Annotated in this window: 99 protein-coding genes and 4 tRNA genes (1 of these 103 only partly in view); 34 read left to right on the plus strand and 69 right to left on the minus strand. The window is 66.0% G+C overall.

Annotation, left to right across the window (positions count from 1 at the left end):
- Positions 1–68 precede the first annotated feature (68 nt).
- A complete protein-coding gene (gene malQ / locus VVR85_RS07375) occupies positions 69–2180 on the plus strand; it encodes a 4-alpha-glucanotransferase (protein WP_368520291.1) in 2112 nt (703 codons plus the stop codon).
- Here the strand turns inward: malQ and VVR85_RS07380 are convergent.
- Positions 2161–2451, minus strand: a complete 291-nt coding sequence (locus VVR85_RS07380) for a hypothetical protein (protein WP_368520292.1) — start codon at positions 2449–2451, stop codon at positions 2161–2163. The genes malQ and VVR85_RS07380 overlap by 20 nt on opposite strands.
- 11 nt (positions 2452–2462) lie before the next feature.
- Positions 2463–2645 (minus strand): hypothetical protein, encoded by a 183-nt coding sequence (locus VVR85_RS07385; protein WP_368520293.1) that lies wholly within the window; start codon positions 2643–2645, stop codon positions 2463–2465.
- 18 nt (positions 2646–2663) lie between these two features.
- On the opposite strand from VVR85_RS07385, the gene VVR85_RS07390 reads away from it, so the two are divergent.
- On the plus strand, positions 2664–3800 hold the full coding sequence (locus VVR85_RS07390) for a carboxylesterase family protein (RefSeq protein WP_368520294.1): 1137 nt from the start codon (positions 2664–2666) through the stop codon (positions 3798–3800).
- On the opposite strand, the gene idi is transcribed toward VVR85_RS07390, so the two are convergent.
- Together idi and VVR85_RS07400 are read right to left on the minus strand one after the other, a co-directional pair.
- Positions 3773–4339, minus strand: coding sequence for an isopentenyl-diphosphate Delta-isomerase (gene idi, locus VVR85_RS07395; protein WP_368520295.1), 567 nt, complete (start codon positions 4337–4339; stop codon positions 3773–3775). The genes VVR85_RS07390 and idi overlap by 28 nt on opposite strands.
- Complete coding sequence (locus VVR85_RS07400) at positions 4336–4884, minus strand: hypothetical protein (RefSeq protein ID WP_368520296.1); 549 nt, start codon at positions 4882–4884, stop codon at positions 4336–4338. The genes idi and VVR85_RS07400 overlap by 4 nt, the downstream gene beginning before the upstream one ends.
- 167 nt (positions 4885–5051) lie before the next feature.
- Here VVR85_RS07400 and VVR85_RS07405 point away from each other — a divergent pair, with 167 nt between their 5' ends.
- The 4 genes from VVR85_RS07405 to VVR85_RS07420 all read left to right on the plus strand — a co-directional run bounded on the left by VVR85_RS07405 (position 5052) and on the right by VVR85_RS07420 (position 10617).
- The gene (locus tag VVR85_RS07405) at positions 5052–6938 is read left to right on the plus strand and encodes an ABC transporter ATP-binding protein (protein WP_368520297.1); all 1887 of its coding nucleotides are present in this window, start codon (positions 5052–5054) and stop codon (positions 6936–6938) included.
- A 20-nt stretch (positions 6939–6958) separates the two neighbouring features.
- A complete protein-coding gene (locus VVR85_RS07410) occupies positions 6959–8080 on the plus strand; it encodes a MalY/PatB family protein (protein WP_368520298.1) in 1122 nt (373 codons plus the stop codon).
- 159 nt (positions 8081–8239) lie between these two features.
- Entirely contained in the window at positions 8240–9577 is a 1338-nt protein-coding gene (gene brnQ, locus VVR85_RS07415; protein WP_368520299.1) for a branched-chain amino acid transport system II carrier protein, read from the plus strand.
- A gap of 53 nt (positions 9578–9630) precedes the next feature.
- A complete protein-coding gene (locus VVR85_RS07420; RefSeq protein WP_368520300.1) occupies positions 9631–10617 on the plus strand; it encodes an LLM class flavin-dependent oxidoreductase in 987 nt (328 codons plus the stop codon).
- Here VVR85_RS07420 and VVR85_RS07425 read toward each other — a convergent pair.
- Positions 10614–12401, minus strand: a complete 1788-nt coding sequence (locus VVR85_RS07425; protein WP_368520301.1) for a BCCT family transporter — start codon at positions 12399–12401, stop codon at positions 10614–10616. The two genes, VVR85_RS07420 and VVR85_RS07425, sit on opposite strands and share 4 nt — an antisense overlap.
- Positions 12402–12999: 598 nt before the next feature.
- On the opposite strand from VVR85_RS07425, the gene VVR85_RS07430 reads away from it, so the two are divergent.
- From VVR85_RS07430 to VVR85_RS07450, 5 genes are read left to right on the plus strand one after another with little or no spacing between them, the layout of a single operon-like run.
- Positions 13000–13755 (plus strand): GntR family transcriptional regulator, encoded by a 756-nt coding sequence (locus tag VVR85_RS07430; RefSeq protein WP_368520302.1) that lies wholly within the window; start codon positions 13000–13002, stop codon positions 13753–13755.
- Between the two features lie 58 nt (positions 13756–13813).
- Positions 13814–15325, plus strand: coding sequence for an ABC transporter substrate-binding protein (locus VVR85_RS07435; RefSeq protein ID WP_368520303.1), 1512 nt, complete (start codon positions 13814–13816; stop codon positions 15323–15325).
- Positions 15322–16266, plus strand: coding sequence for an ABC transporter permease (locus VVR85_RS07440; protein WP_368520304.1), 945 nt, complete (start codon positions 15322–15324; stop codon positions 16264–16266). The genes VVR85_RS07435 and VVR85_RS07440 overlap by 4 nt, the downstream gene beginning before the upstream one ends.
- Positions 16266–17057, plus strand: coding sequence for an ABC transporter permease (locus tag VVR85_RS07445; protein ID WP_368520305.1), 792 nt, complete (start codon positions 16266–16268; stop codon positions 17055–17057). The genes VVR85_RS07440 and VVR85_RS07445 overlap by 1 nt, the downstream gene beginning before the upstream one ends.
- Positions 17054–18460 (plus strand): ATP-binding cassette domain-containing protein, encoded by a 1407-nt coding sequence (locus VVR85_RS07450; protein ID WP_368520306.1) that lies wholly within the window; start codon positions 17054–17056, stop codon positions 18458–18460. The genes VVR85_RS07445 and VVR85_RS07450 overlap by 4 nt, the downstream gene beginning before the upstream one ends.
- 128 nt (positions 18461–18588) lie before the next feature.
- Here the strand turns inward: VVR85_RS07450 and VVR85_RS07455 are convergent, their stop codons facing one another.
- Positions 18589–18957 (minus strand): HNH endonuclease signature motif containing protein, encoded by a 369-nt coding sequence (locus tag VVR85_RS07455; protein WP_368520307.1) that lies wholly within the window; start codon positions 18955–18957, stop codon positions 18589–18591.
- Between the two features lie 169 nt (positions 18958–19126).
- A complete protein-coding gene (locus VVR85_RS07460) occupies positions 19127–19594 on the minus strand; it encodes a hypothetical protein (RefSeq protein ID WP_368520308.1) in 468 nt (155 codons plus the stop codon).
- A gap of 214 nt (positions 19595–19808) precedes the next feature.
- On the opposite strand from VVR85_RS07460, the gene VVR85_RS07465 reads away from it, so the two are divergent.
- Positions 19809–21497: an FUSC family protein gene (locus VVR85_RS07465; protein ID WP_368520309.1), complete on the plus strand. Its 1689-nt coding sequence runs from the start codon at positions 19809–19811 to the stop codon at positions 21495–21497.
- Between the two features lie 185 nt (positions 21498–21682).
- Here the strand turns inward: VVR85_RS07465 and VVR85_RS07470 are convergent, their stop codons facing one another.
- Complete coding sequence (locus VVR85_RS07470; RefSeq protein ID WP_368520310.1) at positions 21683–23050, minus strand: YeeE/YedE thiosulfate transporter family protein; 1368 nt, start codon at positions 23048–23050, stop codon at positions 21683–21685.
- A gap of 250 nt (positions 23051–23300) precedes the next feature.
- On the opposite strand from VVR85_RS07470, the gene VVR85_RS07475 reads away from it, so the two are divergent.
- Entirely contained in the window at positions 23301–25169 is a 1869-nt protein-coding gene (locus VVR85_RS07475; protein WP_368520424.1) for a BCCT family transporter, read from the plus strand.
- A gap of 69 nt (positions 25170–25238) precedes the next feature.
- Positions 25239–25670 carry a hypothetical protein gene (locus VVR85_RS07480; protein WP_368520311.1) on the plus strand — a complete coding sequence of 144 codons (432 nt, stop codon included), beginning with the start codon at positions 25239–25241 and terminating at the stop codon, positions 25668–25670.
- Here the strand turns inward: VVR85_RS07480 and VVR85_RS07485 are convergent.
- The 3 genes from VVR85_RS07485 to VVR85_RS07495 are packed head-to-tail and all read right to left on the minus strand — an operon-like array spanning position 25633 to position 28471.
- Positions 25633–26688 (minus strand): LD-carboxypeptidase, encoded by a 1056-nt coding sequence (locus tag VVR85_RS07485; RefSeq protein ID WP_368520312.1) that lies wholly within the window; start codon positions 26686–26688, stop codon positions 25633–25635. The genes VVR85_RS07480 and VVR85_RS07485 overlap by 38 nt on opposite strands.
- A gap of 20 nt (positions 26689–26708) precedes the next feature.
- Entirely contained in the window at positions 26709–27341 is a 633-nt protein-coding gene (locus tag VVR85_RS07490; protein ID WP_368520313.1) for a response regulator, read from the minus strand.
- On the minus strand, positions 27338–28471 hold the full coding sequence (locus VVR85_RS07495) for a sensor histidine kinase (protein ID WP_368520314.1): 1134 nt from the start codon (positions 28469–28471) through the stop codon (positions 27338–27340). The genes VVR85_RS07490 and VVR85_RS07495 overlap by 4 nt, the downstream gene beginning before the upstream one ends.
- Positions 28472–28556: 85 nt before the next feature.
- Between VVR85_RS07495 and VVR85_RS07500 the strand changes: the two genes are divergently transcribed.
- Positions 28557–29528 (plus strand): type II CAAX prenyl endopeptidase Rce1 family protein, encoded by a 972-nt coding sequence (locus tag VVR85_RS07500; RefSeq protein ID WP_368520315.1) that lies wholly within the window; start codon positions 28557–28559, stop codon positions 29526–29528.
- Here VVR85_RS07500 and VVR85_RS07505 read toward each other — a convergent pair.
- Positions 29410–30819, minus strand: coding sequence for a M20 family metallopeptidase (locus tag VVR85_RS07505; RefSeq protein WP_368520316.1), 1410 nt, complete (start codon positions 30817–30819; stop codon positions 29410–29412). The two genes, VVR85_RS07500 and VVR85_RS07505, sit on opposite strands and share 119 nt — an antisense overlap.
- Before the next feature lie 451 nt (positions 30820–31270).
- Between VVR85_RS07505 and VVR85_RS07510 the strand changes: the two genes are divergently transcribed.
- Positions 31271–31585, plus strand: coding sequence for a hypothetical protein (locus tag VVR85_RS07510; RefSeq protein WP_368520317.1), 315 nt, complete (start codon positions 31271–31273; stop codon positions 31583–31585).
- Here the strand turns inward: VVR85_RS07510 and lepA are convergent.
- Positions 31582–33429 (minus strand): translation elongation factor 4, encoded by a 1848-nt coding sequence (lepA, locus tag VVR85_RS07515; RefSeq protein ID WP_368520318.1) that lies wholly within the window; start codon positions 33427–33429, stop codon positions 31582–31584. The genes VVR85_RS07510 and lepA overlap by 4 nt on opposite strands.
- A gap of 86 nt (positions 33430–33515) precedes the next feature.
- Between lepA and VVR85_RS07520 the strand changes: the two genes are divergently transcribed.
- The 4 genes from VVR85_RS07520 (at position 33516) to VVR85_RS07535 (ending at position 37036) form a co-directional block, all read left to right on the plus strand.
- Positions 33516–34079 (plus strand): type II toxin-antitoxin system PemK/MazF family toxin, encoded by a 564-nt coding sequence (locus tag VVR85_RS07520; protein WP_368520319.1) that lies wholly within the window; start codon positions 33516–33518, stop codon positions 34077–34079.
- Between the two features lie 208 nt (positions 34080–34287).
- Entirely contained in the window at positions 34288–34551 is a 264-nt protein-coding gene (gene rpsT / locus VVR85_RS07525; RefSeq protein ID WP_070769038.1) for a 30S ribosomal protein S20, read from the plus strand.
- A 164-nt stretch (positions 34552–34715) separates the two neighbouring features.
- Positions 34716–35570 (plus strand): DNA adenine methylase, encoded by an 855-nt coding sequence (locus VVR85_RS07530; protein WP_368520320.1) that lies wholly within the window; start codon positions 34716–34718, stop codon positions 35568–35570.
- Positions 35567–37036: a type II restriction enzyme gene (locus VVR85_RS07535; protein ID WP_368520321.1), complete on the plus strand. Its 1470-nt coding sequence runs from the start codon at positions 35567–35569 to the stop codon at positions 37034–37036. Before VVR85_RS07530 ends, VVR85_RS07535 begins: the two co-directional genes overlap by 4 nt.
- On the opposite strand, the gene VVR85_RS07540 is transcribed toward VVR85_RS07535, so the two are convergent.
- The 22 genes from VVR85_RS07540 to VVR85_RS07645 all read right to left on the minus strand — a co-directional run bounded on the left by VVR85_RS07540 (position 36932) and on the right by VVR85_RS07645 (position 66369).
- Positions 36932–37582: a LysE family translocator gene (locus VVR85_RS07540; RefSeq protein WP_368520322.1), complete on the minus strand. Its 651-nt coding sequence runs from the start codon at positions 37580–37582 to the stop codon at positions 36932–36934. The genes VVR85_RS07535 and VVR85_RS07540 overlap by 105 nt on opposite strands.
- Entirely contained in the window at positions 37579–37959 is a 381-nt protein-coding gene (locus VVR85_RS07545) for an ankyrin repeat domain-containing protein (RefSeq protein WP_368520323.1), read from the minus strand. The genes VVR85_RS07540 and VVR85_RS07545 overlap by 4 nt, the downstream gene beginning before the upstream one ends.
- 52 nt (positions 37960–38011) lie before the next feature.
- Complete coding sequence (gene holA / locus VVR85_RS07550; protein WP_368520324.1) at positions 38012–38989, minus strand: DNA polymerase III subunit delta; 978 nt, start codon at positions 38987–38989, stop codon at positions 38012–38014.
- Position 38990: 1 nt separating this feature from the next.
- The gene (locus VVR85_RS07555) at positions 38991–40688 is read right to left on the minus strand and encodes a ComEC/Rec2 family competence protein (protein WP_368520325.1); all 1698 of its coding nucleotides are present in this window, start codon (positions 40686–40688) and stop codon (positions 38991–38993) included.
- Between the two features lie 14 nt (positions 40689–40702).
- Positions 40703–41485: a ComEA family DNA-binding protein gene (locus VVR85_RS07560; RefSeq protein WP_368520326.1), complete on the minus strand. Its 783-nt coding sequence runs from the start codon at positions 41483–41485 to the stop codon at positions 40703–40705.
- A 170-nt stretch (positions 41486–41655) separates the two neighbouring features.
- Entirely contained in the window at positions 41656–42540 is an 885-nt protein-coding gene (locus tag VVR85_RS07565) for a DegV family protein (protein WP_368520327.1), read from the minus strand.
- The gene (locus tag VVR85_RS07570) at positions 42540–43238 is read right to left on the minus strand and encodes a histidine phosphatase family protein (RefSeq protein ID WP_368520328.1); all 699 of its coding nucleotides are present in this window, start codon (positions 43236–43238) and stop codon (positions 42540–42542) included. The genes VVR85_RS07565 and VVR85_RS07570 overlap by 1 nt, the downstream gene beginning before the upstream one ends.
- A 14-nt stretch (positions 43239–43252) precedes the next feature.
- The gene (rsfS, locus tag VVR85_RS07575; RefSeq protein ID WP_368520329.1) at positions 43253–43723 is read right to left on the minus strand and encodes a ribosome silencing factor; all 471 of its coding nucleotides are present in this window, start codon (positions 43721–43723) and stop codon (positions 43253–43255) included.
- 100 nt (positions 43724–43823) lie between these two features.
- Positions 43824–44435 (minus strand): nicotinate-nucleotide adenylyltransferase, encoded by a 612-nt coding sequence (nadD, locus tag VVR85_RS07580; RefSeq protein WP_368520330.1) that lies wholly within the window; start codon positions 44433–44435, stop codon positions 43824–43826.
- A 22-nt stretch (positions 44436–44457) separates the two neighbouring features.
- Entirely contained in the window at positions 44458–45756 is a 1299-nt protein-coding gene (locus VVR85_RS07585; protein WP_368520331.1) for a glutamate-5-semialdehyde dehydrogenase, read from the minus strand.
- Positions 45757–45850: 94 nt separating this feature from the next.
- The gene (locus tag VVR85_RS07590) at positions 45851–46777 is read right to left on the minus strand and encodes a D-isomer specific 2-hydroxyacid dehydrogenase family protein (RefSeq protein ID WP_368520332.1); all 927 of its coding nucleotides are present in this window, start codon (positions 46775–46777) and stop codon (positions 45851–45853) included.
- Positions 46778–46780: 3 nt separating this feature from the next.
- Positions 46781–47716: a D-isomer specific 2-hydroxyacid dehydrogenase family protein gene (locus VVR85_RS07595; protein WP_368520333.1), complete on the minus strand. Its 936-nt coding sequence runs from the start codon at positions 47714–47716 to the stop codon at positions 46781–46783.
- A gap of 65 nt (positions 47717–47781) precedes the next feature.
- Complete coding sequence (proB, locus tag VVR85_RS07600; RefSeq protein WP_368520334.1) at positions 47782–49038, minus strand: glutamate 5-kinase; 1257 nt, start codon at positions 49036–49038, stop codon at positions 47782–47784.
- A gap of 108 nt (positions 49039–49146) precedes the next feature.
- Positions 49147–50676, minus strand: coding sequence for a GTPase ObgE (obgE, locus tag VVR85_RS07605; RefSeq protein ID WP_368520335.1), 1530 nt, complete (start codon positions 50674–50676; stop codon positions 49147–49149).
- Between the two features lie 52 nt (positions 50677–50728).
- Positions 50729–51616 (minus strand): class C sortase, encoded by an 888-nt coding sequence (locus VVR85_RS07610; RefSeq protein WP_035107383.1) that lies wholly within the window; start codon positions 51614–51616, stop codon positions 50729–50731.
- A gap of 20 nt (positions 51617–51636) precedes the next feature.
- Positions 51637–57648, minus strand: a complete 6012-nt coding sequence (locus VVR85_RS07615) for a DUF5979 domain-containing protein (protein WP_368520336.1) — start codon at positions 57646–57648, stop codon at positions 51637–51639.
- 67 nt (positions 57649–57715) lie between these two features.
- The gene (locus tag VVR85_RS07620) at positions 57716–59122 is read right to left on the minus strand and encodes a hypothetical protein (protein ID WP_368520337.1); all 1407 of its coding nucleotides are present in this window, start codon (positions 59120–59122) and stop codon (positions 57716–57718) included.
- Positions 59123–59146: 24 nt separating this feature from the next.
- The gene (locus tag VVR85_RS07625) at positions 59147–60043 is read right to left on the minus strand and encodes a class C sortase (RefSeq protein WP_321113375.1); all 897 of its coding nucleotides are present in this window, start codon (positions 60041–60043) and stop codon (positions 59147–59149) included.
- Between the two features lie 71 nt (positions 60044–60114).
- Positions 60115–61650, minus strand: coding sequence for a SpaH/EbpB family LPXTG-anchored major pilin (locus VVR85_RS07630; RefSeq protein WP_368520338.1), 1536 nt, complete (start codon positions 61648–61650; stop codon positions 60115–60117).
- Between the two features lie 371 nt (positions 61651–62021).
- Positions 62022–62300 carry a 50S ribosomal protein L27 gene (rpmA, locus tag VVR85_RS07635; protein ID WP_368520339.1) on the minus strand — a complete coding sequence of 93 codons (279 nt, stop codon included), beginning with the start codon at positions 62298–62300 and terminating at the stop codon, positions 62022–62024.
- Positions 62301–62345: 45 nt separating this feature from the next.
- Positions 62346–62651 (minus strand): 50S ribosomal protein L21, encoded by a 306-nt coding sequence (rplU, locus tag VVR85_RS07640; RefSeq protein ID WP_290222882.1) that lies wholly within the window; start codon positions 62649–62651, stop codon positions 62346–62348.
- A gap of 226 nt (positions 62652–62877) precedes the next feature.
- Entirely contained in the window at positions 62878–66369 is a 3492-nt protein-coding gene (locus VVR85_RS07645; protein ID WP_368520340.1) for a translation initiation factor IF-2 N-terminal domain-containing protein, read from the minus strand.
- Positions 66370–66629: 260 nt separating this feature from the next.
- Between VVR85_RS07645 and VVR85_RS07650 the strand changes: the two genes are divergently transcribed.
- Positions 66630–67406 (plus strand): hypothetical protein, encoded by a 777-nt coding sequence (locus VVR85_RS07650; protein ID WP_368520341.1) that lies wholly within the window; start codon positions 66630–66632, stop codon positions 67404–67406.
- A 111-nt stretch (positions 67407–67517) separates the two neighbouring features.
- Here the strand turns inward: VVR85_RS07650 and ndk are convergent, their stop codons facing one another.
- The 6 genes from ndk to VVR85_RS07680 all read right to left on the minus strand — a co-directional run bounded on the left by ndk (position 67518) and on the right by VVR85_RS07680 (position 74182).
- Positions 67518–67928 carry a nucleoside-diphosphate kinase gene (gene ndk / locus VVR85_RS07655; protein ID WP_368520342.1) on the minus strand — a complete coding sequence of 137 codons (411 nt, stop codon included), beginning with the start codon at positions 67926–67928 and terminating at the stop codon, positions 67518–67520.
- Positions 67929–68009: 81 nt separating this feature from the next.
- Complete coding sequence (locus tag VVR85_RS07660; protein ID WP_368520343.1) at positions 68010–68342, minus strand: hypothetical protein; 333 nt, start codon at positions 68340–68342, stop codon at positions 68010–68012.
- Between the two features lie 10 nt (positions 68343–68352).
- Positions 68353–68790 (minus strand): DUF4233 domain-containing protein, encoded by a 438-nt coding sequence (locus tag VVR85_RS07665; RefSeq protein ID WP_368520344.1) that lies wholly within the window; start codon positions 68788–68790, stop codon positions 68353–68355.
- A complete protein-coding gene (gene folC / locus VVR85_RS07670; protein ID WP_368520425.1) occupies positions 68787–70292 on the minus strand; it encodes a bifunctional tetrahydrofolate synthase/dihydrofolate synthase in 1506 nt (501 codons plus the stop codon). Before folC ends, VVR85_RS07665 begins: the two co-directional genes overlap by 4 nt.
- A gap of 62 nt (positions 70293–70354) precedes the next feature.
- Positions 70355–73087, minus strand: coding sequence for a valine--tRNA ligase (locus VVR85_RS07675; RefSeq protein ID WP_368520345.1), 2733 nt, complete (start codon positions 73085–73087; stop codon positions 70355–70357).
- Between the two features lie 75 nt (positions 73088–73162).
- The gene (locus VVR85_RS07680; protein WP_368520346.1) at positions 73163–74182 is read right to left on the minus strand and encodes a malate dehydrogenase; all 1020 of its coding nucleotides are present in this window, start codon (positions 74180–74182) and stop codon (positions 73163–73165) included.
- A gap of 252 nt (positions 74183–74434) precedes the next feature.
- On the opposite strand from VVR85_RS07680, the gene VVR85_RS07685 reads away from it, so the two are divergent.
- Positions 74435–75151: a TetR family transcriptional regulator gene (locus VVR85_RS07685; protein ID WP_368520347.1), complete on the plus strand. Its 717-nt coding sequence runs from the start codon at positions 74435–74437 to the stop codon at positions 75149–75151.
- 119 nt (positions 75152–75270) lie between these two features.
- Here VVR85_RS07685 and clpX read toward each other — a convergent pair whose 3' ends face one another.
- The 9 genes from clpX to VVR85_RS07730 form a co-directional block, all read right to left on the minus strand.
- Entirely contained in the window at positions 75271–76572 is a 1302-nt protein-coding gene (gene clpX, locus VVR85_RS07690) for an ATP-dependent Clp protease ATP-binding subunit ClpX (protein ID WP_368520348.1), read from the minus strand.
- A 79-nt stretch (positions 76573–76651) separates the two neighbouring features.
- Entirely contained in the window at positions 76652–78172 is a 1521-nt protein-coding gene (locus VVR85_RS07695) for a peptide MFS transporter (protein WP_409338191.1), read from the minus strand.
- 271 nt (positions 78173–78443) lie between these two features.
- On the minus strand, positions 78444–79067 hold the full coding sequence (locus VVR85_RS07700; RefSeq protein ID WP_368520350.1) for an ATP-dependent Clp protease proteolytic subunit: 624 nt from the start codon (positions 79065–79067) through the stop codon (positions 78444–78446).
- Positions 79068–79111: 44 nt separating this feature from the next.
- The gene (locus VVR85_RS07705) at positions 79112–79711 is read right to left on the minus strand and encodes an ATP-dependent Clp protease proteolytic subunit (protein WP_070769070.1); all 600 of its coding nucleotides are present in this window, start codon (positions 79709–79711) and stop codon (positions 79112–79114) included.
- Between the two features lie 182 nt (positions 79712–79893).
- Complete coding sequence (gene tig / locus VVR85_RS07710; RefSeq protein ID WP_368520351.1) at positions 79894–81249, minus strand: trigger factor; 1356 nt, start codon at positions 81247–81249, stop codon at positions 79894–79896.
- A gap of 105 nt (positions 81250–81354) precedes the next feature.
- Positions 81355–81428 (minus strand) — tRNA-Pro (locus tag VVR85_RS07715).
- Positions 81429–81571: 143 nt separating this feature from the next.
- A complete protein-coding gene (locus VVR85_RS07720) occupies positions 81572–82405 on the minus strand; it encodes an aldo/keto reductase (protein WP_368520352.1) in 834 nt (277 codons plus the stop codon).
- Between the two features lie 28 nt (positions 82406–82433).
- On the minus strand, positions 82434–83039 hold the full coding sequence (locus VVR85_RS07725) for a CadD family cadmium resistance transporter (protein ID WP_368520353.1): 606 nt from the start codon (positions 83037–83039) through the stop codon (positions 82434–82436).
- A 107-nt stretch (positions 83040–83146) separates the two neighbouring features.
- Positions 83147–83221: transfer RNA gene (locus VVR85_RS07730), tRNA-Gly, on the minus strand.
- A 215-nt stretch (positions 83222–83436) separates the two neighbouring features.
- On the opposite strand from VVR85_RS07730, the gene VVR85_RS07735 reads away from it, so the two are divergent.
- Entirely contained in the window at positions 83437–84240 is an 804-nt protein-coding gene (locus VVR85_RS07735) for a DUF1542 domain-containing protein (RefSeq protein WP_368520354.1), read from the plus strand.
- A gap of 91 nt (positions 84241–84331) precedes the next feature.
- On the opposite strand, the gene VVR85_RS07740 is transcribed toward VVR85_RS07735, so the two are convergent.
- Both VVR85_RS07740 and VVR85_RS07745 read right to left on the minus strand, forming a co-directional pair.
- Positions 84332–84805, minus strand: coding sequence for a ribose-5-phosphate isomerase (locus VVR85_RS07740; protein ID WP_368520355.1), 474 nt, complete (start codon positions 84803–84805; stop codon positions 84332–84334).
- 22 nt (positions 84806–84827) lie between these two features.
- Positions 84828–85445, minus strand: coding sequence for a disulfide bond formation protein DsbA (locus VVR85_RS07745; protein ID WP_368520356.1), 618 nt, complete (start codon positions 85443–85445; stop codon positions 84828–84830).
- 124 nt (positions 85446–85569) lie between these two features.
- On the opposite strand from VVR85_RS07745, the gene pepN reads away from it, so the two are divergent.
- Positions 85570–88077, plus strand: a complete 2508-nt coding sequence (gene pepN / locus VVR85_RS07750; RefSeq protein ID WP_368520357.1) for an aminopeptidase N — start codon at positions 85570–85572, stop codon at positions 88075–88077.
- Between the two features lie 160 nt (positions 88078–88237).
- Positions 88238–89623: an anaerobic C4-dicarboxylate transporter gene (locus VVR85_RS07755; protein WP_368520358.1), complete on the plus strand. Its 1386-nt coding sequence runs from the start codon at positions 88238–88240 to the stop codon at positions 89621–89623.
- Between the two features lie 25 nt (positions 89624–89648).
- Here VVR85_RS07755 and VVR85_RS07760 read toward each other — a convergent pair whose 3' ends face one another.
- Genes VVR85_RS07760 through VVR85_RS07790 form a run of 7 tightly spaced genes read right to left on the minus strand, consistent with a single transcriptional unit; the run spans position 89649 to position 97304 of the window.
- Positions 89649–90326: a GntR family transcriptional regulator gene (locus VVR85_RS07760; RefSeq protein ID WP_368520359.1), complete on the minus strand. Its 678-nt coding sequence runs from the start codon at positions 90324–90326 to the stop codon at positions 89649–89651.
- Between the two features lie 49 nt (positions 90327–90375).
- Positions 90376–91035 carry an SDR family oxidoreductase gene (locus tag VVR85_RS07765; RefSeq protein ID WP_368520360.1) on the minus strand — a complete coding sequence of 220 codons (660 nt, stop codon included), beginning with the start codon at positions 91033–91035 and terminating at the stop codon, positions 90376–90378.
- Between the two features lie 19 nt (positions 91036–91054).
- Positions 91055–92245, minus strand: coding sequence for an alkylhydroperoxidase domain protein (locus VVR85_RS07770; RefSeq protein WP_368520361.1), 1191 nt, complete (start codon positions 92243–92245; stop codon positions 91055–91057).
- Between the two features lie 54 nt (positions 92246–92299).
- The gene (locus VVR85_RS07775; RefSeq protein WP_368520362.1) at positions 92300–93892 is read right to left on the minus strand and encodes a dipeptide ABC transporter ATP-binding protein; all 1593 of its coding nucleotides are present in this window, start codon (positions 93890–93892) and stop codon (positions 92300–92302) included.
- A 19-nt stretch (positions 93893–93911) separates the two neighbouring features.
- The gene (locus VVR85_RS07780) at positions 93912–94718 is read right to left on the minus strand and encodes an ABC transporter permease (RefSeq protein WP_368520363.1); all 807 of its coding nucleotides are present in this window, start codon (positions 94716–94718) and stop codon (positions 93912–93914) included.
- A complete protein-coding gene (locus VVR85_RS07785) occupies positions 94711–95682 on the minus strand; it encodes an ABC transporter permease (RefSeq protein WP_368520364.1) in 972 nt (323 codons plus the stop codon). Before VVR85_RS07785 ends, VVR85_RS07780 begins: the two co-directional genes overlap by 8 nt.
- The gene (locus tag VVR85_RS07790) at positions 95682–97304 is read right to left on the minus strand and encodes a TIGR04028 family ABC transporter substrate-binding protein (protein WP_409338192.1); all 1623 of its coding nucleotides are present in this window, start codon (positions 97302–97304) and stop codon (positions 95682–95684) included. The genes VVR85_RS07785 and VVR85_RS07790 overlap by 1 nt, the downstream gene beginning before the upstream one ends.
- 123 nt (positions 97305–97427) lie before the next feature.
- On the opposite strand from VVR85_RS07790, the gene VVR85_RS07795 reads away from it, so the two are divergent.
- Positions 97428–99251: an FAD/NAD(P)-binding protein gene (locus VVR85_RS07795; RefSeq protein WP_368520365.1), complete on the plus strand. Its 1824-nt coding sequence runs from the start codon at positions 97428–97430 to the stop codon at positions 99249–99251.
- Here VVR85_RS07795 and VVR85_RS07800 read toward each other — a convergent pair.
- On the minus strand, positions 99243–100406 hold the full coding sequence (locus VVR85_RS07800) for a cystathionine gamma-synthase (RefSeq protein ID WP_368520366.1): 1164 nt from the start codon (positions 100404–100406) through the stop codon (positions 99243–99245). The two genes, VVR85_RS07795 and VVR85_RS07800, sit on opposite strands and share 9 nt — an antisense overlap.
- A gap of 166 nt (positions 100407–100572) precedes the next feature.
- Between VVR85_RS07800 and VVR85_RS07805 the strand changes: the two genes are divergently transcribed.
- Both VVR85_RS07805 and VVR85_RS07810 read left to right on the plus strand, forming a co-directional pair.
- The gene (locus VVR85_RS07805) at positions 100573–101583 is read left to right on the plus strand and encodes a mechanosensitive ion channel family protein (protein ID WP_368520367.1); all 1011 of its coding nucleotides are present in this window, start codon (positions 100573–100575) and stop codon (positions 101581–101583) included.
- The gene (locus VVR85_RS07810) at positions 101584–101973 is read left to right on the plus strand and encodes a globin (protein WP_368520368.1); all 390 of its coding nucleotides are present in this window, start codon (positions 101584–101586) and stop codon (positions 101971–101973) included.
- Positions 101974–102074: 101 nt separating this feature from the next.
- Here the strand turns inward: VVR85_RS07810 and VVR85_RS07815 are convergent, their stop codons facing one another.
- From VVR85_RS07815 to VVR85_RS07840, 6 genes are all read right to left on the minus strand, one after another.
- Complete coding sequence (locus tag VVR85_RS07815; RefSeq protein ID WP_368520369.1) at positions 102075–103073, minus strand: HNH endonuclease signature motif containing protein; 999 nt, start codon at positions 103071–103073, stop codon at positions 102075–102077.
- A 116-nt stretch (positions 103074–103189) separates the two neighbouring features.
- Complete coding sequence (locus tag VVR85_RS07820; RefSeq protein WP_368520370.1) at positions 103190–103828, minus strand: hypothetical protein; 639 nt, start codon at positions 103826–103828, stop codon at positions 103190–103192.
- Positions 103829–104233: an acyl-CoA thioesterase gene (locus tag VVR85_RS07825; RefSeq protein ID WP_368520371.1), complete on the minus strand. Its 405-nt coding sequence runs from the start codon at positions 104231–104233 to the stop codon at positions 103829–103831.
- 32 nt (positions 104234–104265) lie between these two features.
- Positions 104266–105936: an energy-dependent translational throttle protein EttA gene (ettA, locus tag VVR85_RS07830; protein ID WP_296206630.1), complete on the minus strand. Its 1671-nt coding sequence runs from the start codon at positions 105934–105936 to the stop codon at positions 104266–104268.
- Between the two features lie 135 nt (positions 105937–106071).
- On the minus strand, positions 106072–106638 hold the full coding sequence (locus tag VVR85_RS07835) for a single-stranded DNA-binding protein (protein ID WP_368520372.1): 567 nt from the start codon (positions 106636–106638) through the stop codon (positions 106072–106074).
- Positions 106639–106838: 200 nt separating this feature from the next.
- On the minus strand, positions 106839–108917 hold the full coding sequence (locus VVR85_RS07840; RefSeq protein ID WP_368520373.1) for a cytochrome c oxidase assembly protein: 2079 nt from the start codon (positions 108915–108917) through the stop codon (positions 106839–106841).
- Positions 108918–108990: 73 nt separating this feature from the next.
- Between VVR85_RS07840 and VVR85_RS07845 the strand changes: the two genes are divergently transcribed.
- The 3 genes from VVR85_RS07845 (at position 108991) to VVR85_RS07855 (ending at position 110741) form a co-directional block, all read left to right on the plus strand.
- Entirely contained in the window at positions 108991–109929 is a 939-nt protein-coding gene (locus tag VVR85_RS07845) for a LysR family transcriptional regulator (RefSeq protein WP_368520374.1), read from the plus strand.
- Positions 109930–109997: 68 nt separating this feature from the next.
- Positions 109998–110070 (plus strand) — tRNA-Arg (locus VVR85_RS07850).
- A 38-nt stretch (positions 110071–110108) separates the two neighbouring features.
- The gene (locus tag VVR85_RS07855) at positions 110109–110741 is read left to right on the plus strand and encodes a hypothetical protein (protein ID WP_368520375.1); all 633 of its coding nucleotides are present in this window, start codon (positions 110109–110111) and stop codon (positions 110739–110741) included.
- Positions 110742–110754: 13 nt separating this feature from the next.
- Here the strand turns inward: VVR85_RS07855 and VVR85_RS07860 are convergent, their stop codons facing one another.
- Positions 110755–110946, minus strand: coding sequence for a PspC domain-containing protein (locus VVR85_RS07860; protein ID WP_368520376.1), 192 nt, complete (start codon positions 110944–110946; stop codon positions 110755–110757).
- A gap of 171 nt (positions 110947–111117) precedes the next feature.
- Here VVR85_RS07860 and cmrA point away from each other — a divergent pair, with 171 nt between their 5' ends.
- The 3 genes from cmrA to VVR85_RS07875 all read left to right on the plus strand — a co-directional run bounded on the left by cmrA (position 111118) and on the right by VVR85_RS07875 (position 112706).
- Entirely contained in the window at positions 111118–111930 is an 813-nt protein-coding gene (cmrA, locus tag VVR85_RS07865; RefSeq protein ID WP_368520377.1) for a mycolate reductase, read from the plus strand.
- 14 nt (positions 111931–111944) lie between these two features.
- Positions 111945–112583 carry an oligoribonuclease gene (orn, locus tag VVR85_RS07870; protein ID WP_368520378.1) on the plus strand — a complete coding sequence of 213 codons (639 nt, stop codon included), beginning with the start codon at positions 111945–111947 and terminating at the stop codon, positions 112581–112583.
- A gap of 47 nt (positions 112584–112630) precedes the next feature.
- Positions 112631–112706, plus strand: a tRNA-His gene (locus tag VVR85_RS07875).
- A gap of 46 nt (positions 112707–112752) precedes the next feature.
- Here the strand turns inward: VVR85_RS07875 and VVR85_RS07880 are convergent.
- Together VVR85_RS07880 and VVR85_RS07885 are read right to left on the minus strand one after the other, a co-directional pair.
- Entirely contained in the window at positions 112753–113709 is a 957-nt protein-coding gene (locus VVR85_RS07880) for an MsnO8 family LLM class oxidoreductase (RefSeq protein ID WP_368520379.1), read from the minus strand.
- A 66-nt stretch (positions 113710–113775) separates the two neighbouring features.
- Positions 113776–114358 carry the 3' portion of an Ig-like domain-containing protein gene (locus VVR85_RS07885; protein WP_368520380.1) on the minus strand. The gene runs 626 nt beyond the window's last position, so only the last 583 of its 1209 coding nucleotides appear in the window; the start codon falls outside the window, past its right edge — the gene reads right to left on this strand; the stop codon is at positions 113776–113778.

Here is a 114358-nt window from a genome sequence, read left to right on the forward strand (position 1 = left end):
TCCACTCTACCAATTGTCGCCTCCCAGTCAGCCAGCAACACCGCAGTTTTCATGGCACAATGAGCACCGTGACTTCCCGCCACCTCCTCGACGAGCTCGCCGCCCACCACGGGGTCGCGACGGGCTACACCGCCCAGTCCGGCGAGCACATTGCTATCGATTCCCCCACCATCATCGGCACCCTCCGCGCCCTCGGCGTCGGAATCCCCGCCGAGCCCAGCGACGACGATCTCACCCTGCAGCTCTACTGGGACTACCAGGACTCCGCCTCCCGCCCGCTGCCGGCCTGCGTGGTCGCCACCGCCGGCCACGAGGAGCCCTTCGTGGTCCACGTCCCCGCCGGCGCGCCGGCCGAGGTCACCGTCCACTTGGAAGATGGCGGCACCGCGCCGACCTACCAGGATCCCAACGACTCCCCCGACGTCGAGGTCGACGGCAAGGCCTGGGGCGAGGCCAGCTTCCACGTGCCCGGCGACTTGCCGCTGGGCTACCACGAGCTGCACCTTTCCAGCGCCGATCTGGAGGCCAGCTGCCCGCTCATCGTCACGCCCTCCCACGTGGATACCGCGGACGAGCTACTCACGGACCCGGGCACCGGCGTCATGGCGCAGCTGTACTCGGTGCGCACGGCCGCCAGTTGGGGCATCGGCGACTTCCACGACCTGGGCGCTTTGGCCGAGCTCGTGGCCGAGCACGCGGGCGCGGATTTCCTGCTGGTCAACCCGCTGCACGCGGCCGAGCCCTTCCCGCCGGTGGAGGATTCGCCCTACCTGCCAACGACCCGCCGCTTCATCAACCCGCTCTACCTGCGCGTCGAGGACGTGCCGGAGCTGAAGCTTCTCGATGCCGACACCCGCGCCGACGTCGCCGAACTCGCCGCCGAATTCCAGCTGGCCAACACCACCGGCGAGTTCATCGATCGCGACGCCATCTTCGACGCCAAGCTGCAGGTGCTGCGCGAGCTGTTCTTCCTGGAGCACACCGAGGACCGCCGCGCGCAGTTCCGCGAGTTCACCCGCACCGAGGGCGCGGGCCTGGCGGAGTTTGCCCGCTGGTGCGCCGAGGCGGAGTTGGCGGCGCAGGCGGGCAGGCGGCATCGGCAGCAGGCGGGGCTGGACCAGCTGACCGAGTACTACAGCTGGCTGCAGTTTCTGTGCGCCGAGCAGCTGGCCGCGGCCCAGGACCGGGCGCGGGCGGCCGGCATGCGGGTGGGCATCATCATGGACCTGGCCGTGGGCATCCACCCGGGTGGGGCGGACGCGGTCAACCTGGCCGAGTACCTCGCGCCGCTGGCGTCGGTGGGCGCGCCGCCGGACGCGTACAACCAGCTGGGCCAGTACTGGTCGCAGCCGCCGTGGCACCCGGTGCGCCTGGCCGAGGCTGGCTACGGGCCGTGGCGGGACCTGCTGCGCACGGCCATGCGCCGCTCCGGCGGCCTGCGCGTCGACCACATCCTGGGGCTGTTCCGCCTCTACTGGATCCAGCGCGGCCTGCCGCCGACGGCCGGGACCTACGTGCGCTACGACTCGCGCGCCATGGTGGGCATCCTGGCGCTCGAGGCCCAGCGCACGGGCACCGTGGTCATCGGCGAGGACCTGGGCACGGTGGAAGAATCGGTGCGCGACGAGCTGGCCCGCTACGGGATTTTGGGCACCAACGTGGTCTGGTTTGAAAAGGCCGGGGACACGGAAAACGCCCGGCCCTCGGCGGATTACCGGCGCCTGGCGCTGGTAGCCGTGGGCACGCACGACATGCCGCCAACGCTGTCCTACCTGCGCGGCGGGCACATCACCCTGCGCGAGGAGCTAGGCGTGCTCACCCGCCCGGCCGAGGTGGAAGACGCCGAGGACCGCGCCTGGCAGCAGGCCGTCTTTAACCAGCTGGCCGCCGAGGGCTTCCTCGACCCGGCGGTTAGCCCGCGCCCGGACGACGAGCTGGCCGTTATCGAGGCCCTGCACCGCTTCGCCGCGGCCACCCCGGCCGCGCTGACGGTGACGAACCTGGTGGACATGGTCGGCGACACCCGCGCCCAAAACCAGCCGGGCACCACGCACGAGGTCTACCCCAACTGGTGCGTGCCGCTGTGCGATAGCCAGCAGCGCCCCGTGCTGCTGGAAGAGATCCCCCGCCAGCCGCTCTTTGCCCGCCTGGCGGCGGCCGCTAGACGAACAGCCCGATAAGCGCGGCGACGATGACCAAGGCGATGAGCAGGCGCAGGGTCGGGGTGACCTGCGAGCGCGGCAGGGCGCGCTTGCGCTTCGGCTGCGCCGCCCCGCTCGCTTCGGCCGCCTCGCCTGTTTCGGGCACCTGGGACCCGGACAAGCCCTCGCGCGGCTGGTAATCCGGGCGCGACTGATCCGCCGACGGGTTTACCTGCGGGTCCACCGGCGAATACGGGCGGTGGGAACGCCCGACCTCTTCCGGGGCGTCCGCGGAGTGCTTGTCATCCATAACGTCTCATCCTAGTGCTGTCCGGGCCGGCGGTGGAATCGGCGGGCGCACCAGTCGATGACCAGCATGAGCACCCACGCCGCCACGACGAGCGCCGGGACGACCGTCAGCAGCATGATCACTACCTGCAGCCACATGGGGGCCGAGGCCACGGCCTGGGAGGTGGCATCGGCAAGCTGCGTAAGAAGGTCCATGGCCTATGATCTTATAGCATGGCGCCAGAATCCCTCGAGCTTCCCGCAGCTGCCCCGGCAGATCCCTTCGATGCCGCCCCGCAGGTCGGCGCGCTGACCATCACCCGGCCTACAAGCACGCGCCCGGGCGCGGACCTGCCCGTGGTGGTCTTCATCCACGGCGGCGGCTTTGATTCCGGCTCCCACCGCGAGACCATCGGCGACGCGCCGGCCCGCGCCGGCCTGATCCTGGTCCAGCTCAGCTACCGGCTGGGTCTGGCCGGCTTCGCCCGCTTTGAACGCGACGAACCGCGCTCCTACCGCGGCATCAACGACTGCCTGGCGGGCCTGGAATGGGTGCAAAAGAACATCGAGGCCTACGGCGGGGATCCGACCAACGTGACCCTGGTAGGCCAGTCTGCCGGGGCGGCGATCGCGCTGTGGCTGTGCCGGCGCGATCACTTTCGCGGCGGCTTCCGCCGGGCCGTAGCGCTCTCACCGGCCTTCCCGCGCGCCCCGTTTTCCCGCCGCAAGGCCAGCCTACGCACCGCGCTGAGCGCCCCGGTGACCCGCCGCAGCCTGTCCAAGCTCGCGCAAAGCGGCCGCCTGGAGCGCGGCTACCGGCGCTTCCGCGCCCGCCACGCCCTGGACATCGCGCTCGGGCCGTGGCCGCTGGAGCCGGCGGAGCTCGCCGCGGTCCCCCTGGTTATTAGCAGCACCCGCGAGGAGATGTGGGACCAGCCCGGCGCGCGCCGCCTCGACCGGTTCCATATCCCGCCGCGCCCGCTGGCCGCGGCGCTGAGCCTGCCGCGCTTTGCCACCTGGCGCGCGGGGACCCACTCGGTCACAAACCGCGCCGTGGTCGGCGATGCCGCCATCCGCCGCTGGGTCGCCGCCGTGGCCCACCAGCACCCGCACCCGGAGCTGGTCCGCCACATCGAGTTCGTCCGCTCCGACGGGGCGCCGGCGCGCCACTGCGACGACCTGCCGGCCCTCTTCGACCCCGCCGACGGGGTCTTCGCCGACTGGCTGGCCCGCTTCGCGCGCACCGGCGACGCCGGCTTCCCGGCCGGCACGGCCCGGCGCTTCGATCTCGCCACCGGCGCCCACGCGGAACACCCGGGCCCTCTGGACTACCTGTGGGCCTGCTACCGCCCGGACACGCCCAACAGGTAGTCGCGCAGGGCCGGCTCGGCCAGCTCCTCGACCATCCAGGAGCTAAAGGCAAACGGGGTGGCGCAGGCGGCATCGATGAGCGCGCAGGCAGTAACCCACTGGTAGGAGTCCACCTCGTCCGGGTTGGGCGCCAGCTCGGCGGCCGGGTCCAGCTCCAGGACGAAGACGGGGCAGATCTCGTTTTCGACCACACCGGAGGAATCCACCGCGCGGTAGGAGAAATCGGGCAGCACGCACTCCGGCCGGGCGACATCCCGCAGGCCCAGCTCGAAGGCGGCGCGGCGCAGGACGGCATCGGCGGTGTCTTCGCCGGGGCCGGGGTGCCCGCAAAACGCGTTGGTCCACACGCCCGGCCAGGTCTTCTTCCCCAGGGCGCGGCGGGTGACGAGGACTTCGTCGCCGCGGTGGACCCAGGCGGAAAACGCGAAGTGCAGCGGCGTGTTGTCCGTGTGGACCGTGGCCTTGTCGGCGGTTCCGGCCGGCTGGCCGGCGGCGTCGGCGAGGACGACTAGTTCCGGGGCGGGCGTCTTGGGCGTCATAGGTTCAGGTTCCCCACCCAGGTGACGTTGCCGAGGTTTAGGCGGGCATCGGTCAGCGCGGTCGGGGACGCGTCGACGCGGTACTGGACGTTGGTGGTCGCCTTCTCCCCCAGCGGGTAATCGAGCCCGGGCGGGTTGACGTCGGAGTTGACCTCCGGGTCGTAGTCCAGCAGGTCGACCTCCTCGTAGCTGCTGCCGGAGCGGTATTCGAGCTTGGGCTCGCCGATGGCATCGGCCGGCAGGGGCACGTCGTTGAGGTTTTTCAGCGCCACGGTGACCACGGAGCCCTGGACGCTGTCGGCGTAAACGCCCTGCAGGGTCCACTCGACGTTGAGGCCCTCGTCCTTGACGGTCTGGGTGAGGTCGTCCTTGACTTCCTTGTCGGGCACGTCCTCCGGCTCGAAATCGGGCATCTCGGAGGAGGTGACCGTGATTTCTTCGTCGGGGCTCAGTCCAGCTTCTCCGGGCTCGAGCACGCTGCAGGCCGCAAGCCCGAGCGCGCACACCGGCACCAGCCCGAGGGCCCGCCACTGCGAGTTATTCACCGTGGATTATCTCCCGTCCGTGTAGTACTTGCTCGCCGTAAGCTTAACCGACGCAGCCGGCATTTATAGCATCGACGTCCCGTTTGCCTGGCGTGCCGGACCGGCCTAGTATCTGTGGGTTCCCGTGACTTAATCAAAAACAACGCTCAAGGTAGTGGAGGCAGGGCATGAATTCTTTGGCCCGGATCGTCAAAAGCGCGTGGGCACTGTGGCCCTATTACCTCGGGGTGGTGTCGACCGCCACTCTGGCCGCCGCGCTGTCGCTGGCCTCGCCGTTTATCGTGCGCGAGGCCACCGACACCATCGTCGCGGCCGTGTCCGGCGACAGCCCCGCCGAGACCGCCCTGCGCACCGTCCTCTGGCTCGCCCTGCTGCTTTTTGCCGCCGATGCCCTAGGCTCCATCTTCAACAACCTGGGCGGCTACGTCGGCGACGTCATGGTCTCGCGGCTGAGGCAGATCCTGTCCACGCGCTACTTCGCCAAGCTGCTGTCCCTGCCGCAGCGCTACTACGACAACCAAATCACCGGCACAATCATCGCGCGGCTGGACCGCTCGATCATGTTCGTCACGCAGTTTTTGCAGTCCTTTTCCAACAACTTCATCTCCATGCTGCTGCAGGTCGTGGCGATCCTGATTATCACCGCCTTCTACTACTGGCCACTGGCCATCATGCTGGCGCTGCTCTTCCCTATCTATATGTGGCTCACGGCGCTGACCTCCAAGCGCTGGCAGCGCTTCGAGGCGGTCAAAAACGAGCACATCGACGTCGCCAACGGCCGCTTCGCCGAGGTCATCGGCCAGGTCAAGGTCACCAAGTCCTTCGTGGCGGAGCTGCGCGAGCTGACCAGCTTTGCCCGCCACTACCGCGGGTACGTGGAGACCACCCGCCCGCAGTCGCGCTGGTGGCACACCATGGACGGCCTGCGCGGGCTGGCGATGGCCGCCATCTTCTTCGGCATCTACGCCGTCATCTTCTGGCGCACCCTGGGCGGCCACTTCAGCCTGGGTGACATGGTCATGCTCATCCAGATGGTCACCATGGCCAAGCAGCCGGTGTTCATGATGAGCTGGATCGTCGACTCCGCGCAGCGAGCCATCGCCGGCTCCCGCGACTACTTCCGCGTCATGGGCGAGGACGTCGAGCCGACGGCCAACCCGGCGCTTATCCGCGCCGCCCGCGCCGCCGATGCCACCGAGCCCGGCTCCCAAGACGTCGCACCGCTGGCGCAGACCCCGGGACAAGCGGGCTTTGCTTTCCACAACGTCTCCTTCTCCTACGAGGAGGGCAAGCCGGTGGTCGACGACGTCAGCTTCACCGCGCACGAGGGCCAGCAGGTCGCCCTGGTCGGCGAGTCCGGCGGTGGCAAGTCGACCCTGGTCAACCTGCTGCTGGGCCTGTACCGGCCGACGGAGGGCAACCTCGAGGTGCTCGGCCATCCGGTCCACGACCTGACCGCGGAGCAGCTGCGCGCCTCCGTCGGCGTGGTCTTCCAGGAGCCCTTCCTGTTTTCCGGCACGGTGCGCGAGAACATCGCCTACGGCAAGCCGGGCGCTAGCGATGCCGAAATCATCGCCGTCGCCCAGCGCGCCAACGCCCACGATTTCATCACCGCCTTCCCCGACGGCTACGACACCGTCGTCGGCGAGCGCGGCCTGCGCCTGTCCGGCGGGCAGAAGCAGCGCGTGGCGGTGGCGCGCGCGATGCTCAAGGACGCACCCATCCTGGTCCTCGACGAGGCGACCTCGGCGCTGGATACCAAGGCCGAGCGCGCCGTCCAGGCCGGCCTGGACGAGCTGATGAAGGACCGCACCACCTTGATCATCGCCCACCGCCTGTCCACCATCGCGGGCGTGGACACGATCGTCACGCTGGACCGCGGCCGAGTCCAGGAGATCGGCTCGCCGGCCGAGCTGGCCCAGACGGGCGGAATTTATGCACAGCTGCTGCAGCTGACTCAGTCGGCGTCTGCGGCGGATAGGCGGAGGTTGAAGCGTTTCGGCTTCGTCGACGGCAGCCCGGAGCGCGAGCCGGAAGAGGAAGCCGAGGACTAAGCGCTACTAGGCTGGGGGCCATGGAATTTCCGAGTCTTGAGCAACTAGCCGCCCGCGGCACCCGCAAGTGGACCGTCTACGACTCCGACGTCATCCCCCTGTGGATTGCCGAATCCGACTTCCCCACCGCTCCCGCGGTCAAGGACGCCATCCAGGACATGGTGGACCGCGAGACCTTCGGTTATACCCCGGCCCCGCGCTTGAGCGATCTGCCGGGAGCGCTCGCGGATTTTTACGCCGAGCGCTTCGGCTGGCGCCCGGACGAGAAGGGGATTTTCTGGATCGGCGACGTCGTGCGCGGCATGCTGCTGGGCGTGCAGTATTTCACCCGCCCGGACTCCCCGGTCGTCGTGCCGGTGCCGTCCTACCCGCCGCTTTTGGAGGTACCTGCCACCGCCAGCCGGGACAAGGTCGAGGTCTCGGCGGAGCTGGACTTGGGCGAAATCGAGCGCGCCTTCGCCGCTGGCGCCGGCTCCGTCCTGCTGGCCAACCCCTACAACCCGCTGGGCCGCGTGCTGGACGAGGACTTCCTGCGCGGCCTGGTCGATCTCGCGCGTACCTACGATGCCCGCATCCTGGCCGACGAGATCCACGCCCCGCTGGTCTTTGACGGCCAGCACACGCCGGTGGCATCGTTGGGCCCGGACGTGACCATCACGGCGACCTCGACGTCGAAGGCCTTCAACGTGGCCGGGCTCAAGTGCGCGCAGATGATTTTTTCCAACCCCGCCGACATCGCTACTTGGAAAAAGCTGACCGGGGTGGCCAAGGACGGCACCGGCACCCTGGGCGTCATCGCCGCCGAGGCGGCCTACCGCGACGGCGGCGAACACCTCGACGAAGAGCTGGCCTATCTGAAGCAGACCCGGGACTGGCTGCTAGCCGAGCTTCTCCAGCGCGTGCCCGGCGTTAAGACCGCCTGCCCCCAGGCGACGTACCTTTTGTGGCTGGACTTTTCCGACACTAAGATTGGCTCCGATCCGCACCCGGCCCGCTGGGTGCTGGACAATGCCCGCGTCGCGCTCAACGAGGGCTCCACCTTCGGCACCGGCGGCGAGCACCACGCGCGGTTGAATTTCGCGACTTCCCGGGAGATTCTGCAGGAGGCGCTCGAGCGGTTGGGCTGCGCCTTCGAAAACTAGCACCCCGTCTTTACTTTCTCATACAGTGGGCGGTATTGTCTCATTATGCGAACGGCGCGACCCGCCGGCCATAACCCGCCGCACGGCCCCACACCACCCCCGTGGGGCTCGGTGGCGGGAGCGATACTATACGACCCCTGTCAATGAAGGGCTTAAGCAATGGCTCAACCCGTTACGTCCGCACCGAAGCGGCCCGCTGTGACCATCGTCGTGGCGGCGCTCATGTTGTTTTCGATGTTCTTCGGCGCCGGCAACCTCATTTTCCCGCCCATGGTGGGCGTGTCCTCCGGCACTAACTTCTGGCCCGCCGTCCTAGGCTTCCTCGCCGCCGGCGTGCTGCTGCCGGTACTGGCGGTCGTGGCAGTCTCGCTGTCTGGCCGCAGCGTCCGTGACCTGGGAGCCCACGGCGGCGCCTGGTTCGGCGTCGTCTTCTCCGCCATGGCCTACCTGGCCATCGGCGCCTTCTACGCGCTGCCGCGTACCGGCGCGGTCTCCATGGAAACCGCCATCACCCCGCTGCTGGGCTGGGAAGGCACCTCCGCCAACGGCATCTTCAACGCTGTGTTCTTCCTGATCGCGCTGGCGCTGTCCTGGAAGCCGAACTCCATCATGGACACCCTGGGCAAGTTCCTGACCCCGGCCCTGGTGGCCCTGCTGGCGCTGCTCATCATCCTGGCCACCACCGCCAACCCGCGGAACCCGGGCGTGCCTACCGAGGACTACTCCAGCTCCCCCATGGTCACCGGCCTGTTCGAGGGCTACAACACCATGGACGCCATCGCGGGCCTGGCGTTTTCCATCGTCATCGTGGGCTCCCTGCGCAGCAAGGGCTTCAAGTCCACCAAGTCCCTGATGGGCGGCACCATCACCGCCACCCTTGTCGCCGGCGGCCTGCTGGCGGCCATCTACCTGGGCCTGGCCTGGCTGGCGCAGACCCTGCCCAACGGCCAGGACTACGAGTCCGGCGCGGTCCTTTTGGCCGATTCCGCCAATATGACCATGGGCACGGTCGGCCAGGCGGTCTTCTCCACCATCGTACTGCTGGCGTGCATGACCACCGCCGTAGGCCTTATCACCGCCTGCTCCGCCTTCTTCGAGATGCTGGTGCCCAAGACCACCTACCACTTCTGGGCCGTGGTCTTTACCGCCCTGTCCATCCTGCTGGCTTTCCAGGGCCTGGACACCGTGCTGTCGGTGGCCGTGCCGTTTATTACCTTCCTGTACCCGCCGGCCATCACGCTGATCTTCATCACGCTGCTGCAGCCGCTGGTGAAAAAGGCCGTGACCTTCTACTGGGGCTACCGCTTGAGCCTGTGGGTCTCCGTCCTGTGGTCCGCCCTGACGGTCCTCGCCGACCTCGGCTGGGCCAGCGCCCTGGAGCCGATGCTCAACCTCTCGCCGGGCCAGGCGCTGTCGCTGGGCTGGGTCGTTCCCACCGTGATTGCGTTCGTCATCGGCGCGGTTATCGATGCCCTCGTGCGCCCCGCCGCCGAATAAAATCCGCCGCAGGTACCGTGGGTAGCAAGATGTCGTCTTCCGAAGGAGCACCATTGACTACCCACGCACCGCTTTCCGTTCTGGACTTCTGCACCATCTACGAGGGGGAGACCGCCGCCCAGTCCATGGCCCACTCGGTCACCCTCGCCCAGCGGGCCGAGGAGCTGGGGTACAAGCGCCTCTGGTACACCGAGCACCACAACATGTCCACCATCACCTCGTCCGCCCCGGCGGTGCTGATTTCCCATATTGGTGCCCACACCAACAGCATCCGGCTGGGTTCGGGCGGGGTGATGTTGCCTAACCACGCCCCCTACGTCATCGCCGAGCAGTTCGGCACGCTGGCCGAGCTCTACCCGGACCGCATCGACTTGGGCGTCGGCCGTGCCCCCGGCACCGACATGCACACCTTGGGCCGCGCCCTGCGCCGCGACGGCAACGCCGCCGAGCGCTTCCCCGAGGACGTCCGCGAACTGACCAAGTACCTGGCCGGCAAGTCCATCATCCCGGGCGTCCAGGCCGTGCCCGGCGCCTACACGCACGTGCCGGTCTACATCCTGGGCTCGTCGATGTTCGGGGCATCGCTGGCCGCCAAGTACGGCCTGCCCTACTCTTTCGCCTCGCACTTCGCGCCGCAGCACCTGGAGGCCGCGACCAAGTACTACCGGGACAATTTCCAGCCCTCCGACGTCTTAGCCGAGCCCTATGTCATCGCCGCGGTCAACGTCACCGCCGGCGATACCTCCGAAGAGGCCGCCGAAATCTTCGAGCGAGTCGGCTTCAACCGCGTCAAGTCCTTCGCCGGCCGCGGCAAGTTCCTGACCGATGAACAGGTCAACCAGATCATCGGCTCCTACCAGGGCCAGCAGATCCTGGAGATGCTGCGCTACTCCGCCGTCGGCACCGGCGACGAGGTCCGCGAGTACCTCGAGTGGTTCCAGGATCACGCCAGCGCCGACGAGCTGATGGTCTCCATTCAGACCAGCAGCCGCGCCGAGACGCTCAAGTCCCTGGACATCCTGGCCCAGGCCTGGTTTTAAGCCCGGGGCCGGTCCCCCGAGCCGGCGGGGCTATCGCCGTCCCAATCGTCGTCGAAGTCGCCGCCGACCCCCAAGTCGCCTTCGACGATGATATTGCCCGGGATGCGCATATTGCCCTCCTCGTCGTATTCGAGCTCGGGGCGATCCAGTTCGTTGCCCTCGCTGTCGTAGCCAGGGGCGGGGCGGGCATCGGCGGCCTCGTACTTTTCCGGAGTGTCCGTCTTGCTCCAGTGGCGGGTGCGGGTACGACGTTGGGCCGCCGAGTCGTCGTTCATGCCCTTGACCAGGGAGTACATCATGACGAATTCCATCAGGAAGAACGGCAGCGCAACCACGATAACGACTTCCTGGATGGCCTCGATGCCCGTGTCGTTGATAAACAGCAGCGCCGCGGTCACCAGGCCGACCGCGCAGGCCCACGAAACTCGGTAATACGTCGGGGTCTTGTTCTCCTCGCCGCTAGCGAAGGTGTCCATGACCAGGGCCGCCGAGTCCATCGAAGTAATAAAGAAGACGATGATGACCGCCAGCGCAAGCGTGCCGGAGAGCATATACAGCGGGTACTGCTCCAACAGGGCAAACAGCGCGACCGGGGTATCCCCGTCCTCGACCACCGGCTTGGTCAAAATGCCGGGATTGCCCAGCTCCGTCTCGATGGCCGCGCGGCCGAAGATGGAAAACCAGACCACGACCACGATGGTCGGTAGCGCTAGCACGCCGCCGATGAACTGGCGCACCGTGCGCCCGCGCGAGATGCGTGCAATGAACATACCCACAAACGGGGCCCAGCAGATGGTCCAGGCCCAGTAGAAGGCCGTCCACGTGCCCTGCCAACCCGGGTTCTCCTCGAAGGAGTCCGTCCAGAACATCAGCTCCGGCAGGGAGCTGGCGTAGCCGCCGAAGGCCTCCACCGTATGCTTGAGCAGAGTCAGCGTTGGGCCCATTACGAGGACGAATAACATCAGCACGAAGGCGGCGACGATGTTGACGTTCGACAGGATCTTCACGCCGCGGTCTAGGCCAGACGCCACGGAGATGGAGGCGATAGCCGTAACCACCACGATGATGAGCACCTCTACCCAGCCGACCAGCGGAACGTCGAACATGATGTTCAGGCCGGCATTAATCTGCAGCACGCCCAGGCCCACCGAGACGGCGAGGCCGAAGACGGTGCCGATGATGGACAGGGCATCGATAAGCTTGCCGGGCCAGCGGTAGACGCGCTTGCCGAGCAGCGGCGAGAAGACCGAGGACATGCGGGCGGGCATCTTGCGCTTGTAGACGAAGTAACCCATCGCCAGGCCCGGCAGGGCGAACGGGACCCACATGTGCACCGCGAAGTGGTAGTAGGTGAAGTGGAAGCCCCGATCGATGGCCTCCTGGCTCATCGGCTCCAGTCCCCCGCGCGGCGGGTTAAAGGAGTGGTGGAGCGGCTCGGCCGCACCCCAGAAGAGCAGGGTCGCGCCCAGGCCGGCGGCGAAGAGCATGGAGAACCAGACCGGCAGGGAGTACTCGGGTTCGTCATCGTCGTCGCCGAGGCGCAGATTGCCATAACGAGAGACGAAGATTCCAATCAAAAAGACGAAAATAATTGAGAAGCCGCCGATGTACAGCCAGCCCAAGTTGGTAAGCAAGGAATTGGAGGCGACCGCGTAGAGATCGCGGGCCCGGGCCCCGAACAACAGGGTGCCGGCCACGAAGACGACGATAAAACCGGCGGCCACTAAGAAGACAAAGGGGTCGGTCTTGAGCCCAAGAAACCTCTTGGACCGATCGGAAGACATGGGGAATGATCCTTTCCTTGGACGAAATATTTCGTTACCAGAGTAGCGGACGCCACCGCCCGAATCGACGAAACTGAGAATTAATAATCAACCCCCGCCCGATTGACCCACCGACGGAAGCAAAAAATCTACAGATGTAGATATGTACACAGATCAAGGTGCCACAGTTGTGCCACACTCAAACAGCATGGAAGCGGATTTGTATACACTTCCCACCCCTGGTGTCTCCACGCCGACTATGTGACTTATCTATCCTTCTAGGTTTTCTTAGTTTCACGCACGCTCTCGCGCCCTAGATACGCACCCCAGCAACCCTGCAATCGCGCTAGCTAGGGGGCGAACAGCGCGCCGGCAAGCCCGTCCAGATGGACACCATCCCATCGCCTTGACCTAGACAAAGCCTGTCTACATCCCAATAATTACTTGTATGTCGTTTTTTATAAAACCGTCATTCGTTACACTTGACATAACTAAGACAAACCGTTATTAAAACCCACGTTCTCCCCAGCTCGTGGGCCGGCCGACGCCTGCCACCCCAGGTGGCGGAAGCGTCGGCGTTTTCCAGCCTGCCTGGATTGAAGGGAGTACCGAACAACTAATGAGGCAGACCCGAAAACCGCAGCAGCACCTCAAGATCTGCGACTATCTGAAGGAGCAGATCCGCAGCGGCGAACTTCAACCAGGAGATCAACTGCCCAGCGAGGCCGAACTATGTGCGCAGTTCAACTCGTCGCGCGGCCCCGTCCGCCAGGCGATGGCCGTCCTGCGCACCGAGGGCGCCATCTCCTCCGGCCGCGGCCGGCGCTCCGTCGTGCTCGGCAACTTCAACGCCGAAACCTTCGACTCCATCATCTCCGTAAGCTCCTGGCTCAGCCAACACGGCTACACCCCGCAGCAGAAGACCTTCTGGCTGGCCCGCCGCCCCGCCCCGGAGGACGTCGCGCAGCGCTTGGGCATCGGCGCCGACGAGCAGGTAGTCTACGTCCACCGCCTGCGCAGCACCAACGGCCGCCCGCTGGTCATCGAGCGCCTCTACTTCCCGATCGACATCGGGCAGGAAGTCCTCAACTTCGACGCCGACTCCGGCTCGCTGCACGCCCACCTGCGGGCCGCCGGCGTCGATTTCGACAATGTCAACCGGCGCATCCACATCGGCGCAGCCTCGGCCGACGATGCTGAAGCCCTCGACATCGAGCCCGGCTCCCCCATCTGGACGGTGGAGCTGCTCATCGCCAACCACCAGGGCCGCCCCGTCGAGCTGGCGGTCTACCGCTACCGCGCCGACGCCCTGTCGGTGAGCCTGTCCTCGGTGCGCGGCGGCGCCTCCCCACTGGAGGTATTCCCGGGGGTCTAGCGGCAGCGAAGGCGTGGCAATTTCGCCAAAAAGTGACGCGGTGCACTAACCTTTCGTTATGACTTTCCGAGGCAGACGCAGCGCGTCGCTGGCACTCGCCGCCACCCTGCTGTCCGGTTGCGCGGCCGGGCACACCACCGTCGTCGACCCGGCCCCCGCCGGCCAGGCCGCCGATCCCCTCACCGTCGCCACCACCTCCCCCGCCACCTCGTTGGATTTCACCACCGTCGGCGGCGCGGCCATCCCGGCCGCCCTGATGAACAACGTCTACGAGACCCTGGTGGCCATCGATTCCGAGACCGGCGAAGTCGTGCCCCAGCTCGCCACCGACTGGGAGGTCTCCGCCGACGGCACCCACTACGTCTTCCAGCTGCGCCAGGGCGTGCGCTTTTCCAACGGCTCGCCCTTCAACGCCGAGAGCGCGGCCTTCAGCCTGAATTACGTCAAAAACAACTGGTCGAACGCGCTGTCCTCGCAGATGGCCGTGGTGACCAGCGCCCGCGCGACCGGCGACTACGAGCTCACCGTCGACCTGGAGCACCGCTCCAACAATTGGCTGTGGCAGCTGGGCACCACCGTCGGCGCGATGATGACTCCCGACGGCGTCGACGAGCTCGCCAGCCACCCCGTCGGCACGGGCCCCTACGCGGTCAGCAAGTTCAGCCCCAACGAGTTCGTGGCCTTAAGCCCCCGCGAGGACTACTGGGGCACCCCGGCCGCCCAGCCGGTCACGATTAGTTACTTCCCGGATTCGCTGACCGCCCTCAACGCGCTGCGCTCCGGCGGGGCCGACGTGGTCTGGGCCGTCCAGTCGCCGGAGCTGCTCGACGACCTGCCGGACGGCATCGAAAAGCACGTCGGCACCACCAACGGCGAGGTGCTGCTGTCGCTGAACAACCAGGCCGCTCCCTTCGACGACCCGCGGGTGCGCCAGGCCGTGGCCTATGCCATCGACCGCCAGGCCGCCAGCGACATCCTCTTCGGCGGGCTGGCCACCGACACCGGCGCCGCCCCCGTCGCGCCCACCGATCCCTGGTTCAGCGGCGAGGACTACTACCCCTTCGACCCAGAGCGGGCGCGCCGGCTGCTTGACGATGCCGGAGCCGCCGGCGCCCCCATCACCATCACCGTGCCCACCCTGCCGTACGCGCAGACCGCCGCCGAGCTCATCTACTCGCAGCTGACGGAGGTCGGCTTCGACGTGCGGCTCGAGTCCGCGGAATTCCCCGCGGTGTGGTTGGGCCAGGTCATGGGCGCCCGCGACTACCAAGTCTCGCTGGTCTCCCACGTCGAGCCGCGCGATCTGACCACCTTGTTCGGCAGCCCGGACTATTACCTGGGCTACGATTCGCCGCGCGTGCGCGAGCTCTTCGCCGCCGCCGATACCGCCGACTCTCCCGAGCAATTCCGCGCCCGGACCTCCCAGGCCGTCGACCAGATCATGGCCGAGGCCGGCGCCGTAACACTGATGAACATGCCCAATATCGTGCTCACCCGGCCCGGCGTGACCGGGCTGCGCCCCGACATGGTTACCGACTCGGTCGACCTGACGGAGGTGAGCGCGCGGTGAGGGCAGGGGGCATCGTGAAGCTGGTGGGCCGCTACGTCTTCGTGCTGGCGGTGGCCAGCGTGGTCATCTTCGCCATGATGCGGGCGGTGCCCGGCAACCCGGCCCGCGTGGCGCTGGGTATCAACGCGACCGACGAGGCCGTCGCCGAGCTCAGCGCCACCCTCGGCCTGGATCAGCCGCTGCTGGCCCAGTACGCCGAGTGGATGGGCGGGCTGCTGCGCGGCGATTTTGGCGTCTCGCTGGCCTCGCAGACCTCGATTACTGCCCAGGTGCTCGACCGCGCGCAGGTCTCGCTCATCCTGGTGGGGCTGGCGCTGCTGTTGGCGCTTATCATCGCGGTGCCGCTGGGGATTGCCAGCGCGCGGTACCCGGGGCTATCCGTGCTGAGCCAGCTGGGCATCGCGCTGCCGAACTTCCTGGTCGGCCTGCTGCTCATCAGCGCCTTCGGGCGCTGGCTGCCGGCCAGCGGGTGGGTGCCTCCCAACCAGGGCTTCGGCCAGTTCGTGGCGCACCTTATCCTGCCGGTGGTCTCCCTGGCGCTGGTGCAGGCGGCCATGCTGACCCGGTATGTGCGCGCCGCCGTCCGCGAGGTCATGGGGCAGGACTATATCCGCACCGCCCGGGCGTTGGGGACCTCGCCGACGCGCGCGCTTATCCGCCACGGGCTGCGCAACGCGGCCCTGCCGGTGCTGACTGTCGCCGGGGTGCAGCTGACCACGCTGGTTATCGGCGCCGTCGTCATCGAATCCGTCTTCGTGGTCCCCGGCCTGGGCAGTATGCTGCTCGATGCCGTCGCCAACCGCGATCTCACCACCGTCCAGACGCTGGTCATGCTCCTGGTCGCCTTCACCCTGACGGTGAACCTGCTTGTCGACGTGGCCTACCGCCTGATTGATCCGCGCCTGGCGCGGACCCGCGCGGGCGTTAAGGAGGCCGCGTAATGCAGAAGTACTTAGGCGCCGTCCTGGTGGCCATCCCCGTCGTCTTGGCGCTGGTGTCCCTGGTGTGGACGCCCTATCCGCCGGACCTGGCCGACACGGCCGCCCGCTTGGTCGGCCCCGGGGCCGACCACCTGCTGGGCACCGACCGGTTTGGCCGCGACGTGGCCGCGCGCATCATGGTCGGATCCCAGGTCACGCTGCTGGTCGGAGTGCTCGCGGTCGGCATCGCGGCGGTAGTGGGCGTGCCGCTGGGGATCATGGCCGGCATGGGCTACGGCGACTGGCTCATCATGCGCGCCTCCGACCTGGTACTAGCCTTCCCGGCGCTGCTGCTGGCGATTGTTGCCGGCGCCGTGTGGGGCCCGTCGACGGTCACGGCGATGGTGGCCATCGGCATCGCGGGCATCCCGGCGTTTGCGCGCGTGGCCCGCTCCGGCACGCTGCAGGTCATCCACCAGGATTACATCGCCTCCGCCCGGGTCTCCGGCGTGTCCGCGCCGCGGATCGCCTGGCGCCACGTGCTGCCGAATATCCGCGGGCTGATCATCGTCCAGGCCTCCGTCTACTTCGCCTTAGCCGTGCTCGCCGAGGCCGCCCTGTCCTACCTGGGGCTGGGCACTGCTCCCCCGGCCGCGTCCTGGGGGCGGATGCTGCAGGACTCCCAGACGCTCATGGGCGCCGCCCCGTGGCTGGTGTGGGCGCCGGGGCTGGCCATCGCCGTGACCGTGTTGGGCTTTAACCTGCTGGGCGACGGGCTGCGCGACGCCTGGGATCCGAAGGAGGACGCATGACTTTGCTTGCCATCGAGGGCCTGCGCGTGGGCGACAGGCTCGTCGACGACGTCACCCTGCACCTGGACCGCGGCCAGCGCCTGGGCCTTATCGGTGAGTCCGGTTCCGGCAAGTCCCTGACCGCCCTGTCGGTGATGGGGCTGCACGACCTGCCGGTTAGCGGCAGCATCCGCTTCGACGGCCAGGAGTTGGTGGGGTTGGCGGATAAGCGGCATCGGCGGTTGCGGGGCAACCGGATGGCGATGGTCTTCCAGGAGCCCATGAGCGCGCTGGACCCGTCGATGACCATCGGCCGGCAGCTGCGCCTGGCCGGGGGACGGCCGGAGATGCTGGAGAAGGTGCTGTTGCCGGCATCGGTGGCGCGGCGCTACCCCTTCGAGCTCTCCGGCGGGCAGCGCCAGCGCGTGCTCATTGCCATGGCGATGGCGCGCACCCCCGACCTGCTCATCTGCGACGAGCCGACCACCGCCCTGGATGCGACTACGCAGGCCGAGGTCCTCGATCTTATCGACGCCCTGGCCGCCGAGAACGGCACCGCCGTGCTGTTTATCACCCACGACCTGCGGGTGGCTCAGCGGATGTGCGGCGAGATTGCGGTGCTGCGCGACGGGGCCATCGTCGAGGCCGGCGAGCACGTGCTGGACCGCCCGCAGCACCCGTATACCCAGCAGCTCGTGCGCGCCTCGCGGCTGCCGGCCGGCGATGCCGCCCCCTCGCGCCAAGACCCCGTCATCGCGCTGGAGTCAGTCACCAAGACCTTCGGCGGCGCGGCGGCGGTCGAAGACGTCGACCTGGCGGTGCCGCGGGGCGGGCGCGTCGGGGTGGTCGGCGGCTCCGGGTCCGGCAAGACGACGGTGCTCAAGCTCATCGCGGGGCTGGAGCGCCCCGACAGCGGTTCGGTGCGCGTTGACGGGCGCGTGCAGATGGTCTTCCAGGATCCGCAGGGCTCGCTCAACCCGCGGCTGACGGTGGGCCGCTCCATCGCCGAGGGCGGCGCCGGGCCTCAGGAGGTCGCCCGCGTGCTCGAGCAGGTCGGGCTCAAAGCCAGCGATGCCTCCCGCTTCCCCCACGAGTTTTCCGGCGGGCAGCGCCAGCGCATCTCGATCGCGCGCGCCGTGGTGGGCCGGCCCGACATCGTGCTCGCCGACGAGGCCGTCTCCGCGCTGGACGTGTCCGTACGCCGGCAGGTGCTGGACCTGTTCGACTCGCTCATCGATGCCTACGATCTCACCGTCGTCTTCATCTCCCACGACTTGTCCGTGATTCGCTACCTCTGCCCCACCGTGGTGGTCATGCACGAAGGCCGCGTCGTGGAGGCCGGGCCGACGGCCGAGGTATGGGAGAACCCGCAGCACGACTACACGCGCGAGTTGCTGGCCGCGGTGGAGGATTCCTCGGTTTAGGGATTTAGGCATTTAGGCACGCCGAGTAGGCGCTACGGACGTGGTCCGTGGCGCCTTTCGCATGTTTTGGCTGGGTGTGTTCCTTGGGTTTGCGGCTGACCCCCGTGTCAGCCGTCCGCCGTCAGCCGTCAGGGCCCGCCGCCCCAGGGAGGATCCCAGGTGATGTGGCCGTGTCTTCGGTTGACCCGGCCGTGCCTGGGGTAGGCCGGGTCGTCATCATTCCAAGAGTTGTGGAACTCGCACAACAAGGTGAGGTTCTCTTGGTTGGTTTCACCACCATCGACCCACGGGTGGATGTGGTGGACCTGGCACTCATCGGCCGGCTTGCGGCAGTTCGGCCACGCGCAGGTGGTGGTCTCCGCCTTCGCCATGTCTTTTTGTTTGGGTGAGGCGTGGCGTTGGTAGCGGTATTGGTTGACCGGACCCCGCCTAGGGTCCACCAGGGTGGCCAGACCCGCATCCAACAAGCATTGGCGGACATACTCGGCACCCGTCATGGTGGTGCCGTTGGTTAGCTGCAGGGTGATTTCGTCCCCGTCACCGGCAAGGATGCGTACCCAGTCGGGCAGGGGGTGACCACGTGCGTGGCCTTCTGTTGCTTGTTCAGCCCGCCGCTAAACAACGCCTCGACATCCGGGATGGTCTTAATTGACGCCCAGAGGTTTTCTACCAACTCCGGATCACCGGTAACAAAAAAATGCTGGGCCCATCCTTGCGGCGGGTGACCCGCACGCCTTCGGCCGGCGGTGCCGGGCGGTTGAGCTCCAAGACCTTTTGGTTGGCCAGTCGGCGCAGCTGCTTGGTGGTGCCAGGAGTGTTGCACAGTTCGATGAGCATCGCCCAGGCCTCGCCCTGGTTGCGCACCCGCCGGAAGGCGTTGTCCAACACCAGCAGTGTGTCGAGGTGGTGTCCGGATTCCGCGGCGCCTTTCCTCGCGGCGGCTTGCTTCCTCGTGTAGGTGGTGTGTCCGAAGAAGGTCTGGCAGGCGCGGTAGTGGGCGGCCGCGGCAACGTCGGACATGACAGCCTTCAGGGCAGGCAGGCTCAGCTCGCGGCACAGGCCCACGTAGGAGATCCCGTCCGCGAAGATGGAGTGCGCTGCTTTCAAAGTGTCCATGGCTGTCGTTGCTGTCATGCCCCACACGCTAGAAGCACGCGTCAACCCCCACAAGGGCACAAATTCGCGCCTGTGGATAACTCCACCGACCGAGTGAAATAGTTAACGCTCGGGAACCACCGCCTGTGGACAACAGATAACTAGGAGTACAAAAGTTCGCGAAAACCCACAGGAAGAGTACGCTGTATAGGCCGAACAAATTTGATACGAGAAAGGAACGTGTAGCAGCACCGTGACGGACAACCCTACTCCCCAAAGACCAAGTACCCTCCAGCTGCTGACCACCTTCCACTCCTCCGCCCCGCGGTGGCCCGGCGCGCTGCGCGCCGCGCTGGCCATCCTCCTGCCGGGCTGCGTGGCCCTGCTGCTGGGCTATCCCAACGCCATCCTGCTCATCGCCACCGGCGCGTTCTCCGTCATCTACGGCGAGGGCCACCCTTACCGCACGCGCGCCCGGATCATCGCGGTGGCCGGCACGCTGCTGGTCCTCGGATCGGCGACCGGCACCCTGGTGGGCACGCTGGTCTTCGCGCCCGGCCACGGGCACTGGTGGCTCATCCTCTCGGCGCTGTTTACCGTGGTGCTGGCCACCACGGCAGCCTTTGTCCAAAACGCCCTGCGCCTGCCCCCGCCGGGCGGCTTTTTCATCGTGATGGTCTCAGGCGGGTCCACGATGCTCGCCCGCAGCGGCACTCACGTCGGCGAGGTCATCCTGTGGGCCTGCGTCGGCGCGGCGACGGCCTGGCTGCTCGGCATGGCCCCGGCGCTGCTGGACAAGCACGGCCCGGAGCGGCGCGTCGTCGCCATCCTGGAGCGCGCGGCCGAAGACTACGCCAACGCCGATAAGGACCACCTGGCCCGCCACCACCAGGCGCAGACGGCGCTGTCGAATGCGTGGCAGTCGCTGGCGGATGCGGGCATCGTTAGCGGTGGGCGCATTATCAACCAGTCCCAGTCCGAGCTGGTGCGGCGCACGCTGGCGGCGCAGCGCAGCATCGTCAGGCATAACCTGCGCGACGAATTCGGCGCCGCCGAGGCTCTGCTCACCGACACCCCCAACGACATCGACCCCAGCCGCACCGTCATCCCGCATAGCCGCCCGACGGTGACCTACCGCCTCTACCGCTCCGCGGTGCGCAACGGGCACGCCTTCATCACCACCGAGCGCGTCTTCTTCGCCGGCCTGGTCACCGCGCTGCTGGGCGTGGCCCTCGGCCTGGGGCGTCCGGACTGGGGTGCCATTTCGGTCCTGCTGATTCTGCAGTGGGGCCCGGACCGGGTGCCGGGCACGGTGCGCGCCATCCACCGCGCGGCCGGCTCGGTGCTGGGCGTGTGCCTGTTCGCCACCTTCCACTACTTCGGCGTGTGGGGCTGGTCGCTGCTGATCGCACTGGCGGCCTGCCAGTTCTTCGCGGAGATTTTCGTGGTGAAAAACTACGCCTTCTGCGTCATCTTCTCCACCCCGCTGGCGCTGCTGATGGGCAATTCGCAGGCGCCGGAGCTCGCCCCCGTCGTCGGCGCGCGCATGGCGGAGATTTCCCTGTCCATCCTCTTCGCGTTGCTGGTGCTGTGGCTGTACCGGCCGGCATCGGCGGCGCTGAACCACCACCGCCTGCAGATCCGCTGCTACGAGTCGATGGGCGCGCTGCTGGGCGCCCTGCTGACGGAGACGCCGCAGCAATCGCTGAGCCAGCGCCGCGACCTGCAGTACGAGCTGCTGTCCGAGCGCCGCTCCATCCAGTCGGTGGAGGCCAACCAGCCCGATCGCGTGGGCGAGTTCAGCGCCCAGCACGAGGCCATCCAGCACGCTGGCTACCAGCTGCTAGACTTTTGTAACTTGGCGCCGGATACCCAACCCAGCGCGGCGGATATCCAGCAGTTGGCGGACAAGGTGCGTATGGCCAGTCCGCAGGCCCGCTAGCTAGCGCGGCTGCAACAACAGTGAGGCGTCCAGGAGATGCTCCTGGGCCACCGGGGCGAAAAGCTCTTCCAGTTCGGCCACGACGGAATCTGGGAACTGCATGGTGGGATACCTCGCTGAGACAAAGTTAAAGGGGCATCACAAACGCCTGCGATGCCCCTTCATCCTAACTCACACCCGTGTGATTAGCCTCCTTTCACGACGGTAACCTGCCAGCCGGCATCGCTGGCGCGGTGGAAGTCGGTGATGCGGTGGCCGGCATCGTTTGCCCAGGCGGGGATGGAGTCGGTGGCCTGGGTGCAGTCGAAGTCGATGACCAAAGCCTCGCCGTTTTCCAGCTCGTCCATGACCTGCTTGGCCTCGATCAGCGGGAAGGGGCAGACCGCGCCCAGAGTGTCGAGCGCGTAGCGGCCCCCGCCGAGCGGGCGGGCCTTCTGGGTTGACGTGGCTGCCTGCGGCTTGAGGGTTACGGCGCCGGTGGCGACTGGGAAGGGCTGGTTGACCGTGGGGGCATCGTTAAGCACGGCGTCTTCGGCCGAGGCCGGGGTTTCGGCAACGCGGTGGGGCTTGAGCCACAGCTTGGCGCCGACGGCCACGCCCAGGCCCATGAACAGCAGGGCGACCCAGCCCTTGAAGCTGAACAGGGAGGTCTCCACCATGCCGTTACCGACGGTGCAGCCGCCGGCCAGGGACGCGCCCACGCCCATCATGACGCCGCCGGCCACGGCGCGGTAGGCGGTCTGGGCGTCCGGGACGCGCACGCGGAACTCGCCGGTCGCCTTGGCGGCGATGAAGGCGCCGATGAACAGGCCGACGACCAGCAGCGTGCCCCAGTTGAGGTACTGCCCGTCGCCGGTGGTGGTGTAGCGCATGACATCGGCGGTCGGGGTGGTAATGCCCAGGCCGTTGTTGCGCCCGGTCGCGGCCGACAGCGGGAAGGCCACGGTGGCGATAAGGCCTACCAGGATGGCCGCGGTGTTCAGCGACAGCGGGCGGGCCCACCAGGGCTGGCCCAGGTCCAAGGTCGGGCGGCCGGCGTCCTTGCGGCGGTAGTGGCTCCACAGCATGAACGTCACGGTCCAGACCACGGCCACCAGCAGCCAGGGCGTAATCCCCAGCGCACCGTGGATGGTGGTCAGGGGCATCTCCCACTGCTTGAACCAGCCGTCGACCTCGGCCAGCGGGCCGGACTTCATCGCCGCGGCGGACAGGCCGTAGAGCAGTAGCGCGATCCAGGAGCCGACCAGGCCCTCGGCGGAGCGGTACCACGTGCCAGAGGCGCAGCCGCCGGACAGGATGATGCCCAGGCCGAAGATGAAGCCGCCCACGATGATGGCCACCGGGGTGAAGTTGGCGACCTCGGGCTGGATAACGCCCAGGCTGGTCAGCAGGGTCAGCCCGAAGGCGTGCACGGAGATGAGGAACATCAGCGCGGTAAACCCGCGCCAGGTCTTGTTCAGATAGATATCGCGCAGCATGCCGGTCACGCAGAAGCGCCCGCGCTGCAGTACGGCGCCGAAGACGCCGCCCACGAGAAGTCCGGAAATCAACATGGCGCCCACCCTATTCCTCCACAGACGAGCTTGTCTAGTATGCCTAGACTAGGCGGTCGACTCGGCGTGCCTGAGTTGTGACTTATGCCAATTTCCTGAATGATTGACCTTCGTGTCGAAATCCGAACCTGAATCCGCGTCCTCCTCGTCCACCCCGTCTACCTCTTCCGCTGCCTCCCGCGAGCCCCAGCCGCGCAACGCCGGGCCGACCGGCAGCACCGGCCCCGCGGTGGGCCTCTACCCCCACAACATGCACCCGGGCCTGGTCCCGGGCATCGGGGTCGAAGACCAGCGCAACACCTTTGGCCTGGACAAGATCATCTTCGGCGTGACTGCGGTGCTCGTCGTCGGCTTCATCGCCTGGGGCGTGACGATGCCCGACCAGGTGGCGCAGACGGCATCGGCGGCCTTTGGCTGGGCTATTACCAACGCGGGCTGGCTGCTGAATATCACGATGATCCTGGCCATCGTGGTGATGGCGTACGTGGGCCTGTCGAAGCTGGGCCGCATCAAGCTGGGCACCGACGACGAACAGCCGGAGTTCGGTTTCTTCTCCTGGGTGGCGATGATGTTCGGCGCGGGTATCGGCGTCGGGCTGTTCTTTTATGGCCCCTCCGAGCCGCTGAGCTACTACCTGACCCCGCCGCCGCACACCGTGGACGAAGGCGGCACGGTCGAGGCCCTCCACCAGGCCGTCGCGCAGTCCCACTTCCACTGGGGCATTTCCCCGTGGGCGATGTACTCGCTGGTCGGCGCGGCGATCGCCTATTCGTCTTACCGCCGCGGGCGCGTGCCGCTGATTTCCTCCATCTTCAAGCCGCTGTTCGGCTCCAAGGACACCGACGGCCCGCTGGGCAAGGTCATCGACATTATGGCGCTCATCGCCACGCTGTTCGGCACCGCCGCGACCCTGGGTGTGTCCGCCGTGCAGATCGGCCAGGGTGTGGAGATCATCTCCGGCGCCGGGCCGCTGCCCAACCGCATCTTGCTTGTCATCATCGCCGTGCTCGGCGTGGGCTTTGTCATCTCGGCGGTCTCCGGGGTCTCCCGCGGCATCCGCTACCTGTCCAACCTGAACATCACGCTGACGCTGGCGCTGGTGGCCTTCGTCTTTATCACCGGCCCCACCCTGCTGCTGCTCAACCTGCTGCCGTCCGGCATGGTCACCTACCTGGACGAGCTGCTGCCGATGATGTCTAAGTCGCTGTCCTGGGGCGATGAGACGGTCGAGTTCCAGTCCTACTGGACCGCCTTCTACTGGGCCTGGTGGATCGCCTGGGCACCGTTCGTCGGCATGTTCGTCGCGCGCATCTCGCGCGGTCGCACCCTGCGCCAGTACGCGGCGGTGACCATCCTGGCACCCACCATCATCCTCATCCTGGCCTTTACCATCTTCGGCGGGACGTCTATCACCTTCCACGACGCCGGCATCCCGGGCTTCGACGCCGACGCCTCCGGCGAGGCCGTCCTGTTCAACATGTTCAGCAACCTGCCGCTGGGCACCATCACCCCGTTCATCCTGCTGGGCGTGCTGGCCATCTTCTTCGTCACCTCGGCGGACTCGGCCTCGGTCATCATGGGCACCATGGCCTCGAAGGGCAACCCCTCCCCGAACAAGGCCCTGGTGGTCTTCTGGGGCCTATGCATGATGGGCATCGCCGTTGTCATGCTGCTCACCGGCGGCGAGGAGGTCCTGTCCGGCCTGCAGAACCTGACCATCCTGTCCGCACTTCCCTTCTGCGTGGTGCTGCTGGTGATGATGGTCGCCTTCATCGTGGATCTGCGCAGCGACCCGATGTTCATCCGCCGCCAGTACGCGCGCACGGCGGTGGAAAACGCGGTGATCCGTGGCATCGAGGAGCACGGCGACGACTTTGAGTTCTCCGTCGAGGAAGCCTCCGACGGGCGCGGCGCCGGCTCCGACTTCGACTCCGCGGCCGGCCGCTACACCCGCTGGTACCAGCGCACCGACGAGGCCGGCGACGCCGTCGACTACGACTTTTCCACCAACACTTGGTCCGACGGCTACGACCCGAAGCACGACGCCTCGCACCCGGACTACATCGGCGACCAAGAAGACCACGCCGGCCAGGCCAACGGGAAAGCCCAGAAAGACTAGCGCCGTAGTGGCCAGGCTTACAGCGCTATCCCGCCCGGGCTGGAGCGGGCGCCGCTAGGCTTTCAAGGTATGGGCCTTCCCGCAGACGTCGTCCTCGACGGATTCACACTCATTGACCAGCACCGCGTCGACCACGAGTTCTTGCTGAACGGTTCGCCGTTTTCCATCCAGACCCCGCTGTGGTTCGCCGCCACGATGGTAGGCATCGTCCTGGTGGCCGTCGGCCTTTTGTGCTGGGCCTTCCGCCGCGGCAGCCGCGCCGGCATCGCCACCACCCTGGTGGTAGGGGCGGTGCTGGCCACGGCGAAGCTGTGGTGGCTGGCCATCTCGCTGGTCCAGCAGTTCGACGACGGCCAGGTCTTTGGCTACGCCCTGCGCTACTACCCCACCTACTGGGGCGCGGCCGGGTGGGCGTCGGTGGTGATAGCGGCCATCGGCCTCGTCGCCGCGCTTATCGTCCTCATCATTGGCCCGCGGGGCCGTCGCCGTAGAAGGCCGTAACCTCCCGGCGGCGGGCATCGATGAGCAGCTCGCCGCCGTAGGGGATGACGTACTGAGGGCGCTGGTGCCCGATGGGCAGCCCTAGCACCCGGGTTAGATCCGGGTTATAGGCGCCGACCTGCTCGGACATCTCGGCCAGCAACGCGTGTGCTTTCGCCGGATCGGGACTCACCTGCCCGCCGGGGCCGGTCACGGAGTGCGGGGGCAAGGCCAGGGCGAGGGCCGCGACCGCGTCGAAATACCCCGCCTCGCCTAGGGCACGCACGAGCTTGCACACGTTGCCATCTCCGAGCGGCTCGTCGGAAAGCTCGAGGAACATAACGGCCCCCGCAAGCTCGGACGGCTCCGGAAGCTGCCCCATCGCGGCCAGCTGCACCAACGTCTGGAGGCATCCTCCCCACGTGCGACCGCGCACTGCCCTGCGGGCCCCTTCCCAGACATAGGGCGGAAACTCCACGCGGTTACCGTAGCTGTCCAACGCCCGCGGATTCTGCCACTCAACGCCGCGGACTTCATATGCCGCGGGCGCAGACAGTTCTATTGCTCCCCGACCAGCCACGGCGGCACCCAACGATGCCACGTGTTCCGGATCCATCCCCGGCCCTGGCCCCACCTGCACCTGGGTGGAGCCGCCGTAGAACGAGCGCTTCCCCAATCGGCAGAGGAAATTGTGAATGGCGGTGTTGTCACTGTAGCCGATGAAGGGAACAGCGCTGCCGGCCAGCGCCTCAGGGTCCAGGTGGCGCAGCAGCCGGATGGAGTCGTTGCCGCCGGCTACGGCCAGCACCGCCGCGCACTCAGGATCCGTCATCGCGTGGTTGATCTCCGCCGCGCGCTGCTCGGGGCTAGCCCCGCCCCAAACGGAGGCGCCCTCCTTGATCGGCAGGCGGAATAGTTCCTTCACGCGGGCCATGGCCTGCCGGTGAACTGCGGGGCCGATGACGGAGACCGCCACCGACGGCGCCACGACCGCAACGTAGCCCTTGCCGTTGATGACTAATGAATGCAGTTCAGTCATGTTGTTCTGCCTTCACTTCTCTATAGTCCCGCATCCAGCACCGTGATGACGATGTGGATGCGGCTGCGCGCCGGCAGCTTGCGCAGGATGTGCTGGACATGGGTTTTGACCGTGGTGATGGAGACGAACTCGGCCGCGGCGATCTCGGCGTTGCTCAGCCCCTTGGCGACTAGGCGGGCGATTTCTAGCTCGCGCTCGGAGAGGTTGGCCAGCTTCGCACGCGCGGCGTCCTGCTTCGGGGTGGCCTTGGGCTCGGCTTCGAGCAGCGATCCCACCACCCCGGGCGAGAGGATCTGATGGCCCTCGTGCGCGGCGCGCACCGCGGAGGTCAGGGCCTTCGGCGGGGTGTTTTTGAGCAGAAATCCCACGGCCCCGGCGCGCAGGGCGGCGGCGATGAACTCGTCGGTGTCGAAGGCGGTGAGCATGATGACCGGCACGGCTGGGTCGATCTTTTCCACCGCGGCGATGCCGTCGAGCACCGGCATGCGGATGTCCATGAGCACCACGTCGGGCTGCAGGTCGGCGACGACCGCCACCCCGTCGCGGCCGTTGCTGGCCTCGCCGACGACCCGGATCTCCGGATCGGATTCCACCACCAGCTGGACGCCGCCGCGCACCAGCTCCTCGTCGTCGACGATGACGACCCTTATCATTGCGCCTCCTTTAGCGGCAGGGTGATGCCCACGCAGAACTCGCGGCCCTGATGGATGTCCAGTCTACCGCCGACCAGCTTGAGCCGCTGGCGCATGCCGTCCAGCCCGCGGCCGGTGCCTGCCCCCTTCGAGCCTGCCAGGAGCGGGTTGCTGACGCGGCAGGTGTAGGTGCCGGCTTTGGGCTCGGTGGCCTCGACCACGGTGACCGGCTGGCCGGGCGCGTGCTTGCGGGCGTTGGTCAGGCATTCCTGCAGCGCGCGGGCCCGGGCCTGGGCAGCCGCGGTGGACAGGCGCGAGGTGGCGCCGTCGCTGGTAAAGGTGATGGCATCGCCGGCCTCCTGAGCGGAGCTTATGATCTCGCGGACGCCGGGGCCGGGGGCCTGCCGCGAGGTGATGGACCGCAGTACCTCCCGCAGGTCGTCGACGGCGTGGGCGGCCTCGGTGCGGATGGTTTCGGCGGAGCGGCGCTGCTGCTCGGGGCTCAAGTCCTCGCGCTCGGCCAGGGCCCCGGCGTAGAGGGAGATCAGGCTGAGCCGGTGCGAGAGGCTGTCGTGCAGGTCGCGGGACAGGCGCTCGCGCTCGACGGTGGCGGCGGCCGCGAACCGGGCGCGCTGGTCCCGCTTGCTGGCCGCGCGCCCCATGCCAACGAGCAGCATGGGCACCATGACCACCGCGAGCGCGGCCAGGAAATACCAGTCGTCCAGGGGCGGGGCGCCGCTCGGGTTAAACGCCCAATCCACCAGCACACCCCCGACCATCGCGAGGACCCCGACCACGGACCACCGCGTGGAACCGCGCCCGACCAGGGAGATAAACGCCACCGCGGAGGAGACGCAGCCGAAATAGGAGAAGCCGGCCAAGGCCACCAGCGCGCTGCAGACCAGCGCTGATCGGGGGCCGGGGTGGGCGGAATCTTCTCCCGGCTCGTGGCGCAGGCCGATAAACAGCAGCGGCCAGCCCGCCACGCCAAAAAGCGCCATGATAGCCACGTAGGCGTCGAACTCCGGCGTGTCGGCGGCGGGCGAATCCTCCAGGTCAATGCCCACCAGCACCAGGCCCACCACCAGGTCGCACAGGGCGCACAGCACAACGATGCCTATCCGGCGCACGGTCTCCGGTCCCACAGTCATGGGCTCAGTATAGGCCGCGTCCCCGGCCGCGAAATCCTCCCCGGGGAGGAGACTCCGCGGCCCGAAACCTGACACCGTAGAAGGTATGGACGAATTAACGCAGAGTTCTTTTCACCGTGTGCTGCCGGGCAGCTGGTGGCGCCCGCTGCTAGAAGCCGCAGTCTTCATCGCTATCGCGGTGGTCTTTTTCTTTGGCTTCGCCCTGGTCGCCGGGCTCAGCCTGGGCGGCGAGGCTATCGACGCTATCGATGACATGTCCCGGCCCGGCCCCTTCGCCGTCAGCCTGGGGCTTATCATCGCCCTCGGTGCCGCCGCCTGGGTGGCGGCGAGCATCTGCCGCCGCGGTCGGAACGTGCCCGCTGCCCGGCGCGGGGCCCGCGGGCTGTGGTCGGTTGCCGGCCGCGTGCGCTGGGGGCTGGCAGGTCGGGCCGTGCTGCCGGCCGTGGTCGCCTGGGCGGTGGCCTACCTCCCAATCACGGTCATCGAGGGCCATTCCCCGCGGTGGGATTCCACCGCGGCCGTACTCCTGGCCCTCACGGTGACGCTGGTTCCGCTGCAGGCGCTCAGCGAAGAACTCATCTTCCGCGCACTCCTCCCCCAGTGGCTGGGGCGCTGGATCCGCTCGCCGTGGCTGGCCTACCTGCCCGGCTTCGGGCTGTTTATCGCCGGGCATGCCTACGATGCCAAGGGGCTGGCCGCCATCGCAGTCTTCGCCGCGGCCGCGACCGTGTTGACGTGGTCCACCGGCGGCATCGAGGCCGCCGCGGTGGTCCATGCCGTGGGCAACGTCTTGGCCTTTGGCACCGCGGCCGTGGGCATTTCGGACCCCAACGCCGTGGAGGTGAGCTGGGCCTCCGTCGGCGCCGAGGTCGTCTTCTCCGTGGGCGCGACTGCCTGGATTCTCTACCTCGTGCGCCGCCGCCCGCAGCTGGTGGCGGCTAGCCCTGCTGGGCTGCCTGCCGGGCCGCGTGAATGGTCGGCGACGGGAGCAGCTCCTCGGCCACCAGCCGCTCAAAGGCCACCCCGGCAAGTGCGGCGGCCTGATCGCCCAGAATAGAGTCGTCGAAGCGCGCCAGCGGCGAGTGGTTCCACTCGCGCTTGGACTGCGGGGTCTCCGGGTTGGCGGTACCCAGCCACACGAAGGTGCCCGGCACCTGCTGGAGGACGAAGCCGAAGTCCTCGCTGGCCATCATCGGCGAGCGCATCGGTACCACCCGGTCCGAGCCGAACTGGCGCGACCATACGCCCGCGGCGAAGGCGTTCTCACGCGGGTTGGTCTTGGTGGTCGGATAGAGGATCTCAAAGTCGATGTCCACCGCGCAGCGGTGCGCCGCCGCCACGTTCGAGGCCACCTCGGTGATGACTTGGCGGACGCGGTCGATGGCGGCATCGTCCAGCACGCGGACCGTGGCAGAAAAGCCGCACTTGTCCGGGATGGCGTTGATGGCTCCGTCGCCGGCCCACAGGTTGGTTACAGTGATGACCACCGGGTTCATGGCGTCGAAGCGGCGGGTGACGGCGGTCTGCAGGGCTACCTGGATTTCGGCCATGGCGGCGACCGGGTCGATGGCGTCGTGCGGGCGGGAGCCGTGCCCGCCCTTGCCGTGGACGGTCAGCCGCAGGTTGGACGAGGAGGCCATCAGCGGGCCGGGCACGTGGTAGAAGTTGCCGTAGTCCTGCGGGCCGACGTGGATGCCGTAGGCGGCCACTGGGCGGCGGCCGGCGGCATCCAGCACGCCCTCCTCGATCATGGGGCGGGCCCCGCCCGGGCCCTCCTCGCCGGGCTGGAACATGAAGATGACGTCGCCGGGGATCTCCTCGCGGTGCTGGCTCAGCAGCTTGGCCGCGCCGACCAGTGCGGCAGTGTGCAGGTCGTGGCCGCAGGCGTGCATGTACCCGTTGGTGGCCGCGAACGGCGAGCCGGTGCGCTCGGCGACCTCGAGGGCGTCCATGTCCGCGCGCAGTAGGACGGAGACCGGGTGCTCGCCGCGCTTGCCGCCGCGCAGGACGGCCACCACGGAGGTCACCGAGACGCCCGTGGTGATTTCCAGCGGCAGGCCGGAGAGCTCCTCGAGCACCTTGGCCTGGGTATAGGGCGTGTGGTTGCCGATCTCCGGGTTCTGGTGCAGGTCACGGCGCAGCACCTGCAGCTGCTCGAGCAGCTGCGCTCCGTCCTCGCGCAGGACCTCGCCGGCGGGGCGCTCGCCCAGGGTCGCCTGCGTGACCGGCAGCGGGGGCAGCTGCTGGCCCTGCCGGGGCACGGACTGTTCCGGGGAGGGCTGCCGGTAGGGGCCGGTGCGGTAGGCGGTTCGCGGGTCCTTTTGGTGCGGGGACTGAGGCACCGTCATCGTGACTTCTCACTCCTTGTTACTGGCGTTTAGCAACCGAGCGTACCAAGTTTTTCTCGCTTACCCTTTTATCTCACTTGTATACACACTAATCTGCCTTTTATGAGACGTATAACACTTTTTGTCCTCGCCCCGCTCTTCTTCGTCGCCGCCTGTTCCTCCGGTGAATCCACCCAAGACACCCCCACCCCCGAGGCCGGCAGCACCGTCACGCAGGAACCCAGCGCGGCGGAGAACTCCGCCCAGTCCTCCACCCAGTCCAGCTCGAAGGCCAAAAAACAGCTCCAAAGCCGGCGATGCCGACGCCGAGGCCTCCGCCGACAACACCGCGGCTGCCGACAGCACCCAGGAACCCGCCGCCGAGAACAACCAGGAAGCCGGAGCGGGTGCCGGAGCCGGCGCGAGCAACCGCGCGGTCGACTACGTTGCCTCCGACTACATGGATCTGGTCATGCACAACCCCACCCCCGGTCAGACCGCCACCGTGGCCGGCACCTACTACGAGGTCTGCATCTTAGGCGACGGCTTCGGCATTAACACCGTCCTGGCCGGCGAGAACACCAGCTGCGAGTTCGGCAGGGCCGTCTTCGACGCCCAGACCGCCGGACACAACCCCACCGGCGAGAACGTCCGCGACTTCTACCAGCCGGAAATCTCCGTGGCCAGCCCGGCCACTGGCCAGACCTATAACATGCAGTGCAGCGTGTTGGGAGATAAGTCCATGGAGTGCACCGGCGGGAATAACGCGCGCGTGGTGTTCTACTAGTCGGAGTCGGTCGACAGCGCGGCGACGAAGGCTTCCTGCGGCACGGAGACCGAGCCGATGGACTTCATGCGCTTCTTACCGGCCTTCTGCTTTTCTAGCAGCTTGCGCTTACGCGAGATGTCGCCGCCGTAGCACTTGGCGAGCACGTCCTTGCGCATGGCGCGGATGTTTTCACGGCTGATGATCTTCGAGCCGATGGCCGCCTGCACCGGCACCTCGAACTGCTGGCGCGGGATGAGCTCTTTGAGCTTCTTGGTCATCTTGTTGCCGTAGTGCTGGGCGTGATCGCGGTGCACGATGGCCGAGAAGGCGTCCACGGGATCGCCCTGCAGCAGGATGTCCACCTTGACCAGGTCGGCCAGCTGCTCGCCGGCCTCCTCGTAGTTGAGGGAGGCGTAGCCCTTGGTGCGGGACTTGAGCATGTCGAAGAAGTCGAAGATGATTTCGCCCAGCGGCATGGTGTAGCGCAGCTCGACGCGGTCCTCGGACAGGTAATCCATGCCGCCCATCTGGCCGCGCTTGGACTGACACAGCTCCATGGTGGGGCCGACGAATTCCTCCGGCACGATGACCGTCATCTTCACGATGGGCTCGTAGACCTCGCCGACCTTGCCGCCCGGCCAGTCGGAGGGGTTGTGCACGATCTGTTCTTCCCCGTCCTCCTTGACCACGCGGTAGGTCACCGACGGCGCGGTGGAGATGAGATCCAGGTCGAATTCGCGCTGCAGGCGGTCGCGGGTGATCTCCATGTGGAGCAGGCCCAAGAAACCGCAGCGGAAGCCGAAGCCCAGCGCCACGGAGGTCTCGGGCTCGAAGGTGAGGGAGGCGTCGTTGAGCTGGAGCTTGTCCAGCGCGTCGCGCAGGTCCGGGAAGTCCGCCTGGGAGATGGGGAACAGACCGGAATAGACCATCGGCTTCGGGTCCTCGTAGCCGCGCAGCGGGTTGTCCGCGCCGTTTTTGGCCCAGGTGACGGTGTCGCCCACCTTGGTCTCGCGCACGTCCTTCACGCCGGTAATCAGGTAGCCGACCTCACCGGGGCCCAGCCCCTTGCAGGAGGTGGGCGTGGGCGAGACGATGCCGATGTCCAGGATCTCGTGCTCCACGCCCGTGTTCATCATGAGCACCTTCTGACGCGGCTTCAGGGTCCCGTCCATCATGCGGATATAGGTGACCACGCCGCGGTAGGTGTCGTAGACGGAGTCGAAAATCAGCGCGCGGGCCGGGGCATCCGAGCCGCCCTCCGAAGTCGGGGCCGGCACCAGGTCGACCAGGCGGTCGAGCAGCTCGACGACGCCCTCGCCGGTCTTGCCGGACACGCGCAGGACCTCCTCCGGCTCGCAGCCGATGATGTTGGCCAGCTCGAGGGCATACTTATCCGGATCGGCAGCCGGCAGATCGATCTTGTTGAGCACCGGGATGATTTCCAGGTCGTTTTCCATGGCCAGGTAGAGGTTGGCCAGGGTCTGGGCCTCGATGCCCTGGGCGGCATCGACAAGCAGGATGGCACCCTCACAGGCCTCGAGCGCGCGGGAGACCTCGTAGGAAAAGTCCACGTGGCCCGGGGTGTCGATCATCTGCAGGACCATCTGGGTGCCCGCCAGCTCGCCCGACTGCGGGACCCACGGCAGGCGCACGTTCTGGGCCTTGATGGTGATACCGCGCTCGCGCTCGATGTCCATGTTGTCGAGGTACTGGTCGCGCATGTCGCGCTCCTCTACCACCTTGGACAGCTGGAGAATGCGGTCGGCCAGGGTCGACTTCCCGTGGTCGATATGAGCAATGATGCAAAAGTTCCGGATCTTGGACGGATCCGTGAACGTAGTGGCCGCAAAATTCTCAGACAACGATGTCCCTTAATCTCCTCGAGTAAATAGGTAGTCCGTCCCAGCTTACCCAAGACACGGGCGCTACCGGCAAGTAGGATAGACACATGGTTAACCCCGAGTCTGCTCGCACCTCCTCACCCTCCTGGGGCCGGAAAGTCCTGCACGCGCTGGGCGTGGGCGACAAGGAACCCATCGACAAGGGCCTAAGCCACATCAACCAGAGCCTGGGCCTGCACGGACACCACACGAGCTGGGAGCCGCGCAAGCCCGCCGACATCCGGGTGGAGGCCACCCAGGACCGCGCGCGGTCCATCTTCTTCGCCCCGGACATGGACGGCCAGGCCGACTCCGGGGAGGTCGTCTGGGTCTGGGCGCCGACCGGCGGGGCGCAGTCCCCGCCCACCGAGCGCGCGGTCCTCGTGGTCGGCCGCACCCGCACCACGGTGCTAGGCCTGCTCATCTCCCCCAACCCGGAGCACGCCGAGGACGATTGCTGGCTGGAGATCGGCTCCGGCGAATGGGACGAGTCCGGCCGCCAGTGCTGGATCCGCCTGGACCGCCTGCTGGAAATCAGCGAGGAGCAAGTCCGCCGCCAAGGCATCCTGTTCCCGCAGCGCCGCTTCGAGCGGATCGCCAACCGCCTGCGCGCCGTCTACCACTGGGCGTAGGCGCTAGAGTGCGTTTTGTCCGGGCAGGCACCCGGCTGCTAAGATAGCCGGGTTACTTGGACTCCGGGCGCGTCGGCCGGGCGGGCAGGACCTTGGGTTCGCCTTGTACGCCGGCGCCGCGGCTGCATCTGTGGCCTGGAGCCATGTCCGGAGAGTGCCCCAAGTTTCGTTGTCAATCAGATCGATTACTTAAGAGGTATTTTCAGCTATGGCTAACATCAAGTCCAAGCAGAAGCGCGTCATCACCAACGAGAAGGCTCGCCGTCGCAACAAGGGCATCCGCTCCGCGGTCCGCACCGAGATCCGCAAGTTCCGCGAGGCTGTCGCCTCCGGTGACAAGGCTGCCGCTGAGAAGCAGCTGCGCGTTGCTTCCCGCTCCCTGGACAAGTCCGTGTCCAAGGGCGTGTTCCACCGCAACACCGCTGCTAACAAGAAGTCCGGCATGGCTAACGCCTTCAACAAGATGGCCTAGGCCCACCCCGGCTTCATAAATACTGGCCGCCGGCCCGCACGGTAAGGAGGATTCCTCCCCGCGGGCTGGCGGCCTTTATTTTTAACCCTCCAGGCGAACACCTGTTCCCCGCAAGGCGGGCCGCGCGGCCGGCGGGTCGGCCGGGGCGCTAAGATATTGCCACGATGAACAACCTGAAGCCTTTGATGAAATGGGTAGGCGGCAAACGCCAGCTCCTACCAGCCATTCGGTCCGCCCTCCCCGCGGCCGGGTTTCAGCGCTATTTCGAGCCCTTCCTGGGCGGCGGCGCGGTACTGCTCGCGCTCGCCCCGGGAAAGGCCACGGTCAATGACTTAAATACCGAGCTCATCAATGTCTACCGAGTCGCCCGCGACCACGTGGACGAGCTCATCGGCCTGCTGGCGGGCTACCCGAATACCCCGGAGTTCTTCTACGAGCTGCGCGCCCTGGACCGCGACCCGGAGGTCTTCGCGGCACTGAGCGCCGTCGAGCGCGCCGCCCGCACGGTCTACCTGAACCGGACCTGCTACAACGGCCTGTACCGGGTCAACTCCGCCGGCCAGTTCAACGCGCCCTTCGGCCGCTACAAGAACCCGACCATCTGCGACGAGCCGACCCTGCGGGCGGTGGGCGCCTACCTGCGCGACAACGACATCGAATTGCTCAACGGCGACTACGCGGTGCTGCTGGAGACGGCCCAGGCCGGCGACTTCGTCTACCTCGATCCGCCCTACGACCCGGTCAACGTCACCAGCTCGTTTACCGGCTACGCCGCCGGCGGCTTCGACCGCAGCCAACAGGAACGCCTCAAGCAGGCCTGCGACGAGCTGGACGCGCGCGGGGTCAATTTCCTCCTGTCGAACTCCGCCACGGAATTCATCCGGGACCTGTATGCGGACTACCCCACTGAGATCGTCGGCGCCACCCGGGCCATCAACTCCGTGGCCTCCAAGCGCGGGAAGGTCGATGAGGTCCTGGTCCGCAACTACACCGACACTGTGGGAGGAGCCACCGCATGACCCGGGCCACTGACGCCGAGGCCGCCGAAATAGCCGAGCTGCGCGACCGTTTCGAGATCAGCAAGGACACCAAACTCGGCGTCAACGACATCGGCTGGCTGCGCGTTTTCGCCGCCGAGGAATTCGCCGGGCCCCTGGAGCGCGACGGCTTCGCCTGCATTACCGCCTCCCGCCTGAAGGAGATCAGCCGCCGCGAGCCCCGGCTGATGGCCAAGCACGACTACTCCAGCTCGCGGCCGTGGCCATTCCGGAAACACGGCCTGTCCGTGGTGCCGCTGTCGCGCGATTCCTACCTGGTCGGCAAGTTCGGCCTCTATCAGGCATTCGAGCGCGGGCCGCAGCCGACCCGGCGCCTGCCGGTGCCGGCGGACATCGAGTCCCTGGACTTTTCCCAAATCACCTCCGAGTCGCTGGCCCTGGCTGCGGCGGATCTCAGCGGCATCCTGGAAGACTTCATCGGCAGCAGCCCCCTGCGCTCGACGGTCTCGGGGCGCATGTCCACCCACCAGATCCCGCTGCGGCTGGCAGGCCGGGACTTCACCGTGGACCGCGCGCAGATGGAGATCGACGGCGGCTACGAGTCCGCGGACTGCCTGGTGCTCATCGAGGCGAAAAACCACCTGCCCGAGGACTTCAACATCCGCCAGCTGTATTTCCCCTACCGGCGCTTCCGGCAGGTGGTCTCCAAACCGGTGCTGCCGGTCTACCTGCTGTATTCGAACGGCGTTTTCCACCTGTTCCTCTACGCCTTCGACGACGAGAACGATCCGCGCAGCATCCGGCAGGTGCGCTCGGCGCGTTACTGCCTGGGCAGCACGCAGCTGTCGGCCGACTCGCTCCTCGACGCCATCGAGCGCACCCGCGTGGAAACTGAGCCGGCCGCAGCCCCCTTTCCGCAGGCGGATTCCTTCGCGCGCGTGGTCAACCTGTGCGAGCTGCTCGCCGCCAGCGAGGAGCCGCTGACGAAGGACTATATCCACACCGCCTACGGCTTTACCTCCCGGCAGGCGGACTACTACGCGAACGCGGCGGCCTACCTCGGCTTGGTCTGCACCGACGCGCAGAGCGTGGCCCTGACCGAGCTGGGCGAGCAGGTCATGGCGCTCGATGACCTAGACGCGCGCAACTTCGCCATCGTGGAGCGCCTGGCCGCCCGCGGGGTCTTCCGCACGGCCGCCCGGCGCGCGCTGGGCGGGGAGAAAATAGGCCGCGACGAGGCCGCGGAGATCATGCGCGCCGCAGACTTGGGCCTGGGCGAGACCACCCTCAAGCGGCGAGCGGCCACCGTCGCCGCCTGGACCGAGTGGGTCCGGGACCTGGCCCAGGCCGCCCAGGCCGAGCCCGCGGCCGGGCAGCCGGGCCTATGGGAAGAGGATCTCCCGCAGGCCGTTGACGGCCAACAGGACGCCGGCCACGAGGAAGAAGGCACCGGCGGCGATGTCGATCCAGGGGCCGGCCGCCAGTAGCTTCCGCCGGACCGCGTTGGTGGAAATCACGCAGCTTAGCGCGACGAAGAGAAGGAAGCTGGACAGCGACAGCGACAGCACCAGCGCGACCGATAGCCCCAGCGGCGGGTGCGCCGGCAGCAGCGGGGCGATCATCGCGGCCAAAAACAGCACGATCTTCGGGTTGGACAGGTTGGTCGCCAGTCCCAGGCGGAAGGCCTGGCGCATGCGGCCCAGCCGCTGCACGGCGTCATCCAAGCTCTGCGGCGGGTTGCGGCGCTCGGCCAACCCGGAACGCATGGTCTTCCAGCCCATCCACACCAGGAAGGCACCGCCGATGGCTTGGACGAAGCCTAAAACGGACGGGAAGGTGCTCAGCAGCGCGGCTGCGCCGAAGACGGTCAGCGTGCACCACATCAGCACCCCGACCTGGATGCCCGCGGCCGCGGCAATGGCGTGGCGGCGGGACTTAGTGGCGTACCGGGTCACCAGGATGACGTCCGGGCCGGGGCTGGCGGCCCCGACCAGGTTCATCACGATGATCGCGAGAAACGATGACCAGCTCACGAAAGGCGCTCGACCAGGTCGGTGCGCTCAAACATGCGCGCGGTATCCAGGGCGCTGGGGGTGCCGGCCTGGGGATCGGCGCCGGCGGCCAGGAGGGCGTCGATAACCGCGTCTTCCTTCTTAAAGATGGCGCCGGCCAACGGCGACTGGCCCCGATCATTGAGGAGGTCCACGTTTGCGCCCTCCTCCGCCAGGGCGGCGACCAGCTCAGCGTGGCCGTGGTAGGCGGCGAGCATGACGAAGGATTGCCCCTCGTGGTTGACCAGGTCGATGTTCACGCCCTGGTGGATGTAGTCCAGCAGGGTCTTATCGCCCTGGCGGGCCATGTCGAAGAGGCGGTTAACGAGGTCTTGGAGTTCCGGTCCGGGTGCAGTCATGCCCCTAAGCCTAATCTTTTGCCCCCGGCGGGCCGGCCTTAGGCCCGGGTTTTCATCCGGCCAGCTCCGCGATCCGGCGCACCGCCGACTCCACGGCGAAGTCCGGGTCCTTGCCGGACTGGCCCTTGACGTCGTAGTCGAGCTCGTCGATGAGGATGACGGCCTCCGTGACCGCGCGGCCGGACCAGCGGCGGGCCACCGGCTGGGTCAGCTTGACCACGTACGGGTTCAGGCCGGTCTGCTTAGCCAGGGAATACTGGTCGCCGCGGGCGGAGTACAGCCTGGCGATGGCGCTGACCTTGTTGGCCAGGGCGCTGGCGATGGCCACCGGGCTAGCGCCCAGCTGCAGCGCGCGCCGACAGGTGGCGACCGCGGTGTTGGTCTTGCCCGCGACCGCGGCGTCCGCGATATCCCAGTTGGCTACCTCGGCCACCCCGGAATAGTATTCCTGGACCGCCTGCATGGTGACATTGCCGCCGGTGTCCGCGACCAGCTGGCTAACGGCTGAGGCCAGCTCACGCAAGTCCGAGCCCACGCCCTGGAGCACCGCGTTGACCACGTCCGGGGTCGGCTGCACCTTGTGCCGGGAGAATTCCTTTGTCACCCAGCGGCCCAGCTCGTTCGGGTAGAGGGAAAAGGCGTCGTGGCGCTCCCCCAGCTTCTGGAATGCGGTGATCAGCTCGGGCTGTTTCTTCTTGTTCTTGAGCGTCTTGGCCGTCACGCTGTAGACCGCCACCAGGGTCATCCCGGGGGCGAGCTGCTTCGCGCAGTTGATCAGCAGACCGGTCAGCTCCTTACCGACCTTCTCGGCGTCGGTGACCACGATGAGCCGGTTGTCGCCGAATAGCGACGGGCTGGTGGCCTCGGCCAGTTCGCCTTCGGTGACCTCGCTGGCCCGCAGGGTGGTCGTCTCCGGGGTCTGTCCGGTATCCGCCGCGACCTGCTTGGTGATGGTGCGGCGGGCGCGTTCGGTGAGGAATTCGTCGTCGCCGACGATGAGGTGGACCGGTGAAGCTGGCATGCCCTTCATCTTAGAACCTCCCGTCCACCGCGTGCTGGGTGCCGTCCACATAGACCCGCACGGGACCGTCCCGGGCCGGGTAGAGCACCGGGATATAGTCCGGCGTGCGCGTGGGCCGGTCCGCCGCGGGGCCTTCGCCGGATAAGACCACGATCACCTGCGTGCCGGGCGGGACCGGCTCGATGTCGTCGTCCGTGTCCACCACGTGCGCGCGCAGGTCCGCCAGGTTAACTTCCGGGGCGCTGGTGTGCACGCGCGCCCCGCCCCGGGCCTGGAGCCAGGCGGGCGCGTGCCCCAGCGACCCCGCAATCCCCAGCACCGCGGCCAGGCTCAGCACCAGCGTGACGGTCAGTCGCGGCCGGTGGAAGAGGAAGCCGGCTACGACCCACCCGTAGACCAGCGCGACCGCCACCGGGCCGGTACTCACCACCGCCAGGGGCAAATCCCGCACCGCGTGCGCCACGGAATTGATCCACCACGTGCACGGCTCTATCACCTTGAGCAGCACGCCCGCCAACGGCGTCCCGATCCCCGGGATGTTAACCGCGATGGCGGCCGCCAGCCCCACCACCGTCACCGGCGCGGTGGCCGGGGCGACGGCCACGTTCGCCACGATAGAGACCACTGAGACCTCCCCGGCCATCAGCGCCACGATAGGGATGGTCACGATATCGGCCGCCACCGCCACCGCGAAGGCGCGGGTGATAAGGTCCGGCAGGCCGAGCGGGGCCAGCCAGCGATAAAAGACCAGCTGCAGCGCCACGATCCCCGCCGTCGCCGCCACCGAGAGGGCGAAGCCGTAGTTGACCGCCAGCTCCGTGTCCCACCACAGCAGACCGATGATCGCCAGGCACAGGCCGTGGACAGGTTCCATGCGCGACGAGTTGACCACCGCCAACAGCCCGACCAGGCCGGTCACTCCCGCGCGCAGCACGGAAGGCTCCGCGCCCACCAAAGCCACGAAGACGGCCAGCGCCCCGAGCGCGCTCAGCACCTGCCCGCGCGGCGAGGCCCGCGCCCAGCGCGCCACGAGGGCCGCCGCCGCGGTGACCACCACGACGTTGGCCCCGGAGACCGCCGACAGGTGGCTCAGGCCGGTCTCGATATATAGGGCCCGCTCGGCCGCGTCCTGCAACCCCACGTCCCCCAGGACCATCCCGGGCAGCAGGCCTTGGCTGGCCGGGCCTACCGTGTCCAGCACCACGGCCTGGAACTTCTCGGTCACCCCGGCGGCCCAGCCGGCCCAGCCCTGCGGGGCGGCCAGGGCCGCGGCGTCGCCGTTTATCACGACCTCCACCACGCCGGGACGGTTCGATTCACTCACAGTGCCCTCCACGGCCACCCGCGTGCCCGCCGGCGGGTTTTTAAACCCGTCGACCGTGGGAAGGGACTCGCTAAAAACCGGCACCGTTCCCGGCACCCCGTCCACGTCCAGGCGCAGCAGCCACCCACCGCTGTCCAGGGCCACCGGAGCCGATTGCAGCTCGCCTTCCACCCGCCCGGTCGGCGAAAACCTCGCGGCCCGAGCCTGCCGCACCAGCGCCACCGCCAGCGCCACGCCGCCGGTTGCCGCCACGACCAACGCCTGTCCGACGTGCCGGCGCAGCGCGGCGGCCACGACCACTGCTCCCACCACGCCCAGGGCCACCAGCGGCCAGCCCAGGACCACAGCCAGGGTGGCCGCCCAGACGCTGGCGGCCGCGGGCACTAAGCGCAGCTCCCTCACACGGTCACCTGCCCTTCCAGCTGCGCGAACTTCGCCGGCCCGATCCCACTGACCTCCAGCAGCTGGTCCACCGCGCTGAACCCACCGATGCTGTCGCGGTAGTCCACGATGGCCGCGGCGGTGACCTCCCCCACCCCGCTGAGGGTCTGCAGCTCGCTGGCGCTGGCGGTGTTGATATTCACCGCCCCTCCGGCGGCTTCCGAGGAGCCGTCGGTACTGGCACCGCCGCTGCCGCCTTCCCCGCCCTGGAGGCCGCCGGGCTCCACGGGGGTCTCGCCGGGGCCGACCACGTGGATCTGCTGGGCGTCCTGGAGTACCTGCGCGTGGTTGACTTGCGCCAGGTCCGCCTCCGGGAGCGGGCCGGCGGCGGCGAGCGCATCCGCCACCCGGGCGCCCGGCTCCAGCGTGACCAAACCGGGCCGGGCGACCTTGCCCACCACGGAGACCACCACCGGGCCGGTGGTCGGCGCGGCCTGGTCAGTTGTTGTTGCCTCCGCCCCGCCGGCCTCGGCGGGGTGGGCGCTAAGCGCCAGGTTGGATTCCTCGATCTCGGGACCGCCCTCCTCCCAGGCCAGGTGCGCCTCCTCGGCCGGGTCGTCGCGCAGGGCGCTACACCCCACCCACACCACCAGGCCGAGGATGAGGACGACGCCGAGGACGGCGGCAGGGGCCACGGGGATGCGAAACCGGGGAGCCGGGAAGGAGACGTCCATGAGTTCCTCGGTCCCGGTGGGCCGGGTCAGTTCTCTTAATCTATCGCTCAAATGCGGTGCGCTCATGCCGCCGAGACTAAAGTCCCCGCACCGGAAAGGGAAGGGATTTTCCCAGGACACCGGCCACAAAACGAAATTTAACCCGAAACCATAAAAGTCCTTTTATCGGTTACTCGCAATGGTCCCATCCAGGCACGAAAAATTTCGGCCTCCTTGGCTACATTGCTGTTTCGCTGCTATTGCTCGCGCTGGTGGCGGGCGGCGAAGGTTCCCAAGGGGTTCTTCGGCTTCGGGGCCGGAACCGGGGTTTCGGTGGCAAAGACCGCAGACACTCCGATGGCGCCGGAGCCGACGTGCACGGACAGCACCCCGCCGAGCGGGAGCAGCATGAACGACGAGCCCTCCGGCAGCGCCCCGTCTAGCAGGTCCTGGAGGCGTTCCGCGGCCTCCTCGTCGCCGTTGTGCTGGATGGCCACGAAGGCTGGCTCGCCCTCGGCGCGCTCGACGGCCAGCTCCACCAGCTTGGTAAAGGCCTTGGTCTGCGTGCGGGTCTTGCCCACTAGGTCCACCTTGCCGTGGACGAGCTCCATGATGGGCTTGGTGGCCAGCAGCGCGGTCGAGAGCATCGCGGTGGCGGTGGACATGCGGCCAGAGCGGCGCAGATCGTCCGTACTGGACAGGTAGACCCAGGTATTGGAGCGAGCCAGCGTGTCCTCGGCCGCGGCCCGACACTCCGCCAGGTCCGCGCCGTCTTGCGCCATCCGCGCGGCCGCCATGACCGCCGCGCCCATGCTCATGCCGGTGGAGCCGGAGTCGATGACCGCCAGAGCATCGGCGGCAAAGGCGCCGGAGGCCGTCACGGCGGAAGAATACGTCGAGGACAGTTCCTTCGACAGGTGGATGGCCAGCACGGCTTCCTCGCCGCCGGCGGAGGCCGCGCGCTCCATCTGGCGGCCGTAGAACGCCGCGAGCTCGATGGCGCTGACCCCGGCGGTGGACTGTTCGGTGCCGTCCTTGCCCTCGCCGTCCATGACGTGGAGCTGGATCACACCGATGCCCAGCTCCGCCACGATCTCCTCGGGCAACCCGGCCGAAGAATCCGTAACTACGCGTACCGCCACTAGATATCAGCCCCGCCGTCGCCGACGACGCGCCCTCCCATGTTCCAGCCATCGAAGTACCAGGTGGCCTTAGCCGGCTGGGCGGGATCGAAGTGCACGGGGGCGAGCGGACGTGCCGCGTCGAAGACCGGGCGGGCGGTCAGCTGCGCCCAGTGGGTGTTCTTCAGCCCGGACAGCGTGCCGTACTGGCGGTGCTCCAGGCCGAGCAGGTGGCAGGTCAACGCCGCGATAGCCCCGCCGTGGGCCACCACCAGCAGCGCCTGGTCATTCCAGTCGTGGAACGACTCCATGAGTTCGTCGATGACCGGCCGGGCGCGCTCGGCTACCTGCACGCGGGACTCACCCTCCGGCGGGGCCCAGGTGGCATCGTGGCGCCACAGGGCGCGGGCGCCGGGGAACTGCTCGTCCACCTCAGCGGAGCTCATCCCCTGCCAGTTGCCCAGGTTGGTCTCCCGTAGGCGCGGATCGGTCTGGTAGTCCAGCCCCAGGGCCTCGCCCACGACGCAGGCGGTCTCCGCCGCGCGGCGCAGGTCCGAGGCGACGATCTTGGCCACGCCTTCCCCGCGCAACAACTCGCCGGCTGCCCGGGCTTGGGCGTAGCCGGTCTCCGACAGCTCCGTATCCAGGTGCCCTTGCATGCGGCCCGTGGCGTTATAGGTGGTCTGTCCGTGGCGAATCAGGATCAGGCGGCGGCTCATGATGCGGGGACTACCTAGATCTCTTCGTGTTCGCCCGGGGCCTTGTCAGCCAGCGGGAGGTCGGCGACGGATTCCGCCTCGCGCGGGTTGACCTCGTCGGCCCACTGGCCGGGGCGCTGCGGGGCCTCGACGCCCGGGATTTCCACCAGCGGGCAGTCGTGGTAGAGGCGGTCGAGGCCGTAGTGGTCCCGCTCGCCCTCGCGCTGGACGTGGACGACGACGTTGCCGTAGTCCAGCAGCACCCAGCGGTTTTCCCGATTGCCTTCGCGGCGCTTCGGCTCGTAGCCGGCCGCGGTCATCTCGTCTTCGATCTCGTCCACGATGGAACGGACCTGGCGCTCGTTATCGGCGGAGGCGATCACGAAGACCTCGGTGACCGCCAGCACGTCGGAGACGTCGATAGCGGCGATGTTGCCACCCAGCTTCTCTTGGGCAGCGCGCGCGGCTACCTCGGCCATGCTCCGGGCTACGTCAGTAATAGACAATGCGGGAAATCCTTTAACAAATTCTGCAGACGTTAATTTCTACCAATAATCGATACTAGTGTCCCACGTTTTCGGACATTTTCCTACTCGCGGCGCGCTGCTAGAGCGGCTGATCGGGGTTGATCCGGTAGAGATTGTTCTTGGCAATATATTGCACTACCCCATCCGAGACCAAATACCACACCGGCCGGCCGGCGGCGGCGCGCTCACGGCAGTCGGTGGAGGAAATAGCCATCGCGGGGATCTCCACCAACTCTATCCCCTGCCGCGACTCGCGGGGCAGCATTTTATCGGTCAACTCGTAGCCCGGGCGCGTCACGCCGACGAACCGGGCCATCTGCAGCATCTTTTCCCAGTCCCGCCAGCTCATAATCGAGCTGAGCGCGTCCGCGCCGGTGATGAAGAACAGCTCGGACTCCGGGTAGTACTCCCGCAGGTCCTGCAGGGTGTCGATCGTATAGGTCGGCCCCTCGCGGTCGATGTCCACGCGGGAGACGGTAAACCGCGGGTTGGAGGCGGTGGCCACCACCGTCATCAGGTAGCGGTGCTCGGCGGGGGTTACCTGCCGGTCCGCCTTCTGCCAGGGCTGGCCGGTGGGCACGAAGACCACCTGGTCCAGCTGGAAGCGGTGCGCTACCTCGCTCGCGGCCACCAAGTGGCCGTGGTGGATGGGATCGAAGGTCCCACCCATAATCCCTATACGGTTGCTCATGGATGATGAGTATACGTCCCGGCTAGGGGCGGGTGTGGCCGTTGCCCTGCAGCACCCACTTGGTGGAGGTCAGCTCCGGCAGGGCCATGGGCCCGCGCGCGTGCAGCTTCTGCGTGGAGATGCCGATCTCCGCACCCATGCCGTAGACCTCGCCGTCGGTAAAGGCGGTCGAGGCGTTGAGCATGACCGCGGCGGCGTCCACCTCGTTGGCAAAGCGCAGCAGGACGTCCGCGTCCTGGGCCGCGATGGCCTCGGTGTGGCCGGTGGAATAGCGGCGGATGTGCTCGATGGCCCCGCCTACACCGTCGACGACCTTGGCGCAGATATCCATCGAGAGGGATTCTTCCGCCCAGTCTTCCTCGCTGGCCTGCACCGCGCCCTCGACGCCGAGGGCGGCTAGCTCTTCGGTGTCGCCGTGGATGGCCACCCCGGCGTCCTGGAGGGCCTGGATGACGCGGAGCTGGTCGGCGGCCGGCAGGGCGGCATCGACCAGCACGCACTCGGTGGAGTTACACACCGAGGTCCGCCGGGTCTTGCCGTTGATGACCATGTCGATGGCCTTGTCCAGGTCCGCGGAGGCGTCCACGTAGAAGTGGCAGTTGCCGGTGCCGGTCTCGATGGTCGGCACGGTCGCGCCGGTGACCACGGCGTTAATCAGGCCGGCGCCCCCGCGCGGGATGACCAGGTCGACCAGGCCGCGGGCGGTAATCAGGTCCTGGACCGAGTCGCGGGTGGTGCACGGCAGCAGCTGGACCCCGGCGCGCGGCAGGCCCGCGCCCTCCAGGGTGGACTGCAGGATCTCCACCAGCTTCTCGTTCGAGTTGCGCGCCGACTTCGAGCCGCGCAGCAGCGGCACGTTGCCGGACTTCAATGCCAGGCCGAAGGCGTCGACGGTGACGTTCGGGCGGGCCTCGTAGACCATGCCCATGACACCGAGCGGCACGCGGATCTGGCGCATCTGGATGCCGTTATCCATGGTGCGGCCCTGCACCACCTCCCCCACCGGGTCTTGCAGGCCGGCCACCTGGTTGAGGCCGTCGGCGATGCCGGCGACCCGGTCGGCGTCCAGGCTCAGGCGGTCGATGAGCGAATCCGACATGCCCGCCTCGCGGCCGGCGTCGATGTCCTTCTGGTTGGCCGCGAGGATCTCCTCGGTGGCCGCGACCAAGTCCTTCGCCGCCTGCCGCAGGATCTCGTTCTTCTGCGGGGTGGTCAGCTGCGCGATCTGCGCGGCGACCTCCTTGGCCGCGCGGGCCTTGGTCAGCACCTCGTCGCGCTCGGCTTGGCGTTCTGGGCTCAGTTCATCCGTAGATTGAGTCATGCGTCCCAGTGTACGTAACCCCCGCCCGCTCATCCCCCGGATTGATGCACTGGGTCACACGGAGGCTGTCGCCTCCGCGCCGTTATCCGCGGCGTTAATAACCGGCGTCCACGTCGACCTCGGTGGGCAGGCTGCCGTCGTGGGCGAAGGCCCGGGCCACCTCGACGGTGTGGGCGCCGCTGCGCTTTTTGACCGAATACGGCGGGTTGGCCACGTGCGGGGTGATGACCACCTGCGGCATCTCCCACAGCGGGTGCCCGTCCGGCAGCGGTTCCGGGTTGGTCACGTCCAGGCCGGCGCCGGCGATGGACCCCTCGCGCAGGGCCTTAACCAGCGCATCCGTGTCCACCAGGGGCCCGCGGCCAACGTTGATGACCACGGCGTGCTCCGGCATCAGTTCCAGGGCGTGGCTATCCACCACGTGGTGGGTTTCATCGGTCAGCGGCAGCAGGAGAACGAAGTAGTCGGCCGCCGGCCAGACCTTCTCCAGCTGATCGGTCGGGATGGTGCGGTCCGCGCCCGGCACGTCCTTGCCGCTGCGGTTGACCGCGATGATCTTTGGGCCGAAACCGCGCAGCATCTCGATCAGCCGCTTGCCGATGCCCCCGGCGCCGACGATGGCGACCGTGCTGTCCTCGAAGAGGAAGGAGGTGTGCGCCTCCACCTCGTCGCGGTTGCCCCAGCTATCCCCCACGCGGCGGTGGGCGTGCAGCTGCGCCAGCAGCAGGGCGATGGCGGATTCGGCCACGGTTTCATCGTAGAGCCCGGCCGCGTTCGACCAACGCGTGCCGCAAGTGCGGGTCAGCTCGCGCATCTGCGGCAGCAGCGCGTCCACGCCCGCAAACGGCAGCTGCACGAAGCCGAGGGATTCCGGCAGGCTATCCGGCAGCTCCTCGGCGCCGCCGGTGAAGAACAGGAAGTCCGCCTCGCCTAGCTGGTCCATGCCCAGCTGGGTGAAACCGGCCTCGTCGAAGGCGGCCTGGGCCGCCTCCCAGCGCTGCGGGTGCATCACGTATTTCATGGCTTAATAACCTGCTTCCGGGTTGACTTCGGTGGGCATGCGCTCGCCGGCGGCAAAGGCCCGGGCGTTCGCGTCGAAGACCGGGCCCATGTGGAAGCGCGCCACCCGCTGGGAGGCCGCGATGTGCGGGGTCATCGTGCAGTTCGGCAGCGCGTAGAGCGGGTGCCCGTCCGGCAGCGGCTCCGGGTCCACGACCTCGAGGCCGGCGCCGGCGATGGTGCCGTCCTGCAGCGCCTGCACCAAGTCGTCGGTGACCACGGTGTCCCCGCGGCCGACGTTGATGAAGATAGCGCTGGGCTTGAGGCGAGCGAAGAAGGAGGCATCGATAAGCCCCTTGGTCTCCTGCGTCAGCGGCAGGATGTTCACGACGAAATCGGCGCGGCCCCAGACCTGCTCGGATTCCCTGAGGGCGAAGGTCTCGCCCGCGCCGGCGACCTCGCGGCCCGAATTGTTCACGGCGATAACGTGCATGCCGAACGGGGCGAGCATCTCAATCAGGCGCTTGCCGATGCCGCCGGCGCCCAGCACCACCACCGTCTTTGGGTCGCGGCCGGCCGGGCTGTAGAGCCACGCCTGCTGCTTGTCCAGCTCGCCGGCCACGCTCCAGTCCGCGGCCAGGGCGAAGGCCTTGTGCTGGTGGGCCTGGGAGAGTAGCAGCCCCAGCGCGGATTCGGCGACCGGGGTGGCAAAGGCGCCGGCCGAATTCGCCCAGCGCAGCCCGCCCTCACTAATCACCCCGGCCTCGATAAGGCCCTCCACCCCGGTGAAGCAGTGCTGGACAAAGCCGATGTTGTCGGGCATCTGCGGAATCTTGGCGGGGTTCGGCGAGGTGTTGATATACGCTTCCGCGTCCTCCAGCCGGTCGACGCGCTCATGGCCGGCGGCGTCGATATCGGCGACCGTCTCTTCCCAAATATAGGGGCCCATAAAGTACTTCATGGGCCCCACGCTACGCGACGGCGCCAGCCCGCGCTGGCGCCTTGCGCATTCTTTTCGCCGCCGCCTTAGAGGCGGGAGGCGTAGTTGGACAGGTAGTCCGCGTGGACGACGGCGCGCTGCATCTCCACCGGCAGCTCGTCGGTGTGCCGGCCCATGATTTCGCGCAGCGTACTCGAGTCGAAGTTGACCTCACCGCGGCCGATGACCTTGGACTCCGGCCCAACGATGTCCACGATCTCCCCGGCGCGGAACTCGCCGTCCACGTCGGTGATACCGACCGCGAGCAGGGAGTTGCCGCCGCGGGTGACGGCCTCTTCCGCGCCGGCGTCCAAGCGCAGGGTTCCGCCGGAGTCCGCCGAGTACAGCGCCCAGAACTTCCAGGCGGACAGGCGGCGTTCCTCGCGGGTGTGGAAGACCGTCCCGACGCGGGAATCCTCCAGGGCCGGGCCGATGTTATCGGCCGAGGTCAGCAGCACCGGCACCCCGCCGCGGGCGGCCAGGCGCGCGGCCGAGACCTTCGAGGCCATACCGCCGGTGCCCACCTTTCCACCGTCGCCGGCGGCCACGCCCTTGAGATCCTTGCCGGTGCGGACCTCGTCAACGAACTGGGCGTCCGGCTCCGCCGGGTTGCGGTCGTAGAGCCCGTCCACGTCAGAGAGCAGGAAGAGCGCGTCCGCCGAGGTCAGGTGGGCGACCAGGGCGGAGAGCCGGTCGTTGTCGCCGAACCGCATCTCGGAGGTGGCCACCGTGTCGTTCTCGTTGACGATCGGCACGGCGCGCAGGTGGCGCAGGCGCTCGATGGTGCGCTGGGCGTTGCGGGCGCGGTCGCGCTTGCCGGCATCGGAAGCCGTCAGCAGGACCTGGCCCACGGTGCGGCCGTAGCGAGCGAAAGACCGCGACCACTCGTAGGCCAGGTGCACCTGGCCGACCGCGGCGGCGGCCTGCTTGGTGGCCAGGTCCGTGGGGCGCTGGGTCAGCCCGAGCGGCTTCATGCCCGCGGCCACGGCGCCGGAGGAGACCACGATGACGTCGGAGACCTCCATGCGGGCCTGGATGGCGTCGACGATCCGGTCGATCTTTTCCGGGGCGACCGAGAAATCATCGCCCGTTAGAGAGGAAGAACCGATTTTGACCACCACGCGCTTGGCCTTGGCGATCTCCTCGCGCAGCTGGGATTCGTGCCCCATCGCCAGGGACTCGTCGGCTTGCGGCGCCGGATCCGGGAAGGGAGTCTCCGGAGCTTGGTCCGCATACGGTTCCAGCGGCAGGGGCCGGGAAGGCTGGTCGGCAGAAGTACTGTGATTGTCCGATTGCGCAGTCATGCCCACCGATCATACAAACCTACCGCGCCGGTGTGCAGGCCTTACCTACTTTTGGCCCACCTCGCCGCGTCAGCACAGCCCCCGCGCTGGCGAAAAAAAGGGCATTGGCTAGCCCTGCCAGCGGTCGCGGTTGGCGCCCTCGCGGGTGACTTCTTCGTCCTGGCCGTAGTCGTATTCGTCGATAAGCCCGCGGCGGGCCTGGGAGGCGCGCTTGCGCTCGGCGGCAGATACGCGCGAGGTGCCCTGCAGGCGGGCGTCGTGGCCGCGGCCGGCCAGGGTCGGATCCCCGGCGGTCATCGGCTCCCACTCGAAGGTGATGCCGCCGATGGTCACCGGAGCGCCCTCGACGGCTCCGGCCTTGCGCAGCTGGTCTTCCACACCGGCCTTGGCCAGGCGGTCGGCCAGGTAGCCCACAGCCTCTTCGTTTTCGAAGTCGGTCTGGGTAATCCAGCGCTCGATCTTGTCGCCCTCGACGATGAAACCGCCCTCGACCTCCGGGTCTTTTTCGACCGTGAACTGGGCGAAGGAACCGCCAGTGCGGGGGCCAACCGCCTTGGGGCGGATGACCGTGTGATTCGGATCGGCCTTCTTCTTCGGCCGCTCGCGGCGGGCCTTGTCCACCGCTTCCATCAGGGCGTACTTCAGCGGATCCAGGCCCTTGCGGGCCACCGCGGAGATGATAAATACCGGCCAGCCGAACTGCTTTTCCAGGTCCTCCTTGACGAATTCCGCCAGCTCCGCGGCCTCGGGCACGTCGGCTTTGTTGAGGACGATAAGCCGCGGGCGGTCGCGCAGATCGCCCAGGCCCGTGTCCTCGTCGAGCACGGACTTGTACTGGGCCAGCTCGTTTTCCAGCGCCTCAATGTCCGAGACCGGATCGCGGCCGGGCTCGATGCTGGCCGTGTCCACGATGTGGACCAGCACCGCGGTGCGCTCGATGTGGCGCAGGAAGTCCAGGCCCAACCCCTTGCCCTGGGACGCGCCCGGGATAAGCCCCGGCACGTCCGCGATGGTGAAGGAGGAATCCCCCATGTCCACCACGCCCAGGTTGGGCTGCAGGGTGGTAAACGGGTAGTCACCGATCTTCGGCTTGGCGGCGGAAAGCACCGAAATCAGCGAGGACTTGCCGGCCGAGGGGAAGCCGACCAGCCCGACATCGGCCATGGACTTCAGCTCCAGGACCAGGTCGTGCGCCTGCCCCGGCTCACCCTGCAGGGCAAATCCCGGGGCCTTGCGCTGGGCGGTAGCCAGCGCAGCGTTGCCCAGGCCGCCGTAGCCACCCTCGGCCGCGATGAAGCGCGTGCCCGGGACCGTGAGATCCGCCAGCACGCGGCCCTTGGTGTCCTGGACGACGGTGCCGGCGGGCACCTCCAGCACCAGGTCCTTGCCGCGGGCGCCGTTGCGGTTATCGCCCGCGCCGTTGCCGCCACGCTCGGCCTTGATGTGCGGGCGGTAGTGGAAGTCCATCAACGTGTGGATCTGGTTGGAGACCTCCAGGACGATGTCCCCGCCGTGGCCGCCGTTGCCGCCGTCCGGGCCGCCGAGCGGCTTGAACTTTTCGCGGTGGACGGACACGCAGCCGTGCCCACCGTCGCCTGCCTGCAAGTGCAGCACGACGCGGTCAATAAAACGAGCCATGGTAGAAATTCCTCCGCAAAAATCTAAAACGTGAAGGCCCCAGTCTAGCAGCCTATTCGGCTTCCTCCGAAGCCTCGCGGGCCTCCTTCGCCGCACGGGCACGGCGCTTCCGGCGGTATTCGTTCCAGGCGACAATCAACAGCACCAACGCGATGACGATGAGTGCGGCGATCATCCACCAGGACAGCTTCGGTACCCAACCGCCATCGTCAAGTTCGTTGCCGAGGTACACGCGCTCTGCGTGTACCAGCAGGCGATCGGTGTTGATGCCATAAGGCGTACACGTAATCAACGTCAGGCGGTCTTCGCCTTCGACGTATTCGACCGCCTCGTAGTCATCCGGGGCGACGACCTCGCGGCCGGTGACCTTGTAGTGCAGCACCCGGCCCATGACTTCGATGCTGACAATTTCGCCATCTTTGAGCCGCGGCAAATTATCAAACATGGAGGCATCCACCATGCCGGTATGCGCTGACAACACTGCATTGTTGCCCTCGCCGCCTACAGGAAGGGAGGAGCCAAACATGTGCCCGGCGCCATCGTAAAGCACGTCTGGTGCCGTGGTGTGATAAACGGGCAGGTCAACCTCAATGGAAGGAATGCGCAGACGCGCAATCACACCGTGGGTCTCCGGCGCATCCAGGGTCTGCATGTAGCGCTCATAGCCTGGTGAACCTGGTAACGGCGGGTACGCGTGGTGGCCCTGGCCGGCCAGCCACTCGTTGTACTCCTCTGCCTCGCGCAGGTACTGCTCGCGCTGGCTCGGCGGGTCAATCTGGCGCACCGAATCCTCGTACAACTCTGCCTGTTTTTGCAGGTTGTAGTCGTTAATCTGCGTGGCGACGATCGGGTACAGCAGAAGCAGAATGCCGGCCAGAATCAGCCACAGTGAGCGCCGCCGCTTGCGCGGCGGACGCTGCACCTTCGTGGAATTAGCCATCAACCATCCTGGTTTCTCGATTACTGCTCGCTGGTCTGTGCAGCCAGCTCTTCGTCTTCCTCATTGCGATTGCGCAGGTAAGACCACAGTCCCAGGCCCAACACTAGCAGTGCAATAAGCAGCACCCAGACCAGAGTTTGCATACCGGTATCCGGCAGCAGGAAGCCCAGAGCCGCGCTCAGGCGGAACGCACCATAAGTATCTTCCGCGGTGAAGGTCGCACCCGCAGCCGTACCCGTGACTACCGCAGTACCGCGGTAGCTATAGGACTCATCGGTTGGGGCGTTAATCACCACATCGAAGGAACAGGTGCGCTCTTCACCCTTGGGCAACTCGCCACCATCGTTGAGGTTGCACACTTCAGCCGGGATAGTGCCGTTGTCATCGATGACATACTCGCCACCGGCGGCATCGCGGACCGTGTAGCCAGCCAGTTCCGGCTCGCGGATGCTGAACTCCCCGGCAAGAACTGCACCATTGTTTCGAACGGTGTAGTTAAAGCGCATGGTCTCTGCCTCATCAGGCAGCACCGCCGTATCAGCCACCGCACCGGTAACCGCACTAATCGGCGCACCTTCGATGTGCTTGTCTAACTCAAAGCCTGGGAAGGAGTTCTTCGCCACCAGGGTCCACGGCGGGCCCGAACGACTAGTGTCACTGGCGTTGCCCACTGGCTGCACACCAAAGTTCCAGAATGCCGCACCTAGGCGCCCATCCTCAGTGGCAGTCAGATTGCCCGCCGTCGAGTCGCCTAAGTTCGCACCAGCGCTTTCCACACTGGCGACAGCATTGATTTCTTCGGCGCCTTCCTCAGTATCTCCCGTCAGGATAGGACGCTCTTGGATGAAGCAATCGCGGTCGACTTCGATGTCGCGAAGCAGCTGCGTCTGGTTGGCAGTCAGGTTGAAGTCCGATCCACAGGTAGTACTGAAGTGGAACTGTCGTCCCTCACCAGCAGCACCTTCTGACGTCTTTTTGAAGCTGACATCCACCTTGGCGCGCAGGTGCATTGCCTCAGCAGCAATCGTCATCACAGGTGCACCATTAGCCGATACCAGCTCATCGCTGACGCTGAAGTCGTAAGAGTAGTTCTTGAGGTTCTGCCCCACCTGATCTGCCTTCAGGTCGACCAGCTTGGTATCCGGGTTGTCCTCTTCGGCGACACCGCCGACCCACTTACCGAAGGCCACGTAAGGCGTACGCGCACCATTGGTGACCTCCAAATGCGGGCGGGCAGCGAGTGCCGACGAATCATTCAAGTCCAAGGTGCAGTCCGCGCCCACCGGAAGCTGGACGACGCGGTTGCTAATTGGTGGGGCATCGTCAGCCACGGTCGCCGACGAGTATGCCTGACCAACAGTGAAGTTCTCAGTCAGGGTCGTGCCTTCTTCATCAGTACAACGGATGTTGAAGTTGTAGGAAGCATCCTCCGCACCAGCGATGTAGCCATCCTGCAACGCAGCCAAGCGAACCGGAACGGTGCGCTGGTCGAAGTTGTTGACGAAGTCATAGGACTCAACGTCATCTTCGGCACGTCCGACCTGCTTGGAAATCTCAGTTTCGTCAGCTTCCCAATCCAGCGCAGCTGGCTTGTTCTCCGGCTCCAGCTCCTGCATGGTGCACCATGCACCGGCAGGAATCTGAACAGTGTCACTGGTAAAGCGACGATCCGCATTGTCGAAGTTACCGTCCTCAGTAACCCCTACAGATCCTGGAAGGCCCACATTCGATAGCGAGTAGCCAACACCCTGGCACTGGTAAGCAAAGCGGAAGGAGGTATCTGCTTCCTGCAGCTTCTGCCATGCGTTGTCGCTGGCGTTGACCTTCTTCGTCATCTGCATCTGCGTGGGGACGAACTGGTAGTAGTTGGTCAGGTCCACGACGTTACCGTCGCCGCCGGAACCCACATTGTCATCCACGGTCATCTTCGGTGAAGTCGTCTCACCATCATCGAGATCCGTATCCGTGAATGCTGACTGGTCGTCACGACGCAACTGCCAAATAACCTGGTTCGGCTTCAGCAACGTCTCCAGCGTACGGCCAGACGGATCATCCTTCGTTAGGTCCAACTGACCAAACTGATCACCGGTGATGTCGCACTCAGCACCCACTGGCACGTTGGTAAACGTGGTCGTTCCAGGGCCAGTGATGGTCTGTGTAGGAATAACCGGCAGGTTGCCGCTGCCATTGGCGTCACCTTCTGGGTCACGGCACACCAGGTTGAAGTTGTGGGTGTAGTAAATCTCTTCCTTCGACTTCTCCGGAAGTGCGCCTTCAATATCAATCGGGGCATTAGCAATCTTGTTGACCTGCACGTCTGCCAGACGACGGGAGTAGGTGTTAATCAACTCCACGTCATTGTTTGTGCCGACTACAAAGTCGACGGTCCTGTTACCGCGGTTGCCACCAGCAGCAACTTCCTGGGTGAAGTCAATGCCTTCAGCAGCAGTGGTTGCACCTTCGGTGGCAGTACAGTTCGCACCATCGGGAATGTTGTCGAACTCCAGGCGCTGCGATGCCGGGTCATTCGACTGCGGGGAGCTGACCACACCACCCAAGCTCAGCGGGGTATCGGAGTACGGCACCGTACAAATCAACGTCATGTTGAACTTGCGGTTGTACTTCACGTCCTTGCGCACCTGGGAAATGTACTGCGCGGTGGCCGGGTCGAACTGCACGTTCTTGGTCACGTTCACCGGACGATCGACGTAGTCATAGTTCGCCGCAATCGAGACCACAGTCTGCTCACCGACAGTGAAGTTAGAAACTTCAATCGGTGCTTCATCTTCGAAGTTGGAAGCTTCACCATCCACCGTGGCAGTGACATCACGGTCAATCTCGAAGGTGTCGCCATTATCGGTACGAGTACCCGAATCGCGGCCTTGCTCTTCGAGCGAGCACTCGCTGCCTTCCAGGATCACGCCGGCGGGTATCTCGACGCTGTTAACGCCACCGCCGAGGGTGAAGTTGGCGTACTGGCCCAGGTCCAGCGGCAAGCCGGACTCATCCGTACAGCGGATCGTGTAATCGATTGGCTCGTACATCTCCGTCACACCAGTTTGCTGCTGGTTGACGGTCACACCATTACCAGCGGCATTAAAGGTGTTGTTGACGGTGACGTTTTCCTGCTCGGAGTCAACAACGGCATCGATTTCACCGGCGTCGGTGCTCCACAAAATGCCAGAGCCAACCTGCGGGGTGGTCTCGGTGAAAGTACAGGTGTTGCCATAAGGCACACCGAGACTGCCGTTTTGGTCATTAATCAGTGCTTCCAACCTCGGGTTTGCCGCAGTACCCACCAAGGTGGCGCTACCACCATTGGTGAGCTCCACCGTGCCCTGCAGTGCGACCGACTGGTAGTTATTTTCGGAAACCTCCACCGAACGGGTACCGCAGCGGAATGCCAGCTCGAACGTGCTCGGCAGCTGTCCTGCGGCAATCTCCGAAGTGACCTGCTTGGTCACATTCACCGTGCCCAAGCGGTTGACGTAGTGGTTGGTCACCGTCACGCGGTTCTGCGTCGGCGCGGTCGAGGTATTCACCGACAGCACCGGCTGAGTCTGAGCTTCCTCATTGGTCAACGTGGTGACGGTATCGCTCGGGTCGCTAGCAGAAATCGTCGTGCGGTCCAGCTCCACATTGTCAGATTCGGGAGTATCCGACTCGTAGACCAAGCACTCCGACTGCACACGCACCTCCGGGATGACCTCAGGTTCATCCGAGTTAGTGGTGATGTTCATCTGACCTTCGCGCAGGCTCGAGCTATCCCCTGGCACCTCACAGCGATAACGCACCGGGTAGGTAGCGTCGTTGTCCATCAGACCAGCTGCCGGACCAGCCAATTCCTTCACAATGGCAACGTCACGAGTCTTGTAGGCGTAGTTTGCCTGAATCTCGACGTTGCTCGAGGTTGGCGTGCCACCTGCCGGGTAATCCGGTAGACGCACCGTGTAGGAGCCATCTTCTTCAGCCTCGGTCGCTTGACCATTAACGGTCACATCGCGGCCTTCGAACAAGATCGTCTGGCCTTCCGTATTCGACAGACCCGACAGTGGTCGCAGCGAACAATCACGCGCGACCGGCACGTCTTCAAAGGTCAACGAACCGTCCAGGTTATCCCCACTACCCGTGGCATTCAGCGTGGCAATCTGCGAGTAATCGGTTGCCTCACAAGCCAGCTCAAACTGGTATTCACGCGGACTTCCCAAGTCACTAACGGCCTCACCACGGATGTGCTTGTTAATAGTCACCGTGCCCGGGCGGTAGTCATACTTGTTCTCAATAGCGACATCATTCGTACCAACCGCATTGTTGGCACCCTCGCGCAGCGTAATCTTCGCCGTCGGCAAATCTGTCCCCGACAGTGTTTGCACTCCTGTGCCTGTCCACTGCGTGGTCAACTGCTTGCCTTCCACTACACGTGGTTGACCAGCAAAGCCCTCGGTCAGAGTGCACTCGGTACCAGCAGGCAGACCGGCAACGGTGAAGCTACCGCCGGAAGCCACCCGGCGAGTATCTTTGGCTTCAATCGCGTCATAAGCAGCGGCATAGTCTTGCGACACCTTGCACTCGTAGCCCAGATCGAAACGACGATTCTCCACATCGTTGAAGTTTTGAGCGGTACCCGTGACGTTCTTACGCATAGTCAGCGAGGATGGCTTAAACTTCGGAACCCAAGTCACCACACAAGAGGTCGGACGCGACTGCGGGTTCTGATAAACAACCTCAGATGTACCCGCCGCCACGTTGTTATTCAGGCTAAATCCTGCGGGCACCTGTCCTTCACGGATAGTGAAATTGCTACTATTGCTGCCACCGAGGTTGCAACGCCACTCTGGGGTATAACGCAGCAGGGCTTTGTTCTTTTGTGCACCCGTAGCGGTGGACTTAAAGACCATCGAGTCGCTTGCATTGCGGCCTACGGGATCTGCAGGATCCATCTGACGAACTGCCTGGGTGTACGTACCCTGGCCCTGCCATGGAACCGGAGTATCAGTACCGCCCTGGCGCATCGCCATCGAGAATTCAAACTGCGTTGCCTGGTTCGTTGCGGCACGCTCCATGGAAGTATCCACGGGGTTCACGCCACCGGTCATACGCCCCATATTGATTGACAGTGCAAATGCCTGAATGTCCTTACGGGAGAACAGACCAACATCCAGGTTCCTAACACCATCGCCACCAACGAGGTAGCTACCGGTATTCCCGCCAGCGAATTCGCGACAGAAGAAATTCACATTCGCCAGAGCACCTTCGAGGTAGTACTCCTCTTCCCCCGGGCCAAAGACGTTACGGCCATCCCGGGCAGGGTCACAGGCTGGACGGTATCCGTTTGGGGTAAAACGCGTCAGCGCGCGCATACTCTGGCCACCGCTTGGAACGTGCATAGAGACCGCCTCCGCGTTGGCACCCCACGGGTTGCGGGTCATCTGGGCATCGGCAGCAGTGATGCGATAGTTGTTCACATATTGACCAGTAGCCTTATCCAGCAGACGGATGTTACGGAATTGGAATTTCGCCATCTGGTCGCGGTCTATTGCGGTGGTATCACCGGTAAAGCTCACTATCGGCGAAACCGTATCGTCAGCATACGGAGTGAAGTAATCGGTGGTTCCATCGCTTCCACCAAAAACGGAATTACCCATGCGGTCCTTCGAGACCGACAGGCGCTCAGTATCGGTGTACCAACGAGTCCAGTCACGGTAGTTGTTGTTCTCGTCGAGCAGATTCACGTCAAAGCTAAGTTCGTAGCGCCCCAAGTCCTTCGTCATGGGCTTAGGCGTCGTACCCAGGCCGTTAAGCAAGCCCTTCATATCCAACCAGCACAACTGGTTCGCATATGGGCCGGCTTCGGCGGTGCCGCGGCGGAAGGAACAATCCTTGAAGGCGGTGTCACTGGTAGACCAATTGCGGGAAGTCTGCGCGTCGGCCTCCGGGGTCACCGCTTGATTGATCGGTGAGATTGGCGATACCGCGACGGTAAACACAACTAGCAGCGTGATAAACATCGCCATCACGCGGCGTAATTGCATTCTATGGGACATCGTCGTTCTCCTCGTATGTGAAAGGTTCTGGGGCAAGAAGATAAAGGTGGAAGATTTACTTGGCATCGGCTGCGTCCACCTCTTCCTCGTCTTCGTCGGTCTTGCGTCGCATCAGCCAAATGCCGAGCAGCACTGCGAGCAGACCAATAACCACGATGCCGATCACTGCGGCACCGGTTCGTGCCAGTTGGGCTGGAGTGGACTGGGCATCAGAGCCATCGCTGTGCGACGTCTCCCCTGCCTCGCCCGGGACTTGACCGTCTTCGGTAGAACCTGGCTGGCCAGGGGTGGTGGAGCCATCGCCAGGCACCTCACCTTCGGCACCTGGTTCCGAGGAACCAGAGGAGCCATCAGAGGATCCATCACTGCTGCCTACCAGCGCGCCCAAACCAAGAGCGCCCAAAACGATGACCCACCAGGGATCACCCTTGCTGGATCCGCCGTCGGAATCTTCTGGCAGTACCAACACGGTCACCGCTTCGGAGTGCTCCGGAGAGTGTGCTTCAGTGCAAGAAAGCTCATCGCGGGTGTAGGCGGCATCGGCAATGTCTTGGTCCGGGATGCAGTAACCATCCGGGGCGAAGTTAATGGCATTGCGCAGCGGCGCCGACCCGGTTGCGTCCGGGCGCAGGCGCGTAAGGAGGTCGAACTCAACCATGGTCTCCGGGTGACCAGCGCGTGCCGCAGCCAGCTTGTCCAGGCCGGCTTGCGTCAGCGACATCACCACGGTGTTGCCGACCTGGCGAACCTGGAAGTCCGTATTCGGGTCCAAGCGAATCTCACCGGCCGCATGAATCTCACCGGCCGCATTGCGGATCACGGCGTTGCGAATAGCCTCAAACGCTAAACGCGGTTCCAAACCATCGAAGAAAACGTACTGGTGCAGACGCCCATCGACATCCACGCGCGGGACGTTGGCACTCACCTTGAAAGGCACTTCGTCGCCGGGGCGGGCGGCATCGATAAGCGCTTCTTTGCTCACCGACAATGCCTGCGGCTTGGCTTTGACCTCAGTAACTGCACCGGCAGTGACATACATCAGGAAAGGCGCGGATTCTTCCGACGAATAGTTGCCGCGGTGCTTGGCCACCTCAGTGACCTGATAAGCACCGGCAGGCAGACCATTTATCAGCGCCACGCCCGAGGCGTTGGTGGCTGCCTCATGCTCCGGGCCCAGCTCGTAGCCTGGCTCAGCAGTCAGCAGCTCCGGGCGACGCTGGGACAACTCCCCCAGCTTTTCGATGTCCGTCTCTTTCAACCCAATCAACTGTCGGGCCTGGAAGTAAGCAGTGTCCACAGCCGGATTAAAACCCTTACCGGCTTCCTTAGTGATGCGCAGCGACCCTGTCTCCTGTGCATTCGCAGCCGGCGAATTGCCCACCGGAACCACACACAGGCACGCTACAGCGAACGCCAGAAACAACCCGAGTAGTCCTCGGCGCTCTGCGTGCTTCATCACCATGTCTTTGTACCTTTTCTTGAACTTCTATTCCTGGACTGCCATCGCTGCTTCTTCAGCTTGTTTCTGCTTCTTGCGCTGGCGGTACAGCCACCACAGCAAATACAGGATGATGAACAGCGCAATCGCAATCGCGATGGTCATCCACAGCTGCCACGGTGAATTGACTTTGTCGTCGTATCCGGCTGGCAATTCGGTGCGCTCGCCATGAACCAACAAACGGTGGGAATTGATGCCATAAGGCGTGCACGTAATCAGGGTGAGCATGTCTTTGCCCTCGACCGGCTTAATCTTTTCGATTTCCTCCGGCAGCACTGTCTCGATGTCTGTGACCTTGTAAGCAAGTGCTTCACCCATGACTTCGACGGTGAACACGTCACCCTTTTTCATGTGGGTGAGGTTGTCAAACATCGTCAGCGTGGTCAGTCCCGTGTGGCCAGTCAGCACCGCGCGGGTGCCCTCCCCTCCTACGGGAAGTGCAGTTCCGTAGAGGTGTCCCACACCGTGGGCCAGCACACCAGTGGATGTGCCGTGGTAAACCGGCAAATCAATGCCTACCGAGGGTGCACGCAAACGCGCCATGGGCAACATCACGCTCAAAATATCTTCGTATTCCTGATATTCCGGCGACTGCGTATCCACACCATTAATCCACGGATCCGGGGCGCCAACCTCAGGAAGCGTCTTGTTGTATTCCTGCGCCCGGACGAACTCTGCTTCGCGTTGCCCATCTTCCAAGTTACGAACCGCTTCGGAGTACTCATCAGCAATCCGCTGCTGCTCTGCATTCTTGTAGGTGGTCAGCACCACCGGAGTAAGAAAGACCAACAGCGCCAGAAGCAAGTACACCACTGAGCGAATTCGACGCTTCTTCGGTTGGGCGGGCGAAGCCACGGGCACGGCACTTCGACTATGTCGTGCCATGGCGTGCTCCTTCCTACCTGGCCGGGAACACCAGAGCGGTTAGGCTCAACGCGCCCCGGCATAGGGAGTGTTTACGCAGTTGCGCGGGAATCCTTGTAGGAGGTGTAGATACCGCGGGCCAGCAGCAACAGACCAACCAGGAAGACCAACAGGATGCCCCAAGCACCGGTAGCCGGCAGCATGCCCGCAATGGTGTCCTTACGGTTGTCCACAGACACAGTCAGAGCGAGGTTTTCAATGTCAGCGTTAACCGGCTGCAGCTCCGGGTTACGTGCGTAGTTTCTTGGCGCCTTGGTCTCCAGCACGCAGTACTGGTTTTCAACGGCACCGGTACCCGCTGCGAAGGAGGTCATCGGGATGGCATAGCCATTAGCGGTAGCGTCTCCACCTGAATCGTTACCGCCAGAGGTAGTCAGTTTGTTCAAAACATTGCCGGTTTCAGTAGTAGCCACCGGCAAGGCCTCGCCTAGCGAGGTGTAGGTGCCATCTTCTTCAGCCTGGCAGAGGTAGAGCTCAAACTCTGCACCGTTCAGCGTGGAATCACCATTTTGGGAGGTCTTAGTGATGGTCAAATTGCCGAAAGTAGTCGAGGTCGGCTGATCGCCACCCTCAGGGTTATTCGGGTCCGGGCCATCGGTATTTACGAATGCACCATTCGGCAGCTCAATCGTCGCGGTGTTAGTAATCTGACCATTCGCAGGAATCGAGTTCACAGTCGCGTTGAACTTAACGGTGACCTTCAGGTCCGGGTTGCCCTTACGTGCCTCCTGCAGCTTTTCACGACCTGCTTCACTGAAGTCCACCCTAAGGGTGTTGTCGTTGGTCGTGACGGTGTAATCGCCATCATCGAAGGACACTGCGCCGACTGGGCTTGTGGCGACCTCAATGCCTTCTGGCTTCAAGGTAAGTGCAGAAATCAACGGGTCAACAATATTGAAACGGGACAAGGTGCCTGCAGGAACCGGTGCGTTGATCGTGTAGGTCAAGTCCTCACCGAGGGTGACACCATTATCATCAACCTGCTTAGAAGGAATGATTTGCTGGTTCTTCGGGTAGACGTCGCGAGTGTAAGTCCAGTTGCCGTCACTATTCGCGTACGGGAGCGCAATCAGAAAAGCAGGCGCAGTGGTGTAGCCCTGGTTGTTACGCTCAGTAACGCGGTACAGACCAATAGGACCCTCGAAATTTGCTTCGCCGTTTGCATCGGTTTTAACTTCGACAACATTTTCGACTGTTAGACCAGCAATTTCCGCTTGGTCCAGACCACCGAGTCGGCTCGCTTGAGCCTGACCAGCCTGAGTAGTCAGGTCCACGTCTGCCACACGTCCGATCTCAAACGTTGCACCCTCTAGCCCTGGCAAACCCGCTGCCTCATCGGCACTAGTTGGGTCACCAAGCTTCTTGTGGATATTCAGAGTGACGGTCGCATTCGGATCAATGCGGTCAGCGTTCTGAGTAGCGGATGGGGTGGTCTCAGCACCTACTTCCCCAGTAGGAGTAGGGGTTGCCTCCTGGCCGATGGCAACAGGAGCGGCGAAGCCGGTGCCCATGATGGCGAGCGCGCTAGCGGTGATGACGCTGGCGATGCGAGAGTTGAGAGAGGTCATAACCCGACCTTTTCCTTCCAAGCAGGGTTAGTGAAGGCCAATCAATAAGTCTTGTCAGCCTTCTCCAGTGTTAACTACGCGCTTAGCATATAGCGATCTGCTCATGTTTGCAAGAGGAAATTTTCATACACCTTTTAACTTGTATGAATCTCAGGATTTTATTAGCCCAGCGTACAGCCTTGCAGTCAGTGAAAGACCAGGTTTTGCAAGGTTTGCATTGTATCGATAATTAAAATTCGCTTGTTGTTCTCAGTAAGTGAGATCCACCTACTAACAAGGGGAAATGCACGCGGGATAGACCTTTAATACTGATTGGGCATAGAAAAAGACCCAAGGACCAAAAGTCCTTGGGTCTTAGCAGAAGTTATTGCTTAGGCAGAAGCCTCAGCTGCGGCCTCCTGAGCCGGAACAATGCTGACGATGCGACGCCCGCGCTTGACACCGAACTCAACGGAGCCGGCCTCGAGAGCGAACAGGGTGTCGTCGCCGCCACGGCCAACGTTCTCACCCGGGTGGAACTTGGTGCCGCGCTGGCGGACGATGATCTCGCCGGCCTTGACCTGCTGACCGCCGAAGCGCTTAACGCCGAGGTACTTCGGGTTGGAGTCACGACCGTTAGAAGTGCTGGATGCGCCCTTCTTGTGTGCCATTGTGGTTTCCCTCCTTCAAGGGGTCTTTAGTGCAAGCCTCGCAGCTTACTTGATACCGGTAATCTTCAGAACAGTAAGCGGCTGGCGGTGGCCCATGCGCTTCTTGTAACCAGTCTTGTTCTTGTACTTCATGATGTTGATCTTCGGGCCCTTGGCCTGATCAACGATCTCAGCGTCGACCTTGACCTTAGCCAGGTCATCGGCCTTCGACTTGACGTTCGCGCCATCGACGAGCAGAACCGGGGTGAGAGCCACGGCAGAGCCTGGCTCACCCTCGATCTTCTCGACCTTAACGAGGTCACCTTCGGCAACCTTGTACTGCTTTCCGCCGGTCTTGACGATCGCGTACATAGAGGGTTACCCCTTATCTAAACTCGGCTCAGGGGCAGGCGAGACCCAACCCCTGAATGGACAATTACATTTTGCGCTTGAGTCCAGTGCCAGCGCTACACGTAAGTCATGAGACTTCTGGCGCGGCTCAACTGGACTTAAACGGCGACTTGGAAATCCTACCCCGACGGGACCAGAAAAGACAAACCGCGTCTTTCCTGCACCCGCCGGTCACACCAATTTCTGCCTATTTCCCGCTCCGGCGGGTCGCCCGACGGCGGCCCCGGCCGGTGTGCTTCCGGGACTCAGCGCCGGCGTCGTTCTGTTCTGCCGGGGCGGTTTGCCGCGGTTGACTTTCCCGACCACCGCCGGAATCGGACTGCGTCGGCTGGGCGGCCTTGGCAGAGCGGCGCACGGCCCGGCGGCGGCGCCCGCGCACCACGGTCTTGGTGCTGTCTTCTGCCTGGGCGGCGAAATCATCCCGCGGGTTCTCTGCTGGGGCCTGCGTCGGCGCGTCGTGGCCGCCGGCGCGATTGCCGCGCCCGCCGCGCTGTCCGGCGGTGCGGCGAGTGGCCCGGCGACGGCCGCGCTTGCCGCGCGCCGGCTGTTCCTCGCGGGAGCTGCCGGCATCGTCGGCACCCGCGTCGGCCTTCTCCGGCGCTGCGGCCTTGTCCTCAGCGTCGGCCGGCACGGAGTGACGTTCGCGGTCCGGGAAATCCTCCCGGCGCGGGCGGTGATCGGAGCGGGAGTTCCCGCGGGTCTTGCGCTTGCGGCGCGGGGAGGCCTCGAATTCTTCGATTGCGTCCTCGTAGGTGGTGGATCCACCAGCCTGCGCCGGCTGCACGTCCTCGTCCGGCACGTAGTCCTTTAACTCGGCGACGTCGTCGCTGTCGGCGGCGTTGTCCGCTGCGGCGAAAGCGATCTTCTCGATGTCGCTGACCGAGTCCTGGGACTGATCGTCACGGGACTGCTCGTCGCGGGAGCGGTTCGAGCGCCCGCCCCGACTGCCGCGGCGACGGCGACGGCGCGAGGAAGAGCCCTTGCGGTCCTCGGAATCACTATCGTTGCGTTCGTCGCGCTCTTCGCCGTCGTTGGCAGCACCCTCGTCCTTGACCACGCTGGCTACCAGCTCGTCGAGCTGCTTGGCGTCGCCGCGCGTCTCCGCCGGGGAGTCCTGCTCCTCTTGGGAGCGCTGGTTGCGGCCGTGGCCCGTATCCGCGTGCTTGTGGTTGCGGCGGTCGTGGTGCCCGTGGCCGGAATGATCGTCGGTGTGCTCGACCGGGTCATCGTGGATGATGATGCCGCGGCCCTGGCAGTGCTCACACTCGGTGGAGAAGGTCTCCAGCAGGCCCGCGCCTAGGCGCTTGCGGGTCATCTGCACCAGGCCCAGGGAGGTGACCTCGGAGACCTGGTGACGGGTGCGGTCGCGCCCCAGGGCCTCCTTCAGCCGGCGCAGGACCAGCTCCTGGTTTTCGGGCAGGACCATGTCGATGAAGTCGACGACGATCATCCCGCCCAGGTCGCGCAGGCGCATCTGCCGCACGATCTCTTCCGCGGCCTCGAGGTTGTTGCGGGTCACGGTTTCCTCGAGATCGCCGCCGGAGCCGGTGAACTTGCCGGTGTTGACGTCGATGACGGTCATGGCCTCTGTGCGGTCGATGACCAGCGTGCCGCCCGAGGGCAGCCACACCTTGCGGGCCAGGGCCTTCTGCAGCTGTTCGTCGATCCGGTAGGCCGCGAAGGCATCTTGGCCGCCGTGCTTATTCCGATCGAAGCGCTCCACCCGGTCCGCCAGATCCGGGGCGACCGACTGGATATAGGCGTTGACCGTGTTGAAGGCCTTCTTGCCGTCCACGACCAAGTGCTTGAAGTCGCCGTTGAACAGGTCGCGGACGACCTTGACCAACATATCCGGCTCCTCGTAGAGGGTCACCGGCTTCGCGCCCTTGGACTTCTTCTCCTTCTCCGCGCGGTCCTGGATGTCCTCCCAGACCCCGTGCAGACGGCCCACGTCCGTGGCGATGGCCTCCTCGGAGACGTTCTCCGCGGCGGTGCGGATGATGGTGCCGCCCTCGCCCGGCACGACACGCTGCAGGATCTCCTTCAAGCGCTTGCGCTCCGGAGCCGGCAGCTTGCGGGAAATACCGGCGCTGCGGCCTTTCGGCACGTAGACCAGGAAGCGACCGGCCAGGGAAATCTGCGTGGTCAGGCGCGCGCCCTTGTGCCCAATCGGGTCCTTGGATACCTGGACCAGGATCTGGTCGCCGGACTTTAGGGCCTGCTCAATCTTGCGGGAGCGGCCCTTGAGCCCCATGGCGCGCCAGTTCAACTCGCCGGCGTAAAGCACACCGTTGCGGCCCTCGCCGAAGTCCACGAAGGCGGCCTCCATCGACGGCAGCACGTTCTGGACGCGGCCCAAGTAGATGTTGCCAATCAACGAGGCCTGCGAGTCGGAGGTCACGAAGTGCTCGACCAGCAGGTCGTCTTCCAGGACGCCTACCTGCGTGACGGAACCGGCGTGGTCGACGCGCTGGCGCTCGCGCACCACCATGGTGCGCTCGACGGATTCCCGGCGCGCCAGGAACTCCGCCTGGGAGACGATGTGCTTGCGCTCGCGGCCCTTCTCGCGCATCTCCGCTCGGCGGCGCTTCTGTGCCTCGATACGGGTCGAGCCCTTGATGCCGCGCGGGGCCTCGATGCGCTCCGGCTCGTCGTCATCACCGTCCGCATCATCGGGTTCAGCCTGCCGGGCCGGCTTGGCGGCATTCGCCTGCGGGGCGATGAATACCGGCGCGTAGTCCGCGGCGTTGTCCTTGGCTGCCGCGTGGTGCGGCGGCGTCAGGGCGGCGACCAGCTCCTCCAGGTCCTCGTCGTGGTCAAGCTCGGCGGGCTCGTCGTCTGCCTCTGCGCTGTCGATGCCGCCGTCTTCAGCACCCTCGGCCGTGGCGAGGTTCTGCAGCTCGGACTCGACCTTGTCGGCGATCTGGTTGAACTCGTTTTCCACGTTCTTGCGCACGCGGTCGCGCAGCTTCTTCTCGGCGGCCGTGGCCACGGCGTCGGCCGAGTCCTCCTGCCCGGAGTCGTCGACTGCCGGGGCCTCGGCGCCGGCAGCGGTTTCGGTATCCGCGGTCTGCTCGCGCTTCTCCTCCTCCGGCTGCTGCGACTTTGCCGGCGCGGCAGCACGCACGGCCCGCTTCTTGGTGGACTTGCGGGACGCGCGCTTGCGCGTGGCCTTCTTAGGCTTGTCGGCGGTGTTATCTTCGGCCTGGTCCTCAGCCGGGTCGGCCTTATCGGTCTTGGTTTCCTCGGCCTTGGTCTCTTCGTCCTGGGCGGCGGCGCGCTTGCTCTTGGTCGTAGCCTTGCGCTTCGTCTTCTTGGTCGCCTTGGCCTTCTTGGTGGCCTTGGACGACTTCTTCTTGGCCGGGGGCGCGTCCTGGGCCTCGGACTCCGCGTCGGTTGCGGGCTCGGAGGGGGCATCGCTAGCCGGGGCCTGGGAGCCGGCGGCCTGGATGTGGTCGAGGATCTGCTCGGCCTCCGCCTTGCTCAGGCCGGACTGCGGGGCCTTCTTGATTCCCTGCTGGGCGAACTGTTCCACCAGGACCTTGGAGGAAATCCCCAGCTGCTTCGCGAGGGCGTAGAGCCGGGTCTTCTCCCCCAGCTGGCTCCGATCGATCCGCTCGGCCAATGCGGCGGCCGCTGATAAATCCGTATTCTGTTCGTTTTTAGTCTTTGCAGCCACGGGCTACTCCTGACGTCTAGTGGCGCGAGGGCAAGCTCGCCGCGGGGCCGCGCAAGTCATCCAAGCTGCAGGCAAGCACACCGCGGGGCTGTCTACCCTCTCAGCGCCGAAAGTTTAAGTGTTAAAGATTGAGTATTTAGTTATGCACAACTGCAAGCCTGTCTTAAAGGCTCTGGCTCCTATTGTGGCACACTTGGGCGCCCGCTTCTTGGCGCACCTGCCCGGACGCGCGGAATTTCGCCCTGTGTTAGCTTAAGACCATGTCCGACGGCAAACTCGTGCCCACCTCACCGGCAGCAGCGATCCGGCACTTCCGCCGCCGCAACGAGTTCAACCCGCGCGAGCTGCTTGCCTTCACCACCACGGCGAGCTTCGGCGTGGGCTTTTTCTTCCTGGACCATGCGGCCTTCTCCGTCCTGGGCGCGCTGCTGTTGATTGCGGCGGTGGCCTGCGGGGTCAAAATCGCACGTCACTTCCCGAAGGCCGTGGCCGTGCCGCAGACGGAATTCCGCGACGGCGACTACCCCGCCGTCGCCTACTTCGCCCCGTTCATCCCCATCGTCGCGCCCCTGCTGGTCCTGCCGGTGCAGGCGCTGGGCTGGGATTTTTCGGTGCCGCCGGCGGTTGCCACGCTGTCCACGGCGGCGTTTTACAGCGTGGGGCTGTTTCTTTCCGGCACCGTGCTCTTCCGGCGCTCCTTCAGCATCGGCCGCCGGCGCATCCAGCGGATGGACTTCGAGCTGACCGAGCTGACCACCACCACGCAGCGCTTGGCCGAGGAGAATACTGATATCCTCGCCGCGCTTATCGCCATCGGCGCCGTCGACGGCAACGAGGTGAGCTTGAAGGGGCTGCAATGGATTCTGGACCCCGCGATGAGCGCAGACGAGGAGGCGCTGCGCGAGCGCCTGCAGGAGCTAGACAGCGTCAAGCTGATTAAACTCCGCGCGCCCACCTGGCAGGGACAATCCGCCCGTTGGGACATGAGTATTACTCCCCTGGGCGTGCACGCACTGACCGAGTCGCAGCGGCGCTAAATCCAGGCCCCGCAGTGTGGCCGCGTAGTGGTGCTTTGAATGCACGAAACCCCCGCGCGGCGGCCGGAATTCCGGGGCACCGCGGGCGGGGGGCAGTAAAGAGGTTGCGTCTTAGAGGTTCGGGAACCAGATGGCGATCTCGCGCTCAGCGGACTCCGGGGAGTCGGAGCCGTGAACGACGTTCTCACCGACGGTCAGGGCGAAGTCACCGCGGATGGTGCCCGGGGTGGCCTTCTCGACCGGGTGGGTGCCGCCGGCCAGCTGACGCCAGGCAGCGATGGCGCTTTCGCCCTCGACGATGCCTGCGACCAGCGGAGCGGAAGTGATGAAGTCCACGAGCTCGCCGAAGAACGGCTTGTCCTTGTGCTCAGCGTAGTGCTTTTCTGCGGTTTCGCGGTCTGCGGTGCGCAGATCCATCTCCACCAGCTTGAGACCCTTGCGCTCAATGCGGGAGATGATTTCGCCTACGTGGCCGTTCTTGACGCCGTCCGGCTTGATGAGAATAAGAGTACGTTCAGTCATACGGGCCATCGTACCGAATACCGCGCGATCCTTCGCACTGGAGCCGCCAAAAATCGGCCGCGACCGCGGAACGCGGTCGCGCTAGCGGCCGGTGGTCAGCTGGCTGACCATGGCTTCGGCCTCGTCGTGGCCGACGTGCCGGTACCACAGCCGGACCTGCTTGACCGCGGTGCCGTACTTGCCGGCGGAGACGAGCTCACGGATTTCTTCCTCGCGCTCCGGGGAGAAATCCGCCTGACGCAGCGGCCGGTCCTTGCCCGGGCGGTCCTGATCCCCGCGGAACAGGGCCAGCGCCAGGAAGGCGGCCGCCACGATAAGGCCCACCACGATGACCGCGCCCGGCCAGTTAAAAGCGCGCGCCAGGATGACCACCACGCAGGCCAGCGCGGCCAGCAGCGAATACACGTAGCGCACGGCGGCCTCCCTAACCCTTCTGATCCAGGTGCTGGGTGGTCAGCAGGCCGCGCTCCATGCGCGCGATGAGGTTAGAGCGCAGGTAGGCCGCCAGCAGCCAGACCAGGCCGAAGACCACCATGATGGCCACGATCGACCAGTGGATAAACAGGCCGGCGATGATGCCGAGCACCTGCACGGCCAGGATGACATTCAGCGACCACCGGCGGCTGGCGAAGACCAGCATGACCAGGTGGAAGACCATCAGCGCCACGACGATGGCGATGTTGACCCCGGTCCACAGCTCACCGCTGTAGAGCATGCGCAGCATCGGCAGCGCCAGCACCAGGGTGAGCGCCTCCAGCGTCAGGGTGCTGGAGATGACCATCCCGTTAAAGCCCTTAATCGGGTCCTTGACGGGCTTGTGCCCCATGCCCAGGGGCCCGACGTCCTTGGGTTGCTCCGTCATGCCGGCTCCTTTCCAAACATCGCGCGTGCCTCACCGGCGGTGACCACCGATCCGGTGATGACAATACCGGAACCGGACTGGATTTCCGCATCCTCGGCCAGCTCGACGGCCTGGGCGTAAGCCGACTGCAGGTCGGGCTCGACGTAGACGCGTTCCTCGCCGAAGATGTCCCGGGCCAGCTCGGCCAGCTCGCAGGCGTCCAGCGCCCGCGGGGAGCTGTTCTGGCTGATGACTACCTCGGTCAGCACGTCCTCCAGCGCGGTGAGGATCCCGGCGGCGTCCTTGTCGCCCAGGATGGCGACCACGCCGACTAGGCGGGCGAAGTCGAAATCGCGGCCCAGGGCCTGGGCCAGGGCGCGGGCGCCGTGCGGGTTGTGCGCGGCGTCGATGAACGTGGTCGGCGACTGCCGCATGCGCTCCAGACGGCCCGGCGAAATGGTCTGGGCAAAGCCGTTGCGCACGCTCGCCGCATCCAGCGGGTGCCCGGCCGAGGCCCCGAAGAAGGCCTCCACGGCCGCCAGGGCGACCGCGGCGTTGCGGGCCTGGTGCTCGCCGGCCAGGGGCACGAAGACGTCCTCGTAAAGGCCGCCCAAGCCCTGGATGCGCAGCTGCTGGCCACCTACGGCGATGGTGGATTCCAGCGCGGCGAACTCGCTGCCGGCGCGCGCCACGCCCGCGTCCACGGCCACGGCTTGCTGCAGCAGGACCTCCATGGCTTCCGGCTCCTGTTCCGCCAGGATGGCGATGTTCTCGGCCGGGGTGATGGGGTCGTCGGCGTCCGGGCGGGCCTTGATGATGCCGGCCTTCTCACCGGCGATTTCGGCGAGGGTATCGCCCAGGTAATCGGTGTGGTCCATGCCCACCGGGCAGACGACCGCGACCTCGGAGTTGACCACGTTGGTCGCGTCCCAGCGCCCGCCCATGCCGACCTCGATGACAGCGACGTCGACCGGGGCATCGGCGAAGGCGGCATAGGCGATGGCCACCAGAACCTCGAACTTGGACATGGCCGGGCCGCCGGCGGCCAGCGACTCGGCGTCGACCATCTCCACGTAAGGCCGGATTTCGCGCCAGATGCGCACGTAGTCGCGCGGGTGGATGGGCTTGCCGTCGATGCCGATGCGTTCGGTCACCCGCTGCAGGTGCGGGCTGGTGAACAGGCCGACCCGACGGTGGAAGGCCCGCAGCAGCGAATCGATCATCCGCGAGGTCGAGGACTTGCCATTGGTGCCGGCCACGTGGATGGCCTGGAAGGCCCGCTCCGGGTGGCCGAGCAGGTCCATGAGCTTCTCGATGCGCTCGAGCGAGGGCTCGATCTTCGTCTCCGGCCAGCGGGCGTTGAGCTCTTCTTCGACCTCGGCAAGCTCGCGCAGTTCCTCGGCGCTCACGGTCTCCGGCGCGGGCGCGGAATAATCCTCCGCCCCGCCCAGGTTGAGCGTGAGCCCCGACTCGGTGATTTCCACCGGGGAGCCATCGGTGCCCTCCTTGAGGGCGTCGACGATCTCGTATTCGGTCTCTTGGTCCTTCTCGCGGCCGTTCTCGCCGTGTCCGGTACGGTCAGTCACTACTTGAGCGCCTCCAGACGCGCGCTGATGCGGTCGACTTCCTCCTGCGCCACGGTCTGGCGGGTGCGGATCTTTTCCACGACCTCTTCCGGCGCCTTGGACAGGAAGTTCTCATTGCCGAGCTTCTTGGTGGTCTGTTCCAGTTCCTTGTTGGCCTTGGCTAGGTCCTTTTCCAGGCGCTTGCGCTCGGCCGCGACGTCGACGGCCCCGGAGGTGTCCAGGGTGATTTCGACGGTGGCCTGCGACAGGCGGACCTCGATGGAGGCGGACTCGGTAAAGTCCTCGCCCGGCTCGGTGGTCTTGGCCAGGTTGCGCACCAGGTCCTCCTGGCCGGCCAGGTCCGCAGCAGCGAAGTCCAGGCGGCCCGGCACCTTCTGGGAAGGCTTAACCCCCTGGTCGGAGCGGAAGCGGCGCAGCTCGGTGATGAGCTTTTCCGCGTCCTGGATGCGGCGGGCGGCGATCTCGTCGGTCTCGGCGCCGCCGTTGGTGTCCGCGGCGGTCGGCCAGTCGGCCACAACCAGGGATTCGCCGCCGGTCAGGGCCTTCCACAGGACCTCGGTGACGAAAGGCATGGTCGGGTGCAGCAGGCGCAGCACGACGTCGAGCACGCGGCCCAGCACGATTTGGGTGGTGCGGGCGCGCTGCTTTTCGGCCTCGTCGGCCGGTTCGCGCGCGATCTGGGTCTTGGCGATCTCGACGTACCAGTCGCACAGCTCGTCCCAGGCGAAGTGGTAGAGCAGCTCGTTGGCCTTTGCGAACTGGAAGTCGTCCAGGTAGGCGTCGACGCGGGCGCGGACCTGCTCGGCGCGGTCCAGGATCCAGCGGTCGGCATCGGTCAGCGCCTCGCGCTCCGGCAGCTCCGCCACGCCGGCGCCGTTGAGCAGGGCGAACTTGGTGGCGTTGAAGAGCTTGGTGGCGAAGTTACGCGCCGAGGCCGCCGCGTCCGGGCCCAGCGGCAGGTCGACGCCCGGGTTGGCGCCGCGGCCCAGGGCGAAGCGCAGCGCGTCCGCGCCGTAGTCGCGGACCCAGTCCATCGGGTCGATGCCGTTGCCCAGGGACTTGGACATCTTGCGGCCCTGCTCGTCGCGCACCAGGCCGTGCAGGTAGAGATCCGCGAAGGGCACCTGCGGGCGCCCGTCGCTGCCCTGCCCCAGCAGTTCCGGGGTCTGGGTGGCGGCGAAGGTGCCGAACATCATCATGCGGGCGACCCAGAAGAACAGGATGTCGTAGGCGGTGACCAGCACGTTGGTCGGGTAGAACTTCTCCAGGTCCGGGGTCTTTTCCGGCCAGCCCAGGGTGGAAAACGGCCACAGCGCGGAGCTGAACCAGGTATCCAGGACGTCCGGGTCCTGCTCGTAGCCGGCCGGGGCCTTTTCGTCCGGGCCCACGCAGACCACGTCGCGGTTGCCGTCGGCGTCCTCCGGCCCGTACCAGATCGGGATCCGGTGGCCCCACCACAGCTGGCGGGAGATGCACCAGTCGTGCATGTCGTCGACCCAGTCGAAGTAGCGCGGCTCGAGCGAGGCCGGGTGGATGGTGGTATCCCCCTGGCGGACCGCCTCGCTGGAGTACTTGGCCATCTCCTTGACGTTGACGAACCACTGCTTGGACAGGCGCGGCTCGATGGCCTCGCCGGAGCGCTCCGAGTGTCCCACCGAGTGGACGTAGGGGCGGATTTCCTTGACGATTCGCCCCTGCTCGGCCAGCGCCTCGCGGATGGCGACGCGGGCATCCTCGCGGGTCATGCCGTCGAACTGGGTGCCGGTATCCGCGATGTGGCCGGTCTTGTCCATGATGATGGGCATGTCCAGGCCGTGGCGCTGGCCCATGGCGTAGTCGTTCGGGTCGTGCGCCGGGGTGATCTTGACCGCGCCGGTACCGAATTCCATGTCGACGTAGTCGTCGGCGAAGATCTTCAGGCTCAGGTCATCGCGGAACGGGTGCGGGAATTCCTTGCCCACCAGGTCGGCGTAGCGCTCGTCGTCCGGGTGGACGGCGATGGCGACGTCACCCAGCATGGTCTCCACACGGGTGGTGGCCACGACCAGGTGCGGCTCGTTGTCGTCCAGCGAGCCGTAGCGGATGGAGACCAGCTCGCCCTCGACGTCGTCGTAGACGACCTCCATGTCGGACACGGCGGTCTCCAGCACCGGCGACCAGTTGACCAGGCGGTAGTCCTGGTAGATCAGGCCGGCGTCGTAGAGCATCTTGAAGATGGTCTGCACGGCCTTGGACAGGCCGTCGTCCAGGGTGAAGCGTTCGCGGGACCAGTCCACGGAGTCGCCGATGGCGCGCATCTGGGACTGGATGGTGCCGCCGTATTTTTCCTTCCACTCCCAGACCTTGCCGATGAACTCGTCGCGGTCGTAGTCCCAGCGGGTCTTGCCCTCGGACTCCTTGAGGGCGGCCTCGACCTTGGTCTGCGTGGCAATACCGGCGTGGTCCGCGCCCGGCAGCCACAGCGTCGCATACCCCTGCATGCGCTTGCGGCGGATGATGGAGTCAATGAGCGTGTGGTCCAGCGCGTGGCCCATGTGCAGCTGGCCGGTCACGTTCGGCGGCGGCAGCACGATGGAATAGGCGGGCTTGTCGGAGTGGGCGTCCGGGGTGAAATACCCCGCGTCGACCCAGCCCTCGTACAGGGCGGTCTCCTGTTCTTGCGGCTCCCAGGACTTGGGCAGCGCGTCCGCGCGGTTGGTACCTACTAGTTCCTCATTTTTACGCTCAGTCACGCCGACCAATTCTACCCTGTCGGTCAAACCCCTTTGGGCCCCACCCAGTCGAGACCCCGGGTTTTTCTGACGGGCCTAGCCCAGCAGGTGGGCGACGGCTTCCTTTTCCTCCCGCAGCTGCGCCACGGAGGCGTCGATGCGGGCGCGCTGGACATCGTTAAGCTCCAGGCCCTGCACGATTTCCCAGCGGCCGTCCCGGCTGACCGTCGGGAAGCCCGCCACCAGGCCGGCGTCCACGCCGTAGGAGCCATCCGAGACAATCGCCGCGGTGCGCCAGTCGCCGTTCGGGGTGCCGAAGAGCCAGTCGTGCATGTGGTCCACGGCCGCCGAGGCCGCCGAGGCCGCTGAAGAAGACCCGCGCACCTCGATGATTTCGGAGCCGCGCCCGGCCACGGTCGGGATGAAGGTCTCCTCGTACCAGGACTGCTCGACCGCCTCGGCGAGCGGGCGGGAATCCGCCGTGGCGAAGGTGATGTCTGGGAACTGGGTATCCGAGTGGTTGCCCCAGACGGCCAGCTTCTCAATCGCGTCCGGGCGCACGCCCACCCGCTGGGCCAGGAGCCCAGCCGCGCGGTTGTGATCGAGGCGCATCAGGGCGCTGAACTGGGAGTCGTCCAGGTCGGGCGCGTGGTGGGCGGCGATAAGCGCGTTGGTGTTGGCGGGGTTGCCCACTACCAGCACGCGCACGTCGCGGGCGGCCACCCGGTTCAGGGACGCGCCCTGGCGGGAGAAGATCTCCGCGTTGGCCGAAATCAGGTCGGCGCGCTGCATACCCTTGGAGCGCGGCTGCGCGCCGACCAGGAAGGCGGCGTTCGCGTCGGCGAAGGCGGTGTCCTCGTCAGCGGTGATCTCCACGCCGGCCAGCAGCGGGAAGGCGGAGTCCTGCAGCTCCATGGCCACGCCTTCTGCGGCGCGCACCGCGGAGTCGAGCTCCAGCAGGCGTAGACGAACAGGCTGGTCCTTGCCAAAGACCTCGCCGGCCGCGATCCGCCACAGCAGCGAGTAGGCGATAGCCCCGGCGGCGCCGGTGACCGTGACATTGACGGGTTCTGAAACGTTGTGCTTCGGTGCAGCCTGTGCTGTTAGCTTCGACATAGTGTGTGCCATCCTTCCCAGATAAACACCTCGAGTTTTTGCTGAACTCCCTAGTCTAGACGCAGAAACGATAACGCGACAGGTTCTGTTTCATTGCCCTCAAATTGAGGTAGCAGAAGTACACCTTTCGCTCGTCTGTGCTGGCGTTTTACCTCCCCCGGGGGCAATTCGCAGACGGGTTCGCGAATTTGCGGCACGATAGGGAATGAACCAATCCGTCTAAGCGATTCTTAAAAAGAGGGGCATGTTGCTATGGGTAACTCCGATTCTCCCACCGCCGTCACGGGAGCCGAGTCTGCCCAGCGCGCCGTCGACGTCGCGCTCGAGCAGTTTTCCCAGTTCGGTTTCACCGAAACCAAGATGGAGACCATCGCCAACCTCTCCGGCCTGTCCAAGCGCATGCTGCACTACCACTTCGGCGACAAGCGCGGGCTCTACCAGCGCGCCCTCGAGGCCGCGGTAGAACGGCTCAATCCCCCGATCGAGGATCTCGAGGTCGACTCCGCGGTCCCGGTCGAGGGCGTGCGCAAGCTTGTCGATGCCCTCTTCGCCTGCCACATCGCCCACCCGGAGGCCGTGCGCATGCTGGCGATGGAGACCACCCAGCAGGTCTTCGGCGTGGTCGGCCGGCAGCCGGTCAACGACGTCAGCGGCGTGGCCCTGCACCTGGACAAGCTCCTACTCCACGGGCAGGACTCCGGCGCCTTCCGGCCCGGCATTTCCGCGGACGATATCTTCACCCTGATCTCTTCGCTGACCATGTACCGGGTGACCAACCACAACATGATCGACAACTTGTTGGGGATCGACATGCAGTCCGAGGCCAACACCGCCGGCCTGCACCGCATGGTGGTCGACGCGGTACTCGCGTTTTTGACCGCCAACATCCCCGACAGCGGCGAGGCCTCCTACCTCACCGCCCGCGAGGCCGTCGATACCGCCGACAACAACAGCGACATCTACGGCTAGCCCCTCCCCCGCCGTACAAACGCAAAGCCGGCCCGCGCTTCCTTTTCGAAAGCGCGGGCCGGCTAATTTTCTGCCTCCAGCTATTATAGACATCTATACAGTGATGCTGGGGTCAGGGCTTAGGCCGACTGCTCCTCGGCGTCAGCGTAGATGAACTCCGGGCCGTCCTCGCCGCGGACGACGTCTGCGGTAATGCGCACCCCGGTGATGTCCTCGCGGTCCGGGATGTCGTACATGATGGGCACCAGCAGCTCCTCCATGATGGCGCGCAGGCCGCGGGCGCCGGTCTTGCGCTCCAGTGCGAGGTTGGCGATTTCCTCGAGCGCGCCGGTATCAAACTCCAGCTCCGCGCCGTCCATGACGAACAGGGCCTGGTACTGCTTGACCAGGGAGTTGCGCGGCTCGGTGAGCACCCGGATGAGCGATTCCTGATCCAGGTTGTCCACCGTCGCCACGACGGGCAGGCGGCCGATGAACTCCGGGATGAGGCCGAACTTGACCAGGTCCTCGGGGCGGACCTCTTCGAAGAGGTCGACGCGCTCCTGCTCCGACTGGGTCTCCAGCTTGGCGCCGAAGCCCAGGCCCTTCTTGCCCACGCGCTCGGAGATGACCTTCTCCAGCCCGGCGAAGGCGCCGGCCACGATGAACAAGATATTGGAGGTGTCCAGCTGGATAAATTCCTGGTTGGGGTGCTTGCGCCCGCCCTGCGGCGGGATGGCTGCGACGGTGCCCTCCAGGATCTTCAGCAGGGCCTGCTGCACGCCCTCACCCGAGACGTCCCGGGTGATAGACGGGTTGTCCGACTTGCGGGAGATCTTGTCGATCTCGTCGACGTAGATGATGCCGCGCTGGGCCTTTTCCACGTCGAAATCCGCCGCCTGGAGCAGCTTGAGCAGGATGTTTTCCACGTCCTCGCCCACGTAGCCGGCCTCCGTCAGGGAGGTCGCGTCCGCGATGGCAAACGGCACGTCCAGCATGCGCGCCAGGGTCTGGGCGAGGTAGGTCTTGCCGGAGCCGGTCGGGCCCAGCATCAGGATGTTGGACTTGGCGATTTCGACCGTGTCTTCCGGTTCCTTCTTGGCCCGCTTCCCGCCGCGCGCGGCGGCAGCTTCCTCCGCCTTGATGCGCTTGTAGTGGTTGTAGACCGCCACGGACAGCACCCGCTTGGCCTGGTCCTGGCCGATGACGTAGTTATCCAAGAAGGCCGAGATTTCCGAGGGCCGGGGCAGCCGAACTTCTTCCTTTTCGGCCTGCTCGGCCTGGGCGGCGCCCAGCTCTTCCTCGATAATTTCGTTGCACAGCTCAATGCACTCATCGCAGATGTACACACCGCCGCCGGCGATGAGTTTCTTAACCTGCTTCTGGCTCTTGCCGCAGAAGGAACACTTGAGCAGATCCGCGCTTTCTTGCATACGTGCCATTAAACCCTCTCAACACATAGGGCACAATTTCCTTTATCCCAGCAACCGTACCACGCCCACCCGACGCAGCCGGCGCGCCTTAGCGGAAGGTAGCGAACTTGCTAACGACCCATTTGGCGAGCGCCAACAAGACCACGCCCAGCGCGATAGAAACGATGCCCAGAGTGATAAAGAAGGTGTTTTCCGCGCCGGCGTCGTCCGGGTTGTAGAAGCCGGCCAGCGTGCCCGCCAGGGAGGTGCCCATGGCCACGGCCATCATCCACACCGCCATCATGCGCGACGGGAAGGCCTCCGGGGCAACCTTGGTCGCCAGGGAGTTGCCCACCGGCGACAGCAGCAGCTCGCCCATGGTGAACAGGAAGAGGATCCAGATGATGGCGAACATCGGGGTGGAGTTCGGGCCGCCGCCGCTGAACGGCAGGAAGAAGAACAGCGAGACGCCGATGATGACGTTGGCGATACCGAACTTGGTCGGCGTCGACCACTGGCGGTCGCCCAGCTTGGTCCAGATGAAGGCGAAGACGCTGGAGAAGATGACGATGAAGATGGGGTTGATGAGCTGGACCATCGACGGCGGGATCTCGATGCCGAAGATGTGGCGGTCCAGGCGCATATCGGAGTAGATGGTCAGCACGGTGAACTGCTGCTGGAAGATGCCGAAGAAGAGCACGCCGGAGACGAACATCGGGATGAAGCCGAGCAGGCGGCCGCGCTCCTGCGGGGTGGTCAGGCGGGAGCGGTACATCTGCAGCCACAGCGTGACCGCAGCAAGGAATGCCACGACCGTGACGATGTTGGACAGCCACTCCAGCTTGACCACGCCGGAGGCGATAAGCCACACGCACACGACGACGATGACGGCGAGGACGGCCAGGGCCACCAGCAGCTGCTGCCGCGAGACGGGGTTCGGGACCTCGTGGCCGGCCTCCTTGATGGTGCTGCCGCGCATGAGGGTGTACTGGACCAGGCCGAAGAACATACCGACGGCGGCGATGCCGAAGCCCCAGTGGAAGCCCTGCCAGCCCCACAGCAGCGTGGTGATCAGCGGCCCGAAGAGCGCGCCGATGTTGACGCCCATATAAAAGATGGAGAACCCGCCATCGCGGCGGGGATCATCGCGCGAGTAGAGCGCGCCCAGCACGACCTGCGCGGTGGTCTTCACGCCGCCGGAACCGACGGCGATAAGCACCAGGCCGATGGCTAGGCCCGTTACCGCGGGGATGAAGGCCAGCGCCAGGTGGCCCAGCATGACCATGATGGCCGAGTAGTACAGGGTGCGCTCCGCGCCGAGGACGCGGTCGGCTACCAGGGAGGCCAGCAGGCAGGCCATGTAGACCAAGCCGCCGTAGGCGCCGACGATGGAGGTCGCCGCCGCCTTGGGGATCTCCAGACCGCCCTCGGACACGGAGTAGTACATGTACAGCAGGACCAGCGCCTGCATGCCGTAGAAGCTGAAACGCTCCCACATCTCCACGCCGAAGAGGTTGGCCAACCCCCACGGGTGGCCGAAGAACTGCCGTTCCTTTTCTGATGGTTGTCCAACCGCCGAGGCGTCGCCGGACGCACCTGACACTGAGTGAGCGTTTGTGATTCGTGACATAGAAATATATAGCCACCTTCCACGCCACAACGCAATTAATGTGAGATCCTCCACCCCCATTTTCCGGTAGCCTACCTCGCCCTTCCCACCCGGTGGGACGGGCCGCTGCAGCCAGCGGCGCCGGGGCTGAGCAGGCAACTTCGCGGATCATTAATAGTTTTCGCTTGGGTAGTAACCGTCCCGGCACGGGGGCAGCCGCTGCCCCACTACCCCATGCGAAAGGCCCGCCGCCGGATGCTATTCCGGAGACGGGCCTGAACTACCCCTAAATTTAGGAGTTCAGCTTGCGGTACTCAAAGACCTGGTCGATGATGCCGTATTCCTTCGCTTCCTGAGCGGTCAGGATCTTGTCGCGGTCGGTGTCGATGCGCACCTGCTCAGCCGTGCGGCCGGTGTGCTCGGCGAGCGTGTTTTCCATCAGCTTGCGCATGCGCTCGATCTCGGCGGCCTGGATCTCTAGGTCGGAGACCTGGCCCTGGGTGCCCTGGGTGGCGGGCTGGTGGATCAGCACGCGGGCGTTCGGCAGTGCGGCGCGCTTGCCCGGTGCGCCGGCGGCCAGCAGGACCGCGGCGGCGGAGGCCGCCTGGCCCAGGCAGACGGTCTGCACGTCGGGGCGCACGTAGCGCATGGTGTCGTAAATAGCCATCAGCGCGGTGAAAGAACCGCCCGGCGAGTTGATGTACATGGTGATGTCGCGGTCCGGGTCCTGGGCCTCCAGGACCAGCAGCTGCGCCATGACATCGTTAGCGGAGGTGTCATCGACCTGGGTGCCCAGGAAGATGATGCGCTCCTCGAAGAGCTTCGAGTACGGGTTGGTCTCCTTGGTCCCCTGCGCGGACTGCTCGATGAACGACGGCAGCACGTAGCGGGAAGAAGGCATCTGCGATTGCGTCATATTAAAAATTCTCCTTGCTTCTGAGCTTTAGTGGTGGGTGCTACCTAGTTGCTGATGGGGCCGTTGACCGTCTCGATGACGTGGTCGACGATGCCGTAGTCCTTCGCCTGCGCGGCGGTGAACCAGCGGTCGCGGTCCGAGTCCTTCGTAATCTGCTCGAAGGTCTGGCCGGTGTGCTCAGCGATCAGCTCGGCCATCTCGCGCTTGGTGGCGGCGAACTGCTCGGCCTGGATGGCGATGTCCGCGGCGGTGCCGCCCACGCCGGCGGAGGGCTGGTGCATCATGATGCGGGCGTGCGGCAGGGCGAAGCGCTTGCCCTTGGTGCCGCCGGAGAGCAGGAACTGGCCCATGGAGGCGGCCAGGCCCATGCCGTAGGTGGCGACGTCGCACGGCGAGTACTTCATGGTGTCGTAAATGGCCATGCCGGCGGTCACCGAGCCACCCGGGGAGTTAATGTAGAGCGAAATATCGCGCGTCGGGTCCTCCGCAGACAGCAGGAGGATCTGGGCGCAGAGCTTATTGGCAATCTCGTCATCGACCTGGGTGCCCAGGAAGATGATGCGCTCGCGCAGCAGGCGCTCGTAGACGCTGTCGCCCAGGTTCATGCCCGGTGCCGGTGAGGTCATCTGAATACTGTCAGACATAGAATTCATAATCTCCTTGGTGACGGATCTTTGTCTTAATACGACCCACGATACTGCCTTTCCCGCCTCCCGTGGGACGTGTTCGCTGTCAGCGTTGCAGCCGCCGCAGACAGACGAAAAGCCCAGCCGAAGCTGGGCTAGGCGGTCCCACCGCGCCCGCTAGGGGCGGTGGGCCAAGGCCTTTACTCGGAGTCGGTTGCCTCGTCCTCGTCTTCGTCGATCTCGCCGAAGTACTGGTCGACGTCGACCTTGTTGCCGTCCTCGTCCTTGACGTCAACGCGGCAGATGGCGGCGGCCAGGGCCTTGCCACGGCGGACGTCGGCGAACAGGTTGCCGATCTGGCCGTTGGACTGCAGCTGCTGGACGAACTGGTTCGGGTCCATGCCGTAGGACTGCGCGGTGAACAGGATGTGGTCGGTCAGCTCCTGCTGGGAGACCTCCGGCTGCTCCTGCTCGGCGACGGTGTCCAGGAACAGCTGGGTGCGCACGGACTCCTCGGCGGACTTGCGGGCGTCAGCGTCGAATTCCTCGCGGGTGGTGCCCTGCGCCTCGAGCAGCTGTGCCAGCGCCTTCTCGTCGTGAGCCAGCTGGCCCAGGACCTGGTGCAGCTGGGCGTGCGCCTGCTCTTCCACGATGGACTCCGGCAGCTCGAAGGAGACCTTGTCCAGGGCGGCCTTCAGGACCTCGTCGCGGATGTTGCCGGCCTGCTGGGCCTTCTTCTGCTCCTCGACCTGGGATTTGGTGGCCTCACGCAGCTCGTCGATGGTGTCGAACTCGCTGGCCAGCTGGGCGAACTCGTCGTCCAGGGCCGGCAGCTTGCGCTCCTTGGTCTGCTGGACGTGGACCTTGATGGTGGCCTCTTCGCCCTTGTGCTCGCCGGACTCCAGCTTGGCGGTGAACTCGGCGTCCTCGTCGGTCTTCAGGCCGCGCAGGGCGGTGTCCAGACCCTTGATGAGGTCGTCGTCGCCGATACGGTAGTTCAGACCCTCGGTGGAAGCCTCGTCGATCTTCTTGCCGTCGACCTCAGCGGTCAGGTCGATGACGGCGATGTCGCCGGTCTTCATCTTGCGCTTGGTGTCCTTGAGCTCACCGAAGCGCTCCTGCAGGTTCTCCAGCTCCTTGTCCACGTCGGCGTCCTCGACGGTAAGGGCCGGGACGGTGACGGACAGCTCGGAGAAATCCGGAACCTCGATCTCCGGGCGGACGTCGACCTCGGCGGTGAACTCCACGAAGTCCTTGTCTTCGATCTTGGAGATATCCACGTCCGGCTGGCCGATGACCTTCAGGTCGTTTTCGGTGACGGCCTGCTCGTAGCGGGACGGCAGCATGTCGTTGACGACCTGCTCTAGGATCGGGCCGCGGCCGAAGCGGGCATCGATAAGCTGGCGCGGCGCCTTGCCCTTACGGAAGCCCGGGATGGCAACCTGCTGGGCGATTGCGGCGTAGGCCTGATCAATCTCTTTATCCAGCTCTGCGAACGGGACGTTGACGGTGAGCTTAACGCGGGTGTCGCTCAGCTTGTCGACGGTAGTCTTCACGAGTAACTCTCCTGGCTCTCAATTGGTAGAAGGATTTCTGGTACAGAGTATAAACAAGGGGCCCGGCAGCACCTCGCATGAGGGTGGCTGACAGGCCCCTATACGTCGGGGCGACAGGATTTGAACCTGCGACCCCCTGCTCCCAAAGCAGGTGCGCTACCAAGCTGCGCCACGCCCCGTATAGCTTGCCCTGCCAGCGCGGAAGCCCCCGCGCCGGCGTTGCTCGCCTTAGCTTACCGATGCCGCCACGCAATGCCCAACTTCGGGTCCCGGTTGGCCGGGTTTCCGCAGGCTCCGGGTGCGCGACGGCGCCGTCTAGCCGCTATTTCGCGTCCATTTCTGCCGGGTGCGCGCCGCCCCGGCCCTCCTCGCCGCGGTCCAGCGAGGTAATCCCGGCCATCTCGTCCTCGCTGAGCTCGAAGCCGAGGACATCGAAGTTTTCGCGGATGCGCTCCGGGGTGGCGGTCTTCGGGAAGACGATCGTCCCGTTCTGCAGGTGCCAGCGGATAATCACCTGGGCCGGGCTGACGCCGTGGGCCTCGGCCGGATCGGTGATTTCCGGCTGCTCGAAGATATCGGTCTTGCCCTGGCCCAGCGGGCCCCAGGCCTCGACCTTGATGCCGTGGGCCCGGGCGGCGTCGATGTCCTTCCACTGCTGGAAGTACGGGTGCAGCTCGATCTGGTTGACGGCCGGGGTGACGTCCGTGTTCATCTCCAGCTGGTCGAGGTGCTCCGGCAAGAAGTTGGACACGCCGATGGACTTGGCCTTGCCCGCCTGGCGCAGCTCAATCAGCTGCTTCCAGGCCTCGACGTAGTTGCCGTCGGCCGGGACCGGCCAGTGGATCAGGTAGAGATCGACGTAATCGAGCCCCAGCTTGCCCAGGGAGGTATCCAACGCCTCCTCGGCGTTGAGCTGGCTGTCGTTCCACAGCTTGGTGGTGATAAACAGCTCGTCTCGCGGGATGCCGGAGGCGGCAATCGCCCGGCCCACGCCCTCTTCGTTGCCGTAGATGGCGGCGGTGTCGATGTGCCGGATGCCCTGGCGCAGTGCCTCGGCCACCAGCTCCTCGGTCTGGTCCGGGTCCACCTGGAAGACGCCGTAGCCCAGCTGCGGGATGCGGTTGCCGTCGTTGAGCTCAATCATTGGTACGTTCATGCGCCCCACTGTACTGAAACCGCGCTTTTTAAGACGTCAGCGCGCCCCAGAGGACGTCGACGGTCCCGTTCTCGATGAGCAGGTAGACGCCCAGCCCGATGAAGACCACGGGCACGATGACTTTCTCATATTTCTCCACCGTCTCCCCGATGGCCGGGACGGCGGCCAGCCGCTGGGCCAGCTGGCACAGCAGGAAGATCCCCAGCGCGAAGACGGCCAGGATGACGAGGATCTGCGCCCCGCTGGTCCGGCTGAAGTAGGGCACGTAGACGCCCAGGTTGTCCCCGCCCAGCGCCAGGGTCAGCGCGGTGAAGGCGGCCAGCTTCGATCCGCTACCGCGGACCTTGTCCGCGATCTCCTCCTCGTCGACGTCCTCGTCCACCAGCAGCACCCGGATGCCGAGCACGATGGGGATAAGCCCCAGCAGGCCGATGATCCAGTCGTGCGGGATGAGGTTCATCAACGACGCCGCGACCAGGCTGGCCGCCACCAGGATCCCGGTGCCCAAGTACTGCCCGCCGTAGATGGCCCGGCCGTGGCGGGCACCCTGCGTGGCGAACAGGATGGTCAGCACGACGAGGTAATCTATCGAGGTCGAGATAAACACCAAGACCGCGGTCACGATAGTCTCCACCGCACTCCCCTTCCCAGCACAGCGGGCTCGGCTTCGGGCCCGCACATCAAAAACGCCGGAGACCAGGCTACTGGATTTTTCCAGTGCGGTCTTCTCCGGCGTTGGCGTGGAGGGAATGACGGGAATCGAACCCGCGTCTTCAGCTTGGAAGGCTGAGGTATTAGCCACTATACGACATTCCCACTGCCCCGTTTAAAGGCGTGGGAACAATAATAGCGCATGGTTTGGGCCGCGCCCAAAACCGCCCGGGCGGCTCCGGAAGCTTAACGGGAGGGAACTTTTCGGGATAGGCTGGCGTTTAACCTAGTAAGTACCCAGAGAAGTACCCCGCGCCGGGGCCTCGGCCCGCCGGGTGCGGGAGACAACCCTCGATTATCGGGAAGTGAACTTTTAAGACATGGATTTGCTCATCCTTCTTATCGTGGTCGGCGGCGGCGTGGCCTGGTGGGCCAGCAGCAACAACAAGAAAAAGGCCGAGCAGCGCCAGCAGCAGCAATTAGAAGACGCCCAGGCTGAGGCGCGGCGCTGGATTGAGCGCCTGGGCGGCCAGGTGATGAGCCTGTCCGGCACCGACAAGGCCTCCCAGCAGGCGATGGCGGATGCTTCGGAGCGTTTCACCGCGGCCAATTCCGCCATCTCCCGGGCGAATACCACCAAGCAGGCGCAGCTGGCCCGCGAGTCCGCGCTGGAGGGCCTGCACTACGTCAACGCGGCGCGCGAAATCATGGGCATGGATCCGGGCCCGGAGCTGCCGCCGCTGGAGGGCCAGCGCAAGGCCGGCAAGGTCACCGAGCGCCGCACGGTCGACGCCGGCGGTCAGGAGATCACCGCCTCCCCGTACGCGTCCGACGAGACCCCGAACTACTACCCCGGCGGCACCGTGGCCGGCCGCCCGGTCCCGGCCGGCTGGTACTCCCGCCCGTGGTGGGCCGACGCCATGGCTACCGGCGTGTGGATGATGGGCTATTCCATGATGTTTAACGCCATGTTCGCCGGTATGGCCGGCGTCGGCTACTCCGGCGAGGAGGCCGCAGCGGGCGACTTCAGCGACGGCGGCGACATGGGGGATGCCGGCGATATGGACGACGGCGACGACATGGGGGATGCTGGCGATATGGGCGGCGACGGCGGTGGCCTGTTCGACGGCGGCATCTTCGACGGCGGCCTGCTCGGCGGCGACGGCTTCGACTTCGACTTCTAAGCCGGAGCGTCCGCTCAAAGGCGCCGGGGAGAAAGAACCACTGAAGTTCTTCTCCCCGGCGCCTTTTGTCTGGCTGGGTGACTCTAGTTGCCTAGTCCTCCGGGACCTCCGGGGCGATGCCGGTGCGCTCGTAGTCGGCCAGGATGTCGATCCGGCGCTGGTGGCGCTCCGCGCCCGACCATTCCTGATCCAAGAAGGCGTCCACGATGGCCAGGGCCTGCTCCGGGGTGTGCATGCGGCCGCCGATGCCGATGAGCTGGGCGTTGTTGTGCTCACGGGCCAGGCGCGCGGTCTCTTCCGACCACGCCAGGGCGCAGCGCGCGCCCTCGACCTTGTTGGCCGCGATCTGCTCGCCGTTGCCGGAGCCGCCCAGCACGATCCCCGAAGAACCCGGATCGTTGACCGTGCGCTGGGCCGCCTCGATGCAAAACGCCGGGTAGTCATCCTCCGGGTCGAAGGTGTGGGCGCCGCAGTCGATGACCTCGTGGCCGGCGTCGGACAAGTGCTGTGCAATCAGGTTTTTGGTCTCAAAACCTGCGTGATCTGCTCCTAGGTATACGCGCATAATCTTTATCCTACCGCCGGGCCTACTCGGCCGCCGGCATCTCGGTGCGGGTGCGCTTGAGTTCGAAGAAATAGGGGAACTCGGCGAGCTTCACGGCGGCATCGAAAAGCTCGCCGGCCTCCTCCCCGCGCGGGATGCGGGTGATGACCGGGCCGAAGAAGGCGGTCTCGCCCAGCTTGACCACCGGGGTGCCGACGTCCTCGCCGACCGAGTCGATGCCCTCCTGGTGGAAGCGCTTCAGCTCCGCGTCGGCGTCGGTGGTGTTGGCTACCTCGGCGTAAGCCGCGTCCAGGCCGGCCTGGTCCAGGGCCTGGGCGATGATCTCGTCGTAAGCGCCGTAGCCCTTCTTGCCGGCGTTGCCGTCGACGTGGACCAGCGTGCCCATCGCGGTGTAGAGCTCGTCGACCTTGGCCGGCTCCTGGGTGGCCACGCGGGCGAAGACGCGGGCCGGACCCCAGTTGGCTTCCATGGCCTCCATGTAGGCCGGGTCCAGGTCGCGGCCCTCGTTGAGCACGGACAGGGACATCGGCACGAAGGTGACCTCGATGTCACGGACCTTCTCGGCCTCCTTGATCCACCGCGAGGTGGCCCAAGCGAACGGGCACGAGACGTCGAACCAGAACTTCACCTGCTGAGTCATGATCGTTTTTCTCCTAATTTCTAGAGGCTGTTGTAGTGGTTATGGGGATTCCGCGCGCCCCAGCCTAGGCGACGGCTAGGCTGGACCGTAGCCTAAAATTCACCACCTAGGAGGTAAAACAGCTATGACCTCGACAAACCTGACTCGCGACGAGGCCCAGCATCGCTCGCAGATGCTGCGAGTCAACCATTACGACGTCGCTTTGGACCTGACGCAGTCGGACACGCACTTCATCTCCACCACCCGCGTGGACTTTTCGTGCCTGCGCCCGGGCAGCACCTTCCTCGATCTGCGCGCCGAGGAAATCCTGGACGTGCGGCTGAGCGGGGCTCCCCTGCCGACCGCCGCCTACGAGCCGGAGTACGGCATCCCGCTGTCCGGCCTGCAGGTCGCCGATTACACCGTCGAGGTCACCGCGCGCATCCCCTATTCCCGCACCGGCGAGGGCCTGCACCGCTTCGTCGACCCAGCCGACGACCAGCCCTACCTGTACACCCAGTTCGAGACCGCCGACGCCAAGCGGGTCTTCGCCTGCTTCGATCAGCCCGACCTGAAGGCGACCTACGACCTATCCTTCGCCGTGCCGGAGGGCTGGCGGGTTATCACCAACGGGCCGGCCTCCCAGCGCGGCAACACTTTTAGCTGCCACCTGGACTACCCACTGTCGACCTACCTCATCGCCGTATGCGCTGGTCCGTACGTCGAATTCACCGACACCTGGCGCGGGCAGCTTACCGCCCACCCGGAGGGCCAGCCCGCCCAGGACCTCGAGGTCCCGCTCGGCCTGTACTGCCGCCAGTCCCTGGCCGAGCACCTGGACCACGAGCGCCTGTTCACCGAGACCAAGCAGGGCTTCGACTTCTACCACCGCAACTTCGGCTTCGCCTACCGCTACGGCAAGTACGACCAGGTCTTCGTGCCGGAGTTCAACGCCGGCGCCATGGAAAACGCCGGCTGCGTGACCATCCGCGACGAGTACGTCTTCGCCTCCCAGGCCACCCACTACATGTACGAGCGCCGCGCGGACACCATCCTCCACGAGCTGGCCCACATGTGGTTCGGCGACCTGGTGACCATGCAGTGGTGGAACGACCTGTGGCTCAACGAATCCTTCGCCACCTGGTCCGCGGCCATCTCCCAGGCGGAGCAGACCCAGTACGACACGGCCTGGGTGACCTTCGCCAACGTGGAAAAGGCCTGGGCCTACCAGCAGGACCAGCTGCCCACCACGCACCCCATCTCCACGGACGCCTCGGACATCGAGACCGTCGAGCAGAACTTCGACGGGATTACCTACGCCAAGGGCGCCAGCGTGCTTAAGCAGCTGCAGGCCTACGTCGGCCGGGAGAACTTCTTCGCCGGGGTGCGCCGCCACTTCTCGGCGCACGCCTGGGGCAACGCCACCTTCGACGATCTCCTGCGCCACCTGACCGAGGCCTCCGGCCGCGATCTTTCCTTCTGGGCCCAGCAGTGGCTCAAGACCACCGGCGTGAACTCGCTCAAGGCCCGCTTTAACGTCGCCGACGGCGCCTACACCGACTTCGCCGTCGAGCAGACCGGGGATACCTTGCGCACCCACCGCGTGGCCGTGGGGCTCTACCGGCTGGACGGCGAGAAGGTCACCCGCTACCAGCGCGTCGAGCTGGACATCGACGGCGCCAGCACCGACGTCGCCGAACTGGTCGGCGCCCCGGCCGCGGATCTGGTCCTGGTCAACGACGACGATCTGACCTACGCCCTGCAGGATCTGGACCCGGCCTCCCGCGATTTCGTGGTGGACCACATCGACAAGATCGCCGATCCAATGGCGCGCACGCTGTGCTGGTCCGCCGCCTGGGAGATGACCCGCGCGGGCAGCAAGCGCGCCCGCGACTTCATCGCCCTGGTCGCCCGCGGCGCGGCCGCCGAGACCGAGCTGTCGGTCCTCGAGCGCATCCTCACCCAGGCCGTGCAGGCCCAGCTGAGCTACGCCGATCCCGCCTGGGCCAAGGACTCGTCCCTGCTGGCCGATGCCCTGGTCGCCGGCGCCCGCAGCGACGATGAACAGCGCCGCCTGGTCTTCGCCAAGGCCCTGGGCACCCTGCCGCTGACCGAGGCCTCCCGTGACTACTTCCGCGAGGTTATGGAAACGTCCGAGGACAACGGCATGCGCTGGCGTGCCCTGGCCGCCCTGGTCGCCGACGGCGCCGGTGAGGACGCGGGCCAGCTCATCGATGCCGAGCTCGAGCGCGACAACTCCGCCACCGGCTACCAGGCCTCCCTCAAGGCCCGCGCCGCCGTCAACACCCCGGAGAACAAGCAGGCGGTCTGGCGCGAGCTCGTCGACGGCCAGCTGGGCAACCGCGACACCGGCTCGAAGCTGGCCGGCCTGGTCTTCCCCGGCGCGGAAGCCAACCTGCCCAGCGAGGACTACTTCGAGGTGGCGGAGAAGATCTGGGATGGCCAGTCCCACGAAATCGCCCTGGCGACGGTCACCGGCCTCTTCCCGTCCTGGGACGTCAGCCAGGACACCGTGGATCGCGCCGAGGAATTCCTGCGCCGCGATCTGCCCACCGGGCTGCGCCGCGTGGTCACCGAACAGCGTGACCGCACCGCCCGCGCCGTACGCAACCGGGCGGTGGACGCCAGCTAACAGTATGGGCGTTACGCTGGGATTTTAGCAGATTTGGTCCCGAAACTACTAAGCGGCGAGCTGTGATTATTAGCCCGCCGCTTTCATTATGTCCGATTGTGTCCGCTTCGATAATATTTTTACTGTCCCCCTTGTTTGTTATTAGTGGAAAGGCACCTCGATGTTAGCCACTGTCCTCGCCCCGGACTCCGTCCTGGCGATCGTGCTGCAAGTGGTCATTATCCTTGTTGCCCTGGTGCTGGGTACCCGCTACGGCGGGCTCGGCCTGGGCCTGATTTCCGGTATCGGCCTGCTACTTATGGTCTTCGTCTTCGGACTGGCCCCGGGCGAGCCGCCGGTATCGGTGATGCTGACCATCATCGCAGTCATCGGCTGCGCCGCAACCCTCCAACAGGCGCGCGGCCTTGAAGTCATGATGCAATTCGCCGAGAAGATCCTGCGCGCCCACCCGGAGCGCATCACCATTCTCGCTCCCCTCACCACGTGGTTCCTCACCGTGCTCTGCGGTACCGGCCACGTCGTCTACACGATGTTCCCCATCATCGAGGACATCGCCTTGAAGAAGGGCATCCGCCCGGAGCGCCCCATGGCCGTGGCCTCCACCTCGGCCCAGATGGGTATTACCGCCTCGCCGGTCTCGGTCGCTACCGTCTCGCTGGCCTCCATCTTGGCTGAGCACGCCGGCGTCATCGACCAGGCCTACTCCATCCCGCAGATCCTCATGGTCGCCATCCCGGCCTCCCTGTCCGGCGTCCTCCTGGCCGCCCTGTGGTCCCTGCGCCGCGGCAAGGACCTGGACAAGGATCCGGTCTTCCAGGAGCGCATGAAGGACCCCGAGTTCGCGGAGTCCATCAAGAACTCCAGCCACTCGCTCATCGGCGTGGAATTCCCCAAGGAAGCCAAGCGCTCCGTGGTGATCTTCCTGGTTGCCATCGTCTGCGTGGTCTTCCTCGGTGCCTTCGAATTCCTGCGCCCGCTCGTCCCGGGCGAGGACGGCGAGCTTTCGCCGGTGTCGATGAACCTGGTCATCCAGATGGTCATGCTGGTCGCCGGCGCCGTCATCCTGGTGAGCTGCAAGGTCGACCACAAAAAGATTGCCAGCACCCCGGTCTTCAACGCCGGTATGACCGCGGTCTTCTCTGTCTTCGGTGTGGCCTGGATGGCGGACACCTTCTTCCAGGCGCACATCGATGCCCTGGAGGCCGGCCTCGGCGACGTCGTCGCCCAAGCCCCGTGGGCCTACGCCGTCGTGCTGATTATCGTCTCGAAGCTGGTCAACTCCCAGGGCGCGGCCCTGGTCGCCATCGCCCCCATCGGCCTGCAGCTGGGCATCGACCCGGCCGTCATCGTCGGCTTCTACGGCGCGGCTTACGGCTACTTCATCCTGCCGACCTACCCGTCGGACCTGGCCTGCATCGGCTTCGACCGCACCGGCACAACCCGGATCGGCAAGTTCGTCATCAACCACTCGTTCATTATCCCGGGTGCCATCTCCGTGCTGACCTCGTGTGTGGTCGGTTCCCTGCTGGCGCAGGTGCTCCTCTAGCCCCTGCGCGGGCCAGCGCCCGGCCCTATAAATCTAGGTGCAGCTCCGCGACGTCGCCGCGCAACGCCATCTCTGTGAAGTCAAGGGGGCGGCCGGCGGCGTCGAGTGCGCAGCGCTGCACCCGCAAAATCGGCGTGGTGCGCGACAGCCGCAGCGCCTTTTGTTCCACCGCGTTCGGCAGAGCCGGCTCCAAGGACTGCCGGTAACTGGCCGGCTCCCGCCCGGCCCAGTGGGCCTGCAGATCTGACGCCGGCACGAAATGGTGGGAATACAGCGCCGGCGTCCCGTCGACGGTGTGCAGCCTTTTGACCGACCACACCCGCTCGGTCTCCGCAATCGCTAGCTGTTCGGCCACGGCCGGCGGCACCTGCACGTGAGATTCCTCGATCTCGTCAATGACGAGCTCGTTTTCGTCGTTACTCAGCTGCGCGCCCAGGTCCTGGACGCGGCTCAAATCCACCACCGGCGCCGTGGTGCGCACGAAGGTGCCGCCGGTGCGGCCGCGGCGGCGATCGATGAGCCCCTCCAGCTGGAGGATGTCCAGGGCGTGGCGCACCGTCATGCGCGCGACGTTGAATTCGTGCACGAGCGCGCGCTCGGTGGGAAAACGATCGCCGGGTCGCAGCTCGGCGCGCTCGATACGCCCCCGCAGAGCATCCGCGATAGCCAGGTACGCCGGTTTAGAACTGGGCTGGTTAGTCACAGATTAAGTTTAGCGCATGAATCTGCCCGAGTTGTTCGACCCACGCGGCCTATTCCACGCGCGGGCGCACCTGAATTTCGGTCAGCTGCGTGGTCGGGCCGGCATCGACGACGGCGCGGATAGCGCGGGCTACCTCCACCGGGGCGATGACCTCGTCGCGGTTGTAGTCGGTCAGCCCCTGCAGCATCTCGGTATCGGTGGGCCCCGGCGCGACGGTGCTTACCCGGATGCCGTGCTCGGACTTGCGCAGCCCGTCGGCCAGGGCGTAGAGCGCGTGCTTGGTGGCCGCGTAGACCACGTTGTCGCCGAAGCCGCCACGGCCGGCGCCGGAGTTGATAAACACCACGGTACCGCCGGCGCGGTTGAGCGCCGGCAGGAGGCGCTGGGTCAGCATGGCCGGGGCCACCACGTTGATGGACAGGTGGCCTTCCCAGTCCTCCCGGCTGGCCGATGCCACCGAGCGCCGCTGCGCAATCGCAGCGGCGTGGACCAGCACGTCAACGCGGTCCAACTCCGGCAGGTCAAAGTCCTCGGTCAGGTCCGCGCGCACGCAGGACACGCCGGGGCCTTCCAGCTCCGCCAGGCGCTCGGCGTTGCGGCCGATGACCACGACGTGGTGATCGCGGGACAGGTCCGCTACGATCTCGCGGCCCATCCCGCCGGTGGCGCCGGTAACGACTGCGGTCTTGGTCTGTTCTTGGATAGTCATGCCGGCCAGTCTAGGCGCTCTAGCGGAAGCGCCGGGGCACGTCCGGGGTGCCCAGGGTCAGCATCAGGCGGTTCGCCCAGTTAAAGAAGGACGAGGAGTAGATAACGTCCAGGACCGCCTGGTCGTCCAGGCCCGCCTTCCGCAGCGCGTCGACGTGCTCGGCGCCGAATTCGAGCGGGGTCCGGCTGATGGCCACCGCGGCGTCGCGGATGGCGGCCCAGTCCGCCCGCCCCAGGTCGACGTCGACGCCGTCGTCGAGGAGCCGGTCGATGGTCTCCCGGTCGCCGCCCTCGTCAACGTAGCGCTGCTGGTGCACCGACGCGCAGTACTCGCAGCCGTTCAGGCGCGAGACCACCGTGGCGGCCAGCTCGCGCTCCGCGCGGCCCAGCCCGCCGTCGGTGTTGTAGAAGATGTCCAGGTCCGTCAGGGTGCGGGCCTTCAGCGCGGCGGGGTCGCGGGCCAGCAGGCGGAAGTAGGGCTGCTCGATGCGCTCCGGCTTGATCAGTGCCTCGCGCTGCTCCTCGGTGAAGTTTTCCTTGCTCAGCCCCGGCACCCAGGGCTTCCAGCCCAGCGCGTGGTTGACAAAGCGGCCCGGGTGGACCACCTCGGGGGTCTCCACCCCGCCGGTGACCTCCCAGTCGGGTCGCTCCTGCGGGGTATCGGCCACGGCCCCCGGCGCGGCCGGCTCCTCGCCGCTGAGCACCGCGATGCCGCGCACCACGCGCAGCTGGAAAGCCAAAAAGCTAATCAGCTGCGCCAGGCTGACCATGCCGGTCGGCCCCCACCCGCTGGCGTCCAGGTGGCCGATGGCCGCCGGATCCGCGTCCTTCGGGTGGAAGACCAACAGATGCGCGAAGTCGAAGGCCGCGCCCAGACGCTCGCCCAGGCCTGCGAAGGTGCTATGGCCCCCGCCCGCGTAAGGACCGCGGTGCTGTCCGGCCGCGATGGCCTCCTTGACCAGGGCGAGAAGCTCCTCGTCCTCGTCGCCGAGCAGGTCCAAGTAGAACTCCGCCGGGCGGCCGGCCTGCGTAATCCCGGCCACGAAGGCCGCCACGGCGTAGCGCTCGGCCTGGCTAAACTCGCCGGCCTCCGCCGGCTCCAGCAGGGCCTCGAAGCTCAGCTGGGCGTTCTCGCGGGCCGCCGGGCGGGCGTTGCGCAGCTGGCCCACCTGGGTGCTGGTCTGCGCCAGCTCGTCGATGATATCGGTCATTATTTCTCCTCTGTTCTTCGCTTCTTCTTGCTGCTGCTTCGCTTCGTTTTGCGCTTACAGGCCCAAGTTTAGGTCGCCGCCCCGGTAGCGGGAGCCGGGGATGGCCTCGATGAGCCGGCGGGTGAGATCCGCCTGCGGGTTGGTAAAGACCTGGGCGGTCGGGCCGTATTCGACCTGCTGGCCGGATCCCAGCACGCTGACGGTATCGCTGACCTGGTTGACCACGGCCAGGTCGTGGGAGATGAAGATATAGGTCAGCCCCAGCTCCTGCTGCAGGTCGTCGAGCAGGCGCAGGATCTGCGACTGGACGGTCACGTCCAGGGCGGAGACCGCCTCGTCCAGGACGACCAGCTCTGGCTCGATGATCATGGCGCGCGCGATCGCCACGCGCTGGCGCTGCCCGCCGGACAGGCGCGCGGGCAGGCGCTGGCCCATGTCCGGGTCCAGGGCGACCAGCTCCATGAACTCGCGCGCGGCCTCGCGCGCCCGCGCCCGCTTCATCCCCCGGAAGTTCACGAGGGGCTCAGCGATGGTATCTGCGATGGTCCGCCGCGGATCCAGCGAGCTATACGGGTTCTGGTAGACCAGCTGGACCTGGCGGCGGGCTTCCCGCCGGCCGGCCGCATCCAGCTCGGTCAGCTCGGTCCCGCCCAGCCGGATGCTGCCCGCGGTCGGCTGGTTGAACATCGCCACCGACCGGCCGGTGGTGGTCTTGCCCGAGCCCGACTCCCCCACCAGCGCGTGGGTCGTACCCTTGGCGACCTCGAAGCTGACCCCGTCGACGGCGGTGAAATCGCCGAAGCGCTGCACCAGGCCGTCGACCCGCAGCAGCGGCTCCTCCCCGGCCGCGACCGGGGAGGCCTGCTGCCGGGTGAAATCAGCTGCGGTCAGGGAGGGGGCATCGGCGAGCAAGCGCTTGGAATACGGGTGTTGCGGGTCGGTGAGCACGGTGGCTGCCAGGCCGGACTCGCGGACCTGGCCGGCCTCCATGACCACGATCTGGTCCGCGCGGTCGCCGGCCACGGCCAGGTCGTGCGTGATAAACAGCAGGCCCAGGCCGAGCTCTGCGCGCATGTCGTCCAGCAGGTCCAGGATCGTCTTCTGCACCGTCACGTCGAGGGCGCTGGTGGGCTCGTCGGCGATGATAAGCTCCGGCTCCAGCGCCACCGCCGCGGCGATGAGCACGCGCTGCTTCATGCCGCCGGACAGCTCGTGCGGGTACTGGTGGTAGCGGCGCTCCGGGTCATCGATGCCGACCCGCTCCAGCAGCTCCAGCGCCCGCGCGCGCCGATCAGCGCGGCCATGGATTTCCATCCCCTCTTCCACCGCGGCGCCGATGGTCTTCAGCGGGTTCAGGGAGTTGTTGGGGTCCTGCGGCACCAGCCCAATGTGGGCGCCGCGGATGCTGCGCCATTGCTTGCGGCTCAGCCCGGTCAGGTCGCGGCCCTGGAAGGTCACGGAGCCGGCATCGACGGCCGCGTTGTCCGGCAGCAGGCCCAGGATGGCTAGCGCCGAGGTGGACTTGCCCGAGCCGGATTCGCCGACGATGGCGGTCATCTGGCCCGGTTCCACCTCCAGGTTCACGCCCTGGACCGCCGGGGAGCCGTCGTAGGAGACGTTCAAGTCAGTAACAGTTAACAGTGACACGAGTTCTGCTCCTTGTGGTTTAAGCCTGCGCCCGGATGTTGCGGGAGAGATGGTTGGCGGCCATGACGACGGCGACAATCGCCAAGCCCGGGATGACAATCAGCCACCAGGCCGTGGCCATGAAGTCGCGGCCCTCGGCGATGATGAGCCCCCACTCCGGCGTGGGCGGCGGGGCGCCGTAGCCCAGAAAGCCCAGGATGGACAGCTGCAGGATGGCGGAGCCGAACTGCAGGGTCGCCAGGGCCACCACGGGGGTCAGGGAGTTGGGCAGGATGTGGCGCACCATTACCTGCAGCGGGCGCGCGCCCGAGCCGTAGGCGGCCTCGACGTAGTCCGCCCCGGCCACGCTGATGACCTGGGAGCGAGCCAGGCGCGCGAACGCCGCGATGCTGGTGACACCGACGGCCACGGCCGCCTGGACGGAGCCGAAGCCCAGCACGATGATGATGGACAGCGACAGCAGGATGCCCGGGATGGACAGCAGCACGTCGACCACGCGCATCAGGACCGTGTCCACCCAGCCGCGCAGGCTGCCGGCGAGCACGCCGATGATCGTGCCGACCACCAAGCCGACGGCCACGGCGATGAAGGCGCCGACCAGGGACTGGCGGGCGGCGTAGACGACGCGGGCATACAGGTCGCGGCCGACGGCGTCGGTGCCGAACCAGTGCTCGGAACTCGGCGGCAGCAGGGCGACGTCGGTGCCCGCGTACGGGTCCGAGCTCGCCAGCAGGCCGGGCCACAGCGCCGCGAGCGCGGCGATGACTAGGACGACAATCGCCACGATCGACGTCGGGCGGGTCCAGGGATTGCGGGGCTTAGACATGGGTCTTCCTTCCTGCCACCCGGGCCGGGGCCTTCTGGCCCCGCAGGCGGACGTCCAGGACCGGGTACAACAGGTCCACGACCAGGTTGATAATGACGTAGGCGGCCGCGGCGATCACCACTACCGCCATCAGCACCGGGGTGTCTCGGTTGGCCACGGCCTGGGCGGTCATCTGCCCCAGACCGGTGCGGCCGAAGACGGTCTCGGTGACCACGGCGCCGCCGACGAGCTCGCCGAAGAGCAGGCCGGCCATCGTCAGCGCCGGGAGCAAGGAGTTGCGCAGCACGTTGCGCCAGAAGATCCAGGACTCCGAGGCGCCGCGGGCGCGCACCGCGTTGACAAAGGGCTGCCCCTGCGTCTGCTCGATGGAGCGGATGAGCACCTGCGTCAGCGGCGCGGAGATCGGCACCGCCAGCGTCAGCGTGGGCAGGATGAGCCCCTCGATGCTGCCCGGCTCAATCACCCGCACCCAGCCCAGCTGGAAGGAGAAAACCTGGATGAGCAGGATGCCGACCCAGAAGCCCGGCAGCGAGACCAGCAGGGAGGGAAGCCCGCGGAAGAAGGAGCCGATCCAACCCAGGCCCGGCAGCGTCGCGGCGAAAGCGACCAGCAGGGCGACGATGACAGAGACCACGATCGCCGAGGCCGCCAGCGCCAGCGTGTGCGGCAGCGCGTCCGCAATAAGCGTGGCCACCGGCGCGCCGGACTCGGTGGAGTTGCCGAACTCGCCGACCAGGAACCCGCCCAGCGAGGTAAAGAACTGGACCCACAGGGGCTTATCGATGCCCATCGAGTCCCGGATCTCGTCAATCTCGGCCTGCGACAGGCCCAGCGCCGGGTCGCCGAAGCGGGACTGCACGGCGTCGGACGGCAGCGCGGACAGCAGGAAGAACGCGACCGTGTAGGTAATCAGCAGCACCAGCACTGCCTGCCCGAGACGGGCCAAAATCTGCTTTCCGGTCATTAGTTAATCTCCTCCACCTCGTAGAACCAGGGGCGGGCGACCGCCTCCGGCCGGAAACCTTCCACTCCCTCGGCGACCGCGTAAACCTGCGGCTCCTCGAACAGCGGCAGCGCGTAGGCCTTCTCCGTGATGTAATCCTGGGCTTCCTGGACCGCCTGCTCGCGCTCCTGGGTGCCGGTGACGGAGACGACGCGGTCGAGCAGCTGCTCCAGGTGGGCGTCGATGGGCTCGCCGGCGGAATCCTGGTTGAGGAAGGCGTCGCGGTTGTTGATGCTGTAGAAGGACGTAATCGCGTCGTAGTCGGCGCGCGCGACCATGGAGTGGTACAGCTGCACCTTGTCGATGTCCTTGGCGTCCGCGTTCTGCGTGGCCTGGTCGCCGGCGTTAATCTCCACGCCGATGCCGAGCCCCCCCAGCTGGTCCTGAATCATCGTCATGACCTCCTTGGAGCGCGGCTGCGGCAGCGCCGTGTTCGAGCGCAGCACCAGGCGCTTGCCGTCCTTTTCCCGGATGCCGTCCGGGCCCGGTTCCCAACCGGCTTCTGCCAGCAGCTCGCGCGCGGCCTCCGGGTCGTAGGCATAGGCGTCGCCCTGGTCCTTGTAGCCCAGCCCCGTTTCGGCCACGGTGGAGGTCGCCAGCGGGTAGGAGTCGGAGAAGAGCACGCGCAGGATTTCCTGCCTATCGATGCCGTGGATAATCGCCTCGCGCACCCGCTGGTCGCGCAGCAGCGGGTGGTCGAAGCGGAAGGCCAGCTGGTTGTTCATCGAGTTGGTGCCGCGGGTGACGATATTCACCCCGCGGGATTCCAGCAGGCTTTCCTGCGGCGCCGAAATCTGGCGGGCGATATCCGCCTGGCCGGACAGCACCGCGCCCGTGCGCACGGATTCCTCGGCGGCCAGGATGTAGTGGACGCCATCGATGGCGGCCCGGCCCTGGTGGCGCGCCTGAGGCGGCGCCCAGTCGTAGTCTTCGCGGGTCTTGAGCACCAGGTCGGTGCCGATCTCCTCGTGCTCGACGACGAAGGGGCCCGAGCCGATGACGTTGCGCGCGTTACCGGGGCCGAAGCCCTCGTTGTCCAGCTTGAGCGACTCATCGGACAGCAGGCCGGAGTTGTACGAGGCGGTGGCCTGCAAAAAGCCCGGCGAGGGGGCGGAGAAGTGGAAACGCACGGTGTCTTCGTCGATGACCTCGCCGCGCTCGTAGTTGGAGATCTGCTCTGAGGCGGTCAGCGTGCGGTCGCTGTCGCCCAGCCCGTAGAGGTCGAAATTCGCCACGACGTTCTCCGCCGTCAGCGGGGATCCGTCGGAATAGGTCACGTCCGTGCGGATATTAAAGGTGTATTCGGTGGCGTCCTCGTTAACCTCGGGCAGCTCCGTGGCGATCCAGGGAGAAAGCTCCAGGGTTTCCGGGTCCTGGTAGAGCAGCCGGTCGGTGATCTGGTTGACCACGCCGCCGTTCGGGTAGAAGCCGGCGGCCGGCGGGTAGAGCGTGCGGAAGAACTGCGGCTCCAGGTACGTCAGGACGTTGTCGGAGCTGCCGCCTTCCCCATCCGGCGCGGTGGTGCACCCCGCGGCCAGCGCTGCCGAGGCGACTAGACTGGTGAGGGTTCTGAGTAGTTTCACGGTGATGATGCTTCTTCGGGTTTAGTTCAACTCTTAACTTGTCTGCGAATTTAACACAGTTTAGACCGTTTAGTATCATTACTGTAGACCAACTAGTCTAATTTATTCTCTCGTCTCTGAAGGATGAAGACATTGTCAGCACCGTTAGCCGTGGCCATCGTGGGAATGGGCCCGCGGGGAATCTCCGTCATTGAACGCCTCGCCGCTCACCTCCACGAGCACCCCTCCACCCCACCTATCACCCTGCACATCATCGACGACGCCGAGCACGGCGCCGGCCGCATTTGGGAGACCGACCAGACCCGCACCCTGTGCATGAACACCCTGGCCGGCGCGGTCACCCTGTTCACCGAGCCGGAGTCCACCCTTTCTGCCCCGGCGCTGGAAGGCCCCATCCTCTACGAGTGGATCCAGCTCCTGCGCGGCGACGACCCGGCCGCGGCCGGCATCAGCGACGCCAAGGTGAAGCTGTTCCGCCAGTTCCCGCCCACCGTCGACCGCGCCTTTGCCACCGAGCTCGACGAGTCCCGGCCCGAGTCCCACCCCTCCCGCGCCCTCTACGGCGCCTACCTGCGCTGGGTGCTGACCGTCGCGCTGGCGCAGCTGCCCGATGACGTCCAGGTGGTCCACCACTTCAGCCGCGCTACCGGCATCGCCGACGCCGGAGACCACGACGTGGTGACCCTGGCCGACGGCTCCCAGGTCACCGCCGACAAGACGGTGCTGGCCTACGGCTGGCAGGTGCCGGCGGCTAACGACGAAGAGCAGCGCCTGGCCGCCGCCGACCTCAACTGGGTGCGCCCCGACAACCCCGTCGAGCAGCCCGTCGAGGAGATCCCGGCCGGCCAGAAGGTGCTCGTGCGCGGGCTCGGTATGGGCTTCTTCGACGTCATGGCGCTGGTGACTATCAACCGCGGCGGCGAGTTCGTCGCCGACGACTCCGCCCGCGGCGGCCTGCGCTACCAGCCGTCCGGCCGCGAGCCCCAGCTGGTCGTTTCCTCCGGGCGCGGCTACCCCTACCTGCCGAAGTCCCAGTACCACTCCCTGCCGCCGAAGGCCGATCTGTCCCGCTTTAAGGCCGCACTGGCGGGCCTGGGCGACGACTTCGACTTCGGCGCCGAGGTCCTGCCCGCCCTGGTCCGCGACGCCTACGCCGCCTACTACCCGGAGCGCGCCGCCGACATCGATGCCGCCGAGCTGCACGCCGACACCCTGCCCGCCCTAGCCGCCGAGCTCACCGCGGCGCTGGGCTGCGAGTTCCGCCTCGACTACTGGATGAACCCGCTGGCCGCCTACGACGGCGACGACCCGACCGGTTTCATCGCCGCCGGCTTGGAGCGCGACATCGCCGAGTCCCAGGCCGGGCGCGACTCCCACCTCAAGGCCGCCCTGTGGGCGATTTCGGCAGCGCGCAAGCCCGCCTCTATTGCGGGCTCGGAAGGCCGCATGAGCTGGGACTCGCGCACGGGTTCCTACCGCGAATTCATGGCCTTTGGCCAGATGATTGGCTCCGGCCCGCCGCTGTTCCGCACCCAGCAACTGCTCGCGCTCATCGATGCCGGCCTGGTCACCTTCTTAGGCGATCACCCGCAGCTGGAAATCGGCGACGAGTTCACTCTGCGCACCCGTTTCGGCGCCGCCAGTTCCGACTGGCTCGTCGATGCCTGGATGCACCAGCCCGACGTGCGCCACGCCGTCGACCCGATGTCGGTGTCGATCCAGGCGCGCACGCGGCCCTTCTACGACCACGGGCACCCGACGGGCTCGCCGGAGACCACGTGGCAGCGCCGCACCGTCCACCCCGACGGCGCGGTGGATGAGCGGCTGCACATCATTGGTATCCCCACCTATGCCCAGTGGCCGGATACCACCATCTCCCCCATGCCGGGGACTGATCCCCTGATGCTGCAGGAGACCGACCGCACGGCCGGCGACCTGCTAGCTTAGGGCGTCCAGCGCCTGGGCGAGGTCGGCCAGCAGGTCGGCCTCGTCCTCAATGCCAATCGACAGGCGCACCATATCCGCCGGCGGGACCAGCTCGGAGCCTTCCGCCGAGGCGTGCGTCATCTTCTGCGGGTGCTCGACCAAGGACTCGACCCCGCCCAGCGACTCCGCCAGACAAATCAGGCGGGTGTTCAGGCAGAACTGCTCCGCGTGCTCGGGGTCATGGAAGCGGACCGAGAGCATGCCGCCGAAGCCGCGCATCTGGCCCGCGGCCGTCGCGTGGCCGGGGTGGTCTTCCAGCCCCGGGTAGGAGACCTGGCTGACCTCGGGACGGGCGGCCAGGTATTCCGCGACCGCCTGCGCGTTGGAGCAGTGGCGCTCCATGCGCACGCCCAGGGTCTTGATGCCGCGGGCGGTGAGGTAGGCATCGAAAGGCGAGGACACCGCGCCGACGCAGCCCTGGAAGTACAGGAGGCGCTCGTCGACGTGCGCATCGTTAGTGATGACGGCGCCTCCGAGGACGTCGGAGTGGCCGCCCAGGTACTTGGTGGTCGAGTGGACCACGTGATCCGCGCCCAGGGCCAGCGGGTTTTGCAGGTAGGGCGTGGCGAAGGTGTTGTCCACCACCAGCGCGGCGTGCTTCTTCACTTCCGCTACGGCCGCGATATCCGTGACCGACAGCGCCGGGTTGCTGGGCGTTTCCAGCCAGATGATGCGGGTGTTGTCGCGCACGGCGGCCGCGACCTCGTCCGGGTTGGTCGTGTCCACGACACTCAGCTGAATGCCCCACTCCCCGAAGTCGTGGTGCAGCAGGCGGTAGGTGCCGCCGTAGGCATCGTTGCCCAGGATGACGTGATCGCCGGGGCGGGCCAGGATGCGGATGAGCGTGTCGATGGCCGCCATGCCCGACGAGAACACGCGGGCAAAGCTGGCGTCCTCTAGGACCGCCAGGGTCTGCTCCAGGGAGCGGACCGTCGGGTTGGCCACGCGGCCGTATTCGAAGCCGCCGCGCAGCTGCGCGAGGCCGTCCTGCGCGAACGTCGTGGAGGCGTAGATGGGCACGTTGATGGATCCCATGTGTCCGTCCGGGTGGTAGCCGGCGTGGATGGCGCGGGAAGTAAATCCCTGGGCGAGGTCTTGCTTCGTCTGCTGCGTCATGCCACCCAACCCTAGACCAAGCTGTCCAGTTTTGGCCCGCCGCTGCCGCCCTTTTATTCATCCGGTTATTCATCCGGCAGCCAGCGGCGCCGCCCCCATCATTCAGTCGGCACTCAGAGCCGGCAATTACAATCGATCAACGAGTCAACTAAGAGAAAGAGAGTGCATGAGTCTCACAGTGTTAGCTAGTTCCGCCGGCACGACTGCCGTCGACGCCGTCGACACGGTCAGCAACTGGTGGGAGGACGAACAGGTCCGCTCGTGGGTCATCGAACGCCCCGTCAAGATCGTGGTCATCCTGCTGATCGCCGTCGTCTCGCAGTGGGTGCTGCGGCGCGTCATCAACAAGCTGGCCAGCAAGGCCGCGCAGACCCCCAGCGGCGCCGCCATCCCGCGGCTGCCCCTGACCGTTAAGCCCACCAAGGCGCAGCGCGAAGAGGAAAGCCGCCAGCAGGCCGCGATGAACCGCAGCCAGGAAAACCGGCGCAAGTCCCGCATCAAGACGCTGGCCGGGGTCAGCAAGTCGGCCGTGGGCATCGTCATCTGGAGCTTGGCCGCCCTGCTCATACTGGACCAGCTCGGCGTGAATATCGCGCCGCTTATCGCTTCCGCCGGTGTGGTTGGTGTCGCCCTTGGTTTCGGCGCCCAGTCACTGGTCAAGGACTTCCTGTCCGGTGTCTTCATGCTGCTGGAGGACCAGTACGGCATCGGCGACACCATCGACGTGGGCGATGACATCATCGGCGACGTCGAGGATATCACCCTGCGCGTGACCAAGGTGCGCGACATCGACGGGACCCTGTGGACGGTCCGCAACGGCGAGATCCTGCGCATCGGTAACTTCTCCGATCACTACGCCATCTGCCGCCTGCAGATCCCGGTGGGCCTGTCGAACAACGCGAAGGAGGCCTGGCGCGTCATCGAGGCGGCCGTCGCCGAGGCGGTCAAGGACCCGGAGATTGTCAACGAGGTCATCGACGAGCCCGTCATCAACGGCATCTCCGACTGGGAGCCGGACTACATCTCCTACCGCATTTCCATCAAGACGATGCCCGGCCAGCAGTGGCACGTCCAGCGCCACGCCCAGGCGCACATCCTGGACGCCATGCAGGAGGCCGGCATTTCCACCCCGTACCCCTACGGCGTGGGCATCATGCGGAAGGCGGACGAGAGCTAGATGCAGCCCAGCAGCGTTTACGATGCCATCGGGGGCGAGGAGACCTTCCGCCGCCTGGTCGCAGGTTTCTACGCCCGCGTGCGCGACGACGACATCCTGGCGCCCATGTACCCGGCCGATGACTTCGACGGCGCCGCGCAGCGACTGCAGTGGTTCCTCGCCCAGTATTGGGGCGGCCCCGCCGAGTTCAACGCCAACCGCGGCGCCCCGCGGCTGCGAATGCGGCATTTCTCCTTCCCCATCGATTCCGCCGCCGCCCAGCGCTGGCTGGACCTGATGGGTGCCTCCCTGGACGAGATCGAGGAGGAGACCATCCCGCCGGCGTACCGCGCGATGATCTGGGATCACATGCAGCGCGTCGCCGCGATGCTCATCAACCGCCCGGATTAGCCTCGGGCACGCCGAGTAGGCGCTACGGAGTAGTTTCCGTGGCGCCTTTTCTTGTGCCTTTGCTAGTGGCCCGACAGCCGTGGGGCTCGGCTGACTTTATGTCAGCCCCAGGGAGGCTCCCAGGTGATGTGGCCGTGTCTTCGGTTGCCCCTGCCGTGTCTGGGGTAGGCCGGGTCGTCGTCGTTCCACGAATTGTGGAACTCGCACAACAAGGTGAGATTCTCCTGGTTGGTTTCTCCGCCGTCTACCCACGGGTGGATGTGGTGGACCTGGAACTCGTCGGCCGGCTTGCGGCAGTTTGGCCAGGCACATGTGGTGGTCTCGGCCTTGGCCATGTCCTTCTGCTTGGAGGAAGCATGGCGCTGGTAGCGGTATTGGTTGACCGGACCACGCCTCGGATCCACCAGCGTGGCAAGACCCGCATCCAGAAGACATTGGCGGACGTATTCGGCACCCGTCATCGTGGTGCCGTTGGTTAGCTGCAGGGTGATTTCGTCCCCGTCACCTGACAGGATGCGTACCCAGTCGGGCAGGGAGATGACCACGTGCGTGGCCTTGGGTTGCTTGTTCAGCCCGCCGCTAAACAAGGCTTCGACGTCGGGGATGGTCTTAATTGACGCCCAGAGGTTTTCCACCAACTCCGGGTCCCCGGTCACCGAAAACGTGCTGGGGCCGTCTTTGCGGCGGGTGACCCGCACGCCTTCGGCCGGTGGGGCCGGGCGGTTAAGCTCCAGGACCTTGCGGTTGGCAAGGCGACGGAGTTGTTTGGTGGTGCCGGGGGTGTTGCACAGCTCGATGAGCATGGCCCAGGCCTCGCCCTGGTTGCGCACCCGGCGGAAGGCGTTGTCCAACACCAGCAAAGTATCTAGATGGTGTCCCTGGGCGGCGGCCGCCTTTCTCGCGGCGGCTTGCTTGCGCGTATAGGTCGTGTGCCCGAAGAACGTCTGGCAGGCACGGTAGTGGGCTGCGGCGGCGACATCGGACATGACAGACTTCAGGGCAGGCAGGCTCAACTCGCGGCACAGGCCCAAATACTGGATCCCGTCCGCGAAGATGGAGTGCGCTGCTTTCAAAGTGTCCAAGGCTGTCGTTGCTGTCATGACCCACACGCTAAGCGCACACGTCAACCCCCACAAGGACACAAATTCGCGCCTGTGGATAACTCCACCGACCGAGTGAAATAGTTAACGCTCGGGAACCACGGCCTGTGGACTACCTAGAACAAGGACAGGCGATTCGAGTGGTAGACGGTGCCGAAAGGGGCATCGAGGCGCACCCAGCGCCCCTTCGCCGCGACCCGCAGGTGCCGCGGGACCTCCATGGGCGCGGAGAACCCGGGGATGAGGCCCAGGCTGGTGCAGGCGAAAATCATGCGCATGGGCACCTCGACCTGCTTGCCCTGCCCCTCGACGGTCACCACGGTCTGGTTGAGCAGGCTCGACGGCGGGCCCAGCGGACCGGAAAATTGGCGCGCGAGGTCCTGGCCGGCATCGGCAAGCTCGCGCACGACCTCCACTGGAAGATGGTCCAGCAGCCGGAAGCCGTTCATCGGCGGCAGCGCGCCCGGCCAGACCGGATCGCGGGCCGGGCCCAGCTCCAGCTTGCCGGCGGCGTTGTGTTTCAGCAGCTCCTGCTGCAGCAGATAGGCGGAGACCACGGCCCCGTCGCGGGAGACTTTCCCCTCCACGCGGCGCGAGACAACGACCTCGAAAGGCGTGGTGACGAAGACATCGACCTCGTGCTCCGTCAGCTGGCGCAGCCGCGCGGAGCACCCGCCATCAACGCCGATCGCCCGGCTGACCAGCACCTGGAGGCCCTTGCCCCCGTTGCGCAGGTCCAGCGACTCGTTCGGCACCTACTCTTCCCCTACCTGGGTGAGGATGTCGCGCTCGGCATCGCTGAGCGGGCGCGGGCGCTGGGTCTTAAGATCCACGGCGACCTGTACGCATTCCACCACGCAGGCGACCCGGCCGTTCTTGTCCTTGATCTCCTGGCGGGTGGTCAGGGAGCTGTTGCCCAGTTCGACGACCTGCGTCTCGACCACCACGGAGGTGGTGCCGCGGGGCTCGATGGGCAGGCGGAAGTCCAGGTCCAGGTGCCGCACGAAAGCCGCGAATTCGTGCCCCTGCGAGTAGAACTTGTCTTCCGCGAACGCCAGCCGCGCTTCCTGGGCGAGCTCGACGTAGTTCGCGTTCATCAAATGGCCGTAGCGGTCGAAATCCGACCAGCGGACCGGTACCTCGTGGGTGTGGATGGACATCCTGCTCCTTTAACTGCGGTTAACTGCGTTGTCTAGCGGGTCAGCTTGCGGTGGGTCACGCGGGACGGGCGGGCGGCTTCCTCGCCCAAGCGCTCGACCTTGTTCTTCTCGTAGTCGCCGAAGTTGCCTTCGAACCAGAACCACTTGCCCTCTTCGACGTTGCCTTCCCACGCCAGGATGTGGGTACAGGTGCGGTCCAGGAACCAGCGGTCGTGGGAGATGACCACGGCGCAGCCCGGGAACTTCTCGAGGGCGTTTTCCAGGGAGCCGAGGGTCTCGACATCGAGGTCGTTGGTCGGCTCGTCTAGGAGGATCAGGTTGCCGCCCTCCTTCAGGGTCAACGCGAGGTTCAGGCGGTTGCGCTCACCACCGGAGAGCACCTTGGACGGCTTCTGCTGGTCCGGGCCCTTGAAACCGAAGGCGGACAGGTAGGCGCGGGACGGCATCTCGTTCTGGCCGACGTGGATGTAGTCCAGGCCGCCGGAGACGACCTCCCAGACGGTGGCCTCGGGGTCGATGTTCTCGCGGTTCTGGTCCACGTAGGACAGCTTGACGGTGTCGCCGACCTCCACGGAGCCCGCGTCCGGCTCTTCCAGCCCGACGATGGTCTTGAACAGGGTCGTCTTGCCCACGCCGTTCGGGCCGATAACGCCCACGATGCCGTTGCGCGGCAGCGTGAACGACAGGTCCTTGATGAGCACGCGGTCGCCAAAGCCCTTGACCAGGTCCTTGACCTCGACGACCTTGTTGCCCAGGCGCGGCGGGGTCGGGATCTGGATTTCTTCGAAGTCGAGCTTCTTGTACTTCTCGGCCTCGGCAGCCATCTCCTCGTAGCGTTCCAGACGGGCCTTGTTCTTGGCCTGGCGGGCCTTCGCGCCGGAGCGCACCCAGGCCAGCTCGTCCTTCAGGCGCTTGCGCAGCTTGGCGTCCTTCTTGCCGGCAACCTCGAGGCGCTCCTGCTTCTTTTCCAGGTAGGTCGAGTAGTTGCCCTCGTACGGGTAGAGCTTGCCGCGGTCGACTTCGCAGATCCAGCCGGCGACGTGGTCCAGGAAGTAGCGGTCGTGGGTCACGGCCAGCACGGCGCCCGGGTAGTCCTGGAGGTGCTTTTCCAGCCACTGGACGGACTCGGCGTCCAGGTGGTTGGTGGGCTCGTCGAGCAGCAGCAGGTCCGGCTCGCTCAGCAGCAGCTTGGCCAGCGCGACGCGGCGGCGCTCACCACCGGAGAGGTTGGTGACCGGGGCATCGGACGGCGGGCAGCGCAGGGCCTCCATGGCCTGCTCGATCTTGGAGTCGACCTCCCAGGCGTCGGCGGCGTCGAGCTCTTCCTGCAGCTTGCCCATCTCTTCCATGAGCTCGTCGGTGTAGTTGGTAGCCATCTCCTCCGCGATCTGCTCGAAGCGCTGCTTCTTTTCGAAGATGTCGCCGAGGCCCTCCTCGACGTTCTCGCGGACCGTCTTCTCCTCGTTCAGCGGCGGCTCCTGCTGCAGAATGCCGACGGTGGCGCCGGGATCCAGGAAAGCCTCACCGTTGGAGGGCTGGTCCAGCCCGGCCATGATCTTCAAGATCGAGGACTTGCCGGCGCCGTTTGGCCCCACGACGCCGATCTTGGCGCCCGGGTAGAAGGCCATGGTGACGTTGTCCAAGATGACCTTGTCGCCGATAGCCTTGCGCACGTTTTTCATCGTGTAGATGAACTCGCCCATCATTCCCCTTTTCGTCCATTGGGTCAGGTTTTTATCACCACAAACACTACCGCAAGTCGCCCGCTGGCTACCCCTTAAGGCAAAAAGACCCGCCGGCACCGCAGGGCGCCGACGGGTCGTGAAGTAGCTGGCGGTTTAGTTCAGGACGCTGCGCGCGCTGGCGGCGGCGCGGTCCCCGGCGGTATCGGTGGCGGTATCCCCCTCCCCGTTGCTATCGTCTGCGGATTCCGCCGGCTCCGGCGGCTTGGGCGCGGACTTCGACAGGTCCTTGTCCACCGGGTAGTCCAAAACGCTTTCGCCCGGGATCTCCACCCCGGCGGCGTTGGTGACGGTTTCGATCTTGCGGGCACCGATGACCCAGCGGTTCATGTCCAGGCCCAGCCAGGAGGCCTTCAGGTAGATGCGGCTGCGGGCCTCGCCGGCCTCGGTAGTCCACTGGCTGGTCACCAGCGAGCCGACGGCGATGATCGGCATCCCCTTCTGCAAGGTGATGCGGCAGGACTGGGCCAGCTGGCCCCAGACCTCGACGTCCATGAACACCAGGTCGGAGTCTTTCCAGGTGTCGGCGGTCTGGGTGGAGTTGTCGCGCACGCGCCGCGAGGAGGCGACGCGCAGGTTGGTTTTCATGGTCTCGTCGTTGAACTTAACCAGCTGCGGGTTGTGGGTGAGGTGGCCGAAAACGGTGATAGAAAGTTGAGACATTAGGTTGGATTCCCCTCGAGCAAATAGTGTTCTTCGCGCCCCGCGGTCGCGGGCCGCTGGTGTTCATGCTCGCCGAGGTCGCCGCGGCTGTAAACCGCCGCCAGCCGCACCTGTGGATAAACCCCGCCCCCACGGCAAGAAATATGCCTATGTCTGGGGCGGGGTGGCATCGTTAAGCACTATGGGTGCTGGTGAGGTACCTACATCTGCCGGAAACGACTAATGTCACCATCCTCGCTCAGCCCGGCCAACATGCGGTTGTATTCCTCCAAATCGGCGTCGTGATCCACGTCCGCCTTCGCGTCGTGGCGGGCGGCGGTGTTGCGATCCTCCCGCAGCCAGTCGACGAAGAGCTTGCCGAAGACGATGACCAGCGGGAACTGCCCGAAGCCCCAGGCGATGCCGCCGCCCTCGCGCTGGTCCGCCAGCAGGTCGATGTCCCACGGCAGGTTCAGAGAATTGTAGAACTCCTCGCCCAGAATGGCGTTGAGCTGCATGAGGTAGACGCCCATGTAGAGGTGGACCGGCATGGACAAAAAGAGCACGAATAGCCGGATGTGCACCGGCGCGCGGTGAGGCAGCGGATCCGGGCCGATGACCTCCCAGAAGTAGAGGTAGCCGGACAGCAGGAACATCCAGTTCATCAGGACGTGGCCGGCGTGCTCGGAGATCGCGAACTCGTAGAAATCAAAGGAGAGGTAGATGGCGTAGAAGACCACCAGGAACTGCAGGAGGTTAACGCCCGGGTGCGTGATGGCGCGCAGGATCCGCGACTTCGTCACCGCCACGGCGTAGTCGTGCAGGCTGGGCCGGCCCGGCCGCCCCGCGGGGAAGGCCTCCATGATGAGGGTCAGCGGCGCGCCGAGCACCAGGAACAACGGGATGACCATGGACAGGACCATGTGCCCCAACATGTGCATGGAGTACATGGCCGGGAAGTACAGGCCGATGCCCGTCGACATCACGACGGTCATCCCCAGCGAGCCGAGCATCCACCAGGTGGTGCGCACAGGCGACCAGCTCAGCCCGATCTTGCGCAGCCGGTAGAGGGCGTAGATATACAGGCCCGCCAGCACCAGGCCGATGACGCCGAACATGATGTCAAAGCGGAAAAAGGTCCACACGTTCCAGAAGGTGGGTCGCTCAAAGAGCTCGTAGCCCAGCTGGATCTGCATGGAGTTCAGGTTGGGATCCCGCGGCGGCGGGGGCGGGGTGCGGCCCATGGTAATCGCCACGCCGACGGTGGCGGCCATGACGGCCACCTCCACCACCGCCACGCGCAGGAACAGGCGCGGGCGCTTGTCCAGCTGCGGGATGGTCAGCTGGCGGTGGACGAAGCCCAGAAAGGCCAGCACGACCAGCAGCACCGTCTTGGTGGTGATAATCAGCCCGTAGCGGGTGGTCAGCCAGTCCGACCACTCCACGCGGATGGCGGCGTTGACCACGCCGGAGGCGGCCATAGCCAGCGCGGCGACGAGCGCGAGCGTGGAATAGCGGCGCACCGCCTGCCCCATCTCCGGGCCCAGGCGCCGGCCGTGCGCGATGAGCGCCATGAGGCCGCCGACCCAGAGCACCACGAACAACAGGTGCCAGAGGTAGGAGTTGGTGCCGTAGTCGTGATCGCCGCCGGAGGCCGAGTGCCCGTCAAACCCCAGGGGCACCACCATGGTGATCGACAAAAAGAGCAGCACCGGCTGCAGGGACCACTGCTGACTAAAAAGGGTCAGCACGCCGACCAGCACCGCGATCACCGCGGTGGCCAGCCACGCCTGGGCGGTGGCCACCTGGGACAGCGCCAGGCCGAGCATGTCCGGGCTTAGGACCTGGACGAAAGGCGTGCCGGAAACGTCCGACATGACCAGCGGGATTTCCAGCAGGGAGACAATGGCCACGCCGAAGGAAGCAAACATGCCGGTGCGGGCGGCGAGGTGGCCGTCGACGGTTAAGGGGGCATCGATAAGCCGTTCGTTGTCCCCCTCCGGCACGGCCGGGGAGATGAGGAACGCCGAGGTCAGGTAGGAGCCCACGGCCAGGGCCATGAGCATCCAGGCCGCACCCCGGAAAGCCGGCAGGCCGACGGTGGTCAGGCGGCCCGGATCGGGAATGCCCAGGGCCTGCAGCGAGTCGGCGAGGAAGAACATCGAGATGAACCCTCCGACCACCCCGGCAAAGACCGTGGCTGCCGCGTAAATACCCCAGCTGGACCGCACCGCTGGGGTGCCGGAACTGGGGCGAGGCTTCTTCGTCGCATCCGCGTCGCTGGCGTGGCTGAAAGACATGCCGCTATTCTACTTCGGCGACGTTTCCATAACGAAAATGATTAATGGTCTATTTTCTGGCACGATGGGATTTATGGATTCTCGGCAACTCCACTACTTCCGCAGCGTGGTTGACCACGGCGCATTCACACATGCCGCGGCGGCGATGGAGATGACCCAGCCTTCGCTGAGCCTATCCATCCGCAAGCTCGAGGACGAGCTCGGCATCCAGCTGCTCAAGCGCAGCCGCGCCGGCGTCACCCCGACAGAAGCAGGCGATTATCTCTACAAGAGCGCAGTCAAGCTCGACGCCCTGCTGTCCCAGACAGCCCAGCGCATCAAGGAAATGGCCGGAGGGCTGGCCGGCTCCGTCTCAGTGTGCTCGGCGCCCGAGTTCAACTGGACCGTCATGCCCGCCGTCCTGCACCAGATGCTGCAGGAGGCCCCCGACGTCGAGGTCTACGTCGAAGACCCCTCCCCCAGCCTCACCCTCGAGCGGGTCCTGGACGGCACCGTCGACTTCGGCCTACTGCCGGTCACCGACCCCGCGGCGGTCGCGCGGCGCTTCTCCCGCCAGCTCGACGTCGTCGAGTTCGCCCGCTTCCCCTGGGTGGTCGGCCTGCCCGAGCGCCTGTCCGATCTGCCCGATCCGGTCTCGCTGTACGACATCCAAGACGAGACCTGGGTCGTCGTGCCCCGCAACCCGGAATTTATCGGGCTCGCGGAGCTGCTCGACGAGCTCTGGGAGGCCCACCCCGATGCCGTGCCCGCCCGCCGGCAGGAAATCTCCACCCTCCAGACCGCCATCCCGCTGGTCTCCGGCGGCCTAGGCGTGGCGCTGTTCCCGGAGACCGCCCGCACCTTCAAGTCCGAGGGCATCCACTACCGCCAGCTCAAGGAGGAGCTGCCGATGATGAGCGGCATCCTGCTCTCGCGGCGCGACGCGGATTATTCCCCGGCCGCCCGCCGGCTTATGGAGCTGGTCAAGAAGGTCGGGAAGGAGCGCGCCGAAAACGGCGCCGCGACCAGCTAGCCGCCCGTGCGCCGCCGGCCCGGACGCGTCGAGTAAAATCTGTCCTGCTGGCGGCTGGCGCCGGCCTCGCCCCTATAGCTCAGTGGATAGAGCAGCGGGTTTCTACCCCGCGTGTCCCGGGTTCGAATCCTGGTGGGGGCACCGCTTTGTCCCGCCTGAGCGGGACTAAAATAGCAGCCATGGAAATCACCCTGGCTACCTTCTCCCACTGGCCCACCGAGCTGGCCCCGCCGGGCCTGCGTTTCGACAACTGCTACCCGCCCGCCGCGGACTACCCCTCGGCCCGCAACGCGGTGCTGACCGGCCAGTACCCGCAGCGCCGTGCGCGCTACCGCATCTCCGACGTCTTCGCCGACGCCGGCTGGCGCGTCACCGAGGGCGCCGAGCCCGCCCAGCCAGGCGACAACGTCTTCCGCCTCTGGGAGGAGCCGGGCTCCCTGCCGGATTCCGGCGTCGTGGCGGTGGCCACGCTCAGCGATTCCCCGGGGCCGATGAGCATCTATTGGCCCGGCGTGGCCGAAGGCGGCACCTCCCAGGAACTCGTCTCGCCCATGGATCTGGCGCCCACGCTGGCCGCCATCGCGGGCCTGGACGTGCGCCCGAACGCCAGCCTGTCCCTCGACGGGCTCAACCTCATCCCCGTCATCCGCTACGGGGCCTCCGGGCACGCCGCGCTCTTTTTCGACAACGGCATCCGCATGCAGGACGCCAGCCTCATCGACGGCCACGCCAGCAAAGAATCCCGCCGGGCGGCCCTGCAGGAAGAATGGGATACCTGGCGGGAATTCATGGACTTCGGCCCGTTGCAGTAGCGCGGGGCCGGTCCTAGGCCTGCGGGCCTTCCGGCATGCAGATCCACAGCACGATGTAGATGGCCAGGCCCCAGGCGCCGGCCAGCGTGGCGATGGCGAACAGGGCGCGGACCAGGGTGGCATCGACGTTGTAGGCCTCGGCGATGCCGCCGCAGACGCCGGCAACGTAGCGGTCGGTGCTGGAGCGGTGGAGTTTGTCGTTCATGGGGGTTCTCTCCTTCGAGGGGTCGGGGTTTTCCTTTCACCTTCTATTCAAGCGTGGATCGACCCGCAGCGCATCAGGGTTTTTCCCTGAACTAACCCGGATCTTTTCGCTAGGCTAAAATGCACCGCCTAAAGGTGAAACGCACCCGCCGCGAAAGGACTTGAACCCGTCATGCCGAAAAACTCCGGACTGCCCTCCCCCACCCGCCATTCTTATGCCCTGATTACCGGCGCCAGCCAGGGCATCGGCGAGGCCATGGCCCGCGACCTGGCCGCCCTGGGCCACAACGTGGTCTTGGTCGCCCGGCGCAAGGAGGTGCTGGAAAAGATCGCGGGCGAGCTGCGCGCCGCCCACGACGTCGAGGCCGTGGCTTTCGATGCCGACCTCTCCCGCGCCGAGGACGTCGACCGGCTCATTGAGTTCATCGGCAGCCGGGAGATTAGCATCCTGGTCAATTCGGCGGGCATCGCTAGCTTTGGCCCCTTCATGGAGCAGGACTTCGACTACGAGACCAACCAGTTTCAGCTCAACGCCACGGCCGTGCACCGGATTACCCGCGCGGTGCTGGAGCAGATGCTGCCGCGGCGGCGGGGTGCCATCTGCAACGTGGGCTCGGCGGCCGGCAACATCCCCATCCCCAACAACGCCACCTACGTCTTCACCAAGGCCGGCGTCAACGCCTTTACGGAGGCGCTGCACTACGAGCTGGCCGGCAGCGGGGTCAGCTGCACGCTGCTGGCCCCCGGCCCGGTCCGGGATGCCGTCGTCCCCGCGGAGGAACAGTCCATCGTCGACAAGGTCGTGCCCGACTTTTTGTGGACGACCTACGAGTCCTGCTCGCAGGAGACCCTGGCGGCCATGGCTCGCAACCAGCGCCGCGTGGTGCCCGGCCCACTGTCCAAGGCGATGAACACGCTCAGCCAGGTCCTGCCGACGCCCCTCATCGCGCCGCTGGTGGGCAAGTTCTATTCGCAGATGGGGTAGCTAGACTGGTGGTTATGCAGAAGCAAGAGATAGCCCCCAAACACGACCGCCTGGTCTGGATCGATCTGGAAATGACCGGCCTGGATCCGGACCGCCACGTTATCGTGGAGGTCGCGGCCGTTATCACCGACGGCAACCTGAACATCCTGGGCGAGGGCATCGACCTCGTCGTCCACGCCACCGAGGACGAGCTGGCGCAGATGGACGACGTGGTCACCGAGATGCACGCCAACTCCGGGCTGGATACCGAAATCCGCGCCTCCCACACCACCGTCGAGCAGGCCGAGCAGGCCGTCCTCGAGCTGGTCGCGGCCCACTGCGACCCGGAGCACCCCGCCCCGCTGGCCGGCAATTCCATCGCCACGGACCGCACCTTCATCCGGCGCTACATGCCCCGGCTGGACCAGGCGCTGCATTACCGCATGATCGATGTCTCGACCATCAAGGAGCTGGCCCGGCGCTGGCACCCGAAGGCGTATTTCCACCAGCCCGACAAGGGGCTGGCCCACCGCGCGCTGCAGGACATCGTGGAGTCCATCCGCGAGCTGGACTACTACCGCCGCAGCGTTTTCCGCACCGACGGTGGCCCGGACAGCGGCCAGGCCCTCGAGGCGAAGGCCGAAAGCACCCACGCTTACCAGGCGTTTTTGTAATTCGCCATTGATGGGTTAACCTAAATAGCGCTGCTAAGGCAGCGATGGTGGCTGTAGTTCAGCTGGTAGAGCACCAGGTTGTGATCCTGGGTGTCGCGGGTTCGAGCCCCGTCAGCCACCCCAAAGTTAAAGCAGGTCAAGGATTCCTTGGCCTGCTTTTTGCTATTGCTTACTGTTGCGCAAGGAGCCTTTCGCTCTCGGCCCGGCCGGCGCGGTCCGGGATATCACCCGTCACCAAGAACTCTTCCACGCCCAGCTGGCTAGCAATTGCCGCTAGCTCCCGACGCACTGCGCCCGGCGTGCCGACGACGTGGTGGGCCTGGATGTCGCGCATGCGGGCGCGCTGCTGGCTGGTCATCGCGGCGAGATCCAGGTCCGCGGCCGGCACCAGCGGGCTAAACCGGCCGGTGGATTGGGCCATCGCCTGGGCGTAGGCCTCCGGGGCCAGCAGATCCGCGGCCTTTTCCTCTGTTTCCGCCACCGCGATATTCAGCGAGGAAATCACGTGCGGGGCGGGGCAAAACTCGCTGGATCGGAAGTTCGCGCGGTAGGTCTGGGCGGCCTTTAACTGGTTGGCCACCGGCCCGCCCAGGATGACGCCCAGCCCTAAGCGCCCGGCGGTGCGCGCGGAGGCGTAGCCGGCCAGCAGGAACAGGCCCACGTCGCCCTCGAGGCGCGGGCGGGCGGTCACGGCGGCATCGCCGCGCAGGTAGGACAGGAGCTCGTCTAGGTCGTCGCCGTAGCGCTCCCGGGCCTTGGGGTCTTGCCGAAGTGCGGCGCGCACCGGGGCGGTAAAGCCGACGGAATTGCCCAGGCCGATGTCCACCCTGCCCGGGTACAGCGCCGCCAGCGTCGCCACCTGCTCCGCGATGAGGAAGGGCGAGTGCCCGGGCACCATGATGCCCGCCGTGCCCACGCGCAGGCGCTGCGTGGCCGCCGCCGCGTGCGCCGCCATTAGTGCTGGCTGCCCGCTGGGGATGCCGTCGACGCCGTGGTGCTCGGCGACGGTGAAGCGCTCGAAGCCTAAGGACTCGACGTACCGGGCGTGCTCGGCGACCCCGCGCAAGGTCTCGGCCTCCGTTTCGGCCGGGGTTGCCGCGGCCCTATCTAAGACAGAAAAACGCATGCTCCCCACGGTAGTCATCGGCCGCGGGGAGCATGCGCTCCGCAAAGGTTGAGTTGGCTGGGCGGGCTAGGCGTTGCCCGCCTTCCAGTCCTCCCAGGACATGTTCCAGTCGCCGAGCCCGTCGTAGGGCGAGAGCACCCCGCCGGAGGTGTTCTTGACCAGGACGATGTCGCCGCGGCCGACCACCTGCTGGAACCACTGGGCGGCCTCCGGGGTGACGTTGATACAGCCGTGCGAGGTGTTGGTGTTGCCCTGCGCCCAGACCGACCACGGGGCGGAGTGGACGTAGATGCCCGAATAGGACATCTGCGTGGCATAGTCGACGACGGTCTGGTAGCCGCCGGCATCGAGAGCCAGGCCGAAGGTCGTGGAGTCCATCATGAGCTGATCGTGCTCGTCGCCGATGATGTAGCGGCCGTTCGGGGTGGCGTACTGGCCGTCGCGGCCCAGCGAGACCGGGATCTCGCGCAGCAGCTCCTGGTTCTTGTAGACCCGCATGGTCTTGGTGTTGTCGTCCACGATGGAGATGACCCGGTCGCCGATGGTGAAGCTGGCCTCGTTGTTGGAGCCGCCGAAAATCTTGTTACCCAGGTCGACGCCCTCGATCTCCGCCTTCGCGGTCACCTTCGTACCCGGCTCCCAGTACTCC

The organism is Corynebacterium sp. LK2590 (genome assembly GCF_040946105.1).
Taxonomy (GTDB): Bacteria; Actinomycetota; Actinomycetes; order Mycobacteriales; family Mycobacteriaceae; genus Corynebacterium.

Excerpts from the sequence above, each read along its gene's own strand:
- VVR85_RS07700 (WP_368520350.1), bottom strand. The coding sequence starts at position 79,067 with ATGACGCAATCGCAGATGCCTTCTTCCCGCTACGTGCTGCCGTCGTTC.
- VVR85_RS07570 (WP_368520328.1), bottom strand. The coding sequence starts at position 43,238 with ATGAGCCGCCGCCTGATCCTGATTCGCCACGGACAGACCACCTATAAC.
- VVR85_RS07840 (WP_368520373.1), bottom strand. The coding sequence starts at position 108,917 with ATGTCTTTCAGCCACGCCAGCGACGCGGATGCGACGAAGAAGCCTCGC.
- clpX (WP_368520348.1), bottom strand. The coding sequence starts at position 76,572 with ATGGCACGTATGCAAGAAAGCGCGGATCTGCTCAAGTGTTCCTTCTGC.
- VVR85_RS07800 (WP_368520366.1), bottom strand. The coding sequence starts at position 100,406 with ATGACGCAGCAGACGAAGCAAGACCTCGCCCAGGGATTTACTTCCCGC.
- VVR85_RS07705 (WP_070769070.1), bottom strand. The coding sequence starts at position 79,711 with ATGTCTGACAGTATTCAGATGACCTCACCGGCACCGGGCATGAACCTG.
- VVR85_RS07480 (WP_368520311.1), top strand. The coding sequence starts at position 25,239 with ATGGGCCTTCCCGCAGACGTCGTCCTCGACGGATTCACACTCATTGAC.
- VVR85_RS07430 (WP_368520302.1), top strand. The coding sequence starts at position 13,000 with ATGAGGCAGACCCGAAAACCGCAGCAGCACCTCAAGATCTGCGACTAT.
- VVR85_RS07475 (WP_368520424.1), top strand. The coding sequence starts at position 23,301 with ATGCACCCGGGCCTGGTCCCGGGCATCGGGGTCGAAGACCAGCGCAAC.
- VVR85_RS07435 (WP_368520303.1), top strand. The coding sequence starts at position 13,814 with ATGACTTTCCGAGGCAGACGCAGCGCGTCGCTGGCACTCGCCGCCACC.
- VVR85_RS07485 (WP_368520312.1), bottom strand. The coding sequence starts at position 26,688 with ATGACTGAACTGCATTCATTAGTCATCAACGGCAAGGGCTACGTTGCG.
- VVR85_RS07490 (WP_368520313.1), bottom strand. The coding sequence starts at position 27,341 with ATGATAAGGGTCGTCATCGTCGACGACGAGGAGCTGGTGCGCGGCGGC.
- pepN (WP_368520357.1), top strand. The coding sequence starts at position 85,570 with ATGACCTCGACAAACCTGACTCGCGACGAGGCCCAGCATCGCTCGCAG.
- brnQ (WP_368520299.1), top strand. The coding sequence starts at position 8,240 with ATGGCTCAACCCGTTACGTCCGCACCGAAGCGGCCCGCTGTGACCATC.
- VVR85_RS07855 (WP_368520375.1), top strand. The coding sequence starts at position 110,109 with ATGGAAATCACCCTGGCTACCTTCTCCCACTGGCCCACCGAGCTGGCC.
- VVR85_RS07780 (WP_368520363.1), bottom strand. The coding sequence starts at position 94,718 with ATGTCTAAGCCCCGCAATCCCTGGACCCGCCCGACGTCGATCGTGGCG.
- VVR85_RS07680 (WP_368520346.1), bottom strand. The coding sequence starts at position 74,182 with ATGTCGAAGCTAACAGCACAGGCTGCACCGAAGCACAACGTTTCAGAA.
- VVR85_RS07745 (WP_368520356.1), bottom strand. The coding sequence starts at position 85,445 with ATGACTCAGCAGGTGAAGTTCTGGTTCGACGTCTCGTGCCCGTTCGCT.
- ndk (WP_368520342.1), bottom strand. The coding sequence starts at position 67,928 with ATGACTGAACGTACTCTTATTCTCATCAAGCCGGACGGCGTCAAGAAC.
- VVR85_RS07860 (WP_368520376.1), bottom strand. The coding sequence starts at position 110,946 with ATGAACGACAAACTCCACCGCTCCAGCACCGACCGCTACGTTGCCGGC.
- VVR85_RS07405 (WP_368520297.1), top strand. The coding sequence starts at position 5,052 with ATGAATTCTTTGGCCCGGATCGTCAAAAGCGCGTGGGCACTGTGGCCC.
- VVR85_RS07560 (WP_368520326.1), bottom strand. The coding sequence starts at position 41,485 with ATGAGCGCACCGCATTTGAGCGATAGATTAAGAGAACTGACCCGGCCC.
- VVR85_RS07530 (WP_368520320.1), top strand. The coding sequence starts at position 34,716 with ATGAACAACCTGAAGCCTTTGATGAAATGGGTAGGCGGCAAACGCCAG.
- VVR85_RS07535 (WP_368520321.1), top strand. The coding sequence starts at position 35,567 with ATGACCCGGGCCACTGACGCCGAGGCCGCCGAAATAGCCGAGCTGCGC.
- orn (WP_368520378.1), top strand. The coding sequence starts at position 111,945 with ATGCAGAAGCAAGAGATAGCCCCCAAACACGACCGCCTGGTCTGGATC.
- rpmA (WP_368520339.1), bottom strand. The coding sequence starts at position 62,300 with ATGGCACACAAGAAGGGCGCATCCAGCACTTCTAACGGTCGTGACTCC.
- VVR85_RS07445 (WP_368520305.1), top strand. The coding sequence starts at position 16,266 with ATGCAGAAGTACTTAGGCGCCGTCCTGGTGGCCATCCCCGTCGTCTTG.
- ettA (WP_296206630.1), bottom strand. The coding sequence starts at position 105,936 with ATGGGCGAGTTCATCTACACGATGAAAAACGTGCGCAAGGCTATCGGC.
- obgE (WP_368520335.1), bottom strand. The coding sequence starts at position 50,676 with ATGGCTCGTTTTATTGACCGCGTCGTGCTGCACTTGCAGGCAGGCGAC.
- VVR85_RS07390 (WP_368520294.1), top strand. The coding sequence starts at position 2,664 with ATGGCGCCAGAATCCCTCGAGCTTCCCGCAGCTGCCCCGGCAGATCCC.
- VVR85_RS07425 (WP_368520301.1), bottom strand. The coding sequence starts at position 12,401 with ATGTCTTCCGATCGGTCCAAGAGGTTTCTTGGGCTCAAGACCGACCCC.
- VVR85_RS07470 (WP_368520310.1), bottom strand. The coding sequence starts at position 23,050 with ATGTTGATTTCCGGACTTCTCGTGGGCGGCGTCTTCGGCGCCGTACTG.
- VVR85_RS07805 (WP_368520367.1), top strand. The coding sequence starts at position 100,573 with ATGAGTCTCACAGTGTTAGCTAGTTCCGCCGGCACGACTGCCGTCGAC.
- VVR85_RS07505 (WP_368520316.1), bottom strand. The coding sequence starts at position 30,819 with ATGACGGTGCCTCAGTCCCCGCACCAAAAGGACCCGCGAACCGCCTAC.
- nadD (WP_368520330.1), bottom strand. The coding sequence starts at position 44,435 with ATGAGCAACCGTATAGGGATTATGGGTGGGACCTTCGATCCCATCCAC.
- VVR85_RS07795 (WP_368520365.1), top strand. The coding sequence starts at position 97,428 with ATGAAGACATTGTCAGCACCGTTAGCCGTGGCCATCGTGGGAATGGGC.
- holA (WP_368520324.1), bottom strand. The coding sequence starts at position 38,989 with ATGAAGGGCATGCCAGCTTCACCGGTCCACCTCATCGTCGGCGACGAC.
- VVR85_RS07615 (WP_368520336.1), bottom strand. The coding sequence starts at position 57,648 with ATGCAATTACGCCGCGTGATGGCGATGTTTATCACGCTGCTAGTTGTG.
- VVR85_RS07835 (WP_368520372.1), bottom strand. The coding sequence starts at position 106,638 with ATGTCTCAACTTTCTATCACCGTTTTCGGCCACCTCACCCACAACCCG.
- VVR85_RS07585 (WP_368520331.1), bottom strand. The coding sequence starts at position 45,756 with ATGACTCAATCTACGGATGAACTGAGCCCAGAACGCCAAGCCGAGCGC.
- VVR85_RS07510 (WP_368520317.1), top strand. The coding sequence starts at position 31,271 with ATGCACAACCCCACCCCCGGTCAGACCGCCACCGTGGCCGGCACCTAC.
- VVR85_RS07810 (WP_368520368.1), top strand. The coding sequence starts at position 101,584 with ATGCAGCCCAGCAGCGTTTACGATGCCATCGGGGGCGAGGAGACCTTC.
- VVR85_RS07385 (WP_368520293.1), bottom strand. The coding sequence starts at position 2,645 with ATGGACCTTCTTACGCAGCTTGCCGATGCCACCTCCCAGGCCGTGGCC.
- VVR85_RS07610 (WP_035107383.1), bottom strand. The coding sequence starts at position 51,616 with ATGGCTAATTCCACGAAGGTGCAGCGTCCGCCGCGCAAGCGGCGGCGC.
- VVR85_RS07520 (WP_368520319.1), top strand. The coding sequence starts at position 33,516 with ATGGTTAACCCCGAGTCTGCTCGCACCTCCTCACCCTCCTGGGGCCGG.
- VVR85_RS07625 (WP_321113375.1), bottom strand. The coding sequence starts at position 60,043 with ATGGCACGACATAGTCGAAGTGCCGTGCCCGTGGCTTCGCCCGCCCAA.
- VVR85_RS07460 (WP_368520308.1), bottom strand. The coding sequence starts at position 19,594 with ATGACAGCAACGACAGCCATGGACACTTTGAAAGCAGCGCACTCCATC.
- VVR85_RS07545 (WP_368520323.1), bottom strand. The coding sequence starts at position 37,959 with ATGACTGCACCCGGACCGGAACTCCAAGACCTCGTTAACCGCCTCTTC.
- VVR85_RS07685 (WP_368520347.1), top strand. The coding sequence starts at position 74,435 with ATGGGTAACTCCGATTCTCCCACCGCCGTCACGGGAGCCGAGTCTGCC.
- VVR85_RS07720 (WP_368520352.1), bottom strand. The coding sequence starts at position 82,405 with ATGAACGTACCAATGATTGAGCTCAACGACGGCAACCGCATCCCGCAG.
- VVR85_RS07450 (WP_368520306.1), top strand. The coding sequence starts at position 17,054 with ATGACTTTGCTTGCCATCGAGGGCCTGCGCGTGGGCGACAGGCTCGTC.
- VVR85_RS07650 (WP_368520341.1), top strand. The coding sequence starts at position 66,630 with ATGTCCGACGGCAAACTCGTGCCCACCTCACCGGCAGCAGCGATCCGG.
- VVR85_RS07785 (WP_368520364.1), bottom strand. The coding sequence starts at position 95,682 with ATGACCGGAAAGCAGATTTTGGCCCGTCTCGGGCAGGCAGTGCTGGTG.
- VVR85_RS07880 (WP_368520379.1), bottom strand. The coding sequence starts at position 113,709 with ATGCGTTTTTCTGTCTTAGATAGGGCCGCGGCAACCCCGGCCGAAACG.
- rpsT (WP_070769038.1), top strand. The coding sequence starts at position 34,288 with ATGGCTAACATCAAGTCCAAGCAGAAGCGCGTCATCACCAACGAGAAG.
- VVR85_RS07595 (WP_368520333.1), bottom strand. The coding sequence starts at position 47,716 with ATGAAGTACTTTATGGGCCCCTATATTTGGGAAGAGACGGTCGCCGAT.
- VVR85_RS07500 (WP_368520315.1), top strand. The coding sequence starts at position 28,557 with ATGGACGAATTAACGCAGAGTTCTTTTCACCGTGTGCTGCCGGGCAGC.
- VVR85_RS07740 (WP_368520355.1), bottom strand. The coding sequence starts at position 84,805 with ATGCGCGTATACCTAGGAGCAGATCACGCAGGTTTTGAGACCAAAAAC.
- VVR85_RS07495 (WP_368520314.1), bottom strand. The coding sequence starts at position 28,471 with ATGACTGTGGGACCGGAGACCGTGCGCCGGATAGGCATCGTTGTGCTG.
- idi (WP_368520295.1), bottom strand. The coding sequence starts at position 4,339 with ATGACGCCCAAGACGCCCGCCCCGGAACTAGTCGTCCTCGCCGACGCC.
- cmrA (WP_368520377.1), top strand. The coding sequence starts at position 111,118 with ATGCCGAAAAACTCCGGACTGCCCTCCCCCACCCGCCATTCTTATGCC.
- VVR85_RS07825 (WP_368520371.1), bottom strand. The coding sequence starts at position 104,233 with ATGTCCATCCACACCCACGAGGTACCGGTCCGCTGGTCGGATTTCGAC.
- VVR85_RS07630 (WP_368520338.1), bottom strand. The coding sequence starts at position 61,650 with ATGACCTCTCTCAACTCTCGCATCGCCAGCGTCATCACCGCTAGCGCG.
- VVR85_RS07410 (WP_368520298.1), top strand. The coding sequence starts at position 6,959 with ATGGAATTTCCGAGTCTTGAGCAACTAGCCGCCCGCGGCACCCGCAAG.
- VVR85_RS07620 (WP_368520337.1), bottom strand. The coding sequence starts at position 59,122 with ATGGTGATGAAGCACGCAGAGCGCCGAGGACTACTCGGGTTGTTTCTG.
- VVR85_RS07845 (WP_368520374.1), top strand. The coding sequence starts at position 108,991 with ATGGATTCTCGGCAACTCCACTACTTCCGCAGCGTGGTTGACCACGGC.
- VVR85_RS07765 (WP_368520360.1), bottom strand. The coding sequence starts at position 91,035 with ATGACTATCCAAGAACAGACCAAGACCGCAGTCGTTACCGGCGCCACC.
- VVR85_RS07455 (WP_368520307.1), bottom strand. The coding sequence starts at position 18,957 with ATGACGGGTGCCGAGTATGTCCGCCAATGCTTGTTGGATGCGGGTCTG.
- proB (WP_368520334.1), bottom strand. The coding sequence starts at position 49,038 with ATGACTGCGCAATCGGACAATCACAGTACTTCTGCCGACCAGCCTTCC.
- VVR85_RS07735 (WP_368520354.1), top strand. The coding sequence starts at position 83,437 with ATGGATTTGCTCATCCTTCTTATCGTGGTCGGCGGCGGCGTGGCCTGG.
- VVR85_RS07665 (WP_368520344.1), bottom strand. The coding sequence starts at position 68,790 with ATGACGGAGCAACCCAAGGACGTCGGGCCCCTGGGCATGGGGCACAAG.
- VVR85_RS07770 (WP_368520361.1), bottom strand. The coding sequence starts at position 92,245 with ATGACCGATATCATCGACGAGCTGGCGCAGACCAGCACCCAGGTGGGC.
- VVR85_RS07380 (WP_368520292.1), bottom strand. The coding sequence starts at position 2,451 with ATGGATGACAAGCACTCCGCGGACGCCCCGGAAGAGGTCGGGCGTTCC.
- VVR85_RS07590 (WP_368520332.1), bottom strand. The coding sequence starts at position 46,777 with ATGAAATACGTGATGCACCCGCAGCGCTGGGAGGCGGCCCAGGCCGCC.
- VVR85_RS07815 (WP_368520369.1), bottom strand. The coding sequence starts at position 103,073 with ATGACAGCAACGACAGCCTTGGACACTTTGAAAGCAGCGCACTCCATC.
- rplU (WP_290222882.1), bottom strand. The coding sequence starts at position 62,651 with ATGTACGCGATCGTCAAGACCGGCGGAAAGCAGTACAAGGTTGCCGAA.
- VVR85_RS07695 (WP_409338191.1), bottom strand. The coding sequence starts at position 78,172 with ATGTCACGAATCACAAACGCTCACTCAGTGTCAGGTGCGTCCGGCGAC.
- VVR85_RS07755 (WP_368520358.1), top strand. The coding sequence starts at position 88,238 with ATGTTAGCCACTGTCCTCGCCCCGGACTCCGTCCTGGCGATCGTGCTG.